Origin of the sequence: Bacillus sp. FSL R5-0447 (assembly GCF_038606125.1) — a bacterium.
GTDB lineage: Bacteria > Bacillota > Bacilli > Bacillales > Bacillaceae > Bacillus > Bacillus velezensis.
Window position 1 is genome coordinate 2,708,413 of the sequence record NZ_CP152012.1, and the last position, 113,914, is coordinate 2,822,326.

124 protein-coding genes, 1 tRNA gene and 11 pseudogenes (1 of these 136 cut by a window edge) are annotated in these 113,914 nt (G+C 44.2%); 33 read left to right on the plus strand and 103 right to left on the minus strand.

Annotated elements, in window-relative coordinates; genetic code table 11:
- The 4 genes from comGC to NYE68_RS13450 all read right to left on the minus strand — a co-directional run.
- Positions 1-3: the start of a competence type IV pilus major pilin ComGC gene (gene comGC, locus NYE68_RS13435; protein ID WP_015417818.1), read on the minus strand. It extends 306 nt beyond the left edge of the window; the window shows 3 of its 309 coding nt (coding positions 1-3); the start codon lies at positions 1-3; its stop codon lies off the left edge, out of view.
- 4 nt (positions 4-7) lie between these two features.
- A complete protein-coding gene (comGB, locus tag NYE68_RS13440; RefSeq protein ID WP_154817564.1) occupies positions 8-1,045 on the minus strand; it encodes a competence type IV pilus assembly protein ComGB in 1,038 nt (345 codons plus the stop codon).
- Positions 1,032-2,102 (minus strand): competence type IV pilus ATPase ComGA, encoded by a 1,071-nt coding sequence (gene comGA / locus NYE68_RS13445; protein WP_007408320.1) that lies wholly within the window; start codon positions 2,100-2,102, stop codon positions 1,032-1,034. The genes comGB and comGA overlap by 14 nt, the downstream gene beginning before the upstream one ends.
- Before the next feature lie 192 nt (positions 2,103-2,294).
- Entirely contained in the window at positions 2,295-3,245 is a 951-nt protein-coding gene (locus NYE68_RS13450) for a magnesium transporter CorA family protein (protein WP_007408319.1), read from the minus strand.
- Positions 3,246-3,390: 145 nt separating this feature from the next.
- Here NYE68_RS13450 and NYE68_RS13455 point away from each other — a divergent pair, with 145 nt between their 5' ends.
- A complete protein-coding gene (locus tag NYE68_RS13455) occupies positions 3,391-4,692 on the plus strand; it encodes a hemolysin family protein (RefSeq protein WP_324636716.1) in 1,302 nt (433 codons plus the stop codon).
- 37 nt (positions 4,693-4,729) lie between these two features.
- Here the strand turns inward: NYE68_RS13455 and NYE68_RS13460 are convergent, their stop codons facing one another.
- A complete protein-coding gene (locus NYE68_RS13460) occupies positions 4,730-5,560 on the minus strand; it encodes an STAS domain-containing protein (protein WP_015417821.1) in 831 nt (276 codons plus the stop codon).
- Between the two features lie 71 nt (positions 5,561-5,631).
- Here NYE68_RS13460 and NYE68_RS13465 point away from each other — a divergent pair.
- A tRNA-Gln gene (locus tag NYE68_RS13465) sits at positions 5,632-5,702 on the plus strand.
- Positions 5,703-5,766: 64 nt separating this feature from the next.
- Here the strand turns inward: NYE68_RS13465 and NYE68_RS13470 are convergent.
- Positions 5,767-6,147, minus strand: a complete 381-nt coding sequence (locus NYE68_RS13470) for a Spx/MgsR family RNA polymerase-binding regulatory protein (protein ID WP_003153079.1) — start codon at positions 6,145-6,147, stop codon at positions 5,767-5,769.
- Positions 6,148-6,383: 236 nt separating this feature from the next.
- Between NYE68_RS13470 and NYE68_RS13475 the strand changes: the two genes are divergently transcribed.
- Positions 6,384-6,629 (plus strand): DUF2626 domain-containing protein, encoded by a 246-nt coding sequence (locus NYE68_RS13475; RefSeq protein WP_003153078.1) that lies wholly within the window; start codon positions 6,384-6,386, stop codon positions 6,627-6,629.
- A gap of 39 nt (positions 6,630-6,668) precedes the next feature.
- Here the strand turns inward: NYE68_RS13475 and NYE68_RS13480 are convergent, their stop codons facing one another.
- On the minus strand, positions 6,669-7,307 hold the full coding sequence (locus NYE68_RS13480; RefSeq protein WP_003153077.1) for an MBL fold metallo-hydrolase: 639 nt from the start codon (positions 7,305-7,307) through the stop codon (positions 6,669-6,671).
- A gap of 154 nt (positions 7,308-7,461) precedes the next feature.
- Between NYE68_RS13480 and NYE68_RS13485 the strand changes: the two genes are divergently transcribed.
- Positions 7,462-7,635, plus strand: coding sequence for a DUF2759 domain-containing protein (locus NYE68_RS13485; RefSeq protein WP_003153076.1), 174 nt, complete (start codon positions 7,462-7,464; stop codon positions 7,633-7,635).
- Positions 7,636-7,667: 32 nt separating this feature from the next.
- Here NYE68_RS13485 and NYE68_RS13490 read toward each other — a convergent pair whose 3' ends face one another.
- The 5 genes from NYE68_RS13490 to NYE68_RS13510 all read right to left on the minus strand — a co-directional run bounded on the left by NYE68_RS13490 (position 7,668) and on the right by NYE68_RS13510 (position 11,514).
- Entirely contained in the window at positions 7,668-7,982 is a 315-nt protein-coding gene (locus NYE68_RS13490; protein WP_003153073.1) for an MTH1187 family thiamine-binding protein, read from the minus strand.
- 5 nt (positions 7,983-7,987) lie between these two features.
- Entirely contained in the window at positions 7,988-9,025 is a 1,038-nt protein-coding gene (locus tag NYE68_RS13495; RefSeq protein WP_015417823.1) for a hypothetical protein, read from the minus strand.
- Between the two features lie 72 nt (positions 9,026-9,097).
- Positions 9,098-10,225 carry a M14 family metallocarboxypeptidase gene (locus tag NYE68_RS13500; protein ID WP_015417824.1) on the minus strand — a complete coding sequence of 376 codons (1,128 nt, stop codon included), beginning with the start codon at positions 10,223-10,225 and terminating at the stop codon, positions 9,098-9,100.
- 82 nt (positions 10,226-10,307) lie between these two features.
- Positions 10,308-11,270, minus strand: coding sequence for a glucose kinase GlcK (gene glcK, locus NYE68_RS13505; RefSeq protein ID WP_015417825.1), 963 nt, complete (start codon positions 11,268-11,270; stop codon positions 10,308-10,310).
- A gap of 34 nt (positions 11,271-11,304) precedes the next feature.
- A complete protein-coding gene (locus NYE68_RS13510; protein ID WP_015417826.1) occupies positions 11,305-11,514 on the minus strand; it encodes a YqgQ family protein in 210 nt (69 codons plus the stop codon).
- 197 nt (positions 11,515-11,711) lie between these two features.
- Here NYE68_RS13510 and nhaC point away from each other — a divergent pair, with 197 nt between their 5' ends.
- Positions 11,712-13,076, plus strand: coding sequence for a Na+/H+ antiporter NhaC (gene nhaC / locus NYE68_RS13515; RefSeq protein ID WP_076983531.1), 1,365 nt, complete (start codon positions 11,712-11,714; stop codon positions 13,074-13,076).
- 75 nt (positions 13,077-13,151) lie between these two features.
- Here nhaC and NYE68_RS13520 read toward each other — a convergent pair whose 3' ends face one another.
- From NYE68_RS13520 to rpmG, 3 genes are all read right to left on the minus strand, one after another.
- On the minus strand, positions 13,152-13,325 hold the full coding sequence (locus tag NYE68_RS13520) for a hypothetical protein (protein ID WP_007408311.1): 174 nt from the start codon (positions 13,323-13,325) through the stop codon (positions 13,152-13,154).
- 70 nt (positions 13,326-13,395) lie between these two features.
- The gene (locus NYE68_RS13525) at positions 13,396-13,950 is read right to left on the minus strand and encodes a 5-formyltetrahydrofolate cyclo-ligase (RefSeq protein ID WP_064107144.1); all 555 of its coding nucleotides are present in this window, start codon (positions 13,948-13,950) and stop codon (positions 13,396-13,398) included.
- A gap of 78 nt (positions 13,951-14,028) precedes the next feature.
- The gene (rpmG, locus tag NYE68_RS13530) at positions 14,029-14,178 is read right to left on the minus strand and encodes a 50S ribosomal protein L33 (RefSeq protein ID WP_003153056.1); all 150 of its coding nucleotides are present in this window, start codon (positions 14,176-14,178) and stop codon (positions 14,029-14,031) included.
- Between the two features lie 346 nt (positions 14,179-14,524).
- Here rpmG and NYE68_RS13535 point away from each other — a divergent pair, with 346 nt between their 5' ends.
- Complete coding sequence (locus tag NYE68_RS13535) at positions 14,525-14,878, plus strand: hypothetical protein (RefSeq protein ID WP_003153047.1); 354 nt, start codon at positions 14,525-14,527, stop codon at positions 14,876-14,878.
- A complete protein-coding gene (locus NYE68_RS13540; RefSeq protein ID WP_007408308.1) occupies positions 14,875-15,339 on the plus strand; it encodes an endolytic transglycosylase MltG in 465 nt (154 codons plus the stop codon). The genes NYE68_RS13535 and NYE68_RS13540 overlap by 4 nt, the downstream gene beginning before the upstream one ends.
- A 99-nt stretch (positions 15,340-15,438) precedes the next feature.
- Here the strand turns inward: NYE68_RS13540 and pstB (NYE68_RS13545) are convergent, their stop codons facing one another.
- The 9 genes from pstB (NYE68_RS13545) to NYE68_RS13585 all read right to left on the minus strand — a co-directional run bounded on the left by pstB (NYE68_RS13545) (position 15,439) and on the right by NYE68_RS13585 (position 24,889).
- A complete protein-coding gene (pstB, locus tag NYE68_RS13545) occupies positions 15,439-16,221 on the minus strand; it encodes a phosphate ABC transporter ATP-binding protein PstB (protein ID WP_064107146.1) in 783 nt (260 codons plus the stop codon).
- 11 nt (positions 16,222-16,232) lie between these two features.
- Positions 16,233-17,039 carry a phosphate ABC transporter ATP-binding protein PstB gene (gene pstB, locus NYE68_RS13550; protein ID WP_007408307.1) on the minus strand — a complete coding sequence of 269 codons (807 nt, stop codon included), beginning with the start codon at positions 17,037-17,039 and terminating at the stop codon, positions 16,233-16,235.
- An 18-nt stretch (positions 17,040-17,057) separates the two neighbouring features.
- Positions 17,058-17,942 carry a phosphate ABC transporter permease PstA gene (gene pstA, locus NYE68_RS13555; protein WP_015240223.1) on the minus strand — a complete coding sequence of 295 codons (885 nt, stop codon included), beginning with the start codon at positions 17,940-17,942 and terminating at the stop codon, positions 17,058-17,060.
- Positions 17,942-18,871, minus strand: a complete 930-nt coding sequence (gene pstC, locus NYE68_RS13560; protein WP_012117997.1) for a phosphate ABC transporter permease subunit PstC — start codon at positions 18,869-18,871, stop codon at positions 17,942-17,944. Before pstC ends, pstA begins: the two co-directional genes overlap by 1 nt.
- 48 nt (positions 18,872-18,919) lie before the next feature.
- Positions 18,920-19,822 carry a phosphate ABC transporter substrate-binding protein gene (locus NYE68_RS13565; protein WP_007408304.1) on the minus strand — a complete coding sequence of 301 codons (903 nt, stop codon included), beginning with the start codon at positions 19,820-19,822 and terminating at the stop codon, positions 18,920-18,922.
- Between the two features lie 155 nt (positions 19,823-19,977).
- On the minus strand, positions 19,978-22,125 hold the full coding sequence (locus tag NYE68_RS13570) for a penicillin-binding protein 2 (RefSeq protein WP_015417830.1): 2,148 nt from the start codon (positions 22,123-22,125) through the stop codon (positions 19,978-19,980).
- 101 nt (positions 22,126-22,226) lie between these two features.
- Complete coding sequence (locus NYE68_RS13575) at positions 22,227-23,516, minus strand: MFS transporter (protein WP_012118002.1); 1,290 nt, start codon at positions 23,514-23,516, stop codon at positions 22,227-22,229.
- A 119-nt stretch (positions 23,517-23,635) separates the two neighbouring features.
- Positions 23,636-24,241 (minus strand): superoxide dismutase SodA, encoded by a 606-nt coding sequence (sodA, locus tag NYE68_RS13580; protein WP_003153025.1) that lies wholly within the window; start codon positions 24,239-24,241, stop codon positions 23,636-23,638.
- 165 nt (positions 24,242-24,406) lie between these two features.
- Positions 24,407-24,889, minus strand: a complete 483-nt coding sequence (locus NYE68_RS13585; RefSeq protein ID WP_007408301.1) for a DUF456 domain-containing protein — start codon at positions 24,887-24,889, stop codon at positions 24,407-24,409.
- Between the two features lie 161 nt (positions 24,890-25,050).
- Between NYE68_RS13585 and NYE68_RS13590 the strand changes: the two genes are divergently transcribed.
- From NYE68_RS13590 to ispG, 3 genes are all read left to right on the plus strand, one after another.
- The gene (locus tag NYE68_RS13590) at positions 25,051-25,812 is read left to right on the plus strand and encodes a DUF1189 domain-containing protein (protein WP_012118003.1); all 762 of its coding nucleotides are present in this window, start codon (positions 25,051-25,053) and stop codon (positions 25,810-25,812) included.
- A gap of 91 nt (positions 25,813-25,903) precedes the next feature.
- Complete coding sequence (locus NYE68_RS13595) at positions 25,904-26,206, plus strand: LysM domain-containing protein (protein WP_007408299.1); 303 nt, start codon at positions 25,904-25,906, stop codon at positions 26,204-26,206.
- Positions 26,207-26,338: 132 nt separating this feature from the next.
- Positions 26,339-27,457, plus strand: a complete 1,119-nt coding sequence (gene ispG / locus NYE68_RS13600; RefSeq protein ID WP_170936331.1) for a flavodoxin-dependent (E)-4-hydroxy-3-methylbut-2-enyl-diphosphate synthase — start codon at positions 26,339-26,341, stop codon at positions 27,455-27,457.
- Between the two features lie 32 nt (positions 27,458-27,489).
- On the opposite strand, the gene NYE68_RS13605 is transcribed toward ispG, so the two are convergent.
- On the minus strand, positions 27,490-27,867 hold the full coding sequence (locus NYE68_RS13605; protein WP_087920773.1) for a DUF308 domain-containing protein: 378 nt from the start codon (positions 27,865-27,867) through the stop codon (positions 27,490-27,492).
- A gap of 133 nt (positions 27,868-28,000) precedes the next feature.
- Here NYE68_RS13605 and NYE68_RS13610 point away from each other — a divergent pair, with 133 nt between their 5' ends.
- Positions 28,001-28,582: a nucleotidase gene (locus tag NYE68_RS13610; RefSeq protein ID WP_007408297.1), complete on the plus strand. Its 582-nt coding sequence runs from the start codon at positions 28,001-28,003 to the stop codon at positions 28,580-28,582.
- Between the two features lie 29 nt (positions 28,583-28,611).
- On the opposite strand, the gene NYE68_RS13615 is transcribed toward NYE68_RS13610, so the two are convergent.
- Both NYE68_RS13615 and NYE68_RS13620 read right to left on the minus strand, forming a co-directional pair.
- Complete coding sequence (locus NYE68_RS13615; protein WP_003153018.1) at positions 28,612-29,022, minus strand: Fur family transcriptional regulator; 411 nt, start codon at positions 29,020-29,022, stop codon at positions 28,612-28,614.
- 123 nt (positions 29,023-29,145) lie between these two features.
- Complete coding sequence (locus tag NYE68_RS13620) at positions 29,146-30,027, minus strand: YitT family protein (RefSeq protein WP_007408296.1); 882 nt, start codon at positions 30,025-30,027, stop codon at positions 29,146-29,148.
- A gap of 118 nt (positions 30,028-30,145) precedes the next feature.
- Between NYE68_RS13620 and NYE68_RS13625 the strand changes: the two genes are divergently transcribed.
- The gene (locus NYE68_RS13625; protein ID WP_003153013.1) at positions 30,146-30,400 is read left to right on the plus strand and encodes a DUF2624 domain-containing protein; all 255 of its coding nucleotides are present in this window, start codon (positions 30,146-30,148) and stop codon (positions 30,398-30,400) included.
- A 32-nt stretch (positions 30,401-30,432) separates the two neighbouring features.
- Here the strand turns inward: NYE68_RS13625 and NYE68_RS13630 are convergent, their stop codons facing one another.
- Both NYE68_RS13630 and NYE68_RS13635 read right to left on the minus strand, forming a co-directional pair.
- On the minus strand, positions 30,433-31,326 hold the full coding sequence (locus tag NYE68_RS13630; protein ID WP_014418398.1) for a deoxyribonuclease IV: 894 nt from the start codon (positions 31,324-31,326) through the stop codon (positions 30,433-30,435).
- A gap of 10 nt (positions 31,327-31,336) precedes the next feature.
- Entirely contained in the window at positions 31,337-32,653 is a 1,317-nt protein-coding gene (locus tag NYE68_RS13635; protein WP_015417834.1) for a DEAD/DEAH box helicase, read from the minus strand.
- Between the two features lie 165 nt (positions 32,654-32,818).
- Between NYE68_RS13635 and vrrA the strand changes: the two genes are divergently transcribed.
- Together vrrA and NYE68_RS13645 are read left to right on the plus strand one after the other, a co-directional pair.
- Positions 32,819-33,514: a VrrA/YqfQ family protein gene (gene vrrA, locus NYE68_RS13640; RefSeq protein WP_012118006.1), complete on the plus strand. Its 696-nt coding sequence runs from the start codon at positions 32,819-32,821 to the stop codon at positions 33,512-33,514.
- Between the two features lie 122 nt (positions 33,515-33,636).
- Positions 33,637-34,581: a 4-hydroxy-3-methylbut-2-enyl diphosphate reductase gene (locus tag NYE68_RS13645; RefSeq protein WP_012118007.1), complete on the plus strand. Its 945-nt coding sequence runs from the start codon at positions 33,637-33,639 to the stop codon at positions 34,579-34,581.
- 20 nt (positions 34,582-34,601) lie between these two features.
- Here the strand turns inward: NYE68_RS13645 and NYE68_RS13650 are convergent, their stop codons facing one another.
- The 25 genes from NYE68_RS13650 to rpsU all read right to left on the minus strand — a co-directional run bounded on the left by NYE68_RS13650 (position 34,602) and on the right by rpsU (position 57,586).
- Positions 34,602-35,723 (minus strand): Nif3-like dinuclear metal center hexameric protein, encoded by a 1,122-nt coding sequence (locus tag NYE68_RS13650; protein WP_053573189.1) that lies wholly within the window; start codon positions 35,721-35,723, stop codon positions 34,602-34,604.
- Complete coding sequence (locus NYE68_RS13655; RefSeq protein WP_324636959.1) at positions 35,716-36,429, minus strand: tRNA (adenine(22)-N(1))-methyltransferase TrmK; 714 nt, start codon at positions 36,427-36,429, stop codon at positions 35,716-35,718. Before NYE68_RS13655 ends, NYE68_RS13650 begins: the two co-directional genes overlap by 8 nt.
- 116 nt (positions 36,430-36,545) lie before the next feature.
- Entirely contained in the window at positions 36,546-36,908 is a 363-nt protein-coding gene (cccA, locus tag NYE68_RS13660; protein ID WP_003152999.1) for a cytochrome c550, read from the minus strand.
- Between the two features lie 350 nt (positions 36,909-37,258).
- A complete protein-coding gene (rpoD, locus tag NYE68_RS13665; protein ID WP_003152998.1) occupies positions 37,259-38,380 on the minus strand; it encodes an RNA polymerase sigma factor RpoD in 1,122 nt (373 codons plus the stop codon).
- A 192-nt stretch (positions 38,381-38,572) separates the two neighbouring features.
- Positions 38,573-40,384, minus strand: coding sequence for a DNA primase (gene dnaG / locus NYE68_RS13670; RefSeq protein WP_007408290.1), 1,812 nt, complete (start codon positions 40,382-40,384; stop codon positions 38,573-38,575).
- Positions 40,385-40,405: 21 nt separating this feature from the next.
- The gene (locus NYE68_RS13675) at positions 40,406-40,912 is read right to left on the minus strand and encodes a YaiI/YqxD family protein (protein ID WP_007408289.1); all 507 of its coding nucleotides are present in this window, start codon (positions 40,910-40,912) and stop codon (positions 40,406-40,408) included.
- 255 nt (positions 40,913-41,167) lie between these two features.
- Positions 41,168-41,980 (minus strand): pyruvate, water dikinase regulatory protein, encoded by an 813-nt coding sequence (locus tag NYE68_RS13680; protein ID WP_003152991.1) that lies wholly within the window; start codon positions 41,978-41,980, stop codon positions 41,168-41,170.
- A gap of 25 nt (positions 41,981-42,005) precedes the next feature.
- Positions 42,006-42,644: a transcriptional regulator CcpN gene (ccpN, locus tag NYE68_RS13685; RefSeq protein WP_003152989.1), complete on the minus strand. Its 639-nt coding sequence runs from the start codon at positions 42,642-42,644 to the stop codon at positions 42,006-42,008.
- 100 nt (positions 42,645-42,744) lie between these two features.
- On the minus strand, positions 42,745-44,784 hold the full coding sequence (gene glyS, locus NYE68_RS13690) for a glycine--tRNA ligase subunit beta (RefSeq protein ID WP_324636700.1): 2,040 nt from the start codon (positions 44,782-44,784) through the stop codon (positions 42,745-42,747).
- Positions 44,777-45,664, minus strand: coding sequence for a glycine--tRNA ligase subunit alpha (gene glyQ, locus NYE68_RS13695; RefSeq protein ID WP_003152984.1), 888 nt, complete (start codon positions 45,662-45,664; stop codon positions 44,777-44,779). The genes glyS and glyQ overlap by 8 nt, the downstream gene beginning before the upstream one ends.
- A 301-nt stretch (positions 45,665-45,965) precedes the next feature.
- On the minus strand, positions 45,966-46,733 hold the full coding sequence (recO, locus tag NYE68_RS13700) for a DNA repair protein RecO (protein WP_007408287.1): 768 nt from the start codon (positions 46,731-46,733) through the stop codon (positions 45,966-45,968).
- A 36-nt stretch (positions 46,734-46,769) separates the two neighbouring features.
- Positions 46,770-46,913 carry a YqzL family protein gene (locus NYE68_RS13705; RefSeq protein WP_007408286.1) on the minus strand — a complete coding sequence of 48 codons (144 nt, stop codon included), beginning with the start codon at positions 46,911-46,913 and terminating at the stop codon, positions 46,770-46,772.
- 155 nt (positions 46,914-47,068) lie between these two features.
- Positions 47,069-47,974, minus strand: coding sequence for a GTPase Era (gene era, locus NYE68_RS13710; RefSeq protein ID WP_007408285.1), 906 nt, complete (start codon positions 47,972-47,974; stop codon positions 47,069-47,071).
- Complete coding sequence (locus NYE68_RS13715) at positions 47,955-48,365, minus strand: cytidine deaminase (RefSeq protein ID WP_003152976.1); 411 nt, start codon at positions 48,363-48,365, stop codon at positions 47,955-47,957. Before NYE68_RS13715 ends, era begins: the two co-directional genes overlap by 20 nt.
- Positions 48,366-48,488: 123 nt before the next feature.
- The gene (locus NYE68_RS13720; protein ID WP_003152974.1) at positions 48,489-48,863 is read right to left on the minus strand and encodes a diacylglycerol kinase family protein; all 375 of its coding nucleotides are present in this window, start codon (positions 48,861-48,863) and stop codon (positions 48,489-48,491) included.
- Entirely contained in the window at positions 48,844-49,317 is a 474-nt protein-coding gene (ybeY, locus tag NYE68_RS13725) for an rRNA maturation RNase YbeY (RefSeq protein ID WP_012118016.1), read from the minus strand. The genes NYE68_RS13720 and ybeY overlap by 20 nt, the downstream gene beginning before the upstream one ends.
- On the minus strand, positions 49,318-51,450 hold the full coding sequence (locus tag NYE68_RS13730; protein WP_007408284.1) for an HD family phosphohydrolase: 2,133 nt from the start codon (positions 51,448-51,450) through the stop codon (positions 49,318-49,320). It lies immediately after the preceding gene.
- 80 nt (positions 51,451-51,530) lie between these two features.
- The gene (locus NYE68_RS13735) at positions 51,531-52,490 is read right to left on the minus strand and encodes a PhoH family protein (protein ID WP_007408283.1); all 960 of its coding nucleotides are present in this window, start codon (positions 52,488-52,490) and stop codon (positions 51,531-51,533) included.
- A gap of 3 nt (positions 52,491-52,493) precedes the next feature.
- Positions 52,494-53,678, minus strand: coding sequence for a sporulation protein YqfD (gene yqfD / locus NYE68_RS13740; RefSeq protein ID WP_015417843.1), 1,185 nt, complete (start codon positions 53,676-53,678; stop codon positions 52,494-52,496).
- A 17-nt stretch (positions 53,679-53,695) separates the two neighbouring features.
- The gene (gene yqfC / locus NYE68_RS13745; protein WP_003152966.1) at positions 53,696-53,977 is read right to left on the minus strand and encodes a sporulation protein YqfC; all 282 of its coding nucleotides are present in this window, start codon (positions 53,975-53,977) and stop codon (positions 53,696-53,698) included.
- A gap of 56 nt (positions 53,978-54,033) precedes the next feature.
- Positions 54,034-54,468, minus strand: a complete 435-nt coding sequence (locus NYE68_RS13750) for a hypothetical protein (protein WP_015417844.1) — start codon at positions 54,466-54,468, stop codon at positions 54,034-54,036.
- A gap of 27 nt (positions 54,469-54,495) precedes the next feature.
- Positions 54,496-55,488 (minus strand): flotillin-like protein FloA, encoded by a 993-nt coding sequence (gene floA / locus NYE68_RS13755; protein ID WP_007408280.1) that lies wholly within the window; start codon positions 55,486-55,488, stop codon positions 54,496-54,498.
- 24 nt (positions 55,489-55,512) lie between these two features.
- Positions 55,513-56,829, minus strand: coding sequence for a nodulation protein NfeD (locus tag NYE68_RS13760; RefSeq protein WP_064107153.1), 1,317 nt, complete (start codon positions 56,827-56,829; stop codon positions 55,513-55,515).
- A gap of 122 nt (positions 56,830-56,951) precedes the next feature.
- A complete protein-coding gene (locus NYE68_RS13765) occupies positions 56,952-57,398 on the minus strand; it encodes a GatB/YqeY domain-containing protein (protein ID WP_007408278.1) in 447 nt (148 codons plus the stop codon).
- A gap of 14 nt (positions 57,399-57,412) precedes the next feature.
- Entirely contained in the window at positions 57,413-57,586 is a 174-nt protein-coding gene (gene rpsU / locus NYE68_RS13770; RefSeq protein WP_003152957.1) for a 30S ribosomal protein S21, read from the minus strand.
- A 171-nt stretch (positions 57,587-57,757) separates the two neighbouring features.
- Here rpsU and NYE68_RS13775 point away from each other — a divergent pair, with 171 nt between their 5' ends.
- Positions 57,758-58,684, plus strand: coding sequence for a Na/Pi symporter (locus tag NYE68_RS13775; protein ID WP_039254431.1), 927 nt, complete (start codon positions 57,758-57,760; stop codon positions 58,682-58,684).
- Positions 58,685-58,721: 37 nt separating this feature from the next.
- Here the strand turns inward: NYE68_RS13775 and mtaB are convergent, their stop codons facing one another.
- From mtaB to gpr, 12 genes are all read right to left on the minus strand, one after another.
- A complete protein-coding gene (gene mtaB / locus NYE68_RS13780; RefSeq protein WP_015417847.1) occupies positions 58,722-60,077 on the minus strand; it encodes a tRNA (N(6)-L-threonylcarbamoyladenosine(37)-C(2))-methylthiotransferase MtaB in 1,356 nt (451 codons plus the stop codon).
- The gene (locus tag NYE68_RS13785) at positions 60,077-60,847 is read right to left on the minus strand and encodes a 16S rRNA (uracil(1498)-N(3))-methyltransferase (protein ID WP_015417848.1); all 771 of its coding nucleotides are present in this window, start codon (positions 60,845-60,847) and stop codon (positions 60,077-60,079) included. Before NYE68_RS13785 ends, mtaB begins: the two co-directional genes overlap by 1 nt.
- Before the next feature lie 22 nt (positions 60,848-60,869).
- Positions 60,870-61,805: a 50S ribosomal protein L11 methyltransferase gene (prmA, locus tag NYE68_RS13790; protein ID WP_007408274.1), complete on the minus strand. Its 936-nt coding sequence runs from the start codon at positions 61,803-61,805 to the stop codon at positions 60,870-60,872.
- Positions 61,806-61,828: 23 nt separating this feature from the next.
- The gene (gene dnaJ / locus NYE68_RS13795; RefSeq protein WP_003152895.1) at positions 61,829-62,956 is read right to left on the minus strand and encodes a molecular chaperone DnaJ; all 1,128 of its coding nucleotides are present in this window, start codon (positions 62,954-62,956) and stop codon (positions 61,829-61,831) included.
- 185 nt (positions 62,957-63,141) lie between these two features.
- A complete protein-coding gene (gene dnaK, locus NYE68_RS13800; RefSeq protein WP_015417849.1) occupies positions 63,142-64,980 on the minus strand; it encodes a molecular chaperone DnaK in 1,839 nt (612 codons plus the stop codon).
- A 24-nt stretch (positions 64,981-65,004) separates the two neighbouring features.
- The gene (gene grpE / locus NYE68_RS13805) at positions 65,005-65,580 is read right to left on the minus strand and encodes a nucleotide exchange factor GrpE (RefSeq protein ID WP_003152892.1); all 576 of its coding nucleotides are present in this window, start codon (positions 65,578-65,580) and stop codon (positions 65,005-65,007) included.
- A 59-nt stretch (positions 65,581-65,639) separates the two neighbouring features.
- Positions 65,640-66,671, minus strand: coding sequence for a heat-inducible transcriptional repressor HrcA (gene hrcA / locus NYE68_RS13810; protein WP_003152889.1), 1,032 nt, complete (start codon positions 66,669-66,671; stop codon positions 65,640-65,642).
- An 80-nt stretch (positions 66,672-66,751) separates the two neighbouring features.
- A complete protein-coding gene (gene hemW / locus NYE68_RS13815; RefSeq protein WP_015417851.1) occupies positions 66,752-67,891 on the minus strand; it encodes a radical SAM family heme chaperone HemW in 1,140 nt (379 codons plus the stop codon).
- Between the two features lie 59 nt (positions 67,892-67,950).
- On the minus strand, positions 67,951-69,786 hold the full coding sequence (lepA, locus tag NYE68_RS13820) for a translation elongation factor 4 (protein WP_014418416.1): 1,836 nt from the start codon (positions 69,784-69,786) through the stop codon (positions 67,951-67,953).
- Between the two features lie 132 nt (positions 69,787-69,918).
- Positions 69,919-70,257 carry a YqxA family protein gene (locus NYE68_RS13825; RefSeq protein ID WP_007408270.1) on the minus strand — a complete coding sequence of 113 codons (339 nt, stop codon included), beginning with the start codon at positions 70,255-70,257 and terminating at the stop codon, positions 69,919-69,921.
- A gap of 16 nt (positions 70,258-70,273) precedes the next feature.
- Positions 70,274-71,467, minus strand: coding sequence for a stage II sporulation protein P (locus NYE68_RS13830; RefSeq protein WP_015417852.1), 1,194 nt, complete (start codon positions 71,465-71,467; stop codon positions 70,274-70,276).
- 67 nt (positions 71,468-71,534) lie between these two features.
- The gene (gene gpr / locus NYE68_RS13835) at positions 71,535-72,641 is read right to left on the minus strand and encodes a GPR endopeptidase (protein ID WP_007408268.1); all 1,107 of its coding nucleotides are present in this window, start codon (positions 72,639-72,641) and stop codon (positions 71,535-71,537) included.
- Positions 72,642-72,843: 202 nt separating this feature from the next.
- On the opposite strand from gpr, the gene rpsT reads away from it, so the two are divergent.
- Positions 72,844-73,110, plus strand: coding sequence for a 30S ribosomal protein S20 (gene rpsT / locus NYE68_RS13840; RefSeq protein WP_003152876.1), 267 nt, complete (start codon positions 72,844-72,846; stop codon positions 73,108-73,110).
- Positions 73,111-73,126: 16 nt separating this feature from the next.
- On the opposite strand, the pseudogene holA reads toward rpsT, so the two are convergent.
- A pseudogene (gene holA / locus NYE68_RS13845) lies at positions 73,127-74,168 on the minus strand (DNA polymerase III subunit delta).
- Positions 74,169-74,207: 39 nt separating this feature from the next.
- Positions 74,208-74,359: pseudogene (locus tag NYE68_RS13850) on the minus strand (hypothetical protein).
- 40 nt (positions 74,360-74,399) lie between these two features.
- Here NYE68_RS13850 and NYE68_RS13855 point away from each other — a divergent pair.
- The gene (locus NYE68_RS13855) at positions 74,400-74,534 is read left to right on the plus strand and encodes a YqzM family protein (RefSeq protein ID WP_003152870.1); all 135 of its coding nucleotides are present in this window, start codon (positions 74,400-74,402) and stop codon (positions 74,532-74,534) included.
- Positions 74,535-74,552: 18 nt separating this feature from the next.
- Here NYE68_RS13855 and NYE68_RS13860 read toward each other — a convergent pair whose 3' ends face one another.
- The 3 genes from NYE68_RS13860 to NYE68_RS13870 form a co-directional block, all read right to left on the minus strand.
- Entirely contained in the window at positions 74,553-76,904 is a 2,352-nt protein-coding gene (locus NYE68_RS13860) for a DNA internalization-related competence protein ComEC/Rec2 (protein WP_324636680.1), read from the minus strand.
- A complete protein-coding gene (locus tag NYE68_RS13865) occupies positions 76,905-77,474 on the minus strand; it encodes a ComE operon protein 2 (RefSeq protein WP_003152868.1) in 570 nt (189 codons plus the stop codon).
- Positions 77,475-77,540: 66 nt separating this feature from the next.
- The gene (locus NYE68_RS13870) at positions 77,541-78,155 is read right to left on the minus strand and encodes a helix-hairpin-helix domain-containing protein (protein ID WP_053573180.1); all 615 of its coding nucleotides are present in this window, start codon (positions 78,153-78,155) and stop codon (positions 77,541-77,543) included.
- A gap of 58 nt (positions 78,156-78,213) precedes the next feature.
- Between NYE68_RS13870 and comER the strand changes: the two genes are divergently transcribed.
- On the plus strand, positions 78,214-79,035 hold the full coding sequence (gene comER, locus NYE68_RS13875; protein ID WP_015417855.1) for a late competence protein ComER: 822 nt from the start codon (positions 78,214-78,216) through the stop codon (positions 79,033-79,035).
- A 68-nt stretch (positions 79,036-79,103) separates the two neighbouring features.
- On the opposite strand, the gene NYE68_RS13880 is transcribed toward comER, so the two are convergent.
- The 8 genes from NYE68_RS13880 to NYE68_RS13915 are packed head-to-tail and all read right to left on the minus strand — an operon-like array spanning position 79,104 to position 84,109.
- A complete protein-coding gene (locus NYE68_RS13880) occupies positions 79,104-79,841 on the minus strand; it encodes a class I SAM-dependent methyltransferase (protein ID WP_015417856.1) in 738 nt (245 codons plus the stop codon).
- Positions 79,838-80,194, minus strand: coding sequence for a ribosome silencing factor (gene rsfS, locus NYE68_RS13885; protein WP_007408260.1), 357 nt, complete (start codon positions 80,192-80,194; stop codon positions 79,838-79,840). The genes NYE68_RS13880 and rsfS overlap by 4 nt, the downstream gene beginning before the upstream one ends.
- Before the next feature lie 17 nt (positions 80,195-80,211).
- The gene (gene yqeK / locus NYE68_RS13890) at positions 80,212-80,772 is read right to left on the minus strand and encodes a bis(5'-nucleosyl)-tetraphosphatase (symmetrical) YqeK (RefSeq protein ID WP_014418422.1); all 561 of its coding nucleotides are present in this window, start codon (positions 80,770-80,772) and stop codon (positions 80,212-80,214) included.
- Entirely contained in the window at positions 80,762-81,331 is a 570-nt protein-coding gene (locus tag NYE68_RS13895) for a nicotinate-nucleotide adenylyltransferase (protein WP_007408258.1), read from the minus strand. Before NYE68_RS13895 ends, yqeK begins: the two co-directional genes overlap by 11 nt.
- Positions 81,332-81,341: 10 nt before the next feature.
- The gene (yhbY, locus tag NYE68_RS13900; protein ID WP_003152858.1) at positions 81,342-81,632 is read right to left on the minus strand and encodes a ribosome assembly RNA-binding protein YhbY; all 291 of its coding nucleotides are present in this window, start codon (positions 81,630-81,632) and stop codon (positions 81,342-81,344) included.
- Positions 81,626-82,468: a shikimate dehydrogenase gene (gene aroE, locus NYE68_RS13905; RefSeq protein WP_324636675.1), complete on the minus strand. Its 843-nt coding sequence runs from the start codon at positions 82,466-82,468 to the stop codon at positions 81,626-81,628. The genes yhbY and aroE overlap by 7 nt, the downstream gene beginning before the upstream one ends.
- 19 nt (positions 82,469-82,487) lie before the next feature.
- Entirely contained in the window at positions 82,488-83,588 is a 1,101-nt protein-coding gene (gene yqeH, locus NYE68_RS13910; protein WP_033574151.1) for a ribosome biogenesis GTPase YqeH, read from the minus strand.
- Positions 83,589-83,590: 2 nt separating this feature from the next.
- A complete protein-coding gene (locus NYE68_RS13915; RefSeq protein ID WP_007408254.1) occupies positions 83,591-84,109 on the minus strand; it encodes a YqeG family HAD IIIA-type phosphatase in 519 nt (172 codons plus the stop codon).
- A gap of 357 nt (positions 84,110-84,466) precedes the next feature.
- Here NYE68_RS13915 and NYE68_RS13920 point away from each other — a divergent pair, with 357 nt between their 5' ends.
- Positions 84,467-84,607 (plus strand): sporulation histidine kinase inhibitor Sda, encoded by a 141-nt coding sequence (locus NYE68_RS13920; RefSeq protein WP_003152850.1) that lies wholly within the window; start codon positions 84,467-84,469, stop codon positions 84,605-84,607.
- Between the two features lie 132 nt (positions 84,608-84,739).
- Here NYE68_RS13920 and NYE68_RS13925 read toward each other — a convergent pair whose 3' ends face one another.
- The 3 genes from NYE68_RS13925 to NYE68_RS13935 form a co-directional block, all read right to left on the minus strand.
- Positions 84,740-84,874 (minus strand): hypothetical protein, encoded by a 135-nt coding sequence (locus NYE68_RS13925; protein ID WP_003152848.1) that lies wholly within the window; start codon positions 84,872-84,874, stop codon positions 84,740-84,742.
- Positions 84,875-84,948: 74 nt separating this feature from the next.
- Positions 84,949-85,680 carry an SGNH/GDSL hydrolase family protein gene (locus tag NYE68_RS13930; protein ID WP_031378930.1) on the minus strand — a complete coding sequence of 244 codons (732 nt, stop codon included), beginning with the start codon at positions 85,678-85,680 and terminating at the stop codon, positions 84,949-84,951.
- A 69-nt stretch (positions 85,681-85,749) separates the two neighbouring features.
- Positions 85,750-86,484 (minus strand): polysaccharide deacetylase family protein, encoded by a 735-nt coding sequence (locus NYE68_RS13935; RefSeq protein WP_053573179.1) that lies wholly within the window; start codon positions 86,482-86,484, stop codon positions 85,750-85,752.
- A 235-nt stretch (positions 86,485-86,719) separates the two neighbouring features.
- Here NYE68_RS13935 and NYE68_RS13940 point away from each other — a divergent pair, with 235 nt between their 5' ends.
- Complete coding sequence (locus NYE68_RS13940) at positions 86,720-87,346, plus strand: TVP38/TMEM64 family protein (protein ID WP_012118035.1); 627 nt, start codon at positions 86,720-86,722, stop codon at positions 87,344-87,346.
- A 15-nt stretch (positions 87,347-87,361) separates the two neighbouring features.
- On the opposite strand, the gene NYE68_RS13945 is transcribed toward NYE68_RS13940, so the two are convergent.
- On the minus strand, positions 87,362-87,832 hold the full coding sequence (locus NYE68_RS13945) for a GNAT family N-acetyltransferase (RefSeq protein WP_324636669.1): 471 nt from the start codon (positions 87,830-87,832) through the stop codon (positions 87,362-87,364).
- The gene (locus NYE68_RS13950; RefSeq protein ID WP_324636666.1) at positions 87,798-89,054 is read right to left on the minus strand and encodes an MFS transporter; all 1,257 of its coding nucleotides are present in this window, start codon (positions 89,052-89,054) and stop codon (positions 87,798-87,800) included. The genes NYE68_RS13945 and NYE68_RS13950 overlap by 35 nt, the downstream gene beginning before the upstream one ends.
- Before the next feature lie 458 nt (positions 89,055-89,512).
- On the opposite strand from NYE68_RS13950, the gene sigK reads away from it, so the two are divergent.
- A complete protein-coding gene (gene sigK / locus NYE68_RS13955; RefSeq protein WP_007408248.1) occupies positions 89,513-90,235 on the plus strand; it encodes an RNA polymerase sporulation sigma factor SigK in 723 nt (240 codons plus the stop codon).
- A 48-nt stretch (positions 90,236-90,283) separates the two neighbouring features.
- On the opposite strand, the pseudogene NYE68_RS13960 reads toward sigK, so the two are convergent.
- The 6 genes and pseudogenes from NYE68_RS13960 to NYE68_RS13985 form a co-directional block, all read right to left on the minus strand.
- Positions 90,284-90,481, minus strand: a pseudogene (locus NYE68_RS13960) (DUF2634 domain-containing protein); the annotation flags it as partial.
- A 100-nt stretch (positions 90,482-90,581) separates the two neighbouring features.
- The gene (locus tag NYE68_RS13965) at positions 90,582-91,280 is read right to left on the minus strand and encodes an aspartate/glutamate racemase family protein (protein ID WP_015417864.1); all 699 of its coding nucleotides are present in this window, start codon (positions 91,278-91,280) and stop codon (positions 90,582-90,584) included.
- Positions 91,281-91,373: 93 nt separating this feature from the next.
- Complete coding sequence (locus tag NYE68_RS13970) at positions 91,374-91,643, minus strand: DUF2577 family protein (RefSeq protein ID WP_094032320.1); 270 nt, start codon at positions 91,641-91,643, stop codon at positions 91,374-91,376.
- Between the two features lie 55 nt (positions 91,644-91,698).
- Positions 91,699-91,811: pseudogene (locus NYE68_RS13975) on the minus strand (recombinase); the annotation flags it as partial.
- Between the two features lie 49 nt (positions 91,812-91,860).
- Positions 91,861-92,004, minus strand: a pseudogene (locus NYE68_RS13980) (class II fumarate hydratase); the annotation flags it as partial.
- Between the two features lie 99 nt (positions 92,005-92,103).
- Complete coding sequence (locus NYE68_RS13985; RefSeq protein ID WP_015417866.1) at positions 92,104-92,955, minus strand: aldo/keto reductase; 852 nt, start codon at positions 92,953-92,955, stop codon at positions 92,104-92,106.
- A 170-nt stretch (positions 92,956-93,125) separates the two neighbouring features.
- Between NYE68_RS13985 and NYE68_RS13990 the strand changes: the two genes are divergently transcribed.
- Entirely contained in the window at positions 93,126-93,569 is a 444-nt protein-coding gene (locus NYE68_RS13990; RefSeq protein WP_015417867.1) for a MerR family transcriptional regulator, read from the plus strand.
- Positions 93,570-93,760: 191 nt separating this feature from the next.
- Here NYE68_RS13990 and NYE68_RS13995 read toward each other — a convergent pair.
- Positions 93,761-93,940, minus strand: a pseudogene (locus NYE68_RS13995) (phage major capsid protein); the annotation flags it as partial.
- Positions 93,935-94,375: pseudogene (locus NYE68_RS14000) on the minus strand (recombinase RecT); the annotation flags it as partial. The pseudogenes NYE68_RS14000 and NYE68_RS13995, both read right to left, overlap by 6 nt.
- A 120-nt stretch (positions 94,376-94,495) precedes the next feature.
- On the opposite strand from NYE68_RS14000, the gene NYE68_RS14005 reads away from it, so the two are divergent.
- Together NYE68_RS14005 and NYE68_RS14010 are read left to right on the plus strand one after the other, a co-directional pair.
- Positions 94,496-95,338: a sialate O-acetylesterase gene (locus NYE68_RS14005; protein ID WP_324636958.1), complete on the plus strand. Its 843-nt coding sequence runs from the start codon at positions 94,496-94,498 to the stop codon at positions 95,336-95,338.
- Positions 95,335-95,862 (plus strand): PadR family transcriptional regulator, encoded by a 528-nt coding sequence (locus NYE68_RS14010; RefSeq protein WP_099566964.1) that lies wholly within the window; start codon positions 95,335-95,337, stop codon positions 95,860-95,862. Before NYE68_RS14005 ends, NYE68_RS14010 begins: the two co-directional genes overlap by 4 nt.
- 279 nt (positions 95,863-96,141) lie before the next feature.
- Here NYE68_RS14010 and NYE68_RS14015 read toward each other — a convergent pair.
- A pseudogene (locus NYE68_RS14015) lies at positions 96,142-96,258 on the minus strand (endonuclease); the annotation flags it as partial.
- A 146-nt stretch (positions 96,259-96,404) separates the two neighbouring features.
- Between NYE68_RS14015 and NYE68_RS14020 the strand changes: the two are divergent.
- From NYE68_RS14020 to NYE68_RS14040, 5 genes and pseudogenes are all read left to right on the plus strand, one after another.
- On the plus strand, positions 96,405-98,258 hold the full coding sequence (locus NYE68_RS14020) for a T7SS effector LXG polymorphic toxin (RefSeq protein WP_015417871.1): 1,854 nt from the start codon (positions 96,405-96,407) through the stop codon (positions 98,256-98,258).
- 11 nt (positions 98,259-98,269) lie between these two features.
- On the plus strand, positions 98,270-98,725 hold the full coding sequence (locus tag NYE68_RS14025; RefSeq protein ID WP_003152829.1) for an SMI1/KNR4 family protein: 456 nt from the start codon (positions 98,270-98,272) through the stop codon (positions 98,723-98,725).
- A 131-nt stretch (positions 98,726-98,856) separates the two neighbouring features.
- Positions 98,857-99,699, plus strand: coding sequence for a hypothetical protein (locus tag NYE68_RS14030; protein WP_324636657.1), 843 nt, complete (start codon positions 98,857-98,859; stop codon positions 99,697-99,699).
- A gap of 100 nt (positions 99,700-99,799) precedes the next feature.
- A pseudogene (locus tag NYE68_RS14035) lies at positions 99,800-99,916 on the plus strand (sigma factor-like helix-turn-helix DNA-binding protein); the annotation flags it as partial.
- Between the two features lie 228 nt (positions 99,917-100,144).
- A pseudogene (locus NYE68_RS14040) lies at positions 100,145-101,015 on the plus strand (AraC family transcriptional regulator).
- A 98-nt stretch (positions 101,016-101,113) separates the two neighbouring features.
- On the opposite strand, the gene NYE68_RS14045 reads toward NYE68_RS14040, so the two are convergent.
- Positions 101,114-102,013 (minus strand): LysR family transcriptional regulator, encoded by a 900-nt coding sequence (locus tag NYE68_RS14045; RefSeq protein WP_324636655.1) that lies wholly within the window; start codon positions 102,011-102,013, stop codon positions 101,114-101,116.
- Between the two features lie 129 nt (positions 102,014-102,142).
- Here NYE68_RS14045 and NYE68_RS14050 point away from each other — a divergent pair, with 129 nt between their 5' ends.
- Positions 102,143-103,399, plus strand: a complete 1,257-nt coding sequence (locus NYE68_RS14050; protein WP_031378926.1) for an amino acid permease — start codon at positions 102,143-102,145, stop codon at positions 103,397-103,399.
- 714 nt (positions 103,400-104,113) lie between these two features.
- Here the strand turns inward: NYE68_RS14050 and psiE are convergent.
- Genes psiE through yrkP form a run of 3 tightly spaced genes read right to left on the minus strand, consistent with a single transcriptional unit; the run spans position 104,114 to position 106,556 of the window.
- Positions 104,114-104,530 carry a phosphate-starvation-inducible protein PsiE gene (gene psiE, locus NYE68_RS14055; protein WP_033574155.1) on the minus strand — a complete coding sequence of 139 codons (417 nt, stop codon included), beginning with the start codon at positions 104,528-104,530 and terminating at the stop codon, positions 104,114-104,116.
- 45 nt (positions 104,531-104,575) lie between these two features.
- Positions 104,576-105,874 (minus strand): two-component system sensor histidine kinase YrkQ, encoded by a 1,299-nt coding sequence (gene yrkQ / locus NYE68_RS14060; protein WP_012118040.1) that lies wholly within the window; start codon positions 105,872-105,874, stop codon positions 104,576-104,578.
- The gene (gene yrkP, locus NYE68_RS14065; RefSeq protein WP_324636650.1) at positions 105,861-106,556 is read right to left on the minus strand and encodes a two-component response regulator YrkP; all 696 of its coding nucleotides are present in this window, start codon (positions 106,554-106,556) and stop codon (positions 105,861-105,863) included. Before yrkP ends, yrkQ begins: the two co-directional genes overlap by 14 nt.
- 261 nt (positions 106,557-106,817) lie before the next feature.
- Between yrkP and NYE68_RS14070 the strand changes: the two genes are divergently transcribed.
- From NYE68_RS14070 to NYE68_RS14080, 3 genes and pseudogenes are all read left to right on the plus strand, one after another.
- Complete coding sequence (locus NYE68_RS14070; RefSeq protein WP_064107162.1) at positions 106,818-108,035, plus strand: DUF418 domain-containing protein; 1,218 nt, start codon at positions 106,818-106,820, stop codon at positions 108,033-108,035.
- A pseudogene (locus NYE68_RS14075) lies at positions 107,954-108,188 on the plus strand (hypothetical protein); the annotation flags it as partial. The gene NYE68_RS14070 and the pseudogene NYE68_RS14075, both read left to right, overlap by 82 nt.
- Before the next feature lie 313 nt (positions 108,189-108,501).
- Complete coding sequence (locus NYE68_RS14080) at positions 108,502-109,107, plus strand: GNAT family N-acetyltransferase (protein WP_324636648.1); 606 nt, start codon at positions 108,502-108,504, stop codon at positions 109,105-109,107.
- Between the two features lie 328 nt (positions 109,108-109,435).
- Here the strand turns inward: NYE68_RS14080 and NYE68_RS14085 are convergent, their stop codons facing one another.
- From NYE68_RS14085 to NYE68_RS14110, 6 genes are all read right to left on the minus strand, one after another.
- Positions 109,436-109,969: an AAA family ATPase gene (locus tag NYE68_RS14085; protein WP_033574157.1), complete on the minus strand. Its 534-nt coding sequence runs from the start codon at positions 109,967-109,969 to the stop codon at positions 109,436-109,438.
- Between the two features lie 164 nt (positions 109,970-110,133).
- Entirely contained in the window at positions 110,134-110,352 is a 219-nt protein-coding gene (locus NYE68_RS14090) for a hypothetical protein (RefSeq protein WP_031378922.1), read from the minus strand.
- Positions 110,353-110,450: 98 nt separating this feature from the next.
- A complete protein-coding gene (gene tet / locus NYE68_RS14095; RefSeq protein ID WP_324636645.1) occupies positions 110,451-111,827 on the minus strand; it encodes a Tet(L)/Tet(K)/Tet(45) family tetracycline efflux MFS transporter in 1,377 nt (458 codons plus the stop codon).
- Between the two features lie 210 nt (positions 111,828-112,037).
- On the minus strand, positions 112,038-112,559 hold the full coding sequence (gene satA, locus NYE68_RS14100) for a streptothricin N-acetyltransferase SatA (RefSeq protein ID WP_041482120.1): 522 nt from the start codon (positions 112,557-112,559) through the stop codon (positions 112,038-112,040).
- Between the two features lie 161 nt (positions 112,560-112,720).
- Positions 112,721-113,221, minus strand: coding sequence for a DinB family protein (locus NYE68_RS14105; RefSeq protein WP_015417882.1), 501 nt, complete (start codon positions 113,219-113,221; stop codon positions 112,721-112,723).
- A gap of 217 nt (positions 113,222-113,438) precedes the next feature.
- The gene (locus NYE68_RS14110) at positions 113,439-113,792 is read right to left on the minus strand and encodes a DUF2651 family protein (protein ID WP_324675174.1); all 354 of its coding nucleotides are present in this window, start codon (positions 113,790-113,792) and stop codon (positions 113,439-113,441) included.
- Positions 113,793-113,914: the final 122 nt, after the last annotated feature.

Below are 113,914 nucleotides of genomic sequence, written 5' to 3' on the forward strand. Positions count from 1 at the left end.
CACTCCCTTACATTTGGTTCATCATCTGGTACATCGGCATCAGCATTGACATGTAGACAATTAAAATCATACCGGCCACAACACCGTAAATGACAGGCTGGAGAATGCCGGTATACTTCGCCGCGTTTTGTTCAAGACGCTCCATCATAAACTGGCTGTACGTATAAAGTTCGCGGTGAAGCAGGCCGTTTGCCTGTCCGTGGCTGACTGCAGCCGCAAGGTCTTTTTCATAACACGGATGCCCAGAAAGAGCGGATTCTATGGTTTCTCCGGCTTTCAGACGTGTAATGAGCATCTCTGCTTCTTCTCGATAAAAAGGCAGAAAAGATTGTTCTTTAAAAGCTGTTAAGCTGTCATAGATAGAAAGGCCGGATTTCAGAAGACTGCTGAGCTGTAAAGAGAAAAAGTAGCTGTTAAAAAGAACGGCCGCTTTTCCTAATAGGGGGATTTTCACAACAATCAGCATTTTATCTTGCGGGGATTTTTTCTTACATAAGAACCAAACGTACAAAAACAAGCAGAAAGCGGCGGACAGCGCCAGTGCGCAGGCTTCATGAAAATGCCGAAAAAATGCAAAGATGAAAGCAGTCGCACCGGATGTATTCATATTCATTGATTGATAAATCCCAGAAAACTGCGGAATGATTAAACTTTGCAGGATATAAAACATGACACAGACGGAAGAAATTAAAAACATCGGATACCGGAGCATTTTTTTGATTTGATTCGTCTGCATGAGCTTTCTCTGTAATAATTCGCCGCTTTGTTTCATCGCCCCCGGCAATTCCCCGTGTTTCTCCGCGAAATAGCAGATAGAGACGGCTTCTTTGTGAAAAGACAGTGCCTCAAGCACTTGGTAAAACGCATCACCTTCCCTCAGCCGTCGGATTCCGTCCGTCAGCTCTGCAAGCTGACGTTTATGCAGCTGGAGTTTCAGCAGTCTGAGCCCTTCAATCAGACTGTATCCTTTTTCCGTCATTTCACCGAGCCTTTTCAAAAAAGCCGCTTGATCCTTCAACGGCCAGGTTCGTTTAATCCGCTTCATGATACACCCACCGATCGTAATTGTCGGTCGTGACATAGCCGAGAGCGATTCCTTTTCTGATCAGCCTGCGGAGCGTCTGATATTGAAAATTGGCGTGCTCTCCCTTTGCTTCCTGAAAGCATTGGGTGAGGTTTTTCCCGTAGAGCAGTTCATAAATGCCCGCACGGCGTGTCTGCCTGTACATCCGGCAGTACACGGAACAGTTTTCCTCTTTGCAGAACGGACATGTTAAATCAACCAGACGCTGAGCGGCAATGGCAATGACGGTTTGTTCAATTTCTGTCATGTTCACGCCGAACTCCAACAGCCTGTATATGGCGCCCTTAGCATCTCTTGTATGCAGGCTTGAAAGAACGAGGTGTCCCGTCATGGCGGCGCGGACTGCGATTTCAGCCGTCTCGGCATCCCTGATTTCCCCTAAGATGATCATATCGGGATCATGTCTTAAAATCGCTTTTAAACCGGCGGAATATGTGACTCCGGCTTTTTCATTCACCTGAACTTGCAGCACATCCTCATCTCTTGTTTCTACGGGGTCTTCAAGCGTGACAATCCGCCGGTTGAAATGCCGTTTTGCATAGTTGACAAGCGAGTAAAGAGTGGTCGTTTTTCCAGATCCGGTCGGGCCGGTAAACAGAAGCAGACCGTGCGAATGCTTCAGAAAGGACAATAGTGCGGCGCCCGCCCCCCGAAATAAGGACAATTTATCCAGAGGGGGAATCTGCCGCTTAGGCAAAAGCCTGATGACAAGACTTTCATCATTCATTGTCGGCAAGGTTGACATTCTCAAATGAACGGTTTCCGTCGGAAGCGGCAGAGACAATGACCCGTTTTGCGGCTTACGTCTTTCTCCTATATCCATGGCCGATAAAAACTTAAAATGAGAAATTAGCCTTACGCATTCCTCTTTTTTTAAGACTCTTTTTTTCACAAGAGCATGGCCGATGCGAAAATGAATGAAAGCATCCTTTTCTCTCGGCACAATGTGTATATCTGAAGCCCTTGCCGTATAGGCCTCGTTTATGATGTTCCTGCTGTATGTTTCTATATTTTCCACAAGACTTCCCTCCTTCCGCACGTATTGTAAATCAGATACACAAAAGCCGGCAAAGGAGAGATTATGCGTTTTACAGTGTGTAAAACGTAAAAAAATAAAAAATAAGCCACCTGACATTGATTTACCGAATGAAATCCGGAACCATTCGGCCATTTTCAGCCATCAAAAAAAGCAGGCGTATGCCTGCTCTTCTTAGCGTTTCTTTTCTTTCCGCAAATATTTTTTTTGATGCTCCCTCAAAATGTCCCCTGTCCAGCCTTTCTGCCGCAGATAAATATAAATCAGCAGGGTTGATACAATAATGAGCACGATGGAACAAATATACGCATATTTCCAATGAAGCTCCGGCATGTTATCAAAGTTCATCCCCCAGAGAGCTCCAAGCGCCGTCATCGGTGTAAAGAGAGTTGTAAAGATCGTCAAGGCTTTCACAATTTCATTTCCTCTTTGGGAGGTAATGACTTCCTCGGCGTGCAGCAGATTGCTCAATTCCTGATCAAACTCATTGATATATGTAATTCCTCTTTCCATCTTTTGATGAGCTCTGAGGTAATCTTTCTGCCTGTCATTTTTCGGAAGAAAAGCTTCTTTTAAAGCCATTTCCACTTTTTTAGCCCCCAGTGTAAGGCCTTTCCAAATGAACAGCTCATGGCGCAGTTTATGCACATTTTCCAAGATTCCTTTGCTGTTGTCATCATGAATCTGCCATTTCAGCGTCCGCTGCTTGACTTCAAATTCATCCAGTCCGATCAGATAGGAATTCATCAGCTCTCCCAGCAGAACAAAAAAGCCTTCAATCGGATTTTCACAGGTTTGAATCTGCTGTGTGGCATGCTTTTCTTTTACACCGCGCAGCAGCGAAAAATCAAAATTAATCGTAAAAAAGAAGTCTCTCGTAATATAAAAGTGAAATACGGTATGGTTTTTTTCATCATCTAATCCTTGATGATAGATTAAAGAACCGAAAACCGCTTCATTATTCTGATCATTTGTATCTGAGCGCAGAAAGTTTATATGATTTTCATGTTCAAACCACTTTTCGCATTGCGGCCAGTGATTGTGATGAATCATTTTTTTCGCTTCTGTTTTTTCATGCGGACCGAGCTGGTACCACAGCCAGTCCGCTCCCGAATGTACCTTCATCTCTTGTCATCCTCCAGTATCGCTTTCTTGTTTTATTACCGTAAATGAAGCAGGCTAAACCAGGTTCGATGTTTGAGCAGCTTTCTACAGTGGTATTATTCCGAAAAAAGGGAGGTGCAAGCCTTCCTTCGCGGAAGGCGTTACATTGTATATCATCAAACTATCTGCCATCGTACTATTTATTTTATTAACGGCGTGTTTTGTCGCCATAGAGTTTTCAATCGTTAAAGCAAGGCGCTCCCGCATTAATCAGCTCATTGAGGAAGATGTAAAAGGAGCAAAAGCAGCCAAGCATGTCATTACCCACCTCGATGAATATTTATCGGCATGCCAATTGGGCATCACCGTCACTGCTTTGGGAATCGGCTGGCTGGGTGAACCGACAGTCAAAGCAATGCTTCAGCCGTTATTTTTAAAAACCGGAGTTCACGAAGCGGTTGCCCAAGTCCTGTCATTGATCATCGCCTTTCTGCTGGTTACATATGTGAATGTCGTTATCGGCGAACTCGCCCCGAAAAGTTTTGCTATCCAAAAAGCCGAGCGGATTACACTTTTGTCTGCCAGACCGATGATTTTGTTTTATAAGTTAATGTTTCCGTTCATCTGGCTGCTCAATCATTCCGCCCGCCTGATTACAGCCATGTTCGGCTTGAAGCCTGCTTCCGAACATGAAATGGCTTATACGGAAGAGGAATTGCGGGTGCTCCTTGCCGAAAGCTATCGAAGCGGCATGATTAAAAAAAGCGAGCTCCATTACGTAAATAACATTTTTACATTTGATAAGCGCACTGCCAAAGAAATTATGGTGCCCCGGAATGAAATGGTGAGTCTGCAGTTAGACAGCGGATCGGGACATATGCTCCGGGACATTATCAAAACAAATAAATATACCCGGTATCCCGTAGTAAAAGGAGATAAAGATCATGTAGTCGGCATCATCAATATAAAAGAAGTTTTATTCAGATTCCTGTCAGAAGGAGCGGCGTTTACAAAACACGAACTCAGCCCTTACATCCAGCCGGCGATCCATGTGATTGAGACGATTCCGATTTATCAATTATTCGTTAAAATGCAGCGGGAACACGCCCATATGGCCATTCTCATTGATGAGTACGGCGGAACCGCGGGATTAGTAACGGCGGAAGACATCATTGAAGAGATCGTCGGCGAAATCCGCGACGAATTTGATACGGATGAAACACCTTCCGTTCAAAAGCTTGGGAAGAACCGCTATCTCCTGAACGCCAAATTGCTGATCAGCGACGTCAATGATGTACTCGGAACAGAGATTACGGCTGATCAAGTCGATACACTCGGGGGCTGGTTTCTTACTCAGCATATTGACGCGAAGCCCGGGAGCACCATTGATTTTGAAGGCTACACATTTACGGTAAAAGAAATCGACAGCCATCATATCATTACGATTGAAGCTGATAAAGCTGAATAGCTGAGGGAGACATCCCTCCCGGCCATTCAGCTTTTTATCATCTTAATGATTCTTTTACGATAAATCCGTTTTTTGCCAGCGCTTTCGCCAGACTCTGCTCCGTTTTCACCTGAGAAAAATCGATGCCGAGCTTCACGACGGTCTGCGCGATTTCCGGCCTGATGCCTGAGATTGTCGTTTCTATGCCAAGAAGTTTTGTGCTGTCAATCACTTTAAAAATCTGATAAGCGACCATCGTATCCACAATCGGCACACCTGATATATCTAAAAATAAATAAGAAAGACGGAGTGAAGAACATTGGTCAAGCACCGATTCCAAAATCATTTTTGCCCGGTAGGTGTCAATTTCGCCGACGAGCGGCAAAATTCCAATACCGTCGGCAATCGGCATAATCGGCGCGCTTAGTTCGTTAATCATTTCTTTTTGGGCGTTTAATTGTGTAACCGTCACTTTATAATATTCCTCTGTAAATACTTCAATCATATGGTCAATTGCTTTGTTCAGCTTCTCTCCCCAATGGAATACCGCATTCGCCCCAGGCTTCTCAGACATTGTTTCACAGCACGTCTGTATGCGGTTCCAGACCAATCTCCGGAATTCTTTAAAGCTCGTGACGCTTTCATAGACCGGTACTTCATGGACGGCCCGGTCCCTTGCGAACTGAAGCGCCCATTTCGTCAGCTCCTCTTCCCCGCCGTCTTTTTCCGATAAAATGCCGGCAACGATTTCAATTAACAGACGGTGCTGCATTTCCGCTTTCTGATCATCTGTAGGCCGCCCCGATTTTGGTATGAGCAGCCACTGGCGTGTGATTTCACCTGATTCTTCAATTAAGGTTCGAGATAATGCTTCACTCAAATGTTTCACGGGTCTCCTCCATTCAAATTCCTTTGTATGTATAAATCGGCGCCGGACGCACATACTGTAATTACATCCGATGGGCTATAGCCAAGCGGTAAGGCAATGGACTTTGACTCCGTGATCGTTGGTTCGAATCCAGCTAGCCCAGTCCCGCAACCGCAAAAAACGAAGATTAGCTGATAAATTTTGATCAGCGGATCTTCGTTTTTCTCTTATGATACAGATTGATGTACCGTTTTTTTCTTCGTCAGCTTCATCAGTTCTCCCGGATTGTATCCGATAACGAGCTTATTGCGATCGATCAGAATCGGACGCCGCAGCAGTTTCGGCTTCTCAGTCAAAAGCTTCAGCACTTCATTTACAGTCATTTCTTCAATGTTCAGGTTGAGATTTTTAAATGTTTGACTTCTCGTCGCCAATATTTCATCAATTCCTTCAGTCGTTAATGATAAGATCTGCTTCAATTCATCAATTGTCGGTGTCTCCCTGAATAGATGGCGCTCTTGAAAGTCAACATTGTGGGCTTTTAACCAATGTTTCGTTTTTCGGCATGATGTGCAGCTCGGGTATGAATAAAAAATAAGTTCTTTCATTTTTAAAAATTCCTCCCTCGGATAATCCGTCTCTTTGTTAACATAAGTACCCTGAACTTTTTTTCATTAAACATATTTCAAAAAGATTTTTCGGATCTTTTTCAGAGAGCGGCATAAGATATAAAACACAGGGAAAGACATAAATTCCACAATAAATATAATCATGAAAATGTTTACATTTTGAGTGCCGATCTATTATAATAAACTTCAGATAGACTCTCGGGAGGGGATAAGGAATGAATCGCATGTTCCGGGTGTTAGGATTTTGGACGGGGATATTTGCAGTCATGTTTTTTTTAGGGGGCATGAAAGACGCTTCACTTTTGTTTTTTGGACAGACGATCTTTTTCGTATTTCTTTCTTATTTGAATCTGACTGAGCGGATGTATATTTATATTTTCGGAGCTTACTTAACCGTATTTTTCGCCGGATTTACATATTACTCTATTTTTATTATGACACCGGGCGGCGGAACCCACTGACAGAAAAAGACAGACCGATTATGGTCTGTCTTTTTTCATTTACAGTGAAAAACCATTGATAAACGGGTTTCGCTCCTGCTCTGTCTGAATATCCGTTTCCGGCCCGTGCCCGCTTAACACAAGTGTATGTCCGGGAAGCGTGAGCAGTTTTTGATGAATGGAATCAAGCAATACGTCCTGACTTCCGCCGTGTAAATCAGTTCGGCCGATGCCTCCCTGAAAGAGCACATCACCTGAAATCACCAGATCCGCGTCCTTCACATAATAAGAAACGCTTCCCGGTGAATGTCCCGGCGTAAACAATGTCTCCAAATGGAAAGGCCCGATGTCCAATATGCCGTCGCCTTCAATCAGCCGTTCGGCGGGCCGTGCCGTTACGGCGATGCCCCGCAATATGCCTGATCCGTTTAAGGAAGAGTCCTCCAGCCACTTTTCTTCATTTTTGTGAAGATATACGGGAACATCCCATCTGTCTCTTACTTCGTCAAGCGCGCCGATATGGTCAAAATGGGCGTGCGTCAGTAAGATGGCCAGCGGCTTCAGATTGTTTTCTTTTATGTAATTGTTGATTTTGTCCGCTTCTCCGCCCGGATCAAAAATAAGACAGGACTGATCCTCACTGACAAGAAAATACGCGTTTGCCTGAATCGGACCGGCCGGCATTCGTCTCCATTTCACTTTCATCACCTCTTTATGTATATGCCCTTATTATGAAGGTTTTCTGCGGAAGATTCAATGAATGCGGCCGGGAAAACGCTATCGACAAACAAAATGAAAACGGTTAAAATGAAATGGAAAGATTTTCAGGTTCCAATGACAAAGGAGGAGCATGATGTTACTTGTTGTAATCTTCGGCCTTGTCGCATTATTAGCTGTATTAGGAGTCCTGCGGGCTGTCAGACAGAGAAATATCCTGGGATTTTTGTTAGCCGCCGCCACGCTGGGCGTGTTTGGCTGGTTTACCGTAATGACCGTTGTAACCAGCGGCTATCCGACTGCACATTAAAAGCCTGTATCCAATGGATACAGGCTTATTTTTTATTGCTGCAAATGTTTGCTGACACTTTTGATTTTGCTCTCCAGTGTCGTTTCTTTATCACGTCTGTCATCAATGCGGATATTTGTCGCCACTCTGTGCAGCCCTTTTTGGAACGGGGCTTCGTGAATGTCCTGAATGACTGCGAATAAGTCGCTCAGCTCACCTTCAATCAAAGTGTTCATCGGCGTGAGCTGAAATTTGATTTTGCCGGCAGCTTTGTAACCCTCCAAAATGTTTTGCACATCCGCTACGTACTCACTGACGCTCGGTGTTTTTGTTCCGATCGGAATGATTGTCACATCTGCAATTGCCATTTGGTTCAAACTCCTTTTTCATTTGTTATGATTGGTTCTGTCATGCCTGTTTTCAGTGAAATCAGACGGTCATACGTAAAGCCGTATAAAGCGTATTCCCCGTTCGGAGAGATCTGAATCGGCTCCATTTCCGTGTTTTTGAGCACCGTCCGCTCCCGTTCGTCTCCTAAGTCAAAGCTGATCAGATTGTAAGAGCGGCCTTCAGGCTTGAATATGTAAAACCGCTTGTGTGTCTGATCGTAATCATACTCCATCGGCGCAAAGCTCTCATACTTTTCTTGGAGAGGAAAGCGGTGCGTCACGGATGCCGGCTTTTGGAAAAGGAACTCGCCGTCTCCGTCCGATTGATCCGTTTGTCTGACGGCAATCGTCATGCCTGGGCGGGAATCGGCCCAGATGACGTGATGAAGCACTCTTTTTTCTTTTTTTGTCTGCAAGTCATAAGAATATAAAGGACCCTCTTCCTCCGTTTTTCCTTGCTTGATATATTGGAATTCATCAGTGGAGGTCCAATGGACAAAAGGGGCCTGAACGGGACTCTTTTTTAAAATGCCGTTGTTCATATCGGCCGTATAGGCTGTGAAGTCCCATGTTTCAGTAAAAACGGTAATCATCATTTGATACGGGTCATACGGATTCCAAGCCGTCTCCAGCTCATAAGAGTTAAAGGCTTTGTGATAAAGTCTTTTCCCCTGCTTGTTCATAAGCACAAGCTCAGTCTGACCGCTGCTTGTCACCTGTACGAGAATCAGCTGTTTTTTCCGGCTGATCTTTACATTGACAATATTGCCCTTTGTTTCATATAGCCGTTCGGATTTTCCGCTGAAAAGATCATATTTCATCAGCTGATGATGTGCTGTATACAGAATCGTTCTGTTATCCAGCCATCCTTCCGTTTTCTCCGCTTCCTTTTTACTGAGCGGAACGATTTTCTGTTCTGCCGATTTTGCCGAAACGCCTGTGTCTTGCTGCTGATGAGATGGTTCACAGGCCGCTAAACACAGAACGAATGCGGACAGCAGAACACAAACCAAGTATCTCACCAGCCTTCCCTCCATTCTTTTCTATTGTCCCATATTTGTTTATGTAAACAAATGAGAAATTTCACAGATGTCTCAAAAAACAAGCGACCTCCACAAAATACCTTCCGTCGCTTGATAAATATCAGCAAACTGATGAAAAGGCAAAGGGTTTTTTCCCTTTCCGAGCTCAATGGTATAGCCCTCTTTTCCATACTGCTGTATAAACCAATCCCTAAAACCGGCATGGCTGTCAATGGTTTTAACGCCTTGATAGCGGTTTCCGCTTATCGCTTCAAACTCCCGAATCATCCGGGATGATTGCTCCGGTTCACATCCTTCGTATCCCCAATAAATCTCTTCTCCCTGCGTATGAAGCGCGATCAGCCTGTCAGGCGGCTGCTCCGTTATCAGCCGGTGCATCGCCTGCGCCTCCGGTTCAGTGAGCGGCGCCGTCCCCGGAAAATCACGATATGAAGGGGCCTTCGGTTTGCGCCTCTGTTCAATATCCCAATTGGATGGGAAATGTTTATTTAAATCCACACCGTTTATATTCGCCTTCCATTCGCGGAAATCCGGGCGGTGCTCATTTAATTGATTAAGAAATTCATTTTTTTCTGATAAATCTTCACATCCGTAAAGTACGAGATCAACACCGTCGGGATTTACGAGCGGAACGAATGACAATGATGTCAGGCTGAATATATCAAGCGCAGAGTGCCCGAAAACGGTTTTATTTTCGCATAATGCCGCGCAATATTCTTTACACCATTTAAGCGCGACCGAGGTGGTGATCCATTCATTGGCATGAAATGAGGCGTTTACATGGACTTTTCTTTCAGCCGTATCCGCACCTATTTTCAGCTCATAAAGCGGCTTTCCCAATACGGAACTGCCGATTTTACGGCACGTGACAAACGGAAAGACATCCGTTATTTTCTCAATTTCTTCATAAACCGATTGGGACCCGTACACCTTTTCTTCCTTCACCCATTGATCAGCGGAAAGAATCCTTTCACAGTGCCGGATGTATCGCGAAAGCCCGCTCAGCGTCTCAAGCGGCGGACCCTCTGACTGCCCGCTCACGGCAAAGCCGGGACACAATAAATCATCATTTTCCGCCGTTTTATCAGCGGCTTTCAACAGTTTTTCATCAATTGAAAGTACCTTTGCAATATCTTTCATATGCTGTTTCAATTCAGGTTTGACACGAATTCCCGCCATGTTCATCCCCCTTTTTTAAAAACTATATGACAGGGGAGATAAAAAAAGAAAGCCGCCCGCGATATGGGCAGGCAGACTTTCTTCAGCAGTTTTGATGTTTGAGCCATTCATTTTTGGCAATCCACGCCCCGCCGATGACTCCGGCGTCATTTCCAAGTGCCGCAATCGAAATATCCGCCGCTTCCGCAGAACGCGGGAATGCGGTGATTTTGAAAGTCTCTTCCACTTTTGACCGCAGGATTTCACCCGCTTTAGACACGCCTCCGCCGAGCACGATTTTCGTCGGATTCATGGCGCTTGCCAGATTTCCGAGCACGAGGCCTAAATGTTTTGCGACATAATCGACGACTTCAAGCGCTGTCTTATCCTGCTGTTTAGCCGCTTCGAACACGTCACGTGCCGTCAGATCATCCACTTGTAAGAGCGAAGAGTCGGAAACCGCCGCAAGCTTTTCTTTCGCGATGCGGACGATGCCGGTTGCGGACGCAATCGTTTCGATGCAGCCGGATTTTCCGCAGTTGCACGGAGCTCCTCCTTCCGGAATACTGCAAATATGACCGATTTCTCCGCCGGCCCCGTTTTTACCGTGAACGATTTCTCCGTTGACGATGATGCCTCCGCCGACTCCGGTTCCGAGCGTCACTAAAATGACATCTTTGGCCCCGTCACCTGCACCCTTCCACATTTCTCCGAGCGCCGCGATATTGGCATCGTTTTCAATGACGGCCGAAATACCCGTTTCCGCCTCAAGATGGTCTTTCAGCGGATAGTTTTTCCACCCCATATTTGTCGTCTCATAGACCATCCCCGTCGCCATTTCCACGGGTCCGGGCGCTCCCATTCCGATCCATTTTACGATCCGTTTCGGCTTGTTCAGTTCTTCCAGCTTCTGGTCAAGCGCTTTGGCAATCGTGACCGTAATTGTGTTTCCTGATTTATCGGTCGGAACTTCCCATTTATGCTGAATTTCACCGTACATGTTGATAAAGGCCAGCTTGATGGTTGTTCCGCCAAGATCAATCCCCGCAAACCATGTATCTTCCATAATAATCTCCTTTTCTTATTAAAATCCTGCTTTGTTATCTGCCTTTGATCCGCTCCGATTCTCTCTGAAGAACTCCGGCGGCTTTTTGCCATACTTCTCTTTCAATCACGTTTGACAAGTACATTTCCTTTAATTCATCTTTCATAAAGTCAATTTCGGCTTGTCTGTCACCGAAATAAACGATATGTCCGAATGACTTAAACAGCTGCTGCACGTCATAAAATGAATTCATCTGCTTCACCATTTCTATTCTTCTTAGTATAAGCGTATTTCATCACTGATCCGGGCGTCAAGCAAAAAACGATTGGAGAAAATATCCTTGTATTATTTTCATAAATTGTATATTCACAATTGTAAAAAAACACTCATTTAAGCGTTTTTCTGTTACAATACTTTCGTGCCCAAAAGCACAAAAGGATTAAAGTTTGATGGGGTGTTGTTTTGAAACAAGAAAAAAGGCTGACGTTCATCTCAGCCATCAGTTTATTTGTCTTGATGTTAGCAGTCATTATGTCCTGCCTGTTTTTCTTTCATACAGAGCCGCATATGCCGCTGTTCTTTTGCGTCATTATTCTGTCTCTGGCAGGTTTGTGGCTCGGTTTCTCGTGGGAGAGTCTTGAAAAAGGAATTGTCAGCGGATTGAAAAACGGTGTGCAGCCGATTATCGTACTGGCTTTGATCGGTATGCTGATCGGCGCCTGGATGTACAGCGGCGCCATTCCCACCGTCACCGTTTACGCTTTGTCAATTATACAGCCGAGTCAGCTGCTTTTGACCGCATTATTTTCCTGCATGATTATCAGCACGCTTGTCGGCTCAAGTCTGACAACTGTCAGTACAATCGGCGTCGCGCTGTTAGGGGTAGCAAGCGCGGCGGGAGTTCCGCTCGAATGGACGGCGGGAGCAGTCATTTGCGGGGCTTGTTTCGGTGATAAAATGTCACCGATGTCCGACACGACGAATTTTGCCGCCGGAATCGGCGAAATTCCGATTTTTAAGCATATTCGCCATATGATGGGCACTACCGTTCCGGCACTGCTGATCACGATTGTTCTTTTTTATATTCTCGGTTCATCGGTTTCAATAAATGCCGCTTCAACGCAAAATATTGAGGCGGTCATTTCCGGAATGAAAGAGGCCGTGCACATTACGCCTTGGTCGCTTCTTTCACCTCTGTTGGTGATCATTTTAGCTGTGAGACGGATTTCCGTGATTCCGGTGCTTACCGCCGGTATTATTTCCGCAGGGCTTCTGACTGCTGTTTTTATTCCTGACAGCAGCATTCAAGGATTTATATCCGCCCTGCAAAGCGGGACGGCGTTTAAAACCGGCGACCAGGCTGTGGCCAGCATTATCAACAGAGGCGGGCTCCAATCGATGATGGGATCAGTCTCTCTGATCATGATCGCCTTTGCGCTCGGCGGCCTGATGGAAAAAACGGGCCTGATCGCGGCGCTGCTTCAAGGATTGATAAAAGGCGTGCATACGAAAGGACGTCTTGTCATGGCGACCGTCTTCTCAAGTATAGGCGTAAACCTTGCGACAGGTGAGCAGTATTTGTCGATCTTAATTCCGGGTCAATCTTATAAACCTTTATATGACAAGCTCAGCATTAAGCGGATTCACCTTGCGCGGTCGCTTGAGGACGGCGGAACATTGATCAACCCGCTGATTCCCTGGGGAGTAAGCGGCGCTTTTATGGCAAGCGCATTAGGGGTTTCCGTCATCGACTACCTGCCGTTTACCTTTTTCCTGTACATTTCTCCTATGATCTCAATTCTGCTCGGTTTCCTGAAAAAAAGCTGACAATACGAGAAAACCTGCCGTTTTTTACCGGCAGGTTTTCTTATGCAAAAAATCCCGCTGAAAAACGGGATTTGTTTAAAATGCCTGCTGAATGAATTTGTTTCTGATAAACGGTATTTTTAAAAAGAAATGAATGAATGACCGTCTGATCCCCGGCTGGCTGAGCACGCTGTTCATCAGACGGTAGCGGTTTTGGTAAACGGCTAAAACAGATACGGCGCATAATGAGTAGATCAACAATTTTTTCATCTTATCCCTCCTGCCCCTATCGTTTGTCAAACAGCGAGAATTATTCCGGTGTAAGAAGTTTTTTATGCGATTAAGCGATGGTTTCAGATTCAGTCACGATCATATCGACCGGAATATCGTGGGGCATGCGGGGAATGCGGTCTGTCAGCTGGCAGTCAAAGAGAAGCGACACGGTACGGCCTTTATAACCGGAGAGGTACCGATCATAATATCCTCCGCCGTATCCGATTCTGAAGCCTTCCCGGTCAAAAGCCACACCGGGCACAATCACAAGGTCAATGTCTTTTTGGGCGGCTTTTTCCGTCTGGCTCTCGATCGGTTCACTGAGGCCCGCATATACGGTTTCCAGCTGATCATACGCAGAAAATGTACGGAACTCCATCGCTCCCGTCCGCGGAAAGCATTTTGGGATACAGACTTGTTTTTTCTCTTTCCAGGCCTGTTCAATAATCGGCCGTGTCGGAATTTCCAGGCGTGTCGAGATGGTAACGGCGATCACGCGGGCCTGTTTCCATTCTTTTAAAGAAAACAGCGTTTCACGCATGCTACGGCATTTTGCCTCCCATTCACTTTCTGTCATGTCAGAAAGCTTTGCTTTGATAGCGGTTCTGATTTGTGCTTTCACGTTTCTCAAACCTCCCTGAAAGACAAAAAAGCCAGAACTTTATTGAAAGCTCCAGCTTTTTCCGCTGTTTTAAACAGCTTATTTTGTTTCACGGTGTAACGTAGATTTTTTATCACGTGGGCAATATTTTTTAAATTCAACGCGGTCCGGATTGTTGCGTTTGTTCTTTTTAGAAATATAGTTACGCTCACCACATTCAGTGCAAGCCAAAGTAATATTAACGCGCATTATTTTCCCTCCAAACTAAATATCATTTACTTATTCAGACTTATATATAATACCACTATAATGGACGGAATGCTAGAGTGATTTACATGAAATGTTGTTTAAGTGCAGAAAACATCAGTTTATGCTTCTGATCCTCTGAATGAGCTTGCGCCTGGTGAAGGGAAAATATGACGAAAAAGGACAAAAAAGGACTTTCTGATGCGAAATCTATAGAGAAATAACCGTTTGCTCCCCGAATAAAAAAGATTTCCCGACAAAATTCCGTTTTTTTCTCTATTTCCTTTAGAATGGCGGCGTTTTATGGTATAAAAAAGAAGGGCAAATTAATAATAGAAGGTGATGAAACGTGGAAATTGCTATTATTGCGTTGTTTATCGTCAGTATAGCGCTTATTGCATTCTCATATTCTCAAAGAGATCCGATGAAAGACGTGGAACAGGAGCTTGAAACGCTTCAGCTTTCCGCCATGCAGGAAATTTACAAGCTGAAAAAGAAAATGACGGTGCTTGAAGAAGAATTGCTGGAAACCAACCTCGTGATCCGCAAAGCCAAAAGCAGCGGCATTAACCAAAAAATCGCCAAACAAATCATTTCAAAATATAACAACGGAATGTCTGCGGAAGCCATCGCAAAAGCGGAGCACGTGTCTGTCGAGGACGTCAATACCATTATTAAAGATAATGAGAAGGTGCTCGTATGACAAAACGGGGCATTCAGGCTTTTGCAGCAGGCATGATTTTAGCGACGGCCGTTCTCGCCGCTGTCTTCTATTTGACTGACCATGACCAGGCAGCCGCCGTTAAAACCGAAAAAACAGCATTGACAGAAAAAGAAGTAAACAGCTACCTCGACGATCAGCAAAAAGTCTCCGTCAACCGGGATGACTATCAAAAACTGCTTGATTCTAAAGAAAAATCGTTAAACAACGACCAAAACACAGACGCCAAAAAGAAAAAAGTAACATACAAACTGACGATTAAAGACGGAATGAGCACTGCTGATGTGTCATCCATTCTTGAAAAAGAAGGGATTATTCCTTCAGCGAAGGACTTTAATGATTACGTCATTGACGCAGGCTACCATAAAGAAATCCGTGCCGGCCATTTCAAAGTCGACTCAGATATGAGCTTTAAAAAAATCGTCAAAACATTAACCCGCTAAAAAAGCTTGCAGGCATCGTCCATTCAGATGGATACGGCCGGCAGGCTTTTTTAATAAGGAGTATAAAACGGACCCGGTCAATGGCCGGGCCCGTTTTTTTCATCCGAATTTTCCGGTGATATAATCATGTGTTTTTTGATGATCCGGCTGAGAAAATATTTTGCCCGTATCCCCCCATTCTACCAGTTCGCCCATATAGAAAAACGCGGTTTGATTAGAGACCCTCGCAGCCTGCTGCATGTTGTGCGTCACAATGACGATTGTATACTTTTCTTTCAATGTCAAAATCAGCTCTTCTATTTTCCGCGTGGACACGGGATCAAGAGCGGACGTCGGTTCATCCATCAGAAGGACGTCCGGTTTTGTGGCGAGCGCCCTTGCGATGCACAGCCGCTGCTGCTGACCGCCTGACAGTGAAAGCGCCTGCTGGTGAAGGCGATCTTTCACTTCATCCCAGAGCGCGGCTGCCTTTAAAGATTCCTCGGCGATTTCAAGCAGTTTCTTTTTATTTTTTTCGCCGTGAATTCTCGGACCGTACACGACATTCTCAAATATTGACTGGGGAAACGGATTGCCTTTTTGAAACACCATACCGATCTGTTTTCTTAATTCTGCCGCATCCGTCTTTTCTTTCAGCAGATTGCGCCCGTTATAGATCATGTCGCCTGTCACTTTGACATTCGGGGCCATTTGCAGCATTAAGTTTAATGTTTTAATAAAAGTGGATTTCCCGCAGCCGGACGGACCGATGATCGCAGTTACCTTCCGCTCCTCAAAACCGATCGTAATGTCTTTTAAAGCCTGGTGGGCTCCGTACCATACGTTCATGCCGTGAATATCAAATAAATTCTGTGTGTGCACCGCTTCCTTCACAAGGCTCACAGTCCTTCCCCCTATCCGAACTTTCCATTAATGTAGTCATCTGTCTTTTGCGCTTTAGGACTCGTGAAAATTTGTTCTGTCTGCCCGTATTCCACCACTTCCCCGTTTAAAAAGAAAGCCGTTCGGTCAGACACCCTAAGTGCCTGCTGCATGTTATGCGTAACGATAATAATCGAATAATCTTTTTTCAGTTCTGTCAAAAGCGTCTCGATTCTGGCGTTTGAAATAGGGTCCAGAGCTGAGGCCGGTTCATCTAAAAGTAGTACGGCAGGTTTCATCGCAAGCGTACGGGCGATACAAAGACGCTGCTGCTGGCCGCCTGATAACGAAAGAGCCGATGAATGAAGCCGGTCTTTGACTTCATCCCAAAGCGCCGCCTTCGTTAAGCTTTCCTCGACCGCATCATCCAAAACGGCTTTCCTGCGTTCCCCCGCATACTTCAGCGCATGTGTGATGTTATTGTAAATGGATTTCGGGAACGGATTCGGTTTTTGAAACACCATACCGATCTCCCGTCTGAGAGACACGACATTAATCGCTTCCCCCAAAATATTCAGCCCTTCATAAAGGATCTCTCCCTCGCTTCTTGCAAAAGGAATGGCATCGTTCATTCTGTTAATCTGTCTCAAAAATGTTGATTTCCCGCAGCCGGAGGGACCGATCAGAGCCGTCACCGCATGTTTTTCAATATCCATGTTTACATCTTTAACCGCTTGTTTGTCACCGTAATAAATTGATAAATGCTTCACTTCCAAAATTGAAGACTCCGGCGAACGCTTTGTCTGTTCCGCTTGTTCCCTGATGATGTGATCAATCATGTTTTCGCCTCTTTCCGATTAATTTGCCGTAAGCTTTTTATAAATGACAGATCCGAGCCATCTTGCACAAAGGTTAAACAAGAGCACCGAAATCACCAGCACCGCCGAGCCGCCGTTTGCAATCGCTTCGGCGTCAGGGATGATTCCCTGCGTATTGACACTCCATATATGAACCGCCAGCGTCTCAGCCGGCCTGAAAATGTTGAAAGGAGATGATTCAGAAAACGGGTTCAAATCCGTAAAGTTCAGCCGCGGCGTTGTCAGTCCCGCTGTAAATAACAATGCGGCCGCTTCTCCGAATACTCTTCCGGATGCGAGAATGGCACCGGTTAAAATCGAAGGAATCGCACTCGGAACCAGCACCGTTTTGACGGTATGCCATCTCGATACGCCTAAAGCGAGAGAAGCTTCTTTCAGCTCCTTAGGAACTGCAGTGAGCGCGCCTTCCGTCACCCGGACCATAACTGGAAGGTTAAAGACCGTTAATGCGAGCGCGCCCCCGATAATCGTGTAACCCCATCCGGTCAGGTTTACAAACATCAGCATGCCGAACATCCCGATGACAATGGACGGAAGCGAAGACAGCACCTCAATACACGTTCTGATAAAATCAGTGATTTTATTTTGGGGCGCATATTCAGCCATAAAGACGCCGCCCCCCACTCCAAGCGGTATCGTGATCAGCATGGTGATAAACAGAATGTAAAAGGAGTTAAAAAGCTGATCCCGTATTCCGCCGCCTGACGCAATGGCGCTCGATTTTGACGTAAGAAAATGCAAGGAGATTTCAGAGACGCCGTGAATAAGAATGTACAAAAACAATCCTGCCAAAATCGCCGCAATTACAGCGGCGCATAACCCGAATACACCGGTGGCCAATTTATCCGTTATTTTCCGGTTCATTACACTTTCCTCCTAGACGACAAGTAGCGTATGAGCAATATAAACAGAAACGACATGATGAGTAGAACAAGCCCCATAGACCATAACGTATTATTTTCAATACTGCCGTATGTGGTATGGCCCATGTTTAACGTAATAATCGTCGTTAATGTTCCCGCCGTATCAAGCAGGCTTTCCGGCAGAAGCTTTGTATTTCCGATAACCATCTGTACGGCTAGTGCTTCTCCGAACGCTCTTGCCATCCCGAGCACGACAGCGGTCAGCAATGTCGGAAACGCCGCCGGGATAAGCACCTTTCTGATTGTCTGCCACCTCGTCGCACCAAGCGCATATGAACCGTCGCGAAGGTGTTTCGGAAGTGACGCAAGCGCATCAGCGGAAATCGATGTAACAGTCGGCAGAATCATTACCGAGAGTACGATCGTCCCCGCCAGAAGGCTGTGACCCGTTCCGCTTGATTTAAAAGAGCCGATAAACGGAACCAATACTGTAAGACCTATGAATCCATAAACGACGGACGGAATGCCGACAAGCAGCTCAATTACCGGCTGCAGCACCTTTTTTCCCCAAGTCGGCGCAATTTCCGTCATAAACACGGCACCCGCAATACCGAGGGGTGCTGCGATCAGAGCGGACAGAACCGTGACCGCAAATGATCCGAAAATAAAAGGCAGCGCGCCGAACTCAGGTTTTGCCTGGGTTGGATTCCAATTCAGACTTGTTAAGAACTCAATCGGGCTTACACCATTTACAAAAAAAGATTGCAGCCCCTTAATGCCGAGAAAAATTGTGATCGCCGCTGATGCCGCAATGATAATCGCGGCACACACAGACACAATCACCCTTCCGCGGACTTCATCCATTTGCCTGTTTTGTTTTGAGCTTATTAAGCGTTCGCTTACAGACTCTTTTTCTCTGTGATTTATCATTTGTTTACACTCCTATAAGGAAGAAGAGGCGGGGAGCCCGCCCTCCCCTCAGCTTTGCTTGCCGTTTGCGTCACGTGTGACTTTCATATCTGAGATCGGAATGTAGCCCTGATCTTTTACGATACTTTTCTGTACTTCATCGCTGTTCATATAGTCAAGAAACGTTTTTGTAAGGCCTGACGCTTCACCTTTCGTATAAGAGTGCTCGTAAGCCCAAATCGGATACTCGCCTGTGACGACGTTTTTCTCTTCCGGTTTGATGCCTCCGATCGATAAAGGCGTTACTTTGTCATCGTTTATATAAGAGAATGCCAGATAACCGATAGCTCCCGGCGTTTCCGCAATGATTTTTTTGACTGTATTGGAGGAATCCTCTGTAATGCCCTCTGCAGGATCTGCTCCGTCAAGCGCGTATTTGACGAACGTAGCGCGTGTTCCTGATGAATCAGGACGGTTCACGAGTGTAATTTTTTGATCTTTACCGCCAAGCTCTTTCCAGTTTTTAATTTTTCCTGTAAAGACGTCTGTCAGCTGTTTTTTGGTTATATCCTTTACGCCCGCACCGGGGTTGACCGCAGCCGCCATCGCCACTACCGCTACTCGGTGGTCTTTTAGGGCTTTCGCATCAATGCCTTCTTTTTCTTCAGCAAAGACATCTGAGTTGCCGATTTGCACTGCCCCTTCAGACACTTGCGAAAGACCTGTTCCTGAACCCCCCGCTTGCACCTGCACATCAGCATCCGGATGTTTTTCCATAAACTTTTCCGCCGCTGCCAGTACTAACGGCTGCATGGCTGATGAACCAGAAATGGTTAAAGAACCTGATGCTTTTTTATCCTCACTTGCAGATTGACTGTCTGTCTTGCCGCTTTCCTTTGCATTTCCGCATGCTGCAGCAACAATCATAACAGCAGCCATCAGAAGCATAAGCATCCATTTGTTTTTTTTCATTTCCTGAATTCCCCCTGCATTTAATGTGTAATTTGTCCTACAGGTCTAGAGTAAAGGGTTCTTGTAAAATACGTATAAATCAAGTGTTAAGGTTTTGTAAATCCGGATGTTTTTTTGTATAAAAAAAACGCTCACAGATTGTGAGCGTTTTTCTATTAGTTGTTTGTATTGCCGTTTTCAGCGTCTTCCTGAATTTTATCTTCGTTTTTCTGCTTCGTATTATTATCTTCTTGTTTCTTTTTCAGCTCAAAGTATTTGTCCAGAGCTGCTTCCCCGATGTCATTAGTTATTGAATACCTGTCATTGTAATTTTCATAAGCCCATGGAACCACTACCGAAATAGCAACTTCAGGATGATCTGCAGGAGCATAAGCCACCAAAGTTGTGTTATAAGTAGAAGCACCAGTTCTTGATTTTATAGGCCCATCATAGAAAGCTTGTGCTGTTCCGGTTTTACCGGCAGGGTGATAACTTTTATTAGCAAAATTTGCTCTCGCAGTCCCTTGAGCTCCATTCATAACAAGTTTAAAACCTTGCTGAACACGTTTAATTTCACTTTCCGTCATATCAAGACGGTTCATCACTTCCGGATTAACAGATTCAACGACGGCCCCGATACCTTTTTTTGAAGGTTTTCTTACTTCTTTCACGACTTGGGGCTTCATACGATAGCCGCCATTAGCAATGGTCGATACATACTGAGCCATTTGAAGCGGAGTGTATGTGTCATATTGGCCGATCGCAAAATCAAGCAAGAAACCTGACTGTCTTTTAGTTCCCACATATCCTGTAGCTTCGTTAGGCAGATCAATTCCTGTTTTTACCCCTAAACCGAATTCACTGAAGTAATAACGAAATTTATCAAATGCGCTGTAATCAAGCGGAAGTGAATGTCCTGATATATATTTACCCTTACCAATTGCAATCGCAGTTTTGAACATATAAACGTTAGATGAACGCTCAAGTGCAGTTAAATCATTTATCGGCCCCATTACACTTACCGATTTTTTAGGAGGGGAGCCTTTAATATTTAAAACTTCATCCGTAAATATATTTCCGATTTTAATAGCACCTGTTTGATAACCTGTTAACAATGTTGCCCCTTTTACAGCTGAGCCCATGTTATAAGAGGAAGTCATTGTTCCTAGTGCATAATCATCAATTTTATATTTGCCGCCTGCTTGTTTAATCTGTTTACCCGCCATTGTAAGCACTTCTCCATTACGGGGATCCATCATTACGACAAATGCTCTGTCAAGCAACTGTGTACTCGGTCTTGCCTTTGCAGCCCTTAAATTTTTCTCAATAATTTTTTCAACGTCTTTTTGCAATTCGGTATCTATAGTGAGCACTAAATCATCCCCGGCTTTACCTTTTGAAACCGTTTCTGTATCTGTTACGTTTCCAGAGGAATCTGTCACATTTCTCACTTTCTCTTTTTGGCCCTGCAGCAGATTTTCATATTGATACTCTAAATAACTTTTTCCTACTCTGTCATTCCTGCTGTAGCCGAGTGACAAATAATGCTCAAGAAGATTTGAAGGGAGTCCCTCATTGGAGCTCGAGACACTGCCGAGAACTGATTTTAACAACCCTTTATTTGGATAAGACCGTTCCCAGTCAGACGTCACGTCAACTCCCGGCAGTTCATCCAAATGTTCGCTGACGACGGCCATTTCTTTTGCCGACACCCCTTCATTTTTGATGTATTGAGGCGTCAGTGAGTAGCCTGAATCCATCTGCCTTTTGATCGCAAGGATCTGCATATCTTTTGAAGTGAGCTCATTCAGCTGTTTGTCTGTGATACGTTTCAGCTGAAGCTGATATAAATCATCTTCAGACAGTTTTTTGTCTTCAGCTTTTTGCTTTTCTTCGGCCGTAATCAGTTTTTTCGCTTCATCAGGCCTGGTTAACATCCAATAGTCTTTTTTATCCCGCTCAGTCACCTTTTTGGTGCTTACCTTAATCATACCCGACAGTTTTTTTGCGATTTTTAAACGCTGCGCCTGGGTGGTTGAGGCTGAACGTGTATATGTAATCGCATTTAATGCTTTATTCGTTACGATGGGATTTAGGTTCCGGTCGTATATTTTCCCTCTCGGAACCGCCGTGCTGACATCAGACTCCTCCTGCTTATTAGCGGCGTTTTTATAATCATCACCCTGAACGATCTGCTTGATGCCAAGCTCGACGATAATCCAAGTGAAAATAAGAAACGCGGCCAAAAACAAAAAATTAAGCCGGATCGGCAGTGATTTTTTCTTTTCTTTATTTACAGCTATTTTCTTTTTATTTCTCCTCATGACATCACCTTTTCTTATTTACAGAAAGAAATGACACCTTCTGTTCAGGTGCCATTTTTCATTCTAAAGGTTTTTTCGATATTTTTCTACAGATAACCCTTTTATCTTTCTCCTTTTATAAAATTCGGTTCCGCCGCCTGTTTTTGTCGGTCTTCTTCTACTGTTTCATCAGAAGTTTCCGTATCCAGTTTGATGTCTTTTATAAAGTAATAAATCAGCGGATGGCCGGCTCCGAGCAGCACGAGCGCCGCCGGTATTCCCACTTTTTCCTTGAACAATGTAACGATTACAAGGAAACAAAGGATGGAAACGATCCGGCCCGCATTTAAAAATAACTCCCTGAGCACAATGTATTCAATTCTGGCTTTTCTGGCAAGCCGCGCCCGGCCTATCACATCATATGTAAGCGAGACATACGGCACGAGCAGAACTGGATAGCCGATCGCAATAAACACTCCGTACAAAAGGAGCGTCGTGAAGCTCATTTTAAAAATGATGAGAAACAGGGCGCCGTACAAGATCAATCCGCCGATAAGAATCGCCTTTTTCCGCGCTCTTTTTTTGATGAGCCTTGATGCAAAATAATAGGCAAAAAAAGAAACCGCGGAATTGACGAGACCGAATGTTCCGAGCGCCAGCTCACTGTTTGTCGCAATGAATACAAATACGCTGATTAAAAAAACAAAAATCCCTTCTCTCAAGCCTTGAAAAAAGTGCGCGTTGGTAATCCGGCGCCAATTCAGATTCGTGTGGCGCTCATCAAAAACTTTTTTCAGCATAAACCGGCCTTTCGACTCCCTCCGCTTCAGAAAAAAGCTCATGACCACGGCAAGGGCAAATAAGCCGAGCGACAGGCTGAAAATGATTGTATAACCCGTATTGTTTTCAAGTCTTGAAATGACATATCCGGCCACAATCGGACCGATCATGCCCGCCGATGAAGACAAAATGCCTAAAAACCCGTTAAAAAAATCTCTCGTTTCCGGTTCCGTGATTTCGAAAGTCAGCACATTAAAAGCCAGCCAGTAAAAGCCGTATCCAACTCCGAGCACGGCCCCTATCAAAACGAGACGGGAAGCCGCAGTTTCTCCGGCAAGCAGCACACTTAAATAAAAAGCGGCCAAAAAGATAACGCCGAACCTTAGAATAAACACCCTGTCAATTTTTTTAGCCAGCCGGCCCGCCAGCAGAAAGGTAACCGGCTGCATCGTTACGACCGACAAATTGTATATGGCCAAATCAATAAATTTTCCAGACTGCTTCCACAAATACACGTTGACAAATGTATTTGACAGCGCGATGCCCAATGAGTAAAGGCCGCCAATCGTCAATAACAGCAGCAGCCCTTTATTTATTTCGATGTCGCCGATAATTTTTTTTATTTTGCTCATCATTGACTCCCCTTTACTACACATTAGTTTGTCTCACTCAAACTGAGATATGTAAAAGGAATCAAAGTCAATAAAAAAACAAGGCCTCCCGCGGGAGACCTTGTGATCATTCAACTCAATTATTTTGCTTCGCTGTAAAGACGGGCAACTTCATCCCAGTTCACAACATTCCAGAAAGCTGAAATGTAATCAGGACGGCGGTTTTGGTAGTTCAGGTAGTACGCGTGCTCCCAAACATCAAGACCGAGAACAGGTGTTTTACCTTCTGAAAGCGGTGAATCTTGGTTTGGCGTGCTTGTAATTTCAAGTTTGCCGTTGTTTACAACGAGCCAAGCCCAGCCTGAACCGAAACGGCCTGCAGCTGCTGCGGCGAATTTTTCTTTAAATTGATCGAAGCTTCCGAACGTGCTTTTGATCTCTTCAGCAAGCTCACCAGTCGGTTCGCCTCCGCCGTTCGGAGATAAAAGAGTCCAGAATAAAGAGTGGTTTGCATGTCCGCCGCCATTGTTGCGGACTGCCGTGCGGATGTCCTCCGGCACTGCGTTCAAATCAGCAACAAGCTCATCTACAGATTTCTCTGCAAGCGCAGATCCTTCGATCGCTTTGTTGAGGTTTGTCACGTATGTGTTATGGTGCTTCGTATGGTGAATCGTCATCGTTTCCTTATCGATATGAGGTTCTAAAGCATCATAAGCGTAAGGCAATTCTGGAAGTTTGTAAGCCATAATTTTTTCCTCCTTTAAATATATGTACTGAAATGCCGCTTAACGCGAACTTTTCTAATCTCAATGTAACAAAAGAAAGCGTGGTAATCAATGAAAAAGCTCACAATCCGGCGATTCCAGCAGACATATTACACTTTATCCGTTCACGGCCGAAATTAAACCTTTCTAAAGCACCGTCCATAAGAAATACCCGATCATAAAGAGCTGAATGACGCCTTTTGCCGCCACGCTTGTTAAAAAGCCGATTAACGAGCCGAGCCCCACTTTTGCCGCGGACTTGATATCCTTTTGATGAACAAACACCTCAGCGCAGAGAGCACCGATAAACGGGCCTAATATAATGCCTGCCACGGGAATAACGAAGGGCCCGATCAATAATCCGATCGTGCTTCCCCAGATTGCCGCCCTGCTTCCTCCGTACCTTTTAACGCCAAGTAAATTTGACACATAGTCAGCTGCGAATAAAACGGCCGCAAATACCGCCTCAATGAGCCAAAACAGGTAAGAATAAGGACTGAAGGAAAACAAAAATCCGTAGAGAAGAAAACCGGCCACAATAAAAATAACGCTTGGAATCACCGGATATACAAGCCCGATAAAAGCAATGACGAAGACCGCAATGATCATCAGCCAATACAAAACACTCATGACAAAAACACCCTCCTTTGTTTTGCGGGCGATCACCGCTTCCCGCTTTATCTTATTATGTATGATTCCTTATCACCGCTTTAAATACTCTCACTTGTGTTCATCCCCTGTGAACGATACAATAAGCAACATATACCAGTTTAGGCTAGGAAGTGAAGATGTTGAACATATTTACGGCTTTATTGAAAAGTACATACTCTCCGGCAGATATTGCAAAAACACGGTTTCAGGGGATAGGAAAAGCGATCCTTTATGTATTTTTGCTGTCTGTCCTTTTTACGCTGCCAAGCGCTTATTACCTTTGCTCCGGCACTGTAAACTCAATGAACGGTTTCAAAACCGTGTTAAAGAAAGATTTCCCTGATTTCAGCATTTCAAACGGAGAATTGCAGACGAAAGCGTCCGCCTCTAAGGAAACGGAAGCGAACGGGTTCGTCATCGTGTTTGATCCGACAGATGCTTACGGCGCGAAACAAATAGCGGCCAAACAAAATGCGATCGGCATTTTGAAAAATAAAATGGTGCTTGCTGTAGACGGACAGGCGACAGAAATGAATTATTCGCTGATGCCTGCTGATATCACAAAAAAAGAAATCATATCAGCATTAAACCAAAATAAAACAATGATCGTCACCGTCCTGTCCGTTCTGCTGTTCATCATGACAGCGGCCGGAAAATTCATTGAAGTATCATTTCTCGCCGTCATCGGCCTCATATTGAAAAATGCGCAAAGAAAGACATTGAATTACCAGCAGCTCTGGAAGCTTTCGGCTTATTCCATTACACTTTCGACCATATTCTTTACGATCATGCGCGCGCTTGTTATTACAGTGCCGAGTGAATTTTTAGTGAATTGGTTTGTAAACTTTATCATCCTTTTCCTCGTCTTAAAAGAGATACCGCCAAGAAAAACAGCTGTGTAACAAAGACTGCCCCCGGCGGTCTTCTTTTTTGTCATGAACAAAATGGGACAAGCATACAATGAAGTAAAAATGTATGCGGGAGGCGGTTGGAATGAAGCGGCTTACTTTTGTATTCGGCAGTTTATTTGTGATATTCATTATCTTTTACGATCTTAAAATCGGCACGATCCCTTCTCAAGACCTTCCAGCATACGCAGCGGCGGCACAGCCAGCCCGACAGGAATCTTCATACAGAACGGTTACGGTCAAAAAAGGCGATACGGTGATGTCGATAGTCGGCGCACATAAAGCGCCAGATGATATTGCACAAGATTTTGAAGCGCTGAATCCGAATGTAAAAGCAAACGCCATTCAGGCAGGCACCGCTTATAAATTCCCCGTCTACCGCAATTAAACGTTAATTTCTTGTCAGTTCGGCAAATACACTGTTACAATATAACATGTAAATAGAAGTTGCCTGACATGTAAAAGGCTCAGCCTGCAAAAGCGGTAACTACAATTAAGGAGCGATTGACAAGTGAGTGAAATCACACATCGTACAAAAACGCGTCCCGTCAAAGTGGGACCTTTAACAATAGGCGGAAATAACGAAGTCGTCATTCAGAGTATGACGACGACCAAAACACACGACGTAGAAGCAACAGTTGCGGAAATCAACCGTTTAGCCGAAGCCGGCTGTCAAATTGTCCGGGTGGCATGTCCGGACGAACGCGCCGCTAACGCAATTGCCGACATCAAAAAACAAATTTCCATCCCTCTCGTTGTCGATATTCATTTTGACTACAAGCTTGCATTAAAAGCAATTGAGGGCGGGGCCGACAAAATCAGAATCAACCCGGGAAACATCGGCCGCCGCGAAAAAGTGGAAGCCGTCGTAAAAGCAGCGAAAGAAAAAGGAATTCCGATCCGGATCGGCGTAAACGCGGGTTCTTTGGAAAAACGCATTTTAGAAAAATACGGCTATCCGACTGCTGACGGAATGGTTGAGAGTGCGCTTCATCATATCAAAATCCTGGAAGACCTTGACTTTCACGACATCATCGTCAGCATGAAAGCGTCTGACGTCAATCTAGCCATAGAAGCATACGAAAAAGCTTCAAAAGCATTTGATTATCCGCTCCACCTCGGAATTACAGAATCGGGCACGCTGTTTGCCGGAACGGTAAAAAGCGCGGCCGGACTCGGAGCGATTTTAAGCAAAGGAATCGGAAACACGCTCCGGATCTCTCTGAGCGCCGACCCGGTTGAAGAAGTAAAAGTAGCCAGAGAACTCCTGAAATCATTCGGTCTTGCTTCAAACGCGGCTACGCTTATTTCATGCCCGACATGCGGACGGATCGAAATTGATCTCATCAGCATCGCAAATGAAGTGGAAGAATACATTTCTAAAGTCAAAGCGCCGATTAAAGTAGCCGTTCTCGGATGTGCCGTTAACGGACCGGGCGAAGCAAGAGAAGCTGATATCGGGATTGCCGGCGCGCGCGGCGAAGGACTTCTTTTCCGCAAAGGCCAAATCGTCCGCAAAGTCCCTGAAGAAACCATGGTCGAAGAGCTGAAAAAAGAAATCGATAAGCTGGCGGAAGAACACTACGCAAAGCTTGAAGCGGAAAAAGCAAAAGCAGAACAAGAAGCACAAAAAGCTTGACGGATATTCCGCCAAGCTTTTTTTGCGTTGTGTTAAAAAAACGGTGTAATGAAGATGCCGAGCACAAGGGAAACAATACCGATTCCCATCGCCCATCCGCCTAAAGCGCCTGCTCCTCTTCTTCTGGCGATATAGCCGACGATAATGCCGCATGCCCCTAATAAAACAGGGAGCACAAACAGGGAAATGATAGAAATAGCCAATGCTGCATACCCTATCCCCCGGCCTTCACTTACTCCGTCCCGGTTATCATCACGGTCTGCTGCCCGGTCAGAAGCACGATATGGCTCTGAAATTTCAGCCGCTGTTTCTTCTGAATAAACATCACGCGTGATATCGGTTCCTTCCGATCCATGATCCACATAGTAGTCGTTGCCTTTTCGATTTTCGTAATCGTATGCCACCTTCAATTCCCCCTTTTTCTTTTATGAAAGGAGCTTTTTTAGTTTCCGCGTTTTTTACGGATTCATGTTTGCTAAACTTTTCTGGTATTGTTAATTGTTTATGTTACACTTGAAGGGATGAATTTATAGGAGTGTGGACATGTTACGGTTAGGTATAGATATTGACGGCACAGTTACGGCACAGGATACATTTGTCCCTTATTTAAACCGCTCATTTCATCTTTCCATTACCTTGGATGATATGACTGATTATGATCTGACGAAGCTTTTGAACATTACAGACGAGGAATTTTGGGAATGGATGAACGTTCATGAAGCAGCCATATATAAAGAAGCGAAGCTCGCGGAATTTGCCAAGCAGGCACTGGACGGACTGAAAGAAGAGCACCGTCTGATCTACATTACGGCAAGACGCGGCCACTTAGAAGATGTTACGCTGGACTGGTTTGCAAACCGGGACATTCATTACGATCACATTGAGCTTGTCGGAGGCCATCACAAAGTGGAAGCCGTCAAAAAACACGGCATTGATTTATTTTTCGAAGATCACCACGGCAATGCGACAATGATCGCAAAAGAAGCAGGCATTCCGGTTATCCTTTTTAACTCCCCATATAATCAGCTCCCCATCGATTCCAATATTATCAGGGTGCAGAATTGGCTTGAAGCCGTCGCCTGGATTAATAAAAACAAACATAGCTTTCAGCATGTCAAAAGCTGAAAAAACCTCCTGTATAAGCAGGAGGTTTTTTATCGGCACGCCGGACAGGTGCCGTAAATTTCAAACTTATGGCCGCTGATTTCATACCCTTCCAAATCATCGTGCAGCTTATCCATCGGGCAGGACTCAATTTCCTTCGTTTTCCCGCAGGTTAAACAGATAAAATGGTGATGATGATGGGTATAAGAGCATGTAAAACGGAACAGTTTTTCTCCGGAAAGCTCCGTCGTTTCCAAAATGCCGAGTTCTTCATATAACGAAAGATTTCTGTATATGGTATCAAAGCTCAGACCCGGATAGTCGTCATTTAATGCGGCAAGCACGTTTTTGGCGGTCAGATATTTATCAGAATCAGCAAAAAGCTGCAGCATGTCTTCTCGCTTACTCGTATATTTATACCCTTTTTCTTTCAGCAGGTTCAACGCTTCTTGTACGTTCATGAGGACCTCCCCTTTACAACACGGTATCGCTCCAAAAAGAAAATGGCAGCTGTCTGAACAGCAGGCCATTTTCTTATGATGTATCAAATTATACCTATAAAATGATGAAAAGTAAATGAAAGCCTAGTGAATCGCGGTTTTGAACTTACCGCCCCTCGTTTCATGGGTATTCATGATCGTAATAAAGGCGTTTTTATCAATTTCAAACACAATGGATTTCAATTTAGTCACTTCAAGCCTTGTCACGACCGCGTAAATGACTTCTTTGGTTTCATCCGTATATCCGCCTTTCCCCTGAAGCTTGGTGGTTCCCCGTCCAAGCCGGTGCAATATAGCATCTGAGATCTCAGCATATTGCTCTGCAACAATAATGACCGCTTTTGTTTCATCAAGCCCCTGGATGACGGCGTCAATCGTTTTCATGGCAATATAATAAGTCATGAAAGAATACATTGCCTGCTCCGGACCGAACACAAAACCGGCCCAAATGAAAATAAACACATTAATGAGCATAACGAATTCCCCGACTGAAAAGGGCAGCTTTTTCGTGAGAAGGATACCGAGGATTTCAGTACCGTCCATCGAGCCTCCGTTTCGGATGACAAGGCCTACCCCGAAACCGAGCAAAAGCCCCCCGAATACCGTCGCCAAAATAGGCTGGGTCGTAATGGCCTCCACATGGTGCAATGAGGATTCAATCAGCGCTAAACCGACGATTCCGATAACAGTAGAGATGAGAAATGTTTTTCCGATATATTTATATCCGAAAATCATAAATGGAATGTTGAGTAACACAACGAATAAGGCAAAATTGAGGAGGGGATTGGACATAAAGAGGTGGTCTAAAATTAATGAAACACCGATAATGCCTCCGTCGATAAAATTATTAGGGACCAGAAACAATTCAATACTTACGGCGGCTGAACCCGCCCCGATCAGAATCATAATGACCCTGAAGATAAAGTGTAAAAATGATTCTCTTTTATGCTGTTTATTTGGGGTCATAAAATCTCCTTTCCTATAATAACTATTTTAAACAGTAAGCAACTTTATTTTACCATTAAAAGCTGTAACATTTTAATGATCTGCTCAATACATTATGTCTAAAGAGGTGAAAGTATCGATGATTTTAATACAAAGAATTATTTTGCAGCGGCTCAATCAAGTCACTGCGGACGATCTGCTGAAATATTCCAAGCAATACGGGATCAGCATTACAAGAAGTCAAGCGGCTGAGGTAGCGGCTCTGATGCACGGAAAAAACATCAATATTTTTGATGAACAGGAGCGGCTGCGCCTGCTGAAAAAAGTGGAAACGATAACCTCAAAAGAAACGGCGCGGAAAGTTGACGAACTTTTCAATCAATTTTCAGGGTAAGAAAGGAGGGACACCCGCCCCTCCTTTCTTTCTTATTGAGCTGATATTTTTTCAAGAAGCTCCTTATCAAACTGCTTTTCTTTCAGCATTTCGATTTCAAAACGGTACGGCGGCTTCTTATTTTTCTTGTCTTCGCCTACATACGGCGTTTCGAGGATTTTCGGAATATCGGCAAGCTGCTCGTGATGAACGATGTACTGCAGAGCGTCAAAACCGATCTCTCCGAACCCGATATTTTCATGGCGGTCTTTCCGGGCGCCTTTGATATTTTTACTGTCATTCACATGAAGGACTTTTATCCGATCGATGCCGACGATTTTATCAAACTCGTTAAGAACACCGTCAAAATCATTAGCGACATCATACCCGGCGTCATGGGTGTGGCAAGTGTCAAAGCAGACGGATAGATGTTCATTATGCGTGACTCCCGCAATGATCTCGGCCAGCTCTTCAAAGCTTCTCCCGCATTCTGATCCTTTGCCCGCCATTGTTTCCAGCGCAATCTGCACGTTTTGCCCGGGAACAATCACTTCGTTTAAACCTTCAATAATTTTTTTGATGCCCGTCTCAGCCCCGGCTCCGACATGCGCCCCCGGATGAAGCACGATCTGTTTCGCGCCGATCGCTGCCGTTCTTTCAATTTCAGAACGCAGAAAATCAACGCCCAGCTCAAACGTTGCCGGATTTGTCGTATTTCCGATGTTAATGATGTACGGCGCATGCACGACAATCTCGTCGATGCCGTTTTCCTTCATATGGGCGCGGCCCGCTTCGATATTCAAGTCTTCAATTTTTTTGCGGCGCGTGTTTTGGGGAGCGCCCGTATAGATCATAAATGTATTCGCCCCGTACGAAACGGCTTCCTTGCTTGCGGCAAGGAGCATATGTTTTCCGCTCATTGAGACGTGTGAACCTATTTTCAGCAACCCGATTCCCCTACTTTCCTTTGTTAGATTTGTTTCTTCTCTGCTTTCTTTTTATCTTTTCCATTTCGTAGCCCATTTTCTTTTTATAGCCCGGCTTCACTTTTTTCGGTTTTTTCACGAGGCGCTTCGCCATTTGGTCGGCCTCATTCTCGGATTTTTTGCGTTTTTTGCGGCGGTGGCGGTCATCGCCTTTCTTCCATTCGCCGTTTACAAGCTCCGCATAGTCAAACACAATGCCCATCTTTTCGAGTCTTACGAGCGCATCTTCGTCAGAAAGCTCATAAATGGTCAGTGCCTGGCCTGATGAACCCGCGCGTGCGGTTCTCCCGACGCGGTGAACATAAAAATCCAGATCGTCCGGAAGCTCATAGTTGATGACGTGGCTTACGCCTTTAATGTCAATTCCTCTTGCCGCAAGGTCTGTCGCAATGACATAAGTGAATTCCAGATCATTAATCTGCTTCATTACCTTCTTACGCTCACGCGGCGTTAATCCCCCGTGCAGAAGACCGATCCTCATGCCCTTTTCAGTCAGGTATTTCGCAATATGGTCAGCCGTGTTCTTCGTATTTGCAAACACAATGCCCAGATAAGGATTCAGATGAGACATCATATCAAAAAGCAGTTTGTCTTTATCACGCTGTTTAGAAGGAACCAACACATGTTCAATCTTTTCGGCTGTGATTCTTTTCGGCTCAACATGCGCGTACTTCGGATTTTCCATATACTTTTTCAAAAACGGCTTCAGCTTTTCCGGAATCGTAGCTGAGAACACAAGCATCTGAAGTTCTTCCGGCATACGCGATCCGATGTAATCAACGTCTTCTAAAAAGCCCATGTCAAGCATCAGATCAGCTTCGTCAATGACGAGAGACTGCGCTTTATAGACGTTCAATGCCTGCGCCTTAATCAGATCCGCGATCCGGCCCGGCGTTCCGACGACGAGATGAGGCTGTGTTTTCAGCTTATCAATTGATTTTTGCTTGTCCGTCCCGCCGATGAAGCATTTTGTCCGGATCGGCTCATCTTCCGCACCCTGTGTGATTTTGAGCGCTTCCTGATGAATCTGATTGGCAAGCTCTCTCGTCGGCGCCGTGATAACAGCCTGTACCGTATCAGAACCCGGATCAATCCGATTCAAAATTGGCAATAAATAGGCGTGGGTTTTCCCCGTCCCCGTCTGGGACTGCCCGATCACGCTTTCGTTTTTCAGTACGGCAGGTATCAGACGCTTTTGAATATCTGTCGGTTCATAAAAACCAAGGCGGTGAACTGCATCTATAATAAACGGTTTTAAGTTGTATCCATCAAATTTAGTTTCTTTCATTTTTCCCAGCTCCTTAAAGCGGCACATTCTGTGTCCATCATCACATTATAACCGATTTTACTTAAAAACACCATGTCTTGGGGGAATCCTGTTTTCGAGACAGAAAAGCAAATGCCCCCTCCGATGCATATTGTAATAGCAGAGAGACAGAAAGGAGGTACAAGTATGTTTCCACAGCAGCCGATGAGAAATATGGCGCAGCAGGGCCGGCCGTTTATGAATCCGCGTATGATGATGGGAGGAAGACCGTCATTGCCGGGACGGCAGCTGATGCAGCAGGGACGGCAGCTTTTCCCTCAGCAGCAGATTGCCGGAGCGGGCCTGAGAAACGCAGGCACGGGCGGCGGAGGGGGCTTAAAAGGGATGCTTTCCCGTTTTTTACCCGGTTCAGGAGGAGGAAGCGCTGCCGCGTCGGCACCGGCGGCGGCCAGCGGAGGAGCAGGTGCAGGACTGCAGGGAATACAGAACCTGGCAAGTCCGGCATCCCTGTCGAGCATGCTCGGCAACGTTCAGAAGGTGCTCGGCGTGGCGCAGCAGGTTACGCCGATGATCCAGCAGTACGGTCCTTTAGTACGGAGTCTGCCCGCCATGATGAAGCTTTACAGCCAATTAAGCAGCAGTGATGACGAGAATGAATCTGACGAGACGAAAGAAACAGACGAACAGGACAAAAAGGATGAAGCTGAAAAAACAGATGAAACAGAAGATGAAAACAAATCAGACGCCTCATCCAAAACATCAAAGAAGACGTCTGAAAAAGCATCCGCTTCAAAAGAAAAAGACGCCGCACAGGCGGACTCAGCGGAACAGCCGCGTCCAAAAAGAACATCGGGCAGATCAAAGCCGAAATTATATATTTAACATTCTTTGATATCTCACGAAAGATTAGCTATAATGAGATCAGAAGAATGCAAGATTTGAGCCGTTTAACTACGGCTTTTTATATTGCCTCTACACTCACTTTTGATAGGAGGACATCTACATTGGACGTTATCAAAATATCGCCGCGCGGCTACTGTTACGGCGTTGTTGATGCCATGGTCATAGCCAAAAACGCGTCACTCGATAAAACACTGCCAAGACCTATATATATACTGGGAATGATTGTTCATAATAAGCATGTCACAGATGCGTTTGAAGAAGACGGCATTTACACGCTTGACGGCACAAACCGTCTGGAGATTTTAAAGCAGGTGGAAAAAGGAACCGTTATTTTCACGGCTCACGGGGTATCTCCGGAAGTAAGAAAAGCCGCTGAGGAAAAAGGGCTTGTTACGATTGACGCCACATGCCCGGACGTCACGAAAACACATGACTTAATCCGAAAAGTAAAAGCTGAAGGTTATCACGTCATATACATCGGTAAAAAAGGCCACCCCGAGCCTGAAGGAGCCGTCGGCGTCGCTCCTGAAATCGTTCATCTCGTTGAAACAGAGGAAGACGTGAGAAATCTCGATATTCAGGCTGAGAAATTAATCGTTACAAACCAAACGACAATGTCCCAGTGGGACGTCCACGATATTATGGAATCAGTCAAAGAAAAGTACCCGTACGTGGAATACCATCAGGAAATCTGCCTGGCCACACAGGTTCGTCAAGAAGCTGTATCAGAGCAGGCAAAAAAAGCGGACTTAACCATTGTTGTCGGTGATCCGAAAAGCAATAACTCCAACAGACTGGCGCAAGTGTCAGAAGAAATCGCCGGAACAAAAGCCTACCGAATCGGAGACATCAGTGAACTGAAGCTCGAATGGCTGAAAGACGTCAATACCGTCGCCGTTACCGCAGGCGCATCAACACCGACACCGATTACAAAGGAAGTCATCCGCTTTTTAGAGCAGTTTGACCACAACGATGAATCGACATGGCAGCTTGAACACAGTGTGCCGCTTAAAAAAATCCTTCCGAAAGTAAAAATAAAAAACTGAGGCCCGGGGCCTCAGTTTTTTTATAAGAAGGTAAATGGGTTTGTATCTGTTTCGGAAGCGAAAATGCGCACATCATAGTTTTTCTCCCCGGCCATTGCCGTAAGCTTCTCAGCCGTGCCTTTTCTCATGATCTTTTCAGCATAATGCCCCGGGTCCACGACGTTTAATCCGATCATCATCGCATCATGCGCTACATGGAAATAAAGATCGCCCGTCACGTAAACATCTGCACCCTTCCGCTTTGCCTGATAAATATATTTATTTCCGTCACCGCCAAGAACCGCGACTTTTTTCACCTTGCTGTTTCGCTCTCCGACCATCCGGACTCCGTTAACGTCAAACTTTTCTTTCACAAACAGCGCAAACTCTTCAAGCGTCATGTCTTGCTGAAGTTTTCCGATGCGGCCGAGCCCTTTTTCAAGCGGAGACTGCTCCACCGGATAAATATCATATGCCACCTCTTCATACGGATGGCTTTTTTTCAGCGCTTTTACGACGGTTTTCTCCATACTTGCCGGAAAAACGGTCTCAAGTCTCACTTCATGGACGAGTTCCAGCTCTCCCGTCTGTCCGATAAACGGTTCTGCCCCGTCCAGCGGCTTAAAGCTGCCGATTCCCTCAGAGGAGAACGCGCAATGGCTGTAATTGCCGATATGTCCCGCTCCGGCGTTGCCAAGTGCGGTTCTTACAGCTTCTTCATAGTCTTTCGGAACATAGACGGCAAGCTTTTTCATCGGGTCCGAATATGTCGGGACGAGCACTTCTGTGTCTGTCAGGCCGAGAGCTTCGGCAAGCAGATCATTCACACCGCCGTCCGCCACATCAAGATTCGTATGAGCCGCATATACGGCAATATCATGCTTTATACATTTCTCAATCAGTCTTCCGCCAGGCTGATCAGTGGTGATCTGTTTAAGCGGCCGAAAAATCGGCGGATGGTGGGCGATAATTAAGTCAACTTTTTTCTCAATGGCTTCATCTACCGTTTGTTCCAGAACATCCAGTGTCACCATGACATTTTTCACCGGCTTATTCAATGTACCGATCTGCAGGCCGATTTTATCTCCTTCCACCGCAAAAGCCTTCGGTGAAAATTGTTCAAACAGCTGGATGATTTCCTGTCCGTTTACATGTTTAGGCATGTCCGATTACCTCCTTCAGCAGAGAAATCCGCTCTTTCAATTCAGCTAATTTTTCATGACTTTCATGCTTTGCGCTGCGGCTGATCTGTTCATAAATTTGTTCAGTATGCTTAAGTTCCTGGCTCCATTTCCGAAGAAACACATCATTCCTCTCTTTTAATAAAAACGGACCCGCAAGCATTCCGGCAGCCATCGGCACGTCCCGATACGGCGCATCACGGTCGCCAGTTTCCGCAACGAGGATTTCATAATACTTTCCGTCTTCTTCGAGAATCACTTCATCAATCAGTTCATAGCCTTCCCGATACAGCCACTCTCTTATATGAACGGCATGAATATTCGGCTGCAGAATCAGCCGTTCACGCCCCGTCAATTTCGTTTTTCCGGACTCCAAAATATGAGCGATCAGCGCTCCGCCCATGCCCGCGATTGTAATGGCGCCGGCTTCTCCTTTTTCAAGGACGCTCAGCCCGTCACCTTTCCTTACGGAGATAAGAGTGCTTAAGTCCAGTTTTTCCACCTGCTGTTTGGCGGATAGAAACGGTCCGTCTGTAATTTCACCGGAGATTGCCCGGCTTGCCAAACGATTCAAAACGGCATAGCAAGGAAGATACGCGTGGTCCGACCCGATATCAGCAACCAGGGCACCCGGAGGGATATATTCCGCCACAGACTGCAATCTTTTAGATAACTTCATTTCATTCACAATATCACAACTTTTCTCAGGTTCTTTTTCCTTTACTATCATATAAAAAAACCGCCCGGAATCCAAGCGGCGGATAGAGTTTTTCATATGTCTTTTATATAGGGACCGGTAAAGCTTTATTTAATGTCAGAAACCCATTTTGCCATGTCATCCAGCTTTTCGGCCGGCACAAGGCCTGCGGGCATCCCGTTGCCGCCTTTTTCAATTTTTGTTTTAATCTCAGCGACATCTTTTCTTTTGCCGACGCCTTTTAAGTTCGGCCCTGATACACCTTCATAGTTTTCCCCGTGACAGGTGATGCAGTTCGCTTTATAAATCTCTTCAGGTGAAGCGTTTGCAGTTTCCTTCTCGGCATTTTTACTTTCACCGCCGCTTGCGATCTGATGCGCATCTCCATTGCCTTTTACAGCTAAAAAGAAAGTCAGCCCTATTCCCAGCACTGCAATGAGCAAAAAAGGAATCAGCGGATTCCACTTCATATCTCCATCCCCCTTTTTCATTCTCCCCCTATGTAAACACTTCTAATTCTAACTTATTTTTACAAAAAGTAAATGGTCTTGTTCAGCAATTTCTTTGATTTCACAATTTATACAAAAAGCAAAAATAACTGTTTTGTTTATCACAAAATTATCTTTATTCTATTGTATAATGAATTGTATACGCTTACAATAAAGAATATAAATAAACTTATCTCATTTTCCCCCTTTCAGGACATGCCGCATTTTTTCCAAACTCATTTGCAAAACATATGCTTATCCAGTAAAATAAAGGTATATTATCCATATATCTTATACATAAAAAAGAACGGATCAAAAAGACCCGTTCCATTCTATTCGAGAAAATCCTTCAGACGTTTGCTTCTGCTCGGATGTCTCAATTTGCGAAGCGCTTTTGCTTCAATTTGGCGAATACGCTCTCTCGTTACTCCAAACACTTTGCCTACTTCTTCCAAAGTTCTTGTGCGTCCGTCATCCAGACCGAAACGGAGACGCAGCACGTTTTCTTCACGATCTGTCAACGTATCCAGCACATCTTCCAGCTGTTCTTTTAAAAGCTCATATGCCGCATGATCCGACGGAGATGTCGCTTCCTGGTCTTCGATGAAATCACCGAGATGTGAGTCGTCTTCTTCACCGATCGGCGTTTCTAAAGAAACAGGCTCTTGAGCAATTTTTAATATTTCACGGACTTTTTCAGGTGTAAGATCCATGTCTTCAGCAATCTCTTCCGGTGTCGGCTCTCTGCCAAGATCCTGAAGAAGCTGACGCTGCACCCGGATTAATTTGTTGATGGTTTCCACCATGTGAACCGGGATACGGATTGTTCTCGCCTGGTCAGCGATGGCGCGTGTAATCGCCTGTCTGATCCACCAAGTCGCATACGTACTGAATTTATATCCTTTACGGTAGTCAAACTTCTCGACGGCTTTCATGAGACCCATGTTTCCTTCTTGGATCAAGTCTAAGAAAAGCATGCCGCGGCCGACATACCGTTTAGCAATGCTGACAACTAAACGAAGGTTTGCTTCAGCCAGTCTGCGTTTAGATTCCTCGTCACCCTCTTCAATTTTTTGAGCGTAGGTGATTTCTTCTTTAGCAGAAAGAAGATTTACCCGTCCGATTTCCTTAAGGTACATGCGGACTGGATCATTGATCTTTACGCCAGGCGGTACGCTGAGGTCATTAAGGTCAAATTCTTCTTCGGCTTTGGCAAGCTGTTGAATATTAGGATCTTCCGTTTCTTCATTTTCACTAATTAATTCAACACCTTGTTCTCCTAAAAATTCATAATACTCATCCATTTGGTCTGATTCAATTTCAAAGCTGGACATGCGTTCAGCAATTTCTTCATATGTTAAAACGCCACGTTTTTTTCCAGTTTCAGTAAGCTGCTCTTTTACCTGGTCTAATGTAAGTTCTGTTTCTGTTTCGTGGGTTTGTTTATCAGCCATTATGGATCCCTCCTTCCAAAGCTTGCAACGAATTCTAAAAGCGGTATGTTTCTTATCCGACCCGGAAGCCTTCTCTCTTTTTCAGCATGCAGGGCTGCGGATAATAAATGACAATTCATGATGAGGTTAAGCGATCTATTTGCTCCTCCGCAAGGAATCATTGCCAATCAGAACGCAAGCCTCTTTGTGGTGTTACTTTAATGATCGGTTCAATGCAACAATTTCTTGAGCCAGAGACGCAGCTTTCACGAAGTCTTTCTGCCTCTCCGCATCCGCTCTTTCTGCTTCTTTTTCCTTTATCATTGACCATTTTCGGTGATCCAACACTTTTTTTACGTAATCGGATAACTCGGCCTCTGAGAGCTCCTCGTTTACTTGGAGCATCCCTATATCTGAAAGCAGCTGGCTGATTTCCTCATCCTGCATTCTCGCCATAAGATGCTGCGGCGTCATGTCAGCGCCCTCTTCATAAACAGCGTACAGGTATGCTGCCAGCGCACGATGTCCGTCAATGTTAAATTCAAAGCCGACACGCTCAATCACTTTCTTTATGACGTTTCGGTCTCTCAGCATATGAGCGAGCAGAAGTCTTTCCGCGTTCTCATAGGCGGGACGGAGACGGCGCCGTTTTGCTTTTGTCGTCACCCGGGCCCGTCTTGTCTGCGGTTCGGCGTTTTTGTCGCCGGGGGCGTTTTGTCTGGCGTAGATGGAAAGCTGTTCCGTCAAAGATTCTACCGAAAGAGAAAATTCTGAGGCGAGCTGCTTCACATACATTTCCTGCTCAAGCGACCCGGAAAGAGCGCTGATTTCTTTCAGCACTTCTTTCATGTAAGCGAGCCGGTCTCCTTCGTCAGATAAGTTTTTCCCTTTGCGGAAATATTGCATTTTAAAAGCCATGACCGTAACGCTTGCATCAATGATATCGGTCCGGAATTTTTCTCCGCCCCGGGTTCTGATATAATCATCAGGATCAAGCCCGTCAGGCAGCATGCTTACTCTTACCTTACAATCGGCTTTCTGAAGCAGGCCGGCCGCTTTCAGCGTAGCTTCGTACCCGGCTTTATCCGAATCGTAGCAGAGAATGACCTCCTGAACATTTCTCCTGAGGATTTTCACATGTTCTTCGGTGAGCGACGTCCCCATTGTGGCGATACTTTCTTTTACGCCTGAGCTGACGGCGGATATGACGTCAGCGAAGCCTTCAAACAGAACGGCTCTCTCCTCTTTCCTGATCGGCAGGCGCGCCTTATGAAAGTTATACAGCAGCTTAGATTTATGAAACAGCGGCGTTTCCGGGCTGTTCATATATTTCGGCTGCTGGCTTCCGAGCGCCCTTCCTGAAAAAGCCGCCACGGCTCCGTGGTGATCATGAATGGGAAACATAATTCTGTTTCTGAAACGGTCAAAATACCCGCTGCCGTCTTCCCTTCTGATCAGCAGACCCGCTTTTTCCATCAGTTCTTCCTCAAAACCGCGCTTTTTCAAGAATTTCGTCATGAAATCCCAGGAATCCAGCGCGTAGCCGATTTCAAACTCATCTATGAGCTCTTTCGTAAAACCCCTTGATAAAAGGTAATCTAACGCTTCCTGGCCTTCCTTTGTATTTATTAGCAAATGATGGTAAAATTTCTTCAGAAGCTCGTGGGCTTCCGCCATCTTCTGCTCTCCGGAAGATTCAGGCCTGGATGCAGAGTGAATCGTTATATCATCAGGGAAATCAATCTGATATTTATCCGCAAGGTGAGAAACAGCCTCCGTAAATGAATAGCCTTCCATCTGCCGTAAGAAAGAGAAAACGTTCCCGCCCGCACCGCATCCGAAGCAATGAAAGATCTGCTTATCGCTGGAGACGGAAAACGAGGGCGTGTTTTCCCCGTGAAACGGACAGAGCCCAAAGTAGTTGCGGCCTTGCTTTTTCAATTGGACATAATCACCTATGACTTCAACAATGTCTGCTGACTGCTGCACCTGATTAACTACTTCATCTGGTATGCGGTTTCCCATCTTATAACACTCCGTCGTACATTATTCGATGTTTTGATTTGAAATCCCTTCATCATTCGACAGGATTTTTTTAAGCAGGGTAACAAATCGATTCCGATCTTCTTTATTTAATTTTTTAGGTCCTTTGGAATGAATGCCGCTTCTTCTCATTTTGCCTGACATATGACGGCTCATCAGAGCGAAGTCAATCGTGTCTTCAGTATAAGAACGGCCCCTTTCCGATAAGACGGCAATATTTCTGTTCAGCAAAAGAGAGGCTAAACCGATATCCTGCGTGACTACGACGTCTCCCGATCTCACATGGTTTGCGATATATAAGTCTGCCGCTTCTTTATGAGGATCAACGTATACCCAGTTCTCGTCTTTGCTTCTGGAAAGCTGGTAGTGTTCAAATGATGCGACGAAAATAACCCGAACGCTGTATTGCGATGCAATGAGCATTATTTCCTCTTTTACGGGGCATGCGTCTGCATCGACAAAAATCGTCTTTTCTTTTTCATTTAGAAGACTAATTCTCCATCCCTCCATCAATCTCCTGCATAAAAACAAGCGAAATCGCATATGCTCCATGACTGCGGATCTATTTTGAGCTTTGTCGAAAAATTTCCGGGAGTTATTCTTGACATCTTACCCATAATAGTTTATTCGTATCACACGAAGCTTAAACCTAAAAATAAACATTTTATCACAATTTTTTATTATAATACAAACTTCGCGAAGATGCCATCCTTTTTGTTTATTCCCTATTTGCATACCCAAAAACCCAGGATAAAGCGTCCTGAGTTATCGGCCCTTTGTTTTGAGATGATGAATGATGTTCGCTGTTTCCTCGACCGCTTTATTCGAAACGTCAACGACCTGGCAGCCGATCCGGTCCACGATTTTCTCAAAATACTCCAGCTCTTCTTTAATTCTGTTGATATTGGCGTAAATGGCTTTGTCATTTAAGCCGAGAGATTTTAACCGTTCTTTTCGTATATGGTTCAGTTTATCAGGGCTGATTTTTAAGCCGATGCATTTTTTCGGATCAACGCTGAACAGTTCTTCCGGCGGATCGACCTCAGGAACGATCGGCACATTGGCCACTTTCAGACGCTTATGGGCAAGATATTGTGATAATGGGGTTTTAGACGTTCTGGATACTCCGAGCAGGATGATATCGGCTTTTAAAATGCCTCTTGGATCTCTGCCATCGTCATATTTGACGGCAAACTCGATCGCCTCGACCTTTTTGAAATAATCTTCATCAAGCTGGCGGACGCGGCCCGGTTCATATTTAGCGGTCAGACCGTAAGCCGATTCCATTTTATCGATGAGCGGACCGATAATATCGTAATACAGCACATTCGCTTTTTCCGCTTGTTCAACCAGGTATTTGCGCATTTCAGGAACAACGAGCGTAAAACAAATAATGCCGCCGTCCGCTTTGGCGAGAGACACGACTTCATTAATGGTGCCGATATCTTCCACATAAGGTATTCTTCTGATATGCGTATCATCTGCTGAGCCGTTAAACTGGCTGAGCGAGGCTTTTACAACGAGTTCGGCGGTTTCTCCGACTGAGTCTGATACTACATAAATGATGCGATTGTCCATGTTATCCCCCCGTTAGTTTTCAAGCTTATATGATTTCATTTTCTGATAAACTGACAAGTATCTTAGTCATATTCGTTTTGGTAAACCGGCCGATGACCTCAAAGCCTTTATCCGTATCTTTAATAACGGGCAGGGCATCGATCTGTTTTTCAATTAAATACTTGGCGATGTCCATCACATAATCGTCACGCCGGCAGACGGCGATATTCGGCATTCTTGTCATGATAATATGAACCGGTATTGAGGCAAGTTCCTGCTGGCCGATGCTCGCCCGCAGCAAATCTTTGCGTGACAGCACACCGACTAAGACAGCATCACGATCTACGACAAATAACGTGCCGACATCTTCTAAAAACATTGTGCAGATGGCATCGTATACCGAGACATTCTCATTGATGACAACAGGGATCGATTGAAAATCTTTCACTTGCAGCTTTTTCAGTTTATCCGCAAGCAGCTGATTTCCCGTTTTCCCCGTATAAAAATAACCGACCCGCGGACGGGCCTCTAAGAAGCCTGACATGGTGAGTATGGCCAAGTCCGGCCGCAGCGTGGCCCTCGTTAAATTGAGCTGTTCTGCGATATGCTCTCCGGTAATCGGGCCGTTTTCCTTTACAATCTGTAAAATTTGTTCTTGCCGTTTATTTAATTCGATCGTACTCACCACCTTTATGGAAGGGTTTCTTTATCTATGTTTTCATTCTGTGATGTTTATGTAAAAGGGGAAAAGACGATTGCCGATCACACAGCAACCGTCTTTTTCTTTATTTTACAATAAGATGATTCATATTAGCAAAAGACTTGATCACATCTGCAAGAGCGGTCATTTGCGCTAAACGGTTGGTTTTTAATGCTTCATCGTCCGCATTTACCATCGTGTGATTAAAGTAGTCTTCAATCGGCTCCTTTAATCCGCTGAGCACGGCAAGCGCCTGTTCATAGTTTTTGGAGGCAAAGCTTTCCGCGACACTGTCTTTTGTTTTTTGATAAGCGTCATACAGCTTTTTCTCCTGTTCATTTTCAAACAGATCCGGCTTGACATCGCGGCTCTCGCCTTTTTTGCTGATGGAGATGACCCGGCCGAGTGATTCAGCCGTTTCTTTAAAGCCGGGTGTGCCGAGGTGCTTCTCAAGCACTCTTGCCTTATGAACGGCTGCATACGGCTCAAGCTCTGTGCTGTCCAGAACGGCTTCAATAACGTCATGACGGATGTCTTCAGCGTTTAAGACGTATTTCAGACGCTGTGTAAAGAAATCGAGGAGCTCATTTTCTTTTTCCGTTTCTGTCAATGACAGCAGCTCTTTAAACGAAATGCCCCAATTGCGGTCGATCAGAATGGAAACGATGCCGCTTGCCTGACGGCGCAATCCGTACGGATCCTGAGAACCTGTCGGAATTACGTCAATGCTGAAGAAGGAAGCAATCGTGTCCAGTTTATCAGCTAACGCCACGACCGCGCCGGTAAAGGTTGAAGGCACTTCTCCCCCGGCCGCTCTCGGCATATAGTGCTCATTGACAGCGGCAGCGACGGCATCATCTTCACCGAGCATGCGCGCATATTTTTCTCCCATTACGCCCTGAAGCTCAGGGAACTCATAGATCATATGTGTAACCAGGTCAAATTTAGAAATCTCTGCGGCGCGCTTCACAAGGTTTTGCGTCTGTTCATCCGCTTTCAGGCGGACGGCAAGTTTGCCCGCAATGGCGGCCGCTCTTCTTACTTTATCTCCAAGGGAGCCGAGCTCTTCATGGAAAACGATATTTTCCAGTTTCTTCACGTTTTCATCAATGTTCAGCTTTTGGTCTTCTTTGTAGAAGAACGCAGCATCTGAAAGCCTTGCTCTCAGCACTTTCTCGTTTCCGCGGGCAACATTTTCAATTGCATGGCTGTTCCCGTTTCTTACCGTAATAAAATGAGGCAGCAGATTCCCGTTTTCATCTTTTACCGGGAAGTAGCGCTGATGCTCTTTCATTGTTGTTACAAGTACTTCTTCAGGGATAGAAAGAAACTCGGATTCAAAAGATCCGTAAAGCGCCGTCGGGTATTCCACCAGATGGTTGACTTCGTTCAGCAGGTCCTCATCGATCGGAATGTTCCATTTCTTCTCGGCCGCAAGCGCGTCCAGCTGGCTTTGGATCATTTGTTTGCGTTCTTTCGGGTCAGCAATGACGCTTTGTTCTTTCAGCAGCTTTTCGTATGATGACGGTGCATCAACAGATACTTCTTGGCCGAGAAAGCGGTGTCCCTGCGTGTTCCGGCCCGTCTCGACATTTGTGATTTCAAACGGAATGACGTCTTTCCCAAAGAGAGCGATAATCCATTTGATCGGACGGATATAGCGCAGATCCTGCGTGCCCCAGCGCATGTTTTTCGGAAAATGCATTCCGGCAATCAAATTTTCCAGCTGCGGTAAAAGTGTCTTCGTCTCTTGTCCCGCCTGGAATTTTTGAACGAAGACATATTCCGTGCCGTTTACATCTTTTATATACAGATCATCCACTCCGGCGCCTTGGCCTTTTGAAAATCCGATAGCGGCTTTTGTCCAGTTTCCGTCAGCATCCAGAGCGATTTTTTTCGCAGGGCCTTTTGCTTCTTCCTGAATATCAGCCTGTTTTTCTGCTACGTCTTTTATATATACTGCCAGACGTCTCGGCGTATTAAAAAGTTTCACTTCGCCATGGGCGATATTTTTTTCAGCCAGCCAGCCGGTCAGCTTTTCACCGAGCTGCACCATGCTGTCATGTAAAAACCGCGCCGGCATTTCCTCGAGTCCGATCTCTAAAAGCAAGTCTTGTTTACTCATGGGAAGAGCCCTCCTCTTTAAGCATTGGGAACCCTAATTTTTCCCGTTCTTCATAATACGTTTTTGCCACTTTTCTCGCTAAGTTGCGGACACGGCCGATATAACCCGTCCGCTCCGTCACCGAGATCGCGCCTTTTGCATCGAGCAGATTAAATGTGTGAGAGCATTTCAGCACATAATCATAGGCCGGATGCACGAGCCCGTTATCCATTTGTCTGATCGCTTCTTTTTCATAGGTGCTGAACAAATGGAAAAGCATATCCACGTCAGATGTTTCAAAAGTATAAACGGAATGCTCATATTCAGCCATCATAAATAAATCTTTCACAGTAAATCCTGACGTCCATTCAAGATCAAAGACGTTTTCTTTATCCTGAATATATGACGCGAGACGTTCAATGCCATACGTGATCTCAACGGATACCGGTTTACATTCAATTCCGCCCACCTGCTGGAAGTAAGTAAACTGAGTAATTTCCATCCCGTCAAGCCATACTTCCCAGCCGAGACCTGCACAGCCTAAAGACGGGTTTTCCCAGTTGTCTTCTACGAAACGGATATCATGTTCAAGCGGGTCAATGCCGAGCGCACGCAATGAATCAAGGTAAAGCTCTTGAATGTTATCAGGCGACGGCTTGATAATGACTTGGAATTGGTGATGCTGATAGAGCCTGTTCGGGTTTTCACCGTACCGTCCGTCCGCAGGCCGCCTGGACGGCTCAACGTAAGCCACTCTCCACGGTTCCGGCCCGATGCTTCGTAAAAATGTATACGGGCTCATTGTGCCTGCGCCTTTCTCCACATCGTACGACTGCATGAGCACACAGCCTTCATTCGACCAGTGCTTCTGCAAGGTTAAAATCATATCTTGAATGTTCATTTCAAGCACCTCCACTTTCTCCATTCTTTTACAAGTGCGGCGGCAACCAAAAAACTCCCGTCTCTATGCTTGCCGGCCGCAAACATAGGGACGAGAGTTCTCCCGCGGTTCCACCCTAGTTGCTGAGGATGTGAATCACTCAGCCTCTTTTTAAAGGGTTGCTCGAGAATGCCTTTCGTTGCGCGCTCATCCTTAGCTTACACTGCCCTAAGGTCGCTTGTATGAGTTGGACGCAAGTACTTCTTTCTGTCACTGCAACATATTTTATAATAAATGATCATATAAAAAGATGGGCAGAATGTCAACTTTTGTTTTCATCCAAAAGGTTCTTCATGCTTTCCATCTGATCTAAAAACCGTTTTGACTTTAAATAAAGTCCTGAATATTCTTCGTAATACAGATCAATGACCCGTTTAATTTCATTTTTGGTTTCCTGTTTTAACGAGACGCTGCCGAGCCTTCCGATATCAAAGTAATAAAAAAGCCTTAGCAGCCTTGCCGTTTGCGGCGAAATCGGAACTCTGTACGGATCCTTTTCAAAGCAGCGGTGGCAGATAAACCCGTTATCTCTTATCGAAAAATGAAACGTCCCTTCCCCGCTTTTGCAGTGGACACAATGATTCAGCTCCGGATACAGCCCCATGACGCCGAGCATTTTCATCTGCACGATGAAGGTGATCACGTCCGGGTCAGTCCCGTCATTCAGCCTCTTAAAGGATTCGAGAATCAATTCGAATAAATAGGGGTTCGGTTTCTTCTCTTCCGTTCCTTTGTCAGTGAGTTCAGCGATAAAAGCGGCATACGCCGTCAAAAATAAATCTTCTCTGATCGTTCTCATGCTGAGAATCATTTCACCCTGCTGGAGCGTGCCGAGTCCTGATGTTCTTTGCATTAAAAATGACCCGTACAAAAACGGCTGGCTGACTGCTGACAGCCGGCTGGCTGACTTCCTGGCGCCCCTTGCCATGACGCCGATTTTGCCGTGTTCCCTCGTCAGCAATGTCACGATTTTATTCGTCTCCCCGTAGTCATTCGTACGGAGCACGATTCCTTCACATTTAGTCAGCATTTCCGCACCTTCCAACAATGGGAGGGGCCAAGAGGTTTACAAAATTGGAAAATCAATTCGGGCTAGCTCATCTTCCGGTTCTTCGGGTCTTTCCAGGTTCTCTTTTTCCAGTTCTTTAAAAAGAAGGTACGTATCAACACTTCCTGTTTGAGAAAATACGTTCCAGGTAAAATTCAACACAAAAAACCCACCTTTCATCATTAAACTAGCTTGCAAATCCAAATTCTTACCCTTATCTTGACCTGATGTCCTCCTTTTCATGTTAAACAAATTTTGCTAACGAATCCCTGCTTCTGTGAGGTAATCTCACACCTCAGGCATGCGCCTTAGATGAATTAATATTCATCCTCTTTGAAGCCGAAATCACGCAGCTGAGACATTTTATTCCGCCAGTCCTTCTGCACCTTCACCCATAATTCCAGGTAAACGCGTGAGCCCAAAAGAGCTTCAATATCAGCCCGCGCTCTTTTGCCGACTTCTTTCAGAAGCGCTCCTTTTTTGCCGATGACGATGCCTTTTTGAGAATCCCGCTCGACCACAATGGTGGCAGCGACATGGACGGAGCCGTTTTCCTGCCCTTTAATGGACTCGATAGCGACAGCGATGCTGTGCGGCACTTCTTCCCTTGTCAGATGGAGCACCTTTTCTCTGATCAGTTCAGAAATAATGAACCGCTCAGGATGGTCAGTCACCTGATCGCTCGGATAGAACTGAGGCCCTTCCGGTAAATACGCTTCAATCTGCGCGAGAAGGGTTTCGACGTTGTTCCCTTCCAAAGCTGAGATCGGCACGATTTCCTTAAACGGATAGCGCGTACGGTACTCATCAATTAAAAGAAGCAGCTGGTCAGGGTGGATCTTATCAATTTTGTTTACGATCAGAAAAACCGGTGTAGACGTCTGTCCGAGCTTTTCAATGATAAACTCGTCGCCTTTTCCGTACCCTTCTTCGGCGTTAATCATAAATAACACCAAGTCAACTTCTTTCAGCGTATTCTGCGCCACTTTCATCATAAAGTCGCCAAGCTTGTGCTTTGGTTTGTGAATGCCCGGTGTATCAATAAAAATGGTCTGCGACGTGCCGGTTGTCAGCACCCCTTGGACTTTATTTCTTGTCGTCTGGGGTTTGTCGCTCATGATGGCGATCTTTTGACCGATGACCCTGTTTAAAAAGGTAGACTTTCCTACATTCGGCCTTCCGATGATAGATACAAATCCTGATTTAAAGCTTTCGTTCGTCATGTAAATCCTCCGATGAAAATGCGCCCGGCAATAATTCTTCCGCAGTCATTTCTTTTATTTGTCCTTGTAAGTTGGTCAGAATAACAAGCATATCCTTTGAGCACAGCTCGGAAATTACTTGTCTGCAGGCTCCGCACGGCGAAACCGGTCCCGGAGTATCCGCAGCCACGGCGAGCATCGCAAATTCCGTATCCCCCTCGGAAACAGCTTTGAATATCGCCGTGCGTTCAGCACAGTTGCACATGCTGTATGCTGCATTTTCGATGTTGCAGCCTCTGTACACTTTTCCGTCTTTGGTAAGAAGAGCGGCTCCCACTCTGAAATTTGAATACGGCACATACGCTGTGTCCCGCGCTTTTAATGCTTCTGCAATCAATTCTTGTCTGTTCATGTGTACTTAATTCCTCTCTTACCTTTATCCTGTATGATACCGCTGTCACTTTTATTTTACATAATTATGATTGGTTTTTCACGCCCATTTTTGGCAATGTAAAATAATTGTAAGAATCTTCTGCTAACATATCTTCGGCAAGAAGATGAGTAAACCAATGATACACGATATCACGGCAAAGACGCAAACGGCTCCGGCGGCCGCGTCCTTTGCCGCTTTTGCGAGCGGGTGATACTGATCGGTAACTAAATCCACAACATGCTCTATCGCCGTATTTAAAAGCTCCAAAGCAAGCATCCCTCCGATCAGCACCAAAACAACGGCCCATTCGGCTGTGCTCAGCCCGGTGAGAAAACCGCAAACGATAACGGCGCAGGCCGCGGTAATATGAAATTGAAAATTCCGCTCTGACCGCGCCGTTTTCCAGATTCCCCTCCATGCATGGACAAAGCTCTTCAGGAACCTGCTCCACTCGTTTTTATGATCTCGTGAGTCCATACTCATCCAGCAAATCCTTTTGCTTTGAAAACATTTCTTCCTCTTCTTCTTTTGTCATGTGATCATAGCCAAGCAAATGCAAAAAGCCGTGCACGGCCAGAAAACCGAGCTCTCTCATAAACGAATGGCCGTACTCTTCCGCCTGCTCTTTCGTTCTGTCAGCGCTGATGATAATATCTCCTAAAACAGGCGGCATGTCGGCGCCTACGATTTCAACCTCGTCTTCGCCTTCTTCTTCAAGCGCAAACGAAATGACGTCAGTCGGAGTGTCTTTTCCCCGGTAGTCTCTGTTGATTTCTCTGATTTCCTCATTTGTCACAATCGTGACCGATACTTCAGCCTGGTCCTGAACGCCTTCTTTTTCCGCCGCGAATTGGAGCAGCTTCTCCACTTCTTGGAGCGCATCAGCTGAGACGCTGTTCGTTTCATCAACAATATCTATGAGTAAACTCATTTATTTCACCTTCTTCGTAGCCTCCGGATATTCAATCCGGGAGTGGAAAATTCCTTTTAAAGTCGCACATAGTGTTTTTGCGATCGTATCCAGTTCTCGGAACGTGAGATCACATTCTGAGAATTGTCCGTCCTGAAGCTTATCGGATATAATTCCCCGCACCAGTTTTTCGATCCGCTCGGGATTGGGATTATGCATGGAACGGACGGCGGCTTCAACGCTGTCGGCCACTGAGATAATAGCCGCTTCTTTCGATTGCGGCTTCGGCCCCGGGTAGCGGAACTCTTTCTCTGTAATCTGGTCGCCCTTTTCTTTCGCTTTATAATAAAAGAATTTTAAAAGGGACGTTCCGTGATGCTGCTCCGCGATATCCACAAGCTCTTTCGGAAACTTATAGCTTCTGAGCATATTCGCACCGTCTGTCGTATGTGCGATAATGATATTTTTGCTGAGCTGCGGAGACAGCTTGTCATGCGGATTATCCATATTCATCTGATTTTCAATAAAATATTGCGGACGTTTCGTTTTTCCGAGATCGTGATAATACGCTCCGACCCGTGCTAAAAGACCGTTTGCCCCTACGGCTTCACAAGCCGCTTCCGACAGATTTGCCACCATGACGCTGTGATGATATGTACCGGGTGTTTCCGTTAAAATCTTTCGAAGCAGGGGATGATTCGGATTAGACAGTTCAATCAGCCTCATTGTTGAAAGAATGCCGAATCCCGTCTCAAAAAACGGCATCAGACCGATAATCAAAACGGATGAAGCAAGTCCCGAGACGACCCCCATCAGCATAAGCGTTCCGATTTCAACCGGTGACAGCGCCGTATTTTGTATTAATAAAAGCGACAGCACGATAATCATATTAATAAATGAGACGAACAGTCCCGTCTGCAATATTTTTGATCTCGCATTATGTTTTCCCAAAAACAAAATGCCTGAAATGCTGCTGATTAAATAGTAAATGCCGATGACGTAATTAAATGTTCCCGTCACACCCTGATTAAACATCATACTGCCGCAGATCGCCAGAATGATGCTTCCTAAAATGGCGAGCCTTTCATTGAGCAGCAGCCTGATTAAAATCGCGCCGGCGGCGATCGGCACAAGATAGCCGATATTGGTGTATTCAATCTTCTGAAAGAGACTGACGACTTCCATAATGACGAGAATAAGCGTTGTAATGATAGAAAACAGCAAAAGAGATTTATTTTTCAGCTTAAGCTCCTGCTGCTGTTTCTCAAAATAGTAGACAAGCGTGGCAATAAACAGGCCGATCATCAGAAGGAGACCGCTGATCGGTTTTAACAGGTTGGAATTATTCAAAAGACCCGTCAGTTCAAGCTTCCTGTATACTTCCCGGTCAATCAGGTCATTCTCTTCCACGAGAACCTGTCCCTGTTTGATCTGTACCGGCTGGACGCTGTCTGACGCTTCCTGGCGTTTTTCATCGGTCGCTTTCGGATCAAAAACGTAATTCGGGATGACCGCGTATTTTCCGATTTCAGTCGCAGCCGCTAAATATTTTGACGGCACAGAAGCGCTTTTCAGCTCTTTTGCGACCTTATCCTTCGCTTCGGCAAGCTTTTCAGAAGGAATTTCACTGCTCATCACCGTATTCACCGCAGTAATGACGGAATCCCTCACAAATGAGAAATCTTCATTGTTTGCATGGAGAAGCGATTTAATGGCATCTTCCGAGACGGATTCATTGACATCCTGTGTCAGCTTGTTTTTCACCGATTTGACCAGTGATTTTTCCGAAGGTGACTTTTTGTCTTTTTCCGCATCTTTTTTCACTTCGCCGATGCTGTCAAAAATGGAAGTGATCAGGTCAAGCCGATTGTCGGTATAGCCTTTTTTCAGGGTGTATTGATCTTCCACCGCATCTTCGGCCGCCTGTTTTTTCGATTCCGTCGCCTGCTGATCTTCAACTGTGGCGGGCGCGTAAATCGTCTTATCACTGACTGCAAACAAATCCAAATTAAGTGATTCAGGTTTTACATGAATAAAGAGCAAACCAAACATGATCGCTGAAAGCAGCAGGTACAGCAGCACATGGGCTGAGCGGGCATGTCTGAAACTGCGGAACCGTTCCCGGGCGCTTTTGCCCTTTCCCTTCTTTTTCAAAACAAGAACCTCCTCCCTGAAACATCAGGAACACATCATATAAAAATGACCCGATAACGGGAGATCGGGTCATTTTTGCATTACTTTTGCTTATCATAAGCTTCAATAATTTTTGCAACAAGCGGATGCCTGACCACATCTGTCTGGTCAAGTTCAATCACGGAGATGCCGTTTACGTCCTTCAGCATGTCCTTCGCCACTGCAAGTCCCGATGTGACGCCTTTCGGCAGGTCAATTTGGCTTACGTCGCCCGTAATGATCATTTTAGAGCCAAAACCCAATCTCGTCAAAAACATTTTCATTTGAGCGGGGGTGGTATTCTGGGCTTCATCAAGAATCACATACGCGTCGTCAAGCGTCCGCCCTCTCATATAGGCAAGCGGGGCGATTTCGATAACCCCTCTCTCCATAAGACGCTCCGTATGGTCGCTTCCGAGCACATCATGGAGCGCGTCATACAGCGGGCGCAGATAAGGATCTACTTTTTCCTTTAAATCTCCGGGCAGAAAACCGAGGCTCTCGCCGGCTTCCACAGCGGGTCTTGTTAAAATAATTTTTTTAATGTGGCCGTTTTTTAAAGCGTGCACCGCTTTTACGACCGCCAAATAAGTTTTGCCGGTTCCCGCCGGCCCGATGCCGAACACCATGTCGTTTTTCTTCATCGCCGCCACATATTCTCTTTGGCCGATGGTTTTGACACGGATCGGTTTGCCTTTTGCCGTTTTCGTTATTTCCTCTTCATACATGCTTTCAAAATAGTCCAGTTCATCTTTTTTTGCCATTTTCACGGCATACAGCACATCACGTTCCGAAATCTCGATCCCCTTGCGAATTAAAGTAAGGAGCGAGCCCAATAATCTGTCAGCGATCTCAAATGTTTCATCATTCCCGGAAACGTAAATGGTTTCACCGCGTGTGATGAGGCTAATGCCCAGATCCTTCTCCATTAAATGTAAAAAGGCATCTTGGCTGCCGAACAAAGAAAGTGCTTCGTCCGGGCTTTTCAGTTTGTGATTAATCGCAAGTAAATGTTCTGCCATTCTTTAGTCTCCCTGAACAATAGGTGTGGTTTGAACGATATCTTCTATAACTTGGTAGAGAATAATCAACTTTACTTTACCATTCTCAACGGATTGGTGCAAAACTTTTTCACTTTCCACCTCTCCGCTGCCGTTTAATCGCTTTTCTACATCTTGTCTTCCCATTTTGATACCGGCCTGAACCGCTTCGCCTTTCGTATAAGTCCGCACGGATGTTTCACTTTCCCTTGTCTGTTCTTGAACGTAAGAAACCGGAAGCTTCATCCCCAGAAATTGAAACGGATGCTTTTCTTCCTCTGTTTTTGGATGTTTCAGCGGCTTCTCATTAAATTCAAAGCCCCAAAAAGGCACGCCCCATGATCCGAAAGACAGCTTGTGCTTCGTCCTTACTTTACCCGTATATAGCGTAAATGATGTTTCAAGGGGCACGGTTACTTCTGACTTGTACCATGTTTCTCCGTAAATTTCCGCTTTTGAGGCGACTTTCCGGTCTTCATTTCCGATCAGTCCTGAGACGAGGAGCTGTCCTTTGTCAACATGATCGTTCACAAAAGCCATCGGCTGCCCCTTTTGCACGAACATCCTTTTGATGACCGCCTTCTTTTTGGCAACGATATGGCGGGGGCTTACGTACTTTTCTTTTGTCGGTTCGTTCTTTTCGACCACTTTCATATGAAGGGCTGTCCCGTTCAATTCCACACCGACCCACGTAATATTATCGATGCCGTTTGTTAATGATTTTTGAATTTTCTCCGGCGTCATCATTAAAAATTGCAAACGGCCTTTTTTCACACCGATTTCTTCAAGATGCTTTACCATCTGATGCTCGGTCTCTGGCTTGGCCCCTTTAATATCAATTTCCCAAATCATGTTGGACAAAAGAAACAATATAACAAAAAATATCACAAATCCCGCAGTGAAGCCCAGATTTAATTTTGATTTGAGAAGCAGAAAGGGAAGACCCTTTCTTTTTGTAAAGCTTGCTTTGCATTCATGTTTTCTGATGACTCTTCTGAAAGCATGTACATCTTGAAGCTGAATCATCAGCAGAACACAGTCTTGCTTTTTTTTCACCGCAAAGATGGCGATTCCGTTTCTCGTGCATTCATTCAGCAGCCGTTCAATCCCTTTTCCTTTGACTTCCACTTGGACTTTACCCGAAAAAAATGACAGCCATTTGTTTTTCACATTATTTCCCCCCGGCTTTATGAATCGACATATCGTACGTGATCTATCGTGCCTTCCAAAAGGATTTCCTCAGGAAGGATTGCCTTAATGACCAAGTTTTTTCCTGATATGATACACTGCCCCTGCTTGAGCATCAGCCTGACTTCTTCTTCACTGAACAGCAGGAGGCCTCTGTGATTCTCTATGTAGATATGAAGCCTGCCGACCATCGTAATACGAGGCAGATCCATCATAACGTCCGGGGGAATTTCCAATGCTCTTGTCAGCCATGCCTTTACACGATTCTTTCTTTGCCCCATAAAAAAAGAACCCCCTTTCATCTCATATGTATGATTTGAAAAGGGGTTCTAACACTTTATTTTTTACCGATGTTCCGCATGGTCCGGTGCGGTTTTTTTGCACGGGGCGGACCCAAAACCTCACTGAATATAATGCCTTGGACCGCAGTTTCTTTATTTATTTTGAGGGCTGATTTCTTCAGAGACGCGTTTCGTGCGCGTGCGGATGTCAGCTTATGTTCGAGCCCGTTAAACATCTGCTCCGTCTCCGCTAGGCGCTTTTCAGCTTCCCTTCTTTTTTGCTCAAAAGGGTTCTCTTCTGAAACGGCAGGCAATTCTTCCGCTTTTGGCTTATGCTCTTTCTGCGGCTGTTTTTGATCCTGCTTTTTTGCCTGATTTCCGGGACGTGTACCCGGCGGACGTTTTTCATCTTTGTTTTTCTTGCCGAATATTGCCGATATAATGCCGATGACGGCGGCAATGACGAGCGGATTTGTCAGAATCTCGTGCATATAGCGGCTCCCTCCTTAATAGAGAGGTTATTGTTGGTCTTCATCTTGCTGGTCATTCGTCAGCTTGCCGATAGAATCCCTCATGTCCGTATCCGCGTCGATATTTTTTATGTTCATATAGTCCATGACGCCGATGTTTCCTTCACGCAACGCTTCTGCCATCGCAAGCGGCACTTCGGCTTCTGCTTCCACGACTTTCGCACGCATTTCTTCTACGCGAGCGCGCATTTCCTGCTCTTGGGCGACCGCCATGGCACGGCGCTCTTCGGCTTTGGCCTGCGCAATGTTTTTGTCTGCTTCTGCCTGATCCGTCTGAAGAATCGCTCCGATGTTTTTGCCGATATCCACGTCGGCGATGTCAATCGAAAGAATTTCAAATGCGGTGCCTGAATCCAGCCCTTTGCCAAGTACAGTCTGCGAAATCATATCAGGGTTTTCAAGCACTTTTTTATGATTGTGTGAAGAACCGATTGTCGAGACAATCCCTTCTCCGACACGGGCGACAACCGTCTCTTCTCCCGCTCCTCCGACAAGGCGCTCAATATTGGCTCTTACCGTGATTCTGGCTTTTGCTTTTACTTCAATTCCGTCCATGGCGACACCCGCGATAAACGGTGTTTCAATGACCTTTGGATTGACGCTCATCTGTACGGCTTCCAATACGTCACGCCCGGCCAGGTCAATGGCTGCGCAGCGTTCAAATGACAGCTCAATATTGGCGCGCTGTGCCGCAATCAGGGCATTGACCACCCTGTCGACATTACCTCCGGCCAGATAATGGCTTTCGAGCTGATTTGTTGTTGCGGACAGGCCGGCTTTGTGCGCTTTAATTAACGGATTGACAACGCGGCTTGGTATGACGCGCCGCAGCCTCATCCCGACCAAAGTGAAAATGCTGATTCTGACTCCTGCCGCAAGCGCCGAAATCCATAGCATCACCGGTACAAAGGTGAAGAATATGGCTAACACAATAATGGCAGCAGCAACTAATGCTAAAATCGCCAAACTTGACAGTTCCATCTAATTCCTCCTCAAGGTTATCATCTATATTTCTCTCACGACAATGCGTGAGCCTTCCGCTTTCACTACTTTCACCTGTCTGTCTTTTTCAGTGAATGATCCTTCCGAGACGACATCCAGACGTTCATCATCAATAATGACGGTGCCTGACGGTCTGAGGGCTGTAGCGGTAACGCCGACTTTTCCCAACAGCTCCGTCCGGTTCTGATTTGAAACATAACCGCTCTCCGTGCTTGTTGAATCAGTTAATATTAATTTTTTAAAGAATTTCATTCGTTTCCCCAACACCCTTGTTAATATGATAAAGGCTGTAATAGACACAGCAATGGCGATCAAGAGAGAAACCGCCATTACGGTAAAGCTGCCCGCAGCGAGAAAGAGGCTCGCGATGACGCCTGCAATACCGATAAGACCGATTATGCCTCCGGGCAGAAATATCTCTAAAAGGATAAAAACCAAGCCCGCGCAAAATAAGAATACGCTGTCATAGCCGGCGAATCCGGCAGCGATATGCCCGGTGAAAAACAGCAGGATGGCCGTCAGTCCGACGGCACCCGGTATCCCGAGGCCCGGCGAGAACAATTCAATGGTCAAACCAAGCAAAGCAAGCGTTAATAAGACGGGGACAACAAACGGATTTGTCAGCCATCTGCCCAGTTTGCCGACGAAACCTTCTTCTGCATGGTGAACATCCGCTATGTCAAAACCGAGCTTTGTATATAAAGAATCAAGGTCTGAAACCGTGCCCTCCGAATATCCGACTTCCTTGGCTTTTTCAGCTGTCAGTGTCAGCAGTTTTCCCTTTGGGGCGCCCGCTTCCTTTGCATTAATGGCGGGATCTGCCATGGCCAGGGCGTATTTCGGATTTCGGTTGTTTTTAACCGCTGCGTCCTCCATTTCTGCATGCCACAGTGATTGGGCCTTTTTGTCTGCCGCGTTTCCCTTTCCGTCGATGATGGCTGCGGCACCCATTTTTCCGCCCGGCGCCATATAGATTTCATCTGCCTGGAGCGCTATATACGCTCCGGCAGAAAGCGCCCGTTTATTAACGTAAGCGGTAACAGGCACATCCGCGCGGCCGATGATATCCGCAATATCCAAGGCTGATTGAACGGCGCCTCCCGGTGTATTGATGTCAAGAATAATGTGTGACGCGCCGGACTCCTTCGCTTCTTTGAAAGAACGCGATAAAAACGAGGCGAGCCCCTGTTCGACATTTTTCTCAACCGGGATGACATAAACCGATGGGTGATCAGCTTTCGCGTTCAATTGAACCCCTAATAAAGATAATACAAATAAGCCCAATAGAGCAACAGCAATTCCGGTTTTTTTTCGGAACAAGGCAAATATACCCTCCTTCCCGTTTCGTTCTTCTTTATATACGTAACAAATGTACTTTAGTTTCATTTTTTTATGTATAAAAAAAGACATCTCTCAAGGAAAGATGTCTTTTTTCTTGTCAATTAAGATAATTGACTGCTGACAAGTCTGTTAATTACGCTGCCGTCAGCTTTACCTTTTACTTTAGGCATAATAGCACTCATCACTTTGCCCATGTCCGCTTTGGAGCTCGCACCGACTTCAGCGATGGTTTCATTTACGATTGTCTGCAGCTCTTCTTCAGAAAGCTGCTTCGGTAAATAAACTTCTAAAATGTCCAGCTCTTTTTGAACTTTATCTACTAAATCTAAACGATTAGCGTTTGAAAATTCATGGAGGGAGTCTTTACGTTGCTTAAGTTCACGAGATAGGACAGTAAGTTCCTCATCCTCGGTCAAACTGTCTTTCTTAAGCTTAATTGCTTCGTTTTGAAGTGAAGCTTTCACCATTCGAACGACAGTCAGTTTGTCTTTCTCACGGCTTTTCATATACAGCTTCATATCTTGGTTAAGTCGCTCAAGAAGACTCATAAATCCACCCTCTTTTAGAATTTGCGTTTTCTAGCAGCTTCTGACTTTTTCTTGCGCTTTACGCTAGGTTTTTCATAAAATTCGCGCTTTCTTGCTTCTTGCAAAGTACCTGTCTTTGATACACTGCGTTTGAAGCGACGAAGAGCATCTTCAAGCGATTCGTTTTTTCTAACGACCGTTTTTGACATTCTCTTTCCCTCCCTCCGAATACACCAATCGACTACCTTTAAAAAGATACATATATAAACATGTACTTTGACATTATAATATAAGCCATCAGTCAGGTCAACTAAGCGAGCTCACTTTTCCGTCATGAATAAGGCTGCTTGTCTATATAATGATGGAAAGGGGTGTTTCGTTTGATGATACTGATTCTCTTTACCGCACTTATCCTGGTTTTTTTACTCGGAATGAGCCTGCTCAGGAAGGGGCTGATCGCATTAACGTATTCAAAAATTGAGAAAAGCCTGCTCTTATTTACCGACCACCCTTTGAAAGCTTTTCTCATAAGCATCGTGTTCACCGGTTTTCTTCAGAGCAGCTCAGCCTTCATGGTCATTGTCATCGGCTTTGTCAGCGCAGGCGCTTTATCTTTTAAACGGACCATTCCGATGATTCTCGGCACGAATGTCGGCTCCACGTTTACGACGGAGTTTTTAGCCATAAAGATGGATGTGCTCATTTGGGTGCTTTTTATCGGAGGCCTTGTGTTTATCCTCCTCCGTAAATATCCGTTCAGGCAGATCGGCATAAGCTTCCTCGGTCTCGGCATCATCTTTTTTTGCATCACATGCTTCAGCCGGCTCGCCGTTCCGCTGACAGAAATGAAGGCGGGGGCGGAGGTTTTGCGACATGTGAATGATTCGAGCTGGTCCGCTCTTTTTATCGGCATGATATTGACGGCAATCATTCATTCAAGCTCCGTCTGCATCGGCATTTTGATGAGTTTTATGAACGAAGGGGTGATCGGCATTGAACAAGCGGTCAGCGTCGTTCTGGGATCTAATATCGGGACATGCGTCACGGCCGTCATGGCTGCTGTTTCAGGCGGTTATGCCGCCAGACAGACCGCCGGTGCTCACGTTGTGTTTAATATTCTCGGCGTGCTGCTCGTATTTCCCTTCCTGTCCGCATCAGCAGGTTTTACGGAGCGCCTGTCTGATGATCCCGCGCAGATGATTGCGCATTTCAGCCTGTTATTTAACGTAGTCACCGCCTTATTGTTTCTGCCGTTCACACATTTGTTTTACCGGCTGATTGACAGGCTGATTCCTCCGAAACCGTAAAAAAACCGATGCGGGAAGGCACCGGTTTTTTTATCTGTTATGAAGACATGCGCATGTTTCGGGTCATTTCATCCTCAACGACGCGGACGAATTGTCCTTCGTTATACGGATAGCCCGCTTTTTGAATTTTGACTTTGACAAGTTTGCCGATTAGATCTTCCGTGCCTTTGAAGACGACTTTCATGTAATTGTCCGTATAGCCGACGAACATGCCGTCTTCATCAGACTCTTTAAACGTCTCTTCAGGAATGATTTCCAGAACCTCTCCTTCATAATCGGAGGCGTATTCTTTTGCAAGCTGGTCAGACAGCGCAATCAGCTTATGCACCCGTTCGTTTTTCACGTTCTCGTCAACCTGGTCTTCCATTCTGGCCGCAGGTGTTCCGGTGCGTTTGCTGTAAGGGAATACGTGAAGCTCTGAAAACTTATGTTCTTTAATGAACCGGTATGTTTCCATAAATTCTTCTTCCGTTTCTCCCGGGAAACCGACGATGACATCAGATGTGACGGCAAGACCCGGCAGCGCTTCTTTCAGCTTATTTAAACGGTCCGCGAAAAATTCCATCGTATATTTGCGTCTCATCCGTTTCAGAACGGTGTTTGATCCTGACTGAATCGGGATATGAAGGTGACGGACGATTTTATCAGACGCATCCAGCACTTCAATCACTTCATCAGTGATTTGGCTTGCTTCAATAGATGAAATTCTGATCCGCTTCAGTCCTTCTACACGTGTATCAAGCTCGCGGAGAAGCTTGGCGAAATTATAATCTTTCATATCTTCGCCGTAGCCGCCCGTATGAATCCCCGTCAGGACGATTTCTTTATAGCCGGCATCCACCAGCTGCTGCGCCTGTTTAATGACTTCTTCCGGATCGCGGGAACGAAGCAGGCCGCGCGCCCAAGGGATAATGCAGAAAGTACAGAAGTTGTTGCAGCCCTCTTGGATTTTTAACGACGCTCTTGTGCGGTCAGTAAAAGCGGGAACATCCAGCTCTTCAAACACGCGTGCTTTCATAATATTGCCGACGCCGTTGATCGGCTGGCGCTCTTCCCTGTACTGCTCAATGTAACCGAGCATTTTTTCACGATCCTGCGTGCCGACGACGATGTCAACACCCGGGATGGCCATAATTTCCGCCGGAGAGGTTTGCGCATAGCACCCTGTTACGCAGATGACGCCGTCAGGATTTTGGCGGATCGCCCGTCTGATGACTTGACGGCTTTTTTTATCTCCCGTGTTTGTTACCGTACATGTATTAATGACATATACATCTGCTGTCTGTTCGAATTCTTTTCGTTCATAACCCGCATCTTTAAACAGCTGCCAGATTGCTTCTGTTTCATAATGGTTGACCTTGCAGCCAAGGGTATGAAAAGCAACAGTTGCCATTACTGATCACCTCTTAATAACTCTGTATGATAGGAAACTGCGCTTAACGCGTAAAGAGGCGCAGTTTCAGTCCGTAAAATTCTCGGTCCGAGGCCGCATAAGACGGCGCCTTTTTCTGAAAGCTGATGAACTTCAGACTCAGTCAGACCGCCTTCAGGGCCGAATACGATTAAAAGAGACGAACCTTGCGGAAGGCTTTTGAGCTCCGCAGCGAAAGCGCCCGTTTCTCCCTGCTTTGATGACTCCTCGTATGCAACGACACATTTATCGACATTCTCCGCCATTTCAAGCAGCTGCCGGAACGTATGAACGGTTTTCACTTCGGGAATTTCATTGCGGTACGATTGCTCCGCCGCTTCCTTCGCGATTTTCGCCCATCTCTCCCGCTTTTTCTTTGCCTTTTTGTCGTCTAGCTTAACGACGGATCTGGCGCCCTGAAAGGGGATGAACATACTAGCCCCCAGCTCGGTCCCTTTTTGGATAATCCATTCAAGCTTATCGCCTTTCGGGAGGCCGCTTGCGATCCTGATTTTTAACGGCAGTTCACGGTTTTCACCCGTCCACTCAGCAATGCTGCATGATATATGATCTTTAGAAACCTCTTTAAGCAGGCATAACGCTTCATGGCCGTCTTTCGAACAGCAGATAATCCGGCCGCCCGCACTCATTCTCATGACGTTCGCTATATGGTGGACGTCTTCCCCCGTGATTTGAAAATCGGGAGTTTCGTCCATCTCCTGCTTCGTGAGCTCGATAAAATATCGTTGCATACGCTGTGACACCTACTAACTGTTATTTTTTCGCGATGATGCTGACCCAATCTTCCATAGACAGAATTTCTGTGATGGTAAAGCCGGCTTTTTCCAACGCTTCTTTTACTTCCTGTTTTTTCTGGCCGATAATGCCTGAAGTAATAAAATGGCCTCCGTCTTTGAGCAGGTCGTACGCCTGTGATGTAAAGCGGAGAATCACTTCCGCCAAAATATTTGCGACAATGACATCATGTTCGCCCGTGATGCCGTCTAACAAATTGTTCTGCTTCACTTCGGCCGTATCACTCACTTTGTTCAATTTCACATTCAGTCGCGCGCTTTCAACAGCGACCGGATCAAGGTCATACGCATGAACCGATTCGGCCTCAAGCATGGCGGCCGCGATGCTTAAAATTCCTGAACCGGTGCCGACATCAATGACACGGTCGCCTTTTTGAACGATGCGCTCAAGCGCCTGAATGCACAGAACGGTTGTCGGATGCGTTCCCGTACCGAATGCCATACCCGGATCCATTTCAATAATCAGTTCATCTGTATGAACAGGTGTGTACGTTTCCCAAGTGGGAACGATCGTGAACTTTTCAGAAATTTTCACAGGATGATAATACTTTTTCCAAGCTGTCGCCCATTCTTCTTCATTAACTTCAGAAATGGTGATTGTGTTTCTGCCCAAATCAATGTCGTACAAAAGCAGATTATTAATCGTCTCTTTAATGCCGTCCACCGTTTCGCCGAGGAAACTGTTGATCGGCAGATACGCTTTGACAATGACACCCTCATCGGGGTAATCATTGGGGTCGAGCTGGTAGATTTCCCCGTAAACATTCTCACGCTCTTTCATTAAATCAAGCGGATCTTCGATGACAACCCCGCTCGCACCAGCTTCATGCAAAATATTTGAGATGGGTTCGACCGCTTCATGTGTTGTGTGAATGCTGATTTCGGACCATTTCAAAACTACCAACTCCTATCCAATCATTACTCGCCTTTAAATGCGCGTTTTACTTTGTCAAAGAAACTCATTTCTTGTTCATCCGGCAGGTTTCCGCTGACTTCAGCGAACTCGCGGATGATGTCTTTTTGTTTGTCTGTCAGATTCGTCGGTGTGACGACGCGGACGACAATGTGCTGGTCGCCTTGTCCGTAGCCCCGGACGTTCTGAACGCCTTTGCCTCTTAATCTGAATTTCGTGCCTGTTTGTGTGCCGGCAGGTATTTTCAATTTCACTTTTCCGTGAAGCGTCGGCACTTCCACTTCGTCTCCGAGTGCCGCTTGGGCAAACGTTAACGGCATTTCGCAATAAATATCGTCTCCGTCGCGCTCAAAGAACTCGTGGGCGCGCACATGGAATACGACAAACAGATCTCCCGCAGGCCCTCCGTTTACGCCCGGTTCACCTTGGCCCGGAACGCGCAGCTGCTGTCCGTCATCCACACCGGCAGGAATCGTGACATTGATTTTTTTCCGTTTTTTCACTTTGCCCGTGCCGCCGCAGTCAGAACACTTGTTTTTGATGATTTTTCCTGTTCCTTCACAGTGGTGGCAGACTCTTCGGTTAACCACTTTGCCAAACGGCGTGTTCTGTTCGACGTTCAGCTGGCCTGAACCTCCGCAGTGCGAGCACGTATCCGGCTTTGTTCCCGGCTTCGCGCCAGACCCTTTACATGTTTCGCAATTCTCTTCGCGCGGAATTTCAATGATCGTTTCTTTCCCGAAAGCCGCGTCTTCAAATGACAGGGTCATTGTATACTGCAGATCCGCGCCTTGCCGCGGCGCATTCGGGTCACGGCGTCTCGTGCCGCCTCCGAAGATGCTTGAGAAGATGTCATCGAAACCGAAGCCGCCGAAGTCTCCGCCGCCTCCGAAACCGCCGCCGAATCCCTGGTTAGGGTCTGTATGGCCGAATTGGTCATATTGAGCGCGTTTTTGGTCGTCTGAGAGCGCTTCGTACGCTTCTTTTACCTCTTTGAATTTTTCATCTGCTCCGGATTCTTTATTGATATCAGGATGATATTTTTTTGAAAGCTTCCGATAGGCTTTTTTGATTTCATCCTTTGAAGCGCTCTTACTTACCCCAAGCACTTCATAGTAATCACGCTTACTCATCTCGCTTCACTCTCCCGAATTTCTCACATAAATTAGATTGTATCATTTTGAATTATGTTTTTTCAATTCCTTTTATCCCGGGCAAGAAAAAAAGTCAAAGCCAAGAGATGCCTGACTTTGACTTTCTGTCTGTTGAATCAGAATATGCTATGTGTTCTTCCGCCTATAGCCATGCGGGAAAGAACTTATTTTTTCGTTTCGTCGTCTTTTACTTCTTCGTATTCCGCATCGACAACGTTGTCATCCGCTTTTTTGCCTTCAGCGTTTGCTCCGCCTTCAGCCTGCTGCGCTTTCGCCGCTTCCTCGTAAAGCTTCATAGAAAGCTCTTGAACGATTGTTTGAAGCTCATCTTTTTTCGCTTTGATGTCTTCAATTTCGTTTTTCTCGATAGCGTCTTTCAGCGCGTCTTTCGCGTCGTTTGCTTTTTTCACTTGCTCTTCGTCCACTTTGCCTTCCAGATCTTTTAATGTTTTTTCCGTTTGGAACACAAGCTGGTCAGCTTCGTTGCGGACTTCGATTTCTTCTTTTCTTTTCGCATCAGCGTCAGCGTTTTCTTCCGCTTCTTTTACCATGCGTTCGATCTCATCATCAGAAAGACCTGAAGAAGATTTGATAGTAATGTTTTGTTCTTTTCCTGTGCCTAAATCTTTCGCTCTTACGTTTACGATACCGTTTTTGTCAATATCGAAAGAAACTTCGATTTGCGGTACGCCGCGCGGTGCAGGCGGGATATCAGTAAGCTGGAAGCGGCCGAGCGTTTTGTTGTCGGCAGACATCGGGCGCTCACCTTGAAGCACGTGAATGTCAACAGCCGTTTGGTTGTCAGCTGCAGTTGAGAATACTTGAGACTTGCTCGTCGGAATTGTCGTGTTGCGGTCGATCAGTTTTGTGAACACGCCGCCCATTGTTTCAATACCGAGAGAAAGCGGTGTAACGTCAAGAAGAACAACGTCTTTTACGTCTCCCGTGATGACGCCGCCTTGAATCGCTGCACCCAGTGCTACAACTTCATCAGGGTTTACGCCTTTATGCGCTTCTTTACCCGTTTCTTTTTTGATTGCTTCCTGTACGGCAGGAATACGTGTTGATCCGCCGACAAGGATAACTTTGTCGATTTCGCTTGCAGAAAGATCCGCATCTTGAAGAGCCTGACGGACAGGAGCCATTGTGCGCTCAACAAGGTGAGCGGAAAGCTCTTCGAATTTAGCGCGGGTCAGTGTCAGCTCAAGGTGAAGAGGGCCTGCTTCTCCCGCTGTGATAAATGGTAAAGAAATTTGTGTAGATGAAACGCCGGAAAGATCTTTTTTCGCTTTCTCAGCCGCATCTTTCAAACGCTGAAGCGCCATTTTGTCTTTTGAAAGATCAATGCCGTTTTCTTTTTTGAATTCTGCTACGAGATGATCGATGATGACTTGGTCAAAGTCGTCCCCGCCAAGACGGTTGTCACCGGCAGTTGAACGGACTTCAAACACGCCGTCGCCAAGTTCAAGAACAGATACGTCAAACGTACCGCCGCCAAGGTCGTAAACAAGAATCGTTTGGTCTTCGTCCGTTTTATCAAGTCCGTATGCAAGCGCTGCTGCAGTCGGCTCGTTGATAATACGTTCTACTTCAAGACCGGCGATTTTACCGGCATCTTTTGTCGCTTGGCGCTCTGCATCGTTGAAGTATGCAGGAACCGTGATAACGGCTTTTGAAACTGTTTCGCCGAGGTAGCTTTCAGCATATGCTTTCAGATGCTGAAGGATAATAGCTGACACTTCTTGAGGCGTGTAGTCTTTTCCTTCGATTTCCACTTTATAGTCAGTACCCATATGGCGTTTAACAGACATGATTGTGTTAGGGTTGGTGATGGATTGGCGTTTTGCCACTTCCCCTACTTGGCGCTCGCCGTTTTTAAATGCAACGACTGACGGAGTCGTACGGTTTCCTTCAGCGTTGGCGATGACTGTAGGCTCTCCGCCTTCAAGCACTGCCACACATGAGTTTGTCGTACCCAAGTCAATTCCGATTACTTTACTCACTTTGAATTACCTCCTGCTATGTAGTTATTGATTCACTTTTACCATTGAAGGACGGATGACGCGATCCTTCAGTTTGTAGCCTTTTTGCAATTCTTCGATAACAATATTGCTGCCGAAGTTTTCATCTTCCACCTGCATGACGGCTTGGTGAAGGTTCGGATCAAACTCCTGACCGACAGCTTCGATGGCTTCAACGCCTTCTTTTTCAAGTGCGTCCATCAGCTGGCGGCGGACCATTTCCATACCTTGCAGCAAGCTTTTTGTCTGCTCGCTTTCAGCTTCTACCTGTAACGCCCGTTCAAAGTTGTCGAGAGCCGGAAGGATTTCCGTTACGACGTTTTGAGAACGGTATTTCTGAGCAGCTTCCATTTCAAGGCGGCTGCGGCGTTTATAGTTTTCAAAGTCTGCTTGAACACGCAAAAGCTTGTTTTCTTTTTCATCAAGCAAACCCTGCAATTCATCAATTTGGTGCTGAAGGGCTTCTTCCTGACCTGCCGTTTCTTCATGCTGCTCTTGTGAAGCGGCTTGTTCTGCCTGTTCTGTCACTTCTTCTTGTTCTGCTGCTTCAACCTGTTCTGCGGTTTGTTTTTCTTCTGACATTGTGTTCACCTCCCTCAAATGCTGTAAAAAGATGACTGAAAATGATTGCCAAAATTCCCTTATTCATCATACAAACTTGTGAATGCTTTTGACAAGTCCGAAGTCACGTGCTGCAGCAGGCTGACGACTCTTGAATAATTCATGCGCGTCGGCCCGATAATGGCGATTGATCCGATCTGTTTCGTATCAACTGTATAGGTGGCCGTGATTAAACTGCAGTTTTCCATTTCTTCGTAGTCGTTTTCTTTCCCGATTTTGATTGAAATCCCGGCTTTTGATGACTGAAACAGCTTCAGAACATCCTGCTCTTTTTCAATTAAAGATAAGAGCGAGCGGACCCTTTCAATATCATGGAACTCCGGCTGATTCAGCATGTTGATCTTTCCGCCGAAAAACAATTTCTCAACGTGGGCCGCCGGATGGAATGTGGAGCGGAGCGATTCAAGTATGCTGTCATAGTTGGCGATATGCTGCCTTAAATATGTGACAACCTCTTTGAAAATGCGCTCATTCAGTTCGTCCATCGGCACGCCCGCTAATCGATCGTTTAGTATATTGACCAGTTTTTCAATATCGGCCAAATCCACTTTAGCCGGGAAATTGATGGTGCGGTTTTCGACATGCCCCGTGTTCGTGACGAGGATGGCGACCGCCTTATCCGGCTGGATCGGAACGATTTGAATCTGTTTAAGATAGTTCTCGCTCAGCGTCGGCCCGAGGACAATCGATGTGTAGTTTGTCAGATCGGACAGGATTTGCGCTGATTTTTGGACTGTTTTTTCCAGCTCGAAGATTTTTTCTTTAAATATCGAGTGAATTAAATCCAGATCGGTTTTTGTCAGCTTGACGGGTGACAGCAAATGATCGACATAATACCTGTACCCTTTTTCCGACGGAATCCGTCCTGAGGATGAATGGGTTTTTTCAATAAAGCCCAATTCCTCCAAGTCAGCCATCTCGTTTCTGATCGTTGCAGAGCTGAATGTAATCTCGTCTTTTTTTGAAAGAGTTCTTGATCCTACAGGCTGCGCCGATTGTATAAAATCATTAATAATCACTTGCAGGATCAACAGCTGACGATTTGTTAACATCATCATCACCCCTGTTAGCACTCAAGGTCAGCGAGTGCTAATTCTATATCAAAAGTAACAAACCAAAAGAAAAATGTCAATTATAACTCACCCAAAAAAGCGCCAAAAACCTCATTTCCTAATAATTTGCCTTCATGCGTTAATGCAACCGATTCTTCCGTGTCACAGATCAGGCCTTTTTCGGTTAAATCTTTGAGAACATCGGGAAACAGTTCGTCGACCGAGCGTCCGAATTTATCGAGAAAAGCTTGCTTTTGTACGCCGGACATTTTTCTGAGACCGAGGAACATTTCTTCTTCAATCTGCTCCTCACGTGTCACCTCGTGCGTGTCACGGTAAGGCAGCCCCTTTTCTTCGATGAGCTGCATGTAATGTTTCACAGGCCCGGCGTTGACGGTGCGCGTGCCGCTGATATATCCGTGAGCGCCTGCGCCAAAACCGAAATACTCTTCATTGCTCCAATACGTCAGATTATGCTGGGACTCGTATCCAGGCTTTGCAAAGTTACTGATCTCGTATTGACGGATGCCCGCTTCACTCATCTGCCTCATGACCGTTTCATACATCTCGGCCTCTTGTTCTTGCGCGGGGAGATGCAGGCGGCCTTTTTGCATTAAATTATAAAACACCGTTTTCGGCTCTACGATCAGCGAGTAAACGGAATAGTGCTCCGCATCAAGAGACAAAGCCGTTTTGACGGAATTGTCAAGATCGGCCAGCGTCTGACCCGGCAGGCCGAACATTAAATCGAGACTGATGTTGTCGAAGCCGAGAGCTCTCGCACGTTCAAAGGAAGTGAATACGTCCTTTTGTTTATGCACTCTGCCGATTTTTTGTAAAAGCTCATCTTCAAAGGTTTGAACACCGAAGCTCAGCCGGTTGATACCGGCATTTTTCATGATTTTTAATTTTTCCGGGGATAAATCATCCGGATTCGCTTCCGCGGCAAATTCTATGAGTCCGTCAGAAGGCTTCAGCACGCGGTGAATGGAATCCATCAATTTTTCCAGTTGGACGGGTGAGAGCGATGTCGGCGTGCCTCCCCCGATAAAAATCGTGCGGAGATCAGGGCGTCCCGTCCGTTCTATTGTATTTATCATTTCCTTTTCGAGTGAGTTTAAGTACTCATCGACAGGCTGGCTCTGAATAAAATATTTATTGAAATCGCAATAGTGGCAGATATGCTCACAAAACGGAATATGAATATAAGCTGATTTCATTTTGAAACACCTTCTTCTTTACAGAAAGAAGCCGCAGCGCGGGGCTGCGGCGGCTTCCGTTATTTTTTCGGGCTGTCATCCATTTTAAGAACGGCCATAAACGCTTCCTGCGGCACTTCTACTGAGCCGACCTGCTTCATCCGGCGTTTTCCTTCTTTTTGTTTTTCAAGAAGCTTCCGTTTCCGTGAGATGTCTCCTCCGTAACATTTAGCCAATACGTTTTTACGCATCGCTTTAATGGTAGAGCGGGCCACGATTTTCTGGCCGATCGCCGCTTGAATCGGTACTTCAAAGTGCTGGCGCGGAATGAGCTCTTTTAGTTTTTCTACAATTACCTTTCCGCGTTCGTACGCGTAATCGCGATGCACGATAAATGAAAGGGCGTCGATTTTTTCTCCGTTCAGCATAATGTCCATCTTGACGAGTTTAGACGGTTTGTAGCCGATCAGTTCGTAATCAAAGGACGCGTAGCCTTTTGTGCTTGATTTCAGCTGATCAAAAAATTCATATACGATTTCCGCTAATGGCATGTCATAGACAATGCTGACACGATTTGCGTCTAAATATTGCATGTCGATAAAATTGCCGCGTTTTCCTTGGCAAAGCTCCATCACCGCACCGACATAATCGTTCGGCACCATCATTGTCGCTTTTACATACGGCTCCTCGATTCTTTCGATCTTTTGTGGGTCAGGCATGTTGGACGGGTTGTCAACAACAACCTTTTCGCCGTCCGTCATATAAACGTCATAAATAACGCTCGGCGCGGTCGTGATCAGGTCGATTTTAAACTCACGCTCAATCCGCTCCTGAATGATTTCCATGTGAAGCATACCTAAAAATCCGCAGCGGAAACCGAATCCGAGCGCTTGGGATGTCTCTGCTTCATATTGAAGCGATGAGTCATTCAGTTCAAGCTTCTCAAGAGCTTCCCTTAAATCATTGTATTTGGCCGTATCGATCGGATACAAACCGCAATACACCATCGGGTTCAGCTTGCGATACCCAGGCAATGCTTCGGCAGCCTGATTGGCCGCGCTTGTTATCGTGTCACCGACGCGTGTGTCACCGACATTTTTGATCGCAGCAGTTAAAAAGCCTACATCGCCGACAGTCAGTTCATCTGTCGGAGTTGCTTTCGGCGTGAACACACCGACTTCTGTCACTTCAAACTCTTTTCCGGTTGCCATCATTTTAATTTTCTGGCCCGGTTTGACCGTTCCTTCTACGACTCTGATATACGCGACGACTCCGCGGTACGCGTCATAAAGCGAGTCAAAGATGAGCGCTTTCAGCGGAGCTTCCGGATCTCCCGCGGGAGCCGGCACTTTTTCTACGATCTGTTCTAAAATGTCTTCGATGCCGATGCCCGCTTTCGCTGAAGCGAGGACGGCGTCTGAAGCGTCAAGGCCGATAACGTCCTCAACCTCTTGACGCACACGTTCTGGCTCTGCGCTCGGGAGATCGATTTTATTAATGACAGGAAGAATCTCAAGATCATTATCAAGCGCCAGATAGACGTTCGCCAATGTCTGCGCTTCTATTCCCTGAGCCGCATCAACAACGAGAATCGCGCCTTCACAGGCAGCCAGGCTTCGCGATACTTCATATGTAAAGTCGACGTGTCCGGGCGTGTCGATGAGATGAAATATATATTCTTCTCCGTCTTTTGCTTTGTATTTCAGCTGAACGGAATTTAATTTGATGGTAATTCCCCGTTCGCGTTCAAGGTCCATTGAATCAAGCAATTGTTCTTTCATTTCCCGCTGGGTGATCGCCGATGTTTTTTCTAAAATCCGATCCGCCAAGGTCGATTTGCCGTGGTCTATGTGGGCGATGATGGAGAAATTCCGGATTCTTGACTGCCTCTCTAAACGCTTTTCTTTATCTGTCACAATCTATCACTCCTACTATTAAACGCAAAATACACTAGCTTAGATTATATCAATAGGATTGTAAACATTCAATTAAAACAAGAAAGAGAAAAGCTTCCTTTAAGGAATCATCCGCTTTTCTCTTCATCAATGCTAACGGTTCAGTTTCGAAACCCACTCATACATCGCCTGCGCCGAGTCCGTCACGGTATTTGAAAGGGTTTCTCCGGCTTTTGAAAACAGGTTGAAGGTTTCCGCCTGTTCCAGCTGTTTTTGTTTTTCTTCCAGATCTTTCGCCGTAACGGTTTGCCCCAAAATGGAAGCTTCTTTTTCCTGTCCTTCTCCGCCGCCGAGCGTGAATGCTCCTTTTAAGGAAGGGTCTTTGTATCCTTTCATATCAAGCATTCCGCTGTTTGCCTGCTGCATGCCGAACAATACGCCGAAAAACATGACAATGGCGATCAGCAGGCATTTGCCGGTAAAACGGATCATTCGAATCACCTGATTTCTATTGTTTTTTCTTCTCTCCTGATTGCGAGCTGACTTTTTCTGCATCCCAGTACAGTTCGCTGAACACATCGGCCACGGCATCTGATGCGCGCCTCAGTTCTTCAAGATTGTTATCCACGCCCCCGAATTCCAGCAGAAGCGACCGGTCGTTTAAATCTTGGTTGTATACTCCATTATCTCCCGGAGAGCCTTTTGATAAAACACCGACGCTTAAGCCGGGGTATTTTTTCTCCATCAGCTTATGAAGTTCACTTGCGAGTTTATAGTTTTCTTCAAAATTAGCGCTTTTTTTGCCGACGACGATGGCGACTCTGGCATAGCTTTTTCCTTTGATGTCGGCTGTCGTATTTTTCTTGCGGCGGGAATCCCGGTGAATGTCTATGGTATATTGCAGGTTTTTATTTTTGGCGAGCGCGCTTTTTACGACCGGCCTTGATTCGTCGTAGCTTCGCGCATAATTTAAACCGTCTTTGTTCAGGCGGGCCTGAATGTCGGTTTTATCTACGGTCGCTCCTACACCTTGCGCTTCAAGCGCTTTTCCGAACATATCTCCGACAAGCGTGACATTGGCCTTCGAATGGCGGGCGTTATCCGGATTTGTTTCCCCCTTTAACAGAGGAAGATAGGATTCGGTATTATGAGTGTGGTAAATAAAAACGACTTTTTTGCTGCCTGTTGAATGTTTCGGCGGCGCCGTTTCTTCTTTTTTCGTTTTGTTTTCGATTTCTGCCATGTTCACTTCTTTTTCTTTTTCCATCACCTTTGACGGCGGCGGAGATTCAGCCGGCATATTCGTATAATCCGTCCCCTGCCCCGCCAGAAGGATCTCCGTATCATATTGGGCAAATCCCGGCAGCTCACGTCCCAAGAAACTCCGCGGGTCTTCCATATTAATGCTTGTCGCCAGTTTTAAGGACAGCCGGGACAGCTGAAAAGAGTCTTTTTCAGGAAGCTCTGAGGCGAAATAATGATTTTCCATGCCGAGGAGGTGTGCAAACGCGTCACCCGGAAGTTCTCCGGCAATTCCGTGAAGAGAATCCGAAGAAAGCCTCAGTTCAGGGCGAAGCGATGTGAGCACACCCGATAATACAAAAATAACGATAAGGCTTGTCATAAACAAAAACATGCCCTTGAGCGCATTTCCACCGTTTACTGCAACGACAATTTGACGGTTTCTGCGTTTTTTTCTCATGATTTGAATCCCTCCAGCGCTTGTCTAGTAATTACTCTATGAACAAGCTAGAGGAGGTAGAACCATTTTAATGATTATAAGAACCTTTGTTATCTTGTGACACTTTTTCATGAAGGGCGGTGTTTAACCCGTTTGCAAGTACGTTCGCCATATCATCAATAAAGGTGTCAATCTCCTTCGGCGTGACCATCAGATTATGGCCGAGCGGAGAAAGCACTTCGTGAATCAGCTGGCGTTTTTCGTTTTCGTCCAGCGTGCCGACAATACCGAGAAAGGATTGGCGTTCTTTTTCTCCCGGAAGGTCTTCGTCTGTCAGCACCTTCTTTTTGCCGAAGTTCATTCCGGCGGGCACCAGAGATCTTGACGGGCTGTCATCTTTCATCTCTCTTCCGAAATGTTTTAATATATAATCCACCGTATCGCTTGCGATCGTAACCGCATCAACGACAGTCGGTACCCCGATTGCGATGACGGGAATGCCGAGCGTTTCCTTGCTTAATTCTTTTCTCTTATTGCCGACGCCTGATCCCGGGTGAATGCCCGTATCAGAAAATTGGATGGTCGTGTTCACCCTTTCAACGGCTCTGGCCGCAAGAGCGTCTACCGCGATCACAAAATCCGGCTTTGATTCTTTGATCACACCTTGAATAATATCGCTCGTTTCAATTCCCGTTAATCCCATCACACCGGGAGCAAGCGCGCTGACCGGCCTGTACCCTTCCTGCACGTTTTCCGGCTGAAGCCTGAACAGATGCCTTGTCACAAGAAGGTTTTCGGTCACGAGAGGGCCGAGCGCATCCGGCGTCACATTCCAGTTGCCCAGACCGACGATCAAACAGCTTGCATCCTTTGGAATCTTTAATGCCGACAGATAGGCGGAAAATTCCTCGGCAAACACTTCCGTTACTTTTTCCTGCATGTCAGAGTCGTGTTCCCGAACCCCTTGAGCCTCGATCGTGACATAGCGTCCCTGCTTTTTCCCCGATAGCTCGGCGCCTTCTTTGGTAATATCGACGGTTCTGACTTTAATGCCGCCCTTGTCGCGTTCTTTTTCAATAAACCCGTTTATTTCTTTTTTCTGACCGGCTTGTCCGTCTTTTACCGCCTGTTTCGTTTCTACCGCTAAATCCGTCCGTATCAGAAATTGATTGACATCCAGTTCGTTGTTTTTCACAGGGAAGACCTCCTTCAATCATCGTGGTACATAGTGTGACCATTTACAAAACGAATCATGCGAATTTACCCATCAACGAAAAATACTTTACATTTATATTGCAATCTAAAGTTCTGTTTGATAGAATACAATTTGTTCTATTGTGAAGAAGATTTAACCTTAAGACACTGTGCTACAGGTTGTATCTTAGGAGGTGAAACACATGCCAAACATTAAATCAGCGATTAAACGTACAAAAACAAACAACGAACGCCGCGCTCATAACGCGACAATCAAATCTGCTATGCGTACTGCAATCAAACAAGTTGAAGCTTCTGTTGCTAACAACGAAGCGGATAAAGCGAAAACTGCTCTTTCTGAAGCAGCGAAACGCATTGATAAAGCAGTGAAAACAGGTCTTGTACACAAAAATGCCGCAGCTCGATACAAATCTAGACTTGCGAAACAAGTGAACGGACTTTCTGCATAATACAAAAACGATCCCTTTAACGGGGATCGTTTTTTTCATTCAGTCCGGAGAAGCTCAAGGAGAAAGAGCTCCAGCAAGAGCTGCTTGTCCTTTTTCCCCGTTTTCATTTCATAATCCATCACTGCGAGTCTTTCTATAATACGCCGCAGCTCTTCTTCGGAAAAAAGCCTCGCCTGATCCATCGCCAGTTTTACCCGGAAGGGGTGCACCTTTAAGTTGGAAGCGATTTGCTTTTGGCCGTATCCTTGTCCCGCAAAATACTTTGTCTGCATAATCAGACGGAATTGGTTGGCGATCAGCGCCATAATTTTGATCGGTTCTTCGTTTTGTTTTAAAAGATCATAAAATATTTGAAGACTTTCCGTCCGTTTTCGGTTCACGATTTTGTTGATCAGCTCAAAAATATTCTGCTCCAAACTTCTTGCGACGAGCTCCCGGACATCTTCGCGTGTGATCTCATATCTGTCACCGGTGTAGGCGGAGAGTTTTTGTATTTCCTGATATATGGAAGACAGATGGCCGTTTGCAAGCAGAACCAAATGCTCGGCAGCTTCTGTATCGATCATTTTATTTTCGGATTTCGCCAGATTAATCGTAAAATCAGTCGTCTCCTTTGCATTCAGCTCCTTAGCTTCAATCATAAGGGCTTTTTGCTTCAGCGCCTTCGTCAGCTTTTTCCGTTCGTCCAGTTTCTCATACGGAGCCACAATCACAAATACCGTGTAAGGCGCAGGCTCCTTCAGATAAGTCTCCAGAGCGGCTGTATTATGCTCTATTTTTTCTTTCTTTTTTTCCCCTGTTAAAAAAGACGGATTTTTTACGATGACCAGCCGCTTCTCTCCCATAAACGGAAACGTTTCCGCATCGGTTACGGCCTGGTCCAGCGGATCTTCTTCAAGATCAAAAACAGACAGGTTAAAATCCTTTGTCTCCTCATCAATAACAGCTTGTCTGATCCGGCTGACAGTTTCTTGGAGCAGATACGTTTCTTTTCCGTATAAGCAATAAACGGAGCGGACATCCCCTTTTTTCAGGGCTTTCCAAACATCAAATACCATGATCGTATGACTTCCTCTCTTTCTTGATCCCCTTCTATCCTAAATTGAGTTCGGCAAATAGTAAAGAGGAAGCTTTAAGGACAGCTTCCTCATTTATAATAAACGCCTGATTCACAAGCTCCCGGGTCTGCTTGTAAAAAGGCGATAATCACAAGAACAGAAAACGTTACCATCACTTCTAGATTTTTCAAAACAATTCCAGTATACTTAGGGAAGTCAGGAGGGATGAAATTGAATGATTTTGAAAAAAACGTTCAAAGCAAACGAAATGATGCTGTTGACTCAGCTGTCGGTTTTGTCGTGTCCTTCGGATTTTTCGCCTTTTTGTTCGTGATGGCAACAGCCATCCATCTTATCGGCTCTTAGCCGCATTCCGGGCTGCTGTCAATCGGCAGTCTTTTTTACTTCTTGCGCCCTGGTTTCTTCTATATCATATGGAGGGAAGACGGAAAACGTTCCGGCGCCTTTTTTAAATCTGTATTGAATCGTTCCGCTGACATCGGTGCGAAGCACATTGACAGAGTACGCCTTCAAACGATCCAGCACTTCTTCATGCGGATGATGGTATCGATTCTCTTTTCCTGCTGAAATCAGTGCTGCTTCCGGCTGAAGCTGTTTCAAAAAGGCTTCACTCGTTGAGCTTTTGCTGCCGTGATGACCCGCCTTCAATATATCAGCCTTCAGATTCGGATACGTTTTCAGCACTTCCGTTTCGCCGTCCGATTCTAAATCTCCCGTCAAAAGCCAGCTCACTCCGTCAAAAACCGTCCAAAGCACCAGTGACGAATCATTTTTACTCCTTCCGTCAGACGACTCCGGAGACAGCACCTGAAACTGAAGATCCCCGGCTGTAATGGTGTCGCCCCGCTTTGCTTCGGCAACGGGAATGTTGTTTTCTTTCGCCATATTTAATATGTTCTGATCTTTCGGTTCTTTTACGAATCCTACGGGGACAATTAACCGTTTGACTCTATGATTTTTGATTAACACTCCGGCTTCCCCGATGTGATCTTGATCCGCATGGGTTAAAATCAGCGCATCCAGCTTTTTCACCCCTTTTCCGTTTAAAAATGGAATCAAAACCTTCTCGCCGATAGAATACGGGTGGCGTTTTTCTTTCCATGATTCTCCGGGATAAGCAATCACTCCCCCTGTATCAACCATTACGGTCCCTTTGCGGTGCGGCGCGCTTATAAACAGTGAGTCTCCCTGCCCGATATCAAGCATATCCGCTTCTCCCCATGGACTGAAATACGGACGGCATATTAAATAAGCCAAAACCGCGCAGAAAAAAAGAGCCGATTTCCTGAGTTTTAAAAAACCTCCCTTTTCCAAAGCCGCAAAAAGCGTAAAAACGGAAACCGCAAGCAGAAGAAGGGAAACAAAGTCAGGCTTTGACACAATCATAGTAAATAAATCAACGGATGCCGCATATGTAATGAAATCATGCACAGGCTTCATCACAAGGTCAAACATACCAAACAAACATTCTCCCATCTGCCTTGAGAGTAAAAGAAGAAGGAAACCGATGACAGAAACCGGAATGACAAATAACGTATAAAAAGGCACCATCACCATATTCATCGGAAAACTGACAAGTGAAATCTGCTGAAAATGATAGAGAAGAAACGGAAGTGAGCTGAGCTCCGCAATGAATGAAGCCATCGCAAGCCCGGCAAGTCTGCTTTCCCCTGCTTTCTTTAAAATGGAGGATGACAGAATTAAAGAGGCGCTTACCGCAAAGGAAAGCTGGAAGCCCGCCTGCCAAAGGAAGTAAGGATTAAACAGCAGAAGCAGCAGATAAGACAAGGACAATGCAGCAGAGGAATGAATGCCGCGTTTAACAAGAGTTCCGGCGATATAAAATCCCAGCATGAGGGATGCGCGCAATACGGATGGGGCGGCACCGCTCAGCAGCGTATACACCGGCAAAAACAGCAGCAGCAGAATTCCCGCCTTTTCTCTTGTCAGCCCGATTCTGATCAGAGCATAAAATAATCCCGCCGTAATAAGACCGACATGCATTCCGGAAATCGCCATTAAATGAACGACTCCCAAATTTTGATATGCACTCAGTATATCGTCCTCTATAGAAAATCTTTCACCTAAGGTCAGCGCTTCAACAATTCCGGCGGAAGATTCAGGCACGTGATTCCGAATGATCGAAATCAAATTTTTTCTGATGTTCAGCAGTTTAAACAGCGGCTGTTTGGATTTTTCACACTGCTCAATGGAAGTCACGGAAAATAACCAGTGAATCTGCTGAGAGTAAAGATATTCCTTATAATCAAAACCTCCGGGAACCGTCGCATGTGCAGGCTGTTCCAGAGAGCCTGTAAACGTGCAGCGCATCCCCGGTTCAAGCTGTTCAATGAGTCTTTTTTCCTCAAGAGAACGGATTTTGTACGAAGCCGCCCACTTTTCCTTGTCATGTGTACGGATAACGGCTGACATTTTCGCTCCGTCAACCTTCGGAATATTAGTAATGACGGCCTGTTCAGTATAACTGCCGGCCTGATAGCGCGTTACATTCGCAGCGTCACAAACCGTATAAAGAAAGAAATAAACACAAAAAGAAACGAGGCAGACGATAACCGGAGCATGGTGCTTTGTTTTTACAATAATAAAGAGAAGATACAGAAGAAAAAGGAGCAGAACCCAGAAGACATGAGCAGCGGCAATTCCCGCAGTTGCAGAAACCGCCGCCAGAGGCAGAAGAAGGTATTTATATTTCATTTATACGTAACTGGTAAACAGCTCATTGGCCTGTTCATGAATTTTTTTCAGTTCATCTGCCTTAACTCCCGCATCAGATAATTGCTGAATCAGACCTGCTACAAAAGACAATTTTTCGCGGTTTTTCAGATCGATGATCATTTCATCAAGTTCGACCTGCTCCACCTTGACTCCGGCTTGGCTGAACAGCTCTTTTGCATAAGGCTGTGTTTTGTAATCTTCGGCATAATAGACCGTTTTGATGCCTGCCTGGATAATTGATTTGCAGCATTGAATACAAGGATAATGCGTCACATAAATTTCGGCGCCCTCCGTCGGAACACCGAACTTAGAACATTGCAGAATCGCATTCATCTCTGCATGTATGGTCCTCTGGCAATGATTATCTATTAAAAGGCATCCTTCATCAGCGCAATGGACGCCGCCGGCGATTGAGCCGTTGTATCCGCCGGCAATCATCCGCTTGTCTCTGACTACGGTTGCCCCGACTGACAGTCTCGGACATGTGCTTCTCAGCGCCAGCAAATGGCTTTGCGCCATAAAATATTGATTCCATGAGATTCGTTCCACAAGTGTTCCCTCCAAAAAGTCTTGTTGCTTTTCTAAGTTTACATAGATTTAAGCAGAACCGTCAATTCACTTTACCGTAATGGAAGTTTTTATCCGCTCAAATGACTTTTCTCCAAAGCCTGATACATTCATCAAATCTTCAGCAGTCTGAAACCGTCCGTTTTCTTCTCGGTAGGCGATAATCGCTTCCGCTTTTTTCTGCCCCACCCCGGAAATCGCCTGAAGTTCGTCCAGAGATGCCGTATTGATATTGACAGCTGCATTCTCCTTTTCACCCGCCGCTGTTTTCGGGCGATTCTCCTCTTCGCCTTCACTCGGAATATAAACCATCGTCCCGTCCTGCAGCTGCTCTGCTAAATTAACATTCAATTCATCCGCCTTTTTCTTCAGGCCGCCGGCTTTTTCAATGGCTTGCGTCACTCTGTCTCCCGCTTTCATTTCATACACGCCGGGATTTCGGACCGCACCTTTCACATCAATCATAATCTTATCGGCTGCGGTGTCTTTTTTGTCCGCAACGGATGCTGAGGCTGTTTGGCCGAGCACGGACTGCTGTTTGACCGGCTCTTCCTTTTCAGAACGAAACAGCCAAATGCAGATAAAAACCGCCCCTGCCGCAAGACAAGCGCCCAGAATTTTCAGGTTCCGCCGCAGCCGCTCCGTCATCATCGCTTTCGTCATATTGCATTGCCTCCCCGCATAAGGTTTAGAGGATTAAGGGAAAAAGGAGGGGAATTCATTGAAAATAGGCTTTATCGGCACCGGAAACATGGGAACGATCCTGATTGAATCGTTTATCGAATCAAACGCTGCCGATCCCTCACATATCACCATCACAAACAGAACAATCGAAAAAGCATTAAAACTAAAAGAACGTTTCAGCGGCATCCATGTCACCGAGGATCAGGAAAAGCTCGTACAGGATAATGAAATAATATTCATTTGTGTAAAACCGCTGGATATATATCCTTTGCTGAAAAAACTCACACCGCATTTACGGAAAGACCACATTTTAATCTCCATTACCAGCCCCGTTCAGACGGATCAGATTGAACATACGGTTCCGTGTCAGACGGCCCGCGTCATTCCGAGCATTACGAACCGCGCCTTGGCCGGCGTCTCGCTTGTTACGTTCGGCAAAAGCTGCAGCGAGTCTGCAAAAGCGGATATTCAAACGCTGTTCACTCGTATTTCAAAACCTGTAGAAATCAGCAGCGGCATTACAAGAGCGGCGTCAGACATTGTCAGCTGCGGGCCCGCTTTTATGAGTTATCTCGTTCAGCGCTTTATTGACGCGGCAGTGGAAGAAACGGACATCACCAAAGAAGAAGCCGTGATTATGTCGACGGAAATGCTTGTCGGTCTCGGAAAGCTTCTGGAAACAGGGCATTACACACTTCCCGCCTTGCAGGAAAAAGTATGCGTAAAAGGCGGCGTCACCGGAGAAGGACTGAAGGCTCTCGAAAGCGGTGTTCAGGATATGTTCAACCGTGTCTTTCAGCGTACACATAACAAATACGATGAAGATATATCGTTAGTGAAGAAGCAATTTCACGTGTAACTGAGTATGCCATAAAGTGCTTTATCGCGCCAATCGCAAAAAATGCATTTTAAAAACCATCGTTCCGTTTAAACGATGGTTTTTGGTTTGCCTGCCGTAAAGAAAAGACGTTCAGACTCTGTTGAAGGAGGCCGGTCTGTAAAATCGGCCGTCACTTTCTTCAGTTCAAATCCGGTCTCTGCAAGCATTTGTTCATATTCTTCAATGTAAAATGTTTTTTGCTCATGCGTCTCGTCATAACGGTCATAAGATTGTCCGTTCCATACAAAAAAGGACATATCATGGATGACAGAAAGCTCTTCATCGCCGGCAAAGCTTTGCCAGATATAGCTGATCTGCTCATCCTGATCCGCATGGGTGCTGTCCGGAAAAAGCTCCGTCATTTTAAATGGGGAATGGACGTCAAACAGAAGCAGGCCGCCCTCCTTCAAAACTTGAAAAACACTTTTGAAGGTGCTTAAGACATCATTTTTCGTTTTTAAGTAATTTAGGGAATCACAGCAGATGACAACGGCATCAAACTGTTCTTCAAAACCGGAAAGCTCTCTCATATCCTGTTGGAGAAAAAGAATCGGCTTTCCCGTTTTTTTCTGCTGGGCACAGCTCAGCATATCTTCACTCAAATCAATCCCCGTGACTTCGCAGCCTTTTTCAGCAAGCCTGATGGATATTTCTCCGGTTCCGCAGGCAAGATCAAGCACCCTTCCCTTTTCCGGAAGAGACGCTTCGATCCAGCCCGCCCATTCATCATACGGCGCATGTGACATTAACTCGTCATATACGCCGGCGAAGCCTTGGTAAATCATGAGTTCAAGCCGAGTTCAAGCTCTGCGAGCGGTGCGTCGCCCCATAGCTTTTCAAGATTGTAGTAGCTTCTTTCATCTTTATGGAAAACGTGGACAATGACGTCGCCGAGATCAACTAAAATCCAGCGGGCCTCATCAAACCCTTCCATCTTTTTGACATCAATGCCGTTTTCTTCTGCCTGATCTTTAATTTCACGCGCAATTGCCTGAACCTGCTTATCAGAATTCCCGTGGCAGATTAAAAAGTAATCCGCTATAAGTGAGATTCCTTCCATGTCCAGCGCTAAAATATCTTCTGCACGTTTATCGTCGCATGCTTTTGCCGCGATTTTTAATACGGAAGCTTGATTCATTCTTTAAATTCCTCCTGTCAATTTTGAGACACCAGCCAATTATAGGTTGCAAACGTCTCCGGAAAGACCGGCTGGTTTTTTTTCATCAGAAATATCATTGTATTTTTCATTGCTTGTATGAGCGCTTCGTTCAGATCTGTTTCCGCCAGACGGCGCACCTCTTCCACTCCGGGGAAATGGCGTCCGGGTTCAATGTAATCCGCAACGTAAATGACTTTGTCTAAAAGGGTCATTCCGGGACGCCCTGACGTGTGATAGCGGATTGCATCCAAGATCTCAGGATCAGTGATCCCCGCTTCTTTCTCAGCCAAATACGCTCCCACAGGGGCATGCCACAGCTCGGCATTGTAATCCAAGAGCTCAGCCGGCATTTTTTCCCGCACGATGATCTGCTTCATTTCTTCTTTCGGCCGGAATTTCGCATAATCATGAAAAATAGCCGCCATTTCCGCTTTTTTCGGGTCTGCTCCGAACCGGCCTGCGAGAATAACCGCCGTATCTGTCACGCCGATTGTGTGGATGTAGCGATGCTCGGTCAGCTGCTCTTTGACGCAGGCAAGTGCTTCCTCACGATTCATATAAATCATTCTCCTCTATATACTGCCTCACTTTATCCGGCATTAAGTATTGCGTCGGCTTTTTTGCTTTGAGACGTTCTCTCAGCATCGTTGACGAAACGTCAAATTCCGGAACGTCGGCAAAAAGCAGCGGGTACGGGGTCTCAATATGATACCCCGGGCGCCGCACTCCGATAAATTGAATGAGCGTGAGAAGTTCGTCCAGTTTGTACCATTTCGGCAGATATTCAATCATATCCGCCCCGATAATAAAGAAAAGCTTGTCGTTCGGGTGCCGCTCCTTCAGTAAACGGACGGTATCATAGGTATAAGAAGGGCCTTTCCGGTCCATTTCCGCAAGCTCAAGCTTAAAGCCGGAATTAGAGCTGATGGCAAGCTTCAGCATCTCCACCCGGTGCCGGCTGTCTGTAAAGTCTTCATTCTGCTTATGCGGAGGGATTTTATTGGGCATAAACCAAATCTCATCGAGCTCCGCCTGATGAAGGACTTCATTAGCCATCAGAAGATGTCCGTTGTGCGGAGGGTCAAATGTGCCCCCGAATATTCCGATTTTCTTCATGTCAACCACCTTACGGAAGCTCGATTTGTTTATTTTCCTTTGATTCCTTATACAATACGATCGTATTTCCGATCGTCTGCACCAATTGTGAGCGGCTGCCTTTCACAAGGGCTTCTGCGACATCATTTTTATCGTCTTCGCAGTTTTGAAGCACGCTGACTTTAATCAGCTCTCTTGCTTCTAAAGCCTCGGCAATCTGTTTCACCATGTTTTCGTTGACTCCGCCTTTTCCCACTTGAAAAATAGGCGTTAAATGATGCGCTTTTGAACGCAAAAACCGTTTTTGTTTTCCTGTTAACATTGTGTTCCTCCTAGTTTTCCTTCAACAATTGCTCTCATTAAGCCGCTGTCAGGCTCTTGTCCCGTCCACAGCTTGAAAGACAGTGCGGCCTGTTCCACAAACATGCCGACACCGTCAAGGGTTGTTAAACCTCTTTTTTCAGCTTCTTTTAAGAACGCCGTTTGAATCGGGTTGTATACGATATCACAAACGATGGCGCCCGTTTTGGCCCGTTCCAATGAGAGCGGCACGGCATCCGTTTTCGGATACATGCCGACAGATGTTGTATGAATAATGACGTCATATTGTTCAAGCTGATTTTCAGCTTCTTTTAAAGTAAGGGCGCGTTTCTGCTGAAAAGAGGGAGCAGCCGCAATCAGGCTTTCTGCTTTTTCCGGCGTGCGGTTGCAAACGTCAAATTGTTTCGGCTGTCTGCGGACGATCGTCGTAAAAATCGCTCTCGCCGCTCCTCCCGCCCCAATCATAAGGATGGAGAGCTCTGATATCGGTTTGTCCAATACTTTGACTAAGGATTTATAAAACCCATCTCCGTCAGTATTATACCCGATGAGCCTGTCTCCCTCTCTTTTGACGGTATTTACGGCCCCGAGTACTTTCGCGCTTTCATGTATTTCATCCAGATGCTCCATGATCGCGACTTTATGCGGGACTGTGACGTTCACTCCGCAGATGCCAAGCGCCTTGATTCCGTTAACGGCGTCCTTGAGATGATGAGGTTCCACCTGAAACGCAAAATACTGCCCGTTGATGTTCTTATCTTGCAAAGCCGCGTTATGAATATCGGGTGACATTGAATGTCCGATCGGATTTCCGATTACTCCGTACAATTGTTTCATGCTCCCTCTCCCCTTCTCTCTATATTAATGAACGGCGGACAAATACGTGTACGCCTTTCGGAGCGTATGCCGTTATTTTTTTATCTGCTTGCTGCACCGTGACCCAGCCGAGACCGGAAAAAACGATATCCGTCTTTCCTTCTTTAATCGAAAACGTATGGGGTGTAAGCTCCGGAAATTCATCCAAATGATCTTTTCCGGGCGGGGTAAGCAGTTCTCCCGCATGCTTTTCGTATAAGGCATCAGCATTTTCAAGCTTTGTTCTGTGAATCATCAATTCATTCGGCATATAGCAGACAAACGCCGTTTTATCGCCTGATACATAGTCAAACCGGGCAAGCCCGCCGAAATAAAGCGTTTGTTTTTCATTCAGCTGAAAAGTGCGCGGCTTCAGTTCTTTTTTCGGTGTCAGCACCTTTAAGTCACGCTTGTCCACGTAATGCGCCATCTGGTGATGGTTAATGATTCCCGGCGTATCATAAAGCGCAGATCCGTCATCGAGCGGGATTTCAATCGCGTCAAGCGTCGTACCCGGAAATTGAGAGGTGGTAATAATATTCTCTTCCCCTGAGACCTCTTTAATAATCCGGTTGATAAATGTGGATTTGCCGACATTGGTACAGCCCACCACATACACATCGCGCCCTTCGCGGTAATGTTCAATGGCGTCAATGACTTCTTTCATCCCTTGTCCGCGGGAAGCGCTGATTAAAAAGACATCAAGGGGTTTTAAGCCGTATTCTTTCGCTTCGCGTTTCATCCATTGAACGAGCCGTTCCCGTTTTACGGATTTCGGCAGGATATCGGCCTTATTACCGACAAGAATGATCGGATTACCGCCGACAAAGCGGTTCAGCCCGTTTATCCAGCTTCCGTTAAAATCAAAAATATCAACGACTTTGACAATAAGAGAGTCAGTATCGCCGATTGTGTGCAAGATATTTAAAAAGTCATCATCCGTTAATGAAACATCTTGAATTTCATTATAATTTTTCAGTCTGAAGCAGCGCTGGCAGATGACATTCTCTTTCGTGAGCGATGCCTTTGGCGCGTATCCGAGACCTTGTTTATCCTCGGTCTGGATCGTTACTCCGCAGCCGATGCAAACAACCTTTTCCATTTCTAATCCTCCCACTGAATATGGCCTTTACGTTTCAAAGAACTCAATATTCTCCGTTCAATCCGGCGGTTAAAGCGCGTCATGACTCCGTCAGAGGAAGCGACAGGCACGACGAGGATCGTATGATACCCGTTTCTGTTTCCGCCGAGAACATCAGTAAGCAGCTGATCGCCGATGACCACACAGTCTTCTTTTTTCAGATCCATGCTGCTGACGGCTCTTTTAAAGGCGCGCCCCATCGGCTTTCTTGCCTTATAAATAAACGGTATGCCAAGCGGCTCCGAGAATAATTTCACTCTTCGTTCATTATTATTGGAGACGATCGTGACTTTAATGCCGTGCTCCTTCATTTCTTCAAACCACTCGATTAATCGAGGTGTCGCACTCGGTCTGTCCCACTCCACAAGCGTGTTGTCAAGGTCTGTAATAATCCCTTTCACATTGCGTTCTTTGAGCTTTTCCGGTGTGATATGAAATATATTTTTCACAAATTCGTCAGGTAAAAAAAACTTTTTTAACAAAACCCGCACCCTTCCTTTTCTTTCTATCATCTATATGTCGAAACCTGTCAGATTTAAAAACAAAGTCGGACTCAGTAAAAAAATTTCGACAAAAATTGGGTTTCTTCACCAGTTGTGGATAAAATTACACACATTATCCACTCTTATTACATCCGGATTTATCCAGATTATAAACAAGATACTAACAAGTTATCCACTTACGAGTGTGGATAACAGAACGATTGTTCTTATTTGTATTTCATGGTAGATTAAAGATAACCTCACCATGATTGAAACGCAACCTTCCATCATATGCTTGCGTCTGATGATTGATTACAATTGTAAGGAGGTGCCACTCCCATTAATTGGGTCCCCGGCATGAGAAAGCTTTCTGATGAATTACTAATAGAATCTTATTTCAAAGCCAATGAAATGAATTTGAGCCGTGAATTTATCGAGTTAATTGAAAACGAAATCAAAAGAAGATCGCTCGGACACATTATTTCCGTTTCTTCTTAAACAGAAAAAAGTTCCCGGGCGAATTTCCTTTTTTTACTCAGATGACTGATATTATATCACTTCGGTTATGCGCATTACTACCACTTTCAACAAAAAACACCCCTAAAATAGAGGTGTTTAAGAGGACGGCTGCTATATATTGAACCAATACAGACCGCCCAGGACGAGAATGACGACGAGCAGCACAACAAAAAATGCGTACCAGTACCCCGCATTCACCCGAGGAGGCGGGCATACAGGATATTGCGGAGGGAAACCGCGGTTCATAGCAATCGCCTCCAAAGAGATGTTTTTCTACAGCCTATGAAGCAGAAGCAAAACGGTTTAGGCAGCTGACGGCGTCAGCGTTCCAAAACCCGCCCATTTTTTATGCCTTCAATTAAGATTCTGGCGCCTTTTGGCGTCATATGATTTCCGGAGGGATCTATCAGTCCGGATTGGATCAGCGCCCGGTCTGTATCTTTGCCGCCGTCCGCGCGTATAAAGTGTTTCCAGTTATCCACCAGCGGCACTTTCAACTCAGCTGCAACCTGCCTCGTAACGCCGTTATAGGAATTATGCCATTTTCTCGCGCCGCCTTTTTCTTTAAAGGCTGAGGCTTTATATCTCGAATAGTAATAGAGATGATGCGTTCCGTTTCCTTCTATAACCGGGATGCACGTCATTAAAATCGGCTTTATGCCGTGATCTCTGCTTTCGTTTATGAAATAAGACAGGTTTTCTTTAAAACGTTTCTTTGATACCCGCGGCTGATCGCCCGTCAAAATGCCCGCATCATTTGTTCCGAACATGATAAATAAATATTGGGGCTTACGGTCCAGCACGTCGCTTTGAAAGCGCAGGCGCGCATCCTCAGTCGTCTGGCCGCCTATTCCCGCATTTATAACCGTAAGACGGCCGCGTTCCGCTGTTTTTAAAATGTTTACCCACTGCTGCGCCTTCGGATAATCACGATAATCCCAGTTGGAACCGCGCGTATTGCTGTCGCCGAACGCGACAACACTTTTTTCTTTGCCCGCGGCGCATCCTGATAACAGACAGATTATCGTAATAAAAAGAACAGCAAACTTCATTTTCTCTCCCCCCAAACCTTACCTCCTATGGTACACATCTCTTTGGCGGCTTTCAACGCGGCGCTCTCTTTACTGAATATGAAAAGGACCGGAATCCTGTCCGATCAAATCCGAAACCTTAACAAACGTGTAGCCCTGCTTTTTCAGCTTGGGAATGATTTCTTTCAAAGCCTCAACCGTCTGGCGCCGGTTTCCTCCGCCATCATGCAGAAGAACGATATCTCCATCTCTGGCATGTGAAACAACGTGCCTGACGATTTTTCCTTTCCCGGGCCTTTTCCAGTCTCTCGGGTCTTGGTTCCATGACCACATGATGATATGATAGCCCTCTTTTAAGATGCTTTTGAAAGCCGTACGATTCAGCGACCCTCCCGGCGGGCGGAATAACTTGTCCCCTTCCGGCTGAAGCGATGTGATATGATGCGCGGAGCTGTGAAGCTCTTGTAAAATGTCTTTGCGTTTCAGTCGGTGAAAATAAACATGGTTCATCGTATGGTTGCCGATTTCATGCCCTTCTTCAACGATGCGTTTTGCCGTTATGGGGTATTTGTCTATACGGCTCCCGACACAAAAAAAGGTTGCTTTAACATTGTGCTGTTTCAGCACGTCTAACACAGCCTCCGTATAGACAGGATGGGGGCCGTCATCGAAGGTTAAAGATAGTTTCTTTTTTTCAGACCTTATATCCCAGTACACGTTTCCCGTCTTCTCCATGTCACTTCTTTTTAAAGATTTCGCATCGGCGGACACGGCAGTGAGACTCGTGAGGACGCATATCATGATGATCAGATGAAAGCATCTCAACGTTTACACCTCCAGTAAACACTACTGTTAACGTGTCCCCTTTTATAAAAATCATTCTCTGCATCAAATGATGCACATCACCCGCTTCCCGCTTGTTTTTGTCCAAACCCGGGTGCCAGCCGTTTCTCATCAAACGGCAAATGCTGATAAATCAAATACGCTTATCGGACAGCTTATTTTAATAGAAGGAGATAGATTTGTGCTGTATACTAATTGACAAGAGGTGAACGTGCAGATGATAAAAAAGGGATTCAGTCTTGCCGTCATCATTGCTGTCGTGATGATCGGCTTTATGCAAAAAGACGTCTGGCTCAGCATGATTCGCGCGGGCGGCATGTACGCCGTGCTTATGAGTATCCTTCTGGTCGCAGCTGACGTATTTTTTCCGATTGTTCCATTCGCCATTATCGCGGCCTTAAACGGAGCGGTTTTCGGGATTGTAAACGGGGTGTGGATTACATTGTCAGGCGCGATGCTCGGAACAATGGCATTGTTTTTTCTCGTCCGGTACGGATTCAGAGACTGGGCCAGAAAAAAGCTGCTGGCTTACCCGGCAGCGGCCCAATATGAAGATTCATTTCATCAGCACGCGTTTACGGCGGTGCTTTTCGGGCGGCTGATTCCGATTATACCGTCGCTTGCCATGAATACCGTCTGCGGGCTGAGTAATATCCGATGGCCGATCTTTTTTTCTGCGTCGGTGCTCGGCAAAATTCCGAACATTGTGATCGTGACCGTCGCAGGCGCTTCATTTACAAGCAACAAACTGCTGTCTTTCGGGATTTACGGAATGTATATGCTCGTCTTAATGGCGGTCATTTATAAGAAGTTTCCCGGCCTTTTAAAAACAACGAAAAAATGAAGCGCGTACCGCCCCCTATTCCGGCGGTACGGCTCCTCTCATTCTGAGAACTTTTCCGTTACATTCTGAACCGATCACTTCCATGTTTTTCTTTCTGTAAAATGACAGAGCCGCTTCATTGCCCGGCGAAACTCTCAGGTGATATTCCGAAACACCGTTCGCTCTGAAAAACTGATTCGCGTATTGATACAGTTTTGTTCCGCACCCCCTTCCCCTCTGCTGCTCAGTCATATAGTAAAGGTACATATAACCGGTTTTTTGGCTGCGGTAAAATTTGATGGAAGCTTCAAGCTGTCCGATCGGCTGCCCGTTATGAAGAAGCAGCTTAAAATTGTCGGGTGAGTATTTGATTTGGGATGACAGCCACCTGAGATATTCATCCTTATTAAAATGATCCGCCGTGCCAAAGCTGACGAAAAACGAATCCTCACGAAATGAAACGGCCGTCTCTTTATGTTTGTTTACATTGATCCGCTTGAAATACATCGGGAGTCCTCCTTTTTGAGGCCGCAAATAAGAACGAGCATAAAACGGCTGCCAACGCCAGCATAACAGCAGCCCCTGCGATGACGATGCCGCGGACGGAAGAACTGACAGCCGCCGCTCCGAAAACCGCCGTTACCACTATAATGAAGACGGCTTCGACTAATGAATAAAAGCTCCCCACTCTCCCCATGATGTCCACCGGAACATTCTTTTGATAAAACGTCAGAAAGCCTGTATTGGCAAACGCCAGAAAAAAAGCGAGAAGGAAAAATCCGAAAGCAGCCGTCCAAAAAACGTCAGAAAACGCATAAATCATATATCCGGCCGCTGTGAATAAAGAGCCCATTCCCATCAATAAAGAAGCCGGCATTTTTTTATTAAAGAACACATTGACAAGCGCCCCCGCAATAATGCCTGCCCCTGAGACACTGACGAGAAAACCGTAATCGGCATCAGTCAGCTGAAGAACCTCTTTTGCAAAAGCGGCTTCAAGCGAATCAAGCGCGGATGGCATAACGGTCATGACCAGACTGAATAAAAAATAAATGATCATGATGTTTCGCGCCGTGCGGCTGAAGCGATAGACGAGCTTCCAATCTTCTTTGTACACTGCCAAAGAAAGCTTCTGTGCGGGAGAATGTACGTGGGGCTCATTTTCAAGGTTCGGCAGCATCATCGTAATGAAACCGGACAGCACTAAAGCCGCCGCATTCACCCAAATCGCAAAAATCGGCGTGCCGGCGATAAAAAGCAGCCCGGCCGCAGCCGGCCCGAGGAGAAAAGCCCCTGATTCCGACAAAGCCCTTAGTGAATTGAATCGTTTTCTCCTTTCAGACGGAATAAGCATCGTCACATACGCCATGGAACACGGACGAAACATCGCATTGGCCATTTGAATCAAAAAAACGATACAATAAACGGAAAATAAAGACCGTACAGTAAACATCAGCGGCAGAACGGCAATGAATGCAGCCCTGATGAAATCAAGCGACATCATCATATTTCGTTTGTTACACCGGTCGATGATGCTGCCCGCCCACCCATTTGTCATCAAAACAGCCGCAGGCCTGATTAAATAAAGGATGGAAACCGCAAAAGCAGACCCCGTTTCTTTTAAGACAATAAGATTAAGAGACAAAAAATAGATCCATTCACCAATATTTGCTATCCCGATTCCGGTTAACAGAAGCAACGGGTACCGCCAAGACTTCAGGTTTTTCATCTTATCCCTCCCTTAGAAATAAAAAACGCCCTCAAGACAATAAAGTCTTGAGGACGGGAAACAGCCCGCTATGCCACCTCAATTCGGTTTGGTGCCGGCCTTGCCGGGTACAAAGCTTACTCGGTAACAGGAGTATCCGCCGCATCATCCTCGTGTTTCATGATTCCGATGCGAAGCTAAGAGGTTTGTTTCAACACATCCATTCATACTCCTTCACAGCTCCCGGAGCTCTCTGCCATGAATGATATCTGTCTACTCGTCTCTTCAGCGCTTTTCGGTTATATTGTTTTCACCCTTACTTTTTTTAACAATATACAGGCTCAATCAGCAAAAATCAAGAGGCTGTAAGAAATAAAACCCGTTTTTGATTAATTTCCCTGTACAGACACAAACAGCCCTACCAACACATACAGTTACATATAGGCGATTGCCTACATAACTTTGTGGAGGTGAGGACGGTGACAGGTGTTTTTGCAGCGCTCGGGTTTATTGTGAAAGAACTTGTGTTTTTAGTATCATACGTGAAAAATAATGCCTTTCCACAACCGCTCTCAAATAATGAGGAGAAAAAATACTTAGACCTTATGGCTGAAGGAGATGAACACGCCCGCAACATGCTGATCGAACATAATCTCCGTTTAGTCGCCCATATTGTGAAAAAATTCGAAAACACGGGAGAGGACGCAGAAGATCTGATCTCCATCGGTACAATCGGGCTGATTAAAGGAATTGAAAGCTACTCAGCCGGAAAAGGAACGAAGCTTGCCACATATGCCGCACGATGTATTGAAAATGAGATTTTAATGCATCTGCGCGCATTGAAAAAAACGAAAAAAGACGTCTCCCTTCATGATCCGATCGGCCAGGATAAAGAAGGGAATGAAATAAGCCTGATCGATGTCCTCAAGTCGGAAAGCGAAGATGTGATCGACACCATTCAGCTCAACATGGAACTTGAAAAGGTCAAAAAATATATCGATATTTTAGACGACCGCGAAAAAGAAGTCATCGTCGGCCGCTTCGGGCTTGATTTAAAAAAAGAAAAAACGCAGCGCGAGATCGCAAAGGAGCTCGGCATTTCAAGGAGTTATGTGTCGCGGATTGAAAAACGCGCATTGATGAAGATGTTTCATGAGTTTTATCGGGCGGAGAAGGAGAAGCGGAAGAAGAAGGGAAAGTGAGCGAAAAGCCGGATCTGACATCCCGGCTTTTTCTATTTTATTTTTTCAATCATGACTATAAACAGAATATGCGTAGCGCTCAGTATGAAGGGACAAATATACAAACTGTTTAATCGCGTCAAGGCCTGTGATGAATTCATTTGTGATACGGCCATTTTCAAAATCTATTTTGTAGGTTTGAGAGGTCCCTATGACTTCGCTGTCATCTTCAATATCATCAAATTCAATTTCTGAGGAAAGGGTCATGATAAGATCACTCCTATAACGTTCCTCCATTTATTGATTGAATGAACCATAATAAAAACCGCTCCTAAAGAACGGTTTTAACATATAGGAAGTAATCATTCTAAGAAAAAATTGAAAGGGATTTATTTACTGCTTTTTGAGCATGGATTAAAGTCGTATCAAATAATGGCACTTTTGAATCCTCTGCCTTTACTAAAAGTCCAATTTCAGTGCATCCAAGAATGATTCCTTCTGCTCCTCTATCCACCAAATTATTTATGATCTTCTTATAAATGTTTTTGGAAGACTGTTTAATTTCACCCAGACACAGTTCTTGATAAATAATATTATTTATTAATTCCCTTTCATCATCATCAGGAACAATGACATTAATCGCATGAGACGCAATACGTGATTTATAAAAATCTTGTTCCATTGTATATTTAGTACCAAGCAATCCTACTGAGCGAATGTCTTGTCTAATAATTTGTTCTGCAGTTGCATCGGCAATATGCAAAATAGGTATAGTGATCATTTCTTGGATATATCCAAGAACTTTATGCATAGTATTTGTACATATTACAATAAAATCTGCACCTGCTTTTTCTAATGATCTTGCAACTTGACCTAAAGCTTCACCTGCTTTATCCCAAGCTCCTATGGATTGATAATGTTCAATTTCCTTAAAATCAACACTGTATAAAAGGCATTTTGCCGAGTGAAGCCCTCCTAACTTCTTTTTTATTTCTTCATTGATAATTCGATAATACTCAGCTGAAGATTCCCAACTCATTCCGCCAATAAGACCAATAGTTTTCATAACCCACCTCGGATGAAATTTTCAAAATATTATAGTTATTCTATAGGATAGATTATTTCTTTACAATTATTTATTTTTTCAGGATTATTATCATTAAATTTTATCGAGAATAAAAAATGATTGCCCGCCTTTTAAGGAGACAACCATCAAATTCTCACCCATTTTCAGTTCTTCACCTTCTCCAGAGCGCAACCGTTTAGGAATAATAATCAAATCAGCAGGTATTATTAATTTGTCATTTTCATTAAGCCTTATTTCAATAGATGAAACGGAAATCACTTCAGCCGGCATAATATCCACCGGTGACTCAGATTCAATAAAGTCAGAATATAGAAAAAGAGATGTGACAGTTATGAAAATCATTTTTCTCATTCGTTACTGCATTTTGGTATCAAATGACTTGACTTATAAGTCCTTAACTTGCGTCCTCTCTCAAACGATTCAACGCCGGACGCTCTAAAAAGCTCCTCAGAAAATCCTTCACAGGCATACTTCAGTCCCTGCTTTCTTTATGCAGATCTCGATCTGGCTGAAAGAAAAACTAGTTACTGATTAGTAACTAGTTTTTATCTTAAAAGATTCAAATATTAGGTTTCAGATTTTCTGGTTTAACCATCTCATCAAATTGTTCTTCCGTTAAAATGTAAGTTGCACGCAGTCTTTTTAGCATTAACCCTTCCTTATGAACAAACTTGGAAATTTTCGAATAATATTCATACCCGATAAGGTTCTAATCCCTAAGTTGTAGTATCGATATCCTCTGTGTAATCCATGGGATTAACCTTTTAAGTTCATTAAACTTAACTGTTTTATTAGACAAAGCTTACAGATCGAATTTCATGGCGCCTATCGATTTTACAATTTCCGGATCTTGGTGCGACCCGAAAAGACTTTCTCCTTTATCAAGCGTGGAAATTTTTTCAATATCCTCTAAACTTAACTCAAAATCAAAAATGTCAAAGTTTTCGACAATCCGTTCTTTGCGCACCGATTTTGGAATCGTAACGACTTCACGCTGAACAAGCCAACGCAGCACGACCTGGGCGACGGATTTATTGTGTTTTTCCGCAATGGAAGACAACACGTCGTTGCTGAACATGTTATTGCGTCCTTCAGCGAACGGTGCCCATGACTCGTGTTGAACTCCCTGCTCTTTCATAAAAGCAGCACTTTCTTTTTGCTGGCAGAATGGATGCGTTTCGACTTGATTGACGGCTGGCACGATTTCATTATGCATGATCAGATCCATTAGACGGTCGGGATGGAAGTTACTGACTCCGATTGCCCTGATTTTTCCTTCGCGGTACAGATCCTCCATCGCGCGCCAAGCGCCGTAGTAATCGCCGTATGGCTGATGAATAAGGTATAAATCAAGATAATCCAGCTGCAGCTTATTTAAAGATTTGGAAAATGCCGCCTTGGCTCTTTCATAGCCGGCATCCTGAATCCAGAGCTTGGTCGTAATGAACAGCTCCTCACGCGATACGCCGCTCCGCTTGATTGCACGTCCGACTGCCTCCTCATTTAGGTAACCGGAAGCAGTGTCAATCAGGCGATAACCGGCCATCAGTGCTTCATATACTGCGTTTTCACATTCTTGAGCATCGGGGACTTGGTATACACCGAAACCGATAATTGGCATTTTCACTCCATTGTTTAATGTTACGGTTTGCATTGTAATTCCTCCTATTGTTCAAATGTAGAACGACAAACGGCACGCATCCCGAAAATCGGGCACTGCAGAATGAATTCCGCTGCGGCTGGTTTGCGTTATAATAAGCTTATTATCTTCGTGTAACACGAAGGCAAGCACTTTTTTAAAAAATTTTTAAAGGAGGATTACCCATGCATACAGTCAAAGAAGCAGCGATGATAACCGGACTCACTGAGCATGCGGTGCGCTTTTACACGGATAAAGGCCTGGTGCCGAGCGTACAGCGCAATAAAAACAATATCCGTTTGTTCGATGAAGAATCAATCAACTGGCTGTTTGGCGTCAAATGCCTCAGGCAATCCGGTATGCCGATTGAAGTCATTAAAACGTACGTGAATCTCTGTCTTGAAGGAGATTCGACCATTCCACAACGGTACACACTCATGATGGAGCATAAAGAAGATGCGCTCGCCCAGCTCGAAGAAGCCAAACAGCACATTGCCCATTTGGAACAAAAAACCGCCCTATATCAGGCCATTATGGAGCACCGCTCTTTTGATACAACCAATCCCGCCAACTGGGAAAAAATACAGCATATGCATAGTGACGTATTTTACTCACCCACTGTCCGGTAGATGTGAAAGACATTTATGAACACATCAATCGCTCTTAAACTCCTAAATTAGAATCCATATTGCTAAGTTTGATGACATATTATGAGGGATTAAATTTGTTTATACGGCCATAGGGCTGCAAGTCCTTAAATTTTTTCTTATGGTTACTTTCTATTAATTAGAAAATGATAGAAGTCGCATACAGATGCGACTTCTTGTTCGATGTTGTTTTCAAGTGTGTCATAGGTAATGTTAACTTCAGCAATTACTTCTTTTGTGCTTAAGTTAACTGTACTAATTGATGGAACAGACTTTTGATCCTTAGTCAGCGCAACTCTTAAAATCGTTGGCATGTCTTGAACCATTCGAATAAAAGTTGAAGCTTGAACAGGCTTGCCGTCAAAAGGATCGGCTTCTCGCACGCTTGGTTTTCTGTATTTTCTTTGTTTGAAGGCTCGAAAACTTAGTTGCCATCGCATCCCAGTCATTTTTCCATCCAACATCAGACTTACTGAATTTCTTTTTGTGCTTTTCTACTTGTACCTTTGTCCAGTACACTGTTTTTCGGAAGCCATTTATCAACTCAAAATAAGCTGCATAACCAATCACTACGTCTGAATTCACGCTTTTCAAAATCGATCTCGTCTCCTCAATCAGCGGATTCCACTTCTGCAATTCGCCTTCATGAATCGGTATGCAATTGATAGACTTATATTGGCCTGTTCGCAAAGCAGGCTGTATGTACCCTTTGTACCCAAGCTGGAATTGAGCCTATCCAGGCATAACCCTAAGTTTTTATGTATAGGCAGGTCGAGTGTAGCTGCCACAGGAACGCTTTTCATACATACTAATAAAAAAATAAAACCTAGTTGAAACTTTACAAGACAAGCTGAATTGACTATAGTCTAATTAGACTAAAATATTGATGTAAAGAAGTGAAAAATGAGATGATAAAGTCTTTTTTAATGTTGGGGCAGTCGAATATGGTGGGCCGTGGATTTTTGAATGAAGTAGACCCTATCTATAATGAAAAAATAAAAATGCTGCGCAATGGACAATGGCAGATGATGACAGAGCCGATTAATTACGATCGTCCGGTTTCCGGCGTTGGCCTGGCGGCATCTTTTGCAGATGCATGGTCGAAAGCTCATCCCGATGAAGAAATTGGCTTGATCCCTTGTGCGGAAGGCGGCAGTTCATTGAATGACTGGCATCCGGAAGGCATCCTTTTTCAGCATGCTTTGTCCGAAGCCCGCTTCGCCCTCCGATCCAGTCAAATTTGCGGAATCCTTTGGCATCAAGGTGAGAGTGACAGTTATCGTTCGCTGCATGAAACTTATTACGAGAAATTAACTCTTATCATCGGGACGCTAAGAAACGAGTTGGAATTAGATGAGGTACCGTTGATTATTGGAGGGCTTGGTGACTTTCTTGGGAAGACTGGTTTTGGACAGCACGCGACTGAATTTCGACAGGTTAATGAACAATTGCTGCGTTTTGCTGATCAACAACAGAATTGTTATTTTGTTACTGCAGCAGGTTTGACTGCGAATCCTGATGGCATTCATTTAGACGCAGCTTCACAACGCAAATTCGGTTACCGCTATTTCGAGGCTTTTTCGAAAAAGTACCATATCCTGAAACCTATTTCGGGAGAGGAGCAATCACTGAAAGTGAATGGTGACTATTCTAAAACAGAACAGATTTACCTTCATAGTATGGATTTGGCTTCGGGTAAAATCATGTACGCGGAATTTGAAGCGCGGATGGCGAAGGTGATGAAACCATGATTCCCTTACTTATCCTTGGCTTGCTCATCCAAAACCCCGGAGCTCACGGCTATGAACTTCTGGCCTTAATGGAAAAACGTCATTACAAGTACATCGTTAACTTCACGAAAGGTTCATTTTATTACAATCTGCAGCAACTTGAAGAAAAGTGTTTGATTGAACAGATTCAGCAGAAACCCTCAACCGGCGGGCGTGAAATCCGTAACTTTAAAGTCACAGATTCGGGAAGGGCAGAATTCGAAAAATTAATGATCAAATACGGCACCAAATCGGAATATGTGAACCTGCAATTTTATGGGGCGTTACTCTTTGCTGATGAATTCGACAAAAATAAATTACTGGATCTGATCCAATCACAAATCGATCAGACTAAAACTCGAATCGAGCTCCTTGATGAATACCTGTCCATCACTCAAGAAATTCCCAGCACAATCAATTACTTTCGCCGCATGAATGAAAATTCCCGTTCACATCACTTGGTTAATTTAGAGTGGTTCGAAAAATTGAAAGCAGAAATAGAGTGAACTATTGCATCACAAAAAATGCAATGTTACATATATAGGAATATTAGTTACCTGCATATAAAACCTGTGTCGCAGATATCTCGTAACATCATTGATACAGGTTTTATACCCCTTCTTTAATTAAACCAGTAATGGGGTTGTCAACACTTGCCCCAAACAAGAGCAAGTGAATCTGCTGCGTGTTCTTCTTTTTCAATCCGTATGAATAACCACTTTTTACACCTATTCAGTATTCAAGTAAGTCAACTGATTTTTCTCCATCTTCCGCTGAACTGCTGCTTGCCCTGTTGTTTTAGCTTTATCTGAATCTGTTTTATCTGTAGAAGCAGATTCAGACCCACATGCAGCCAAAGAAAAGCTTAGAGATAATGCACCAATGCCTAACCATTTCTTCAATTTTTCATCAACTGAATTAATCCTATTTTAAGATTTTGTTAAAGTTCAAATCTCCTAAGAAAGTATCTTTAACAAAAGGAAGAAGCTTCTTACATGTAATATGATGTGGTAAAATTTAGATAAGATTAAGTGGGAAGGAGACAGATATGAAAGTATTTGAAGCATCCTCGTTAATCTCAGCAGCGGAAAAGCGAGCAAAAGAATATGATCAGATTAGAGAACAATTTATCAATCTCAGGAAAGCTTTTCAGGGAATGGCTGACTTAGATGACAATGAGTTTTCGGGCAAAGGTGCTGATAACATCAAAGCATTCTTTCAAGATCACGCTAGTGTCACAGACAGCTGGCTTGATCTGATCGATATGAAGATTGCTTTTCTTAACAGTCTTTCTGGAAAAGTAACTGATGCGGGATTGGCCGATTCGTTTGTGGAAGAGTCATTTTTAGAACATGAGTTGATTCATGCGAAGAATAAATCACAAGCCATCATGCAAGAGCAGCGCAATGAAATGAAAGGTATCCTTGATGAAATCAGCGATATCATTCATCTTGATGTTTTCTCTACAGAAGATGTCGATCAAAAGCTTGAGTCAGCAGATAAAAAAAGGAACGATACCATACATAAACTCGGAAAGCTTGATCACGATCTAACGAAAGAATACGCAGAAACCGAGGCAAATGAACATTTCATTCAGGCAGACTTTCAACAGCTCCAAAACGCTACGGGCAAAGGAAAAAACGCCACTCCGCTTCATTATAACGCCAAGGCGTACAGAGAAAGTGACATACATAAGAAAAAAGGCGAGATTGCAAGACACTCAGACGCTTACCTGACAATTAAGAAGGAAGAGGCGAAAGAGCGGGAAATCAAGGATCTGAAGAAAAAACTCGCCGACGGTGTGACCGATCCGGATGAATATTTGGAAATTGCGAAGAAGATCGGCTATGAAAACCTTGAACCTTCCCAGCAGCAATATGTGATTCAGCTTGAACAAGCACAACAGCTCGAAGAAGTTGGTGAAACCACATGGGAAGTCCTGAAAGGAGTTGGAGTCGGTCTCTACGATGTCGCTAAGGATACTGTGACTGGCGTTAAAGATTTAGCTGTCGGGACTTGGGAGTTTTCCCAGCTCTCCGAAGAACAAAAATTAGCCAAAACAATTTCAGCTGTATTGAAGACACCTTCCTATGCAAAAATCATATGGACAAACATAGCGGATTCATGGAATGATAAAATGGTTAACGGAGATGCATACTCACGATCTCATTATATTACCTATGTGGTCGGGAGCCTTGTTGGACTAAAGGGCGTTGGCTCTGCTGTGAAAGTAACAAGCAAACTTGGTAAAGCCGGTGCTGCCAAAGTAGATAAAGTGATTGGAGCTGGAGAAAAAGCAGCTACTAGACATGTAAACAAAGGGATTACCGTAGGGAAAAACTACATAAATTCTTTATCTAGAAATAAAGATGATCTAGCACTTGTAGGTATAGCACAAGATATTGAGAATACGCATAATGTAAAGAATACGTCTATATTAAAAAAAGCAATACAATCCAAACATGATCAATTTGTTAAAGCTGCACCATACACGTACGAAAACAGTGCGGGCAAAACAACGACCATTAACTTAAGAATGGGTCATTTGAAAAATGATGTCCATCCAGTAACAAAAGTTCCCTATGATAAAGACGGATTTCCAATATTCGAATCAAAACATACACTCACACTTGATAAAGCCGACTTTAAAAAAAGTAGAGACCAGCATTTTGACAAATTAAATAAACAATTATATAAGCAGACTGAAGAAGATCCATCATTGATTAAGAAGCTTGATTTGAACGAAGATGATTTACTTGATCTTCAAGATGGAATAACACCAGAGAAATACACATGGCACCACCATCAAACTCCTGGAAAAATGGAGCTAGTAGATCGAGTCATTCATGCTAAAACTGGTCACACTGGCGGATATAAAATTTGGGGAAAAGATGAGAAATAGGAGGTTAATCAATGCAAAGTATTAAATGGAGAAAACGAAGCACTTTTAAAGAGGCGACAAACAGTCAGATCGAAGAGGTAGAAGAAAAATTAAAAATCAAGTTCCCGACAGATTACAGAGAGTTCATTAAAGACCATAATGGATGCTCTCCTATAGATAAAAAGGTTGTTTCATTCCAAAATTCTCGAGAATCAATAAACAATTTACTGAGTATAGGAGATCCAACTCGACCAATTGATCTCCTTAGTACACTTGATAATGTTAAAGATCGGTTAGTTGATAAGATCATACCTTTTGCTACAGATGCAGGGGGAAACCTCTTTTGTTTTGATTATAGATTGTCTTCTCAAGAACCCGTAATTGTTTTTTGGGATCATGAGATCGCTAATGAAGATAAGGGAAGTTCCATTAGCTATGTTTGTGATTCATTTACAGACTTAATGGACAAGCTTGAAGAACAACATTAAGTTTTTTGACTATAGTTCTGAAATTTTCGAACATAACTCTGAGTGTCCTTGGCATTCAAGGTTCTAAAAATAGCAGAGGAATATTGATTAATGTTTAATAATTCATTTTTAGAACAGAAGGAGTTTAACTATTGATTGATCTTACAAATACCGGTCTAAGTATTATTGCATCATTGTTAACCATCATAACAATAATTATAGGGTTTGCCGCTACCAAAGAAACTCCTACTAAAATAATTCAACGAGGCAATAACAACTCTGTGCATATTGGAAAAAAGAAAATCAATATAATAAACATTTTCATGCCTAGTCAAAATCAAATAGATAAAGTCACCAATGCAAAAAGGGAGCTCGGCTCAGATAACTATTTTATGATTGTTCTTTTTTATATAGCTATCATTATCTTTGGTGCATTTTATACTAGTTACTATTATTGGTTTGTTGCAATTCTGTTGGCTGTCTTTATAATCCGGTTTATTAAGTGTATTCGTTTTTCAATTGCCATAAAGCTTACATCAAACTTATATGACAAAAGTAAATTCTTCATCAATTTTATCCAGCAAATAATTTTATGTTGCATTCTTCTAAGTCTGCTGTTTTTTTCAGTACCACAGGAATTACAAATAGTTGCTAATCATATAAAAGTAAATTTTGAAGGAGGCACCTCCTTTAAAACTTGGCTTATAAACTTATTTAAATACACATTCAGTATATGGAATACTACTACTTTTTATTTTTTCATTTTTAGAAGCGTAGGGATGCTGATTCTTACTCTTTTTGTATTCTATACAACAGGCAAGAATGCATTACCAATTTATAGTCACAAGTCTTTCAACAGAAGAAAAGTGTTGTTTAATGAACTTTCTTCTTATATTTTTGTTATTATTCTTATTTTTTTCTCCCTCTACCCATGGATATTCATAGACCTAAAAAACAGCTTAGAACCTTTATGGAATGAATGGGCACGCAAATAAAAAATGTCAAATTTATTAATGTTAAGGCCCCTATAGAGGGTCTTCTCTTATTTTAATAAAGTTTTATGTTGCTCTTTCAGTCTATAAATACCATCTCGATAAGCTCGGCATTTCAAGGAGTTATGTGTCACGGATTGAAAAACGCGCATTGATGAAAATGTTCCATGAGTTTTACCGGGCGGAGAAAGAGAAGCGGAAGAAGTCGAAGGGGAAATGAGCTTAAAAGCCCGATCTGACATCCCGGCTTTTTCTATTCAATATAAAACAATGATAACTTTCTTTCATCTTATGAAACCCAATCAGTTATTAGGTGTTTTCTTTATCTGTACAAATACAGGTGAATCACTTAATTTATTACATATAAGTTATCCTGCAAAACTGTGCACGAAATGTCGGGTAGATACATTTCGCTCCTGTTATTCTTTTGTTAAAGGAGGTCAAATAAATGGATTCGCTTAAAAGGAAGAACAGCGCATTAACGTATATTGAAGAAAACCTCACGAACGATATTGATTTCAAAGAAGCAGCAAGGCTTGCTTTCTGCTCTGAATATCATTTTAAAAGGATGTTTTCCTTCCTTACAGGTATTTCATTATCGGAATATATTCGTCGACGACGTCTTACTCTTGCAGCTTTTGAACTTAAAGACAGCCGCGTAAAGGTGATTGATCTTGCAATAAAATACGGTTATCACTCACCAGATTCTTTTGCACGATCATTTCAAAATCTGCATGGCATAAGACCATCAGAAGCTAAACATAATGGCCATTCACTTAAAGCTTATCCGCGAATGACCTTCCAGTTATCAATCAAAGGAGGAAATGAAATGAACTATCGCATTGAAGAAAAAGAGGCATTTCGCATCGTCGGCATTAAAAAAAGAGTCCCTATTTTGTAAAGGCGTGAATCCTGACATTGCATCGATGTGGGAAAGTTTAGATGAAACAGCAATCAATCAACTAAAAGAGCTTTCTAATGTAGCGCCTGTAGGACTCATCAGTGCATCCACGAACTTTTCTGAAGGCCGGACAGAGGAAAACGGAGAGCTTAATCACTATATTGGCGCAGCCACAACGAGACATTGCCCAGATCATCTATCACAGCTTGAAGTCCCTGCCTCAACGTGGGCTGTATTCGAAGCAGCCGGATCATTTCCGGATGCACTGCAGGAAGTATGGGGACGGATTTATTCCGAATGGTTTCCATCATCACATTATGAACAAATTGAAGGCCCAGAAATCCTGTGGAACGAACATAAGGATGTAACATCGCCATCTTTTAAAAGTGAAATTTGGATACCCATTTCAAAAAAGTAATATATCTTACAATGAAATTAGAGGAATTAAAGGTTTTAAGGAAGGGGTCTCATCCCTTCCTCTTTTTGCACCGACTCGAAGACTTTAATGAGCATCGACTATAAAGTCTGAGTTCTTTTCCATAATTCCGCATGTTTTTTTACGATATTTATAAATTCAGCCATCGCTAAGGAATGCCATCTTTTTTTATGATAAGCCACCTGCATTAAAATACGTGTTTCATTCAAAATCAATCCACTTAATTTGTTTTCTTTCAACTCTTTTTGTACAGTGATCAACGGTAATAACGAAATTCCTAATCCGCACATCACACACTGCTTAATTGCCTCTACACTCCAGAATTCAAAGGTATTCTCCGAAACCAGTCCTTGGTGTTTCATATACTCTTCAAAGTAAGTACGGTAGCTGCACCCATGTTCTGTATATAGAATCACTTCATCAGATGAAAAATAAAAATCACCAAATGGAATATTTTTCAACTTATGATGTTCAGGGAATATCAATATCATTGGCTCAGTTATCAGTTTTTCTATATATAAATCAGCTTCCTCTTGTTCGTACCCCAAAAGAAACGCTAAATCCACCTTCCCATTTCGGAGGTCATTTTTTAATTCCCAGCATGTCGATGATTTTAATGTTATTTTCACTTTAGGAAAGAGCTTTTTGAATTCGTGAATAATTGGAGGTAAACGGTAAACCGTTAAAGATTCCGGAGCACCAATAACGAGAGTACCGATCGGTTCATCGTTTGATTGTATTTGTTTTACTTTTTCGGAAATCCTGATCATTTCGTTTGCATAAGGAAACAAAAGTTCCCCCGCTTCAGTTAACAGCATTTTCTTCCCAAAACGATTAAATAACGGTTTTCCTATTTCTTGCTCAATATCTTTAATATGTGAAGTTATGGTCGATTGGGCATAACCCAAATATTCAGCTGCCTTTGTAAATCCTCCCTTTTCTACAATTGTTATAAATGTTTTTAAGTGCCGTATTTCCATCATGTCTCCCCCTTTGACATCACTAATTCCGATGGAAAAGTTCATATATATCTATTTTACCGATGAAAGGAAACAAATTACAATTGGAATATGATCGTAAAACACGTTTAGGAAAGGATGGAAAGTAAAGTGAGAGAAAGAAAACTCGGCCCCGTACTTTTAAGCGGATTAATTGTTGGTCCTATTTTAGGATCGGGAATTATATTGCTTCCACCAATCATTTATGGTAAGACTGGAGATTATGCCATATTAGCATGGTTTATGATGATGATCATGAGTTTTCTATTTGCTTCATTGTTTGGAAAATTGAGTGTTTTATTTCCGAATGAATCTGGTGTTGCGCATACAGTCGAACTTGCATTTGGACAACATATAAAACAATTAACTTCTGTATTTTTTATTATTGCGGGCAGTGTGGGGCCAGTTGCCGTTCTCATGACAGCCAGTCAATATCTAAAGGCTTTGTTTAAAAGTAATGGTTGGCCGCTAGAGACATATGGAATCATTCTGATGATGATTTGTTTATTCGTTCTTTTATTGAATATCTCTTCTGTAGGAAAAGTGTCATTTATGTTCTCCACAGTTGCCACAGTAGTATTGTTAAGTGGAGGAATTAGTTCAATCCCCTTTATGAGGGATAAAGCTTTTATTAAAACACCATTTCATCTTGATGATTTTGGTTATAGTATTCTTTTGCTTTTTTGGGCTCTAGTTGGTTGGGAAATTATAGGGAATTATAGTTTGGATGTCAAAAATAGAAAAAGAACGATTCCCCAAGCAATAGTAATAAGCTCAGTGGTCATCACAACGGTTTGTATCATTGTAGCTGCTTCTTATCAATGGATTAATTTACATCAGGCGCACACATTAACGATTATTTTAATTCCATTGCTTGGAACGTTTGCTTCACCGACAATGGCTTTCATCACAACAATATTATGTATGAGCACATATTTATTGGTTACTGGCGGAGTATCACGTCTAATAGCCTCAGAGAATAAAAAAATAACCTTGATTTCTTTCCGCTCCAAAACAAACATACCAATTGGAGCCCTAGGCTTATTAACATTAATTCATGCAATCGTTTTTATTCTTTTATTTATAAATTTCATTAATGTTGAACAAATTGTCGGCATAGCAAATGCTTTCTTTATTAGTAATGCGATTTGCGGTATTTTGTCTGCATATAAACTGCTACCTGGTAAGTTTTCAAAGAGTTTATCATTAATGCTTATTATCAGCTTTTTGATTATCCTTTCTTTCTCATCAATATGGATTTTATTAATGATTGCCCTTATAACTGCTTTTTATTTGATCCGACACTTTATTTGGATGCGTCAATTAAAGAAATCCGCTACTAATTCTCAAGACAAATTACGATTTTAAGAATTTCTCACCCAAGCTTGGATGTATAAACAAGAACGGGAGATTTTACAGTTTGTATAGGACATAGTTATTTCTTTTACAATGATTACTTACGGACACCTTCCGCTCATTTACATCATTTTATATTCATTTTGGCCAGAAAAAGGGCACTGTTTTCAGTCTGTCCAAGTAAAAAAGGAAGGGGTTTTCCCTTCCTTTAGCCCTAACTTGATCTCCTGCCATTTTGAAACCGACATTTGAAGCACTGTCTGCATCAACAAAGTGAGTAAAAGGTAAGATGCTACTTGATCCATACTGTCTGTCAATGAAATTCGACTAATCATCACTAATGATAAGTTCAGTCATTGCAGATAACTTGAGTTTTCATCCATCATTAAGATTCAAAGTCTGATGTTCAAGCAGCATCACCCCTTGGGTAATGCTATGTAACAGCCGTTTGTCCTGATAAAGTTATTTTCATTACACTCCTTTTATTCATTTGCCATCATTTCTATTTATAAATGATGAGGAAAAAACAATAAACGTCCGTCCTAACTGTTTCATCTTATTTATTAAAATTTTAATCTCTTCCTTGTAAAATAAAGAAGCAATCTCATTTCCAGGCAGTTCATGTCATGTCCTTGGGACAAGTTCATCAATTCTTTTATTCTGCTCCAACTCTCATTCACAATTAGGACATTTCAGTGGCGTATCGGTATAAAGTGAACTAATTTATTAATGTTCAACAACAGAATTTCGTCTATTGACAATAAAGAATGCACAAATCATTGCAAGAATGGCCATCGCCCACCAGAACGTTGAGATCGCCTGATCATGATCGATGATAATCAAACGAATGACAGCCGTGATGCCAATATAAATAAAGTAGCGAAGCGGGAAATGAAAGTCTGATTTGAAGTATTTGATAATCAAAGCAATGAACTCAAAGTACATGAAGAATATAAGCAGTTCCCCAAGCATCTCATAATAGCTGTCCACTTTGTTGAACAGTGACTTGTATACGAATTGCACAATGTACCATGTCTCGCTGATCAGAAGTCCGCTTAAGGCTATGGCCAGGAAGAACAGGCAGACATTGAGAAGCGCTTGTAACAGGTAAGGTGCCTTTTTGAAATTGTTGAAAAATCTCATCTTGTTGTCTCCTATTTCAATATTTTCGTCGTTTTGATTCGCAGCCTACATCTTTCTGTTCCAAAATCGCAGCACGATGCAGTACTTGGAATTCTTTTGTATACTGTGAAACTGCCCCTGCATGCGGGACATCATTCGCGCAATGCTTCTTTCACCGAGTCCGTTGCTCTCCGGTGTTACATCCGCAAGTTTAATCGTATTGCTAACATGAATCTCAAATATTTCTTGATCCGATACAAACGTGATGCTGATTTCTTCTTCCGGATCTGCGTATTTAAATAAGTTTGACATCACATTATCAAATACACGACCAAGCTCCTCCAAATTCACGTTAATATAGGTTTCCGGCAGCTCGCCTGAAATATGGACCCGGAAATGCTCCTGATGAAGGATAGCAATCTGATCTGATATTAGATCGTAGATCACTTCTTTCACTGCAACGGTCTCCAGGTCGGCCCCATGTTCCTTGTTCAGCAGGAAATACGCAAACAGATTGTCAGACAAGTTTTTTAATTGCAGTGCTTTACCATAAGCATTGGCTACATAACGATCTTTGCTGGTACCCGCTTCGCCTCCTTCTTTTTTGGCAAACTCCAGATTCATGATCAGCGATGTCAGCGGTGTGCGCATATCGTGCGACATTTCGGTAACCAGGCTGCGGCTCTCTGCTTGCAATTCCTCGATCGCTTTAAGTTTGTCCAAGAATGCTTTCCGCAGATCCTCAATGCTCTTTGCAATCATCGCTAATTCATCATGCCCTTTTATCGTCATCTCGTAGTCCAGCTGGCCCCCTTCAAGAATATGAATCTCTTGGTGAAGCGTTTTAAGGTAGCGAAGACTTTGACGGATGCCCAAGAGAACAATGATTAAAAAGATGAGGGTTGCACCGAGCAAATCCAATGTAAAGGCCAGATCATAATATCGGGAAGAGTAGAAACCGTCGATAATGACTCGTCCTTCACCATCGCTGAACTTGACAGGATGTGAATGATTTTGAGCATACTGAGTCAGCTTTTCCTTTCCATAATCCGATTCGGAATAAACGGAATCATATTGCAGCTCCTGATCCTTAAATATGGTGAGGTTAATGTAATTTTCTTTTTTGACCCACTCGCCAAACGCTTTTCTATCCGATGTAGACAACCCATTTTCTGAAACGTACTGACTGAATTTTTGAATGTATCTCGCTGACTCCTTGTGATAATACTCATCCGAACTCAGATATCCCTCGATCAGATCATCTGTAATCTTTTGCAACGTCAGAAAGATCACACCGCTCACAATCGCAGCAACCATGATCAGCAAAGCCAGTTTTTTGGTTAGCGTGAATTTACGATGTGCCAAATCGATATCCTCTTCCCCATTCAGTTTTTATATAAACCGGACGTGCCGGATCATCCTCAATTTTGGAGCGCAGTTTCCGAATATGCACCATCACCGTATTGTTAGAACAGTAAAAGTAAGGCTGTCCCCACACACTCTCATATATATTTTGAGCAGAAAATATTTTGTTGCGTTTGCTCATCAGCAGTTTCAGGATACGATATTCCAGATCTGACAGCTTGATTTGCTGCTCCTCTTTCCAAACCTCATTAAATTCTTCGCTCACTCTCAGTTTGCCCCCGATAAGAAATGTTTCTTCCTGTTCCTTCTTTTCCTGATAGATTGTATATCTGCGTAATTGGGCAATCACTCTAGCGTGAAGTTCCTCTTCCGAGAAGGGTTTAGTCATATAATCATCGCCGCCGGCGAGTAATCCCTCAGTTTTATCGAGTGTACTCGATCTGGCCGTCAGAAACAGAATTGGGACGTTAGAGGTTTTCCTAATGTGCTGACAGGTTTCGATTCCAGAAATGCCTGGCATCATAATATCCAAAATAACCAAATCGAGCGAATCATTCACAAGTTGCAATGCTCGCTTTCCATCCTTGGCTCTTAGCACCTCGTAGCCTGCTCGCATAAGGGATTCCTCCAAAAGATCACCAATATCATGATCATCCTCTACGACTAATATTCGATGGGTCATGCCTCTTTCACCTCATGATTCTTGATGTTATTTCTGTCACCTTACTATATATCATTCATAAGTAACGTACGTTATAAGATACTACGTAAATCTTAACAGTTTATGAAAGCCGATGTCCGCCACAATTTTGTCACATTTAAAAAAAAATGATGAACCTTCATAAATTGTTAAGATTCTGTCTTTATATTTATCCATTGTAAGGCTCGAGTTTTTCAGATCCGCACTGCACATTGCAATGGTAAATGGGAAAGGAGTATTGATATGATTGTACAAAAAGAAGAACGCGGGCAACCAGTGAGTCTGCGGGAACGGGTTCATTTTCTGGATATCGTACGTGGATTTGCCTTGCTTGGCATTATTATTGTCAACTATTTTCTGATCGTAGATTCAGTAAAGGGATTCGAAATGGCCTCCGGTGACCTCCTGCACAATCTGGTTTCCTGGTTTGCCGAAGGGAAATTCGTTACATTATTCTCCTTCTTGTTCGGAGTTGGGTTTATGATCTTTATGGATCGAGCCGCGCAGAAGGTAGATAGTCCCAACAAGCTGTTTGCCCGCAGGTTATCTATCCTGTTGGGGTTTGGCATTTTGCACATCACATTTGTTTGGGTCGGTGACATATTGACCTTTTACGCCGTAAGCGGCTTCCTGTTACTCGCTTTCTATAAACGCACGGCCATAACGGTTCTTAGATGGATTATCGCACTTATCGTGTTTCAATTCCTGACTCCTGTTTTCACAATGTTGTACAATGTCATCAATACTGCAGGGTCAAAAAACCCGAATTTTTCAGAGTTTACTTTGTTTAGCCACACAAGCCTTACCTACATGGAATCCATCAGCACCCGGTGGACAGATATGGTCACGATGGCTGCTGGCTCTTTCTCTATGATCTATTCCATGTTTCTCATGTTTCTGCTGGGCGTGTACTTTGTTAAGATGGAATTTTTCAAAGACATGGAAGCGAAAAAGTTCATATGGAAGCGTATCTGGATCATTAGCACAATCGCTTTTCTAATAACACAAAGCAGTATATTACTAGACATGTCTAATCTTTCTGAGAATATGCTGTGGAAGGACATTTCCTCTGTCGTGGGTCAAAATGGCGGCTTAACCGGAAGTATGTTTTATATGAGCACTTTTGCAATGCTGTTTCTGTACGTTCCTCAGCTGCGAGGCCCTATGATGATATTCACCAAAGTCGGACGGATGTCATTGACCTGTTATCTGCTTCACTCTATCATTGGAACAGTTCTGTTCCTCCGGTACGGATTCGGGCTTGCGGATCATATTCAATCCGCCGGCACGTTCATGTTCAGTCTGGCCGTGTACTTCGTGCTTATGAGCTTTAGTACATTGTGGTTGAAACGGTTTAAGTACGGTCCGATGGAATTGATATGGCGCAAGCTGACGTACGGCAAAGTAAACGGAAGTCCCAAAGCGACTCCGATGCATTCGGAAAAATCAATTCCGAAATAACCCCTTTGCACAGATTGCATGACTTCATGTTGAGAAGTGGGCATTAAACGGACAGATTTGATATATATACTAGTTATTTTTATATCATTTAGGCTTCTTTGGGCTAATAAATTCACCGGAGTTTACTCAATGTGCATTGCTCATGATCGAATCTTTGAATCTTTTACGCATGTTCATAGGCAAAGGCGCCACATTCGACTATTTTTGCAACTTTTCGCAGGAAAAGTTTGAGAATGATGGCAAATCCCGCGTACCACACTTAATACGGCAGTGAACGATAGTAAATAAGGACATGCAGCTTGTTTTTTAAGAAAACAAAGAAAAAGACATCATACAAGAAGACAGGAGAAAGCTTTTGAAGTATTTTAACGCCAAATTTACCGCGGAAGAAAAAGCGGCAGAGCAGCTGGAATGTTTTACTGAACGACTGAACTCGTTATTTCAGCAACTGAAGGAGTGAGCAATCATGAAGACAAAAAAGGAACCAAAAGTTATTCTGGAACCAGCAAAGGAATCTGATCTGCCAGAATTCAAAAAAAAATTACAAGAAGCCTTTGCGATCGCCGTGATTGAAACGTTCGGTGATTGCGAAGATGGACCGATTCCATCGGACAATGATGTTCAGGAATCTTTCGACGCTCCCGGAGCAGTCGTTTATCATATTCTTCGGGATGGTAAGAAGGTAGGTGGTGCAGTAGTACGTATCAACAGCGAAACACATCATAATTCGCTAGATTTATTCTATGTATCTCCAGAACATCACAGCCAGGGGATTGGTCTTTCTGCTTGGAAAGCCATAGAAGCACAGTATCCGGATACTGTGCTTTGGGAAACCGTGACACCTTATTTCGAAAAGCGAAATATCAACTTCTATGTGAATAAGTGCGGATTCCATATCGTAGAGTTCTACAATGAACATCACTCTGATCCGCATATGCATCGCAATGGACGCGAAGATGACAAGCCCCTGCCGGATGATGACTTTTTCAGATTTGTAAAGATTATGAAAAAAAGCACTAAACAATTGAACACTGCGAGATGCCGCAGAAAGTTGCCGGTATCTTTTTTATAGATATTTGTTTGGATCGAAAAAATTCTAAAAATATATTGTGGAAAGCCCTTCTCGTTATGAGAGGGCTTTAATTCGGTCTGAAAATGAGATGGAGAATAAAAATAAACAAAGAAATAATTAATTAGGTGATGAATGATTTATACGAATTTCACAGAGATACTCCAACGGAGAACTTAACGAAGAACAAATCACTTCTCTATTGTGGGATACTGCCGAAAATAAATCACTTCACAACAGAGAAACTGAAAGCGGTATAAAAAAACAGCTCCGTTAAAATGGCCGGAACTGTCTTTGAATCTTGGTTTTTCAGTTATCTCCATCCGTTAGTTTAATTAAAATTCAGATAATCCAAGACACGATCAACTCTTTCATTGACTGAGTAATCTCCTTCAATTTTCAGCAATGGACAAGATAAATCCGCCATCCAATGTTCGTGTAAAGCTTTGCTTCGAACTTCCATTCCGGCATTATCATATAAAGAAGCCCACTCTAAAAATGTTTTTGATTGTTCATATTTACTGCCGCCGGCTAACACTTCGTTTCCATAACGCTGAAATTCCCTATGCCTTAATCTCTCAAGCCGTATATCTTGCGGAATCCATAAGAAGATGACAAGGTCAAAATAACTTTTTAGATCATCGCCCCAGCCGCACACTGCGCCAGAAAGAATCCATTTCTCATTTATTGTCAAGTCTTTTTCAAGCAACTTTCTTCTTTCAGGAATTTCTCTTTTCTTAGTGAATTTATCTGTCCAATAGTAATCATCGGTATCAAGATGCGTATGAGGCAAATGCTTTGATAATGCAACACCCAGTGTTGAAGTTCCGACTCCGGAGGCTCCCAGTATGTGAATATTATTCATAGTTCCCTCTCCTTATGAAGCAACGAAACTCCCTGTCCGCTGCCCAAGGTTCTTACTATTATTTTAACATAAATCCCCAAAAACCTTTATTTTGCCAGGGAAATCCAAATGCGTGTTAAAACCATACTGTTTACGAACATCATGGTCATTTTCAAAAAGAATGATTAACTTTCTCTCCGGCCTATTTTAATATCCTCATACACTTTCTCAAAAGTCTCGATTGGCAGTGAAAACTTGGTTGTTTTCTCGTTACGATAATTGATCATGATCTCAATTTGATTATTTTTTTGTTCAAACTCAATAAGTGCATTCTCCCATTTATCTCTGATTGAAATGATACAATTTCCATTTTTCTTTTCCTTTTTCTTATAAATGTAATTCACTTTAACTCCCCTTTCATTGATCGACAAAAGGTTTCGGAATAAGGAAGCTCCTCAAAAAAAGGATCAAAACTTTTATCAAGTTTGATCCTTTTCCCTTTTTAGTCATTTCTTTGCGAACGTTTATAGACATTCATGTTTACCAGCCAGCTCAAAACGATTATTCCTGCAAAAAGAATGAGCATATTACTGTACAAATAAGCGGAATGATCAGCGTTAACAGGCAGCAGCCTTTGATTCAGCAAGCGGGTCGATAATAAACCGCCTGCAATCGAAATACCCGTTCCCTCTGATAAAAAGCTCGTAAAATTAAGCAGACTCATTCCGGCGCCGGCTTCCTTTTGTTTCAAACTGCCAGACACAATTGTAGATATAACCGTTTTTGTGAAGGAGAGCCCCCCAAAAACAAAAACGATGATAACGGTCATGAGCCATGGTGTCGCATCTATAAAAAAGGCAGCGATTAAAAAGCTGAAAGACATCAATGCAATCCCAATGGTCAGCACATATAAAGAACCTTTCCGGTCAACAAGCCATCCTCCAATGTAACCGAAGATGATGACGCTCATCGTTCCGGGAAACATAATCCCGCTTCCAATTGCCGCAGTACTTAAATGGTGAACATCTTTCATCATATAAGGAACCATAGACACAAATCCTGCAGCAGTGCCGAATATCAGGCCTCCGCAAAGGACGCCCATCATAAACAAGACATTTTTCCCCAGTGCAGGGTCAACAAAGGGATCTTGAGTTTTCCTAATATGTTTCACAAATATCAGGAAAGCTAGAATACTGATGATCAGAAAAGATAGTCTATATGACGTTGTAAACAGCAGAAAAAATACGATGCCTGCAGATATTAATATAATTCCCGCCATATCAAAGCGCCCGCTGATTCTTTCTTCCTTTTCCAGCAGTTTCATCAAGAATGGAACGGTGATAACTGTTGCTGTTGGAATAAGCAGCAAATATGACCAATGAATATAATGAGCGATCATTCCGCCAATAGCTGGTCCGGCGCCTTCCCCCATTGCCACCAGCGACCCGATCAGACCAAATGCTTTACCCCTGTTTTCTTTCGGAATATAGCGTACTACTGCAACCATCACAAGAGCCGGGAATGCGGCTGCACCAGCCCCTTGAATAAATCGGGCCAGAATAAGTACAGGAAAGAAAGAGTGTCCGACAAATCCAATGATCGATCCGAAGCCATTTACCATAATTCCAAATAGGAGCAGCTTTTTGATGCCCAGCTGATCTGATAACTTCCCATACAGAGCAGTTCCGATGGAAAAAGTTAACACAAAGGCCGTGTTCACCCAGTTTGCACTCGCTGGCAGTTTATGAAAATCGTTGGCGATATCAGGTAACGAGACGTTCAAAACCATTTCATTTAATACGCTGAAAAATGACAGAACACAAAGCCAAATGAACACTTGGTTGTGCCGTAAAGCTGACTGTGAATAAGGCGTATTCACAACTTTCCCTCCATTAATGAGGGCAGACGCAGTTTATAGGGCCATTGATACGCTTCCCTCTTTTAATTGTACCCTGTTCATTTTTTTGCACTTCATACATAACTCCCCCCTGCATTGATTGATATACCTTATTATAAATCCTCAAGCAGATGTTTTGAATACTTCGCGACACACACCCGCTAAATGACGAAACATCAAATACTATTATATTTAAAATTTACAGTACCAAAAAACCGCAATTTCATTTGCTGTTGAAAAATTGGAATAAAGCATTGTATCGACCGCTCCTATGTCAAAGTTATTTTTGGCGTAAAAATGACAAGCTGAAACATTAATATCTTGTGTTTCAAGCATAAGACCGCATAAATGATTCTCCTTTGCCCATTCAATCGCTTTATGTAATAAAGCCGTCCCGACACCATTTTTTCTATAATCTTCTGCAACGGCAATGTCTTCAATCAGTGCGTATCCATTCCAATTAGAACGAAGCTTACTCCGGCCGACACAGTCGTTCTCTGCGTAATAAAAAAAGACAACTTTATCCTCTTCTTCAATATAACTGACATCAATGTCTTCATCGTCATATTTTTTGACATAAGGCTCAGCAAATTTCTCCTCTGTATATGTCCAAACATTGTCCTCAAATGAAGGGATGATTCTCCCTGAAACTACGAAAGGTTCGTTTGGTTTATTGAAGTCTTTCATATTGAATCGCGTCATTTTAGTTATCATCATAATCACCTTTCAGCATTTATTGACCTTAATTTACATCTATTGAACTGTTGATTCGTCTGCATGTCATGGATACCGGTTTAATCACTCTAAGACTAAAACAAAAAAGATACCAACATCGATTGGTATCATCTATTCATTCGAGCCCTTACAACAATATCCTATTTCGGAGCTTCCAAACCGAATTTAATCCATTCCTCTTTTGCCGGACCGTAAATACCCGGAACAGATAAACCTGCTTGTCTCATAAGGACAGTCATTTGTCCTCGATGATGGTTTTGATGTTGAATTAAAAACATCAAAAGTGAACCATTTGGCAATTGCTGACCAATAAAGTTGACACATTCTTGAAGTGTATCGTCAGTCCATTGCGTTTTTAACGCCTGTACAAATGCATTACTGGCTTGATGATAACTCTCAGCAATAAACCGAGCCGATGCAGGAACAGGATAATCTTCGGCCGGAGCGTGAAACGTTAAATCTGTGTTTGAGGTAATGATGTGAATGGCAGCGACAGTATGCCAAGCAATACGGCCTAAAGTCCAATGTTCTGAAGTGATTTCTTGTTTAAGTGATTCATCAGTCAGATGATTCAGCAGTTTTTGTGTCGCATCGGCTTCGAATTCCCAAGATTTCAAAAAATGGTCTAAGGTTTGAAACATAAAAATCCTCCTTATCCTTTTTTGTTTTTCTATGTATCTGCAGTTCAATTATAGTGCTCCGTTTAGTTAAAAAAGAACAAAATGATAGACAGACATTTTCAACAGAAAGCCCGATCTGACAACAACAGACAAAATATAAGAACATAACGGATAACTCTATACTTCTTTTTCTTCAATCGACAAAAAAAGGATAGCTGTTCAAACAGGATTCTTCTGTCTAATATTTTCTCTTTGCGAAAGTCCATATCGTCTTAGTGATTGAACCGGAGACAAAACAGCTCCCCGTCATCATAGCCACCCAAATGAAAAATGTCGGTTCGGCACCTATTACAATAAACATGAATATCAAGGACAAAATGAAGACAATAACAACCATCATCCATACTTTTTTAAAGATGAAATACCCTAAAATCCCTAACAGTAAAGAAGCTGCCGGAAGAAAAATAAGAATGATATACGCGGGGCTCAACAGCGGGCTAATACAAACACCTCCCAATTTCAAAACGAGGCAGTTCCTGCTTTTTGTCTGATATGAAGTGATTTTTTTCATCTTGATATTACACCGCTTCATTCATTTTATACATATTATACCAATACCATCGAGTCAAATATAGATATTTATTCATTTTTAACATACTTTAGGAAAATCAGGAGTGAATTAAAGTCTGAGGATAGCCCGCTTTTTCTATCCCT

Excerpts from the sequence above, each read along its gene's own strand:
- comGB (WP_154817564.1), bottom strand. The coding sequence starts at position 1,045 with ATGAAGCGGATTAAACGAACCTGGCCGTTGAAGGATCAAGCGGCTTTT.
- NYE68_RS13450 (WP_007408319.1), bottom strand. The coding sequence starts at position 3,245 with ATGAAGGTACATTCGGGAGCGGACTGGCTGTGGTACCAGCTCGGTCCG.
- NYE68_RS13470 (WP_003153079.1), bottom strand. The coding sequence starts at position 6,147 with ATGAAAGAACTTATTTTTTATTCATACCCGAGCTGCACATCATGCCGA.
- NYE68_RS13475 (WP_003153078.1), top strand. The coding sequence starts at position 6,384 with ATGAATCGCATGTTCCGGGTGTTAGGATTTTGGACGGGGATATTTGCA.
- NYE68_RS13485 (WP_003153076.1), top strand. The coding sequence starts at position 7,462 with ATGTTACTTGTTGTAATCTTCGGCCTTGTCGCATTATTAGCTGTATTA.
- NYE68_RS13490 (WP_003153073.1), bottom strand. The coding sequence starts at position 7,982 with ATGGCAATTGCAGATGTGACAATCATTCCGATCGGAACAAAAACACCG.
- NYE68_RS13500 (WP_015417824.1), bottom strand. The coding sequence starts at position 10,225 with ATGGCGGGAATTCGTGTCAAACCTGAATTGAAACAGCATATGAAAGAT.
- glcK (WP_015417825.1), bottom strand. The coding sequence starts at position 11,270 with ATGGAAGATACATGGTTTGCGGGGATTGATCTTGGCGGAACAACCATC.
- NYE68_RS13510 (WP_015417826.1), bottom strand. The coding sequence starts at position 11,514 with ATGGTGAAGCAGATGAATTCATTTTATGACGTGCAGCAGCTGTTTAAG.
- NYE68_RS13520 (WP_007408311.1), bottom strand. The coding sequence starts at position 13,325 with ATGAAAAAATTGTTGATCTACTCATTATGCGCCGTATCTGTTTTAGCC.
- rpmG (WP_003153056.1), bottom strand. The coding sequence starts at position 14,178 with ATGCGCGTTAATATTACTTTGGCTTGCACTGAATGTGGTGAGCGTAAC.
- NYE68_RS13540 (WP_007408308.1), top strand. The coding sequence starts at position 14,875 with ATGACAAAACGGGGCATTCAGGCTTTTGCAGCAGGCATGATTTTAGCG.
- pstB (WP_007408307.1), bottom strand. The coding sequence starts at position 17,039 with ATGATTGATCACATCATCAGGGAACAAGCGGAACAGACAAAGCGTTCG.
- pstA (WP_015240223.1), bottom strand. The coding sequence starts at position 17,942 with ATGAACCGGAAAATAACGGATAAATTGGCCACCGGTGTATTCGGGTTA.
- pstC (WP_012117997.1), bottom strand. The coding sequence starts at position 18,871 with ATGATAAATCACAGAGAAAAAGAGTCTGTAAGCGAACGCTTAATAAGC.
- NYE68_RS13565 (WP_007408304.1), bottom strand. The coding sequence starts at position 19,822 with ATGAAAAAAAACAAATGGATGCTTATGCTTCTGATGGCTGCTGTTATG.
- NYE68_RS13570 (WP_015417830.1), bottom strand. The coding sequence starts at position 22,125 with ATGAGGAGAAATAAAAAGAAAATAGCTGTAAATAAAGAAAAGAAAAAA.
- NYE68_RS13575 (WP_012118002.1), bottom strand. The coding sequence starts at position 23,516 with ATGAGCAAAATAAAAAAAATTATCGGCGACATCGAAATAAATAAAGGG.
- sodA (WP_003153025.1), bottom strand. The coding sequence starts at position 24,241 with ATGGCTTACAAACTTCCAGAATTGCCTTACGCTTATGATGCTTTAGAA.
- NYE68_RS13585 (WP_007408301.1), bottom strand. The coding sequence starts at position 24,889 with ATGAGTGTTTTGTATTGGCTGATGATCATTGCGGTCTTCGTCATTGCT.
- NYE68_RS13595 (WP_007408299.1), top strand. The coding sequence starts at position 25,904 with ATGAAGCGGCTTACTTTTGTATTCGGCAGTTTATTTGTGATATTCATT.
- NYE68_RS13610 (WP_007408297.1), top strand. The coding sequence starts at position 28,001 with ATGTTACGGTTAGGTATAGATATTGACGGCACAGTTACGGCACAGGAT.
- NYE68_RS13615 (WP_003153018.1), bottom strand. The coding sequence starts at position 29,022 with ATGAACGTACAAGAAGCGTTGAACCTGCTGAAAGAAAAAGGGTATAAA.
- NYE68_RS13620 (WP_007408296.1), bottom strand. The coding sequence starts at position 30,027 with ATGACCCCAAATAAACAGCATAAAAGAGAATCATTTTTACACTTTATC.
- NYE68_RS13625 (WP_003153013.1), top strand. The coding sequence starts at position 30,146 with ATGATTTTAATACAAAGAATTATTTTGCAGCGGCTCAATCAAGTCACT.
- NYE68_RS13635 (WP_015417834.1), bottom strand. The coding sequence starts at position 32,653 with ATGAAAGAAACTAAATTTGATGGATACAACTTAAAACCGTTTATTATA.
- vrrA (WP_012118006.1), top strand. The coding sequence starts at position 32,819 with ATGTTTCCACAGCAGCCGATGAGAAATATGGCGCAGCAGGGCCGGCCG.
- NYE68_RS13650 (WP_053573189.1), bottom strand. The coding sequence starts at position 35,723 with ATGCCTAAACATGTAAACGGACAGGAAATCATCCAGCTGTTTGAACAA.
- cccA (WP_003152999.1), bottom strand. The coding sequence starts at position 36,908 with ATGAAGTGGAATCCGCTGATTCCTTTTTTGCTCATTGCAGTGCTGGGA.
- rpoD (WP_003152998.1), bottom strand. The coding sequence starts at position 38,380 with ATGGCTGATAAACAAACCCACGAAACAGAAACAGAACTTACATTAGAC.
- dnaG (WP_007408290.1), bottom strand. The coding sequence starts at position 40,384 with ATGGGAAACCGCATACCAGATGAAGTAGTTAATCAGGTGCAGCAGTCA.
- NYE68_RS13675 (WP_007408289.1), bottom strand. The coding sequence starts at position 40,912 with ATGGAGGGATGGAGAATTAGTCTTCTAAATGAAAAAGAAAAGACGATT.
- NYE68_RS13680 (WP_003152991.1), bottom strand. The coding sequence starts at position 41,980 with ATGGACAATCGCATCATTTATGTAGTATCAGACTCAGTCGGAGAAACC.
- glyS (WP_324636700.1), bottom strand. The coding sequence starts at position 44,784 with ATGAGTAAACAAGACTTGCTTTTAGAGATCGGACTCGAGGAAATGCCG.
- glyQ (WP_003152984.1), bottom strand. The coding sequence starts at position 45,664 with ATGAACATTCAAGATATGATTTTAACCTTGCAGAAGCACTGGTCGAAT.
- recO (WP_007408287.1), bottom strand. The coding sequence starts at position 46,733 with ATGCTGACTAAATGTGAAGGAATCGTGCTCCGTACGAATGACTACGGG.
- era (WP_007408285.1), bottom strand. The coding sequence starts at position 47,974 with ATGACGAACGAAAGCTTTAAATCAGGATTTGTATCTATCATCGGAAGG.
- NYE68_RS13715 (WP_003152976.1), bottom strand. The coding sequence starts at position 48,365 with ATGAACAGACAAGAATTGATTGCAGAAGCATTAAAAGCGCGGGACACA.
- NYE68_RS13720 (WP_003152974.1), bottom strand. The coding sequence starts at position 48,863 with ATGGACTCACGAGATCATAAAAACGAGTGGAGCAGGTTCCTGAAGAGC.
- ybeY (WP_012118016.1), bottom strand. The coding sequence starts at position 49,317 with ATGAGTTTACTCATAGATATTGTTGATGAAACGAACAGCGTCTCAGCT.
- NYE68_RS13735 (WP_007408283.1), bottom strand. The coding sequence starts at position 52,490 with ATGGCAGAACATTTACTTGCGATTAATCACAAACTGAAAAGCCCGGAC.
- yqfC (WP_003152966.1), bottom strand. The coding sequence starts at position 53,977 with ATGGGGCAAAGAAAGAATCGTGTAAAGGCATGGCTGACAAGAGCATTG.
- NYE68_RS13750 (WP_015417844.1), bottom strand. The coding sequence starts at position 54,468 with ATGCACGAGATTCTGACAAATCCGCTCGTCATTGCCGCCGTCATCGGC.
- floA (WP_007408280.1), bottom strand. The coding sequence starts at position 55,488 with ATGGAACTGTCAAGTTTGGCGATTTTAGCATTAGTTGCTGCTGCCATT.
- NYE68_RS13765 (WP_007408278.1), bottom strand. The coding sequence starts at position 57,398 with ATGAGTCTTCTTGAGCGACTTAACCAAGATATGAAGCTGTATATGAAA.
- rpsU (WP_003152957.1), bottom strand. The coding sequence starts at position 57,586 with ATGTCAAAAACGGTCGTTAGAAAAAACGAATCGCTTGAAGATGCTCTT.
- mtaB (WP_015417847.1), bottom strand. The coding sequence starts at position 60,077 with ATGGCAACTGTTGCTTTTCATACCCTTGGCTGCAAGGTCAACCATTAT.
- NYE68_RS13785 (WP_015417848.1), bottom strand. The coding sequence starts at position 60,847 with ATGCAACGATATTTTATCGAGCTCACGAAGCAGGAGATGGACGAAACT.
- dnaJ (WP_003152895.1), bottom strand. The coding sequence starts at position 62,956 with ATGAGTAAGCGTGATTACTATGAAGTGCTTGGGGTAAGTAAGAGCGCT.
- grpE (WP_003152892.1), bottom strand. The coding sequence starts at position 65,580 with ATGTCAGAAGAAAAACAAACCGCAGAACAGGTTGAAGCAGCAGAACAA.
- hrcA (WP_003152889.1), bottom strand. The coding sequence starts at position 66,671 with ATGTTAACAAATCGTCAGCTGTTGATCCTGCAAGTGATTATTAATGAT.
- hemW (WP_015417851.1), bottom strand. The coding sequence starts at position 67,891 with ATGAAATCAGCTTATATTCATATTCCGTTTTGTGAGCATATCTGCCAC.
- NYE68_RS13825 (WP_007408270.1), bottom strand. The coding sequence starts at position 70,257 with ATGATCCGTTTTACCGGCAAATGCCTGCTGATCGCCATTGTCATGTTT.
- NYE68_RS13830 (WP_015417852.1), bottom strand. The coding sequence starts at position 71,467 with ATGAGAAAAAAACGCAGAAACCGTCAAATTGTCGTTGCAGTAAACGGT.
- rpsT (WP_003152876.1), top strand. The coding sequence starts at position 72,844 with ATGCCAAACATTAAATCAGCGATTAAACGTACAAAAACAAACAACGAA.
- NYE68_RS13860 (WP_324636680.1), bottom strand. The coding sequence starts at position 76,904 with ATGAAATATAAATACCTTCTTCTGCCTCTGGCGGCGGTTTCTGCAACT.
- NYE68_RS13870 (WP_053573180.1), bottom strand. The coding sequence starts at position 78,155 with ATGACGAAAGCGATGATGACGGAGCGGCTGCGGCGGAACCTGAAAATT.
- NYE68_RS13880 (WP_015417856.1), bottom strand. The coding sequence starts at position 79,841 with ATGATTTACCAAGGCTTCGCCGGCGTATATGACGAGTTAATGTCACAT.
- rsfS (WP_007408260.1), bottom strand. The coding sequence starts at position 80,194 with ATGAATCAAGCTTCCGTATTAAAAATCGCGGCAAAAGCATGCGACGAT.
- yqeK (WP_014418422.1), bottom strand. The coding sequence starts at position 80,772 with ATGAATCGTGAGGAAGCACTTGCCTGCGTCAAAGAGCAGCTGACCGAG.
- NYE68_RS13895 (WP_007408258.1), bottom strand. The coding sequence starts at position 81,331 with ATGAAGAAAATCGGAATATTCGGGGGCACATTTGACCCTCCGCACAAC.
- yhbY (WP_003152858.1), bottom strand. The coding sequence starts at position 81,632 with ATGTTAACAGGAAAACAAAAACGGTTTTTGCGTTCAAAAGCGCATCAT.
- aroE (WP_324636675.1), bottom strand. The coding sequence starts at position 82,468 with ATGAAACAATTGTACGGAGTAATCGGAAATCCGATCGGACATTCAATG.
- yqeH (WP_033574151.1), bottom strand. The coding sequence starts at position 83,588 with ATGGAAAAGGTTGTTTGCATCGGCTGCGGAGTAACGATCCAGACCGAG.
- NYE68_RS13920 (WP_003152850.1), top strand. The coding sequence starts at position 84,467 with ATGAGAAAGCTTTCTGATGAATTACTAATAGAATCTTATTTCAAAGCC.
- NYE68_RS13925 (WP_003152848.1), bottom strand. The coding sequence starts at position 84,874 with ATGAACCGCGGTTTCCCTCCGCAATATCCTGTATGCCCGCCTCCTCGG.
- NYE68_RS13930 (WP_031378930.1), bottom strand. The coding sequence starts at position 85,680 with ATGAAGTTTGCTGTTCTTTTTATTACGATAATCTGTCTGTTATCAGGA.
- NYE68_RS13940 (WP_012118035.1), top strand. The coding sequence starts at position 86,720 with ATGATAAAAAAGGGATTCAGTCTTGCCGTCATCATTGCTGTCGTGATG.
- NYE68_RS13945 (WP_324636669.1), bottom strand. The coding sequence starts at position 87,832 with ATGTATTTCAAGCGGATCAATGTAAACAAACATAAAGAGACGGCCGTT.
- NYE68_RS13950 (WP_324636666.1), bottom strand. The coding sequence starts at position 89,054 with ATGAAAAACCTGAAGTCTTGGCGGTACCCGTTGCTTCTGTTAACCGGA.
- NYE68_RS13965 (WP_015417864.1), bottom strand. The coding sequence starts at position 91,280 with ATGAAAACTATTGGTCTTATTGGCGGAATGAGTTGGGAATCTTCAGCT.
- NYE68_RS13970 (WP_094032320.1), bottom strand. The coding sequence starts at position 91,643 with ATGATTTTCATAACTGTCACATCTCTTTTTCTATATTCTGACTTTATT.
- NYE68_RS13985 (WP_015417866.1), bottom strand. The coding sequence starts at position 92,955 with ATGCAAACCGTAACATTAAACAATGGAGTGAAAATGCCAATTATCGGT.
- NYE68_RS13990 (WP_015417867.1), top strand. The coding sequence starts at position 93,126 with ATGCATACAGTCAAAGAAGCAGCGATGATAACCGGACTCACTGAGCAT.
- NYE68_RS14005 (WP_324636958.1), top strand. The coding sequence starts at position 94,496 with ATGATAAAGTCTTTTTTAATGTTGGGGCAGTCGAATATGGTGGGCCGT.
- NYE68_RS14010 (WP_099566964.1), top strand. The coding sequence starts at position 95,335 with ATGATTCCCTTACTTATCCTTGGCTTGCTCATCCAAAACCCCGGAGCT.
- NYE68_RS14020 (WP_015417871.1), top strand. The coding sequence starts at position 96,405 with ATGAAAGTATTTGAAGCATCCTCGTTAATCTCAGCAGCGGAAAAGCGA.
- NYE68_RS14025 (WP_003152829.1), top strand. The coding sequence starts at position 98,270 with ATGCAAAGTATTAAATGGAGAAAACGAAGCACTTTTAAAGAGGCGACA.
- NYE68_RS14045 (WP_324636655.1), bottom strand. The coding sequence starts at position 102,013 with ATGGAAATACGGCACTTAAAAACATTTATAACAATTGTAGAAAAGGGA.
- psiE (WP_033574155.1), bottom strand. The coding sequence starts at position 104,530 with ATGAGATTTTTCAACAATTTCAAAAAGGCACCTTACCTGTTACAAGCG.
- yrkP (WP_324636650.1), bottom strand. The coding sequence starts at position 106,556 with ATGACCCATCGAATATTAGTCGTAGAGGATGATCATGATATTGGTGAT.
- NYE68_RS14070 (WP_064107162.1), top strand. The coding sequence starts at position 106,818 with ATGATTGTACAAAAAGAAGAACGCGGGCAACCAGTGAGTCTGCGGGAA.
- NYE68_RS14080 (WP_324636648.1), top strand. The coding sequence starts at position 108,502 with ATGAAGACAAAAAAGGAACCAAAAGTTATTCTGGAACCAGCAAAGGAA.
- NYE68_RS14085 (WP_033574157.1), bottom strand. The coding sequence starts at position 109,969 with ATGAATAATATTCACATACTGGGAGCCTCCGGAGTCGGAACTTCAACA.
- satA (WP_041482120.1), bottom strand. The coding sequence starts at position 112,559 with ATGATAACTAAAATGACGCGATTCAATATGAAAGACTTCAATAAACCA.
- NYE68_RS14105 (WP_015417882.1), bottom strand. The coding sequence starts at position 113,221 with ATGTTTCAAACCTTAGACCATTTTTTGAAATCTTGGGAATTCGAAGCC.
- NYE68_RS14110 (WP_324675174.1), bottom strand. The coding sequence starts at position 113,792 with ATGAAGCGGTGTAATATCAAGATGAAAAAAATCACTTCATATCAGACA.